General features: G+C 71.3%; 95 protein-coding genes, 1 tRNA gene and 1 pseudogene (2 of these 97 cut by a window edge). 48 read left to right on the top strand and 49 right to left on the bottom strand.

Translation table 11 applies throughout. From position 1 onward, the window contains the following. Together OOZ19_RS17275 and OOZ19_RS17270 are read left to right on the top strand one after the other, a co-directional pair. On the top strand, window positions 1-2,001 hold the 3' portion of the coding sequence (locus OOZ19_RS17275) for a xanthine dehydrogenase family protein molybdopterin-binding subunit (RefSeq protein WP_266091145.1). The gene continues 108 nt to the left of window position 1, outside the view; the window shows 2,001 of its 2,109 coding nt (coding positions 109-2,109); the start codon falls outside the window, past its left edge; the stop codon is at window positions 1,999-2,001. Window positions 2,002-2,284: 283 nt separating this feature from the next. Continuing rightward, complete coding sequence (locus tag OOZ19_RS17270) at window positions 2,285-3,079, top strand: acetoin reductase (protein WP_266091144.1); 795 nt, start codon at window positions 2,285-2,287, stop codon at window positions 3,077-3,079. A 52-nt stretch (window positions 3,080-3,131) separates the two neighbouring features. Here the strand turns inward: OOZ19_RS17270 and OOZ19_RS17265 are convergent, their stop codons facing one another. Continuing rightward, complete coding sequence (locus OOZ19_RS17265; RefSeq protein WP_266091143.1) at window positions 3,132-4,037, bottom strand: CPBP family intramembrane glutamic endopeptidase; 906 nt, start codon at window positions 4,035-4,037, stop codon at window positions 3,132-3,134. A gap of 166 nt (window positions 4,038-4,203) precedes the next feature. On the opposite strand from OOZ19_RS17265, the gene OOZ19_RS17260 reads away from it, so the two are divergent. Both OOZ19_RS17260 and OOZ19_RS17255 read left to right on the top strand, forming a co-directional pair. Continuing rightward, on the top strand, window positions 4,204-5,595 hold the full coding sequence (locus OOZ19_RS17260) for a sensor histidine kinase (RefSeq protein ID WP_266091142.1): 1,392 nt from the start codon (window positions 4,204-4,206) through the stop codon (window positions 5,593-5,595). Beyond that, window positions 5,592-6,242 carry a response regulator gene (locus OOZ19_RS17255; RefSeq protein ID WP_266091141.1) on the top strand — a complete coding sequence of 217 codons (651 nt, stop codon included), beginning with the start codon at window positions 5,592-5,594 and terminating at the stop codon, window positions 6,240-6,242. Before OOZ19_RS17260 ends, OOZ19_RS17255 begins: the two co-directional genes overlap by 4 nt. 655 nt (window positions 6,243-6,897) lie before the next feature. On the opposite strand, the gene OOZ19_RS17250 is transcribed toward OOZ19_RS17255, so the two are convergent. From OOZ19_RS17250 to OOZ19_RS17235, 4 genes are all read right to left on the bottom strand, one after another. Continuing rightward, window positions 6,898-7,722: a carbohydrate ABC transporter permease gene (locus OOZ19_RS17250; protein ID WP_266091140.1), complete on the bottom strand. Its 825-nt coding sequence runs from the start codon at window positions 7,720-7,722 to the stop codon at window positions 6,898-6,900. Beyond that, the gene (locus tag OOZ19_RS17245) at window positions 7,719-8,630 is read right to left on the bottom strand and encodes a carbohydrate ABC transporter permease (RefSeq protein WP_266091139.1); all 912 of its coding nucleotides are present in this window, start codon (window positions 8,628-8,630) and stop codon (window positions 7,719-7,721) included. The genes OOZ19_RS17250 and OOZ19_RS17245 overlap by 4 nt, the downstream gene beginning before the upstream one ends. After that, the gene (locus tag OOZ19_RS17240; RefSeq protein ID WP_416309451.1) at window positions 8,627-9,829 is read right to left on the bottom strand and encodes an ABC transporter substrate-binding protein; all 1,203 of its coding nucleotides are present in this window, start codon (window positions 9,827-9,829) and stop codon (window positions 8,627-8,629) included. The genes OOZ19_RS17245 and OOZ19_RS17240 overlap by 4 nt, the downstream gene beginning before the upstream one ends. Before the next feature lie 527 nt (window positions 9,830-10,356). Further along, window positions 10,357-10,632, bottom strand: a complete 276-nt coding sequence (locus tag OOZ19_RS17235) for a hypothetical protein (protein WP_266091138.1) — start codon at window positions 10,630-10,632, stop codon at window positions 10,357-10,359. Window positions 10,633-10,760: 128 nt separating this feature from the next. Here OOZ19_RS17235 and OOZ19_RS17230 point away from each other — a divergent pair, with 128 nt between their 5' ends. Both OOZ19_RS17230 and OOZ19_RS17225 read left to right on the top strand, forming a co-directional pair. Beyond that, a complete protein-coding gene (locus OOZ19_RS17230; protein WP_266091137.1) occupies window positions 10,761-11,603 on the top strand; it encodes a helix-turn-helix domain-containing protein in 843 nt (280 codons plus the stop codon). Continuing rightward, complete coding sequence (locus OOZ19_RS17225) at window positions 11,600-11,794, top strand: DUF397 domain-containing protein (RefSeq protein WP_266091136.1); 195 nt, start codon at window positions 11,600-11,602, stop codon at window positions 11,792-11,794. The genes OOZ19_RS17230 and OOZ19_RS17225 overlap by 4 nt, the downstream gene beginning before the upstream one ends. A gap of 26 nt (window positions 11,795-11,820) precedes the next feature. On the opposite strand, the gene OOZ19_RS17220 is transcribed toward OOZ19_RS17225, so the two are convergent. Together OOZ19_RS17220 and OOZ19_RS17215 are read right to left on the bottom strand one after the other, a co-directional pair. Continuing rightward, window positions 11,821-13,041, bottom strand: a complete 1,221-nt coding sequence (locus OOZ19_RS17220) for an FAD-dependent monooxygenase (RefSeq protein WP_266091135.1) — start codon at window positions 13,039-13,041, stop codon at window positions 11,821-11,823. A gap of 57 nt (window positions 13,042-13,098) precedes the next feature. Further along, window positions 13,099-14,907, bottom strand: coding sequence for an ABC transporter ATP-binding protein (locus OOZ19_RS17215; protein WP_266091134.1), 1,809 nt, complete (start codon window positions 14,905-14,907; stop codon window positions 13,099-13,101). 641 nt (window positions 14,908-15,548) lie between these two features. Between OOZ19_RS17215 and OOZ19_RS17210 the strand changes: the two genes are divergently transcribed. Further along, window positions 15,549-16,928: a pyridoxal phosphate-dependent decarboxylase family protein gene (locus OOZ19_RS17210; protein ID WP_507028814.1), complete on the top strand. Its 1,380-nt coding sequence runs from the start codon at window positions 15,549-15,551 to the stop codon at window positions 16,926-16,928. Between the two features lie 479 nt (window positions 16,929-17,407). Here the strand turns inward: OOZ19_RS17210 and mftE are convergent, their stop codons facing one another. From mftE to mftA, 6 genes are read right to left on the bottom strand one after another with little or no spacing between them, the layout of a single operon-like run. After that, window positions 17,408-18,121 (bottom strand): mycofactocin biosynthesis peptidyl-dipeptidase MftE, encoded by a 714-nt coding sequence (gene mftE / locus OOZ19_RS17205; RefSeq protein WP_266091133.1) that lies wholly within the window; start codon window positions 18,119-18,121, stop codon window positions 17,408-17,410. After that, entirely contained in the window at window positions 18,118-19,473 is a 1,356-nt protein-coding gene (gene mftF, locus OOZ19_RS17200) for a mycofactocin biosynthesis glycosyltransferase MftF (protein ID WP_266091132.1), read from the bottom strand. Before mftF ends, mftE begins: the two co-directional genes overlap by 4 nt. After that, entirely contained in the window at window positions 19,470-20,258 is a 789-nt protein-coding gene (locus tag OOZ19_RS17195) for a mycofactocin-coupled SDR family oxidoreductase (protein ID WP_266091131.1), read from the bottom strand. The genes mftF and OOZ19_RS17195 overlap by 4 nt, the downstream gene beginning before the upstream one ends. Beyond that, window positions 20,259-21,455, bottom strand: a complete 1,197-nt coding sequence (gene mftC, locus OOZ19_RS17190; RefSeq protein WP_266091130.1) for a mycofactocin radical SAM maturase — start codon at window positions 21,453-21,455, stop codon at window positions 20,259-20,261. A gap of 29 nt (window positions 21,456-21,484) precedes the next feature. Beyond that, the gene (mftB, locus tag OOZ19_RS17185) at window positions 21,485-21,790 is read right to left on the bottom strand and encodes a mycofactocin biosynthesis chaperone MftB (protein ID WP_266091129.1); all 306 of its coding nucleotides are present in this window, start codon (window positions 21,788-21,790) and stop codon (window positions 21,485-21,487) included. Continuing rightward, window positions 21,768-21,878 carry a mycofactocin precursor MftA gene (gene mftA / locus OOZ19_RS17180; RefSeq protein WP_184478530.1) on the bottom strand — a complete coding sequence of 37 codons (111 nt, stop codon included), beginning with the start codon at window positions 21,876-21,878 and terminating at the stop codon, window positions 21,768-21,770. Before mftA ends, mftB begins: the two co-directional genes overlap by 23 nt. A gap of 82 nt (window positions 21,879-21,960) precedes the next feature. Between mftA and mftR the strand changes: the two genes are divergently transcribed. Then, on the top strand, window positions 21,961-22,587 hold the full coding sequence (mftR, locus tag OOZ19_RS17175) for a mycofactocin system transcriptional regulator MftR (RefSeq protein WP_266091128.1): 627 nt from the start codon (window positions 21,961-21,963) through the stop codon (window positions 22,585-22,587). Window positions 22,588-22,783: 196 nt separating this feature from the next. Here the strand turns inward: mftR and OOZ19_RS17170 are convergent, their stop codons facing one another. Together OOZ19_RS17170 and OOZ19_RS17165 are read right to left on the bottom strand one after the other, a co-directional pair. Further along, on the bottom strand, window positions 22,784-23,902 hold the full coding sequence (locus OOZ19_RS17170; protein WP_266091127.1) for an NDMA-dependent alcohol dehydrogenase: 1,119 nt from the start codon (window positions 23,900-23,902) through the stop codon (window positions 22,784-22,786). A 135-nt stretch (window positions 23,903-24,037) separates the two neighbouring features. After that, on the bottom strand, window positions 24,038-24,964 hold the full coding sequence (locus OOZ19_RS17165) for a pseudouridine synthase (RefSeq protein WP_266091126.1): 927 nt from the start codon (window positions 24,962-24,964) through the stop codon (window positions 24,038-24,040). A 325-nt stretch (window positions 24,965-25,289) separates the two neighbouring features. Here OOZ19_RS17165 and OOZ19_RS17160 point away from each other — a divergent pair. The 3 genes from OOZ19_RS17160 (at window position 25,290) to OOZ19_RS17150 (ending at window position 27,506) form a co-directional block, all read left to right on the top strand. Beyond that, window positions 25,290-25,360, top strand: a tRNA-Cys gene (locus tag OOZ19_RS17160). 125 nt (window positions 25,361-25,485) lie between these two features. Further along, window positions 25,486-26,643, top strand: a complete 1,158-nt coding sequence (locus tag OOZ19_RS17155; RefSeq protein WP_266091125.1) for an LLM class flavin-dependent oxidoreductase — start codon at window positions 25,486-25,488, stop codon at window positions 26,641-26,643. 140 nt (window positions 26,644-26,783) lie between these two features. Continuing rightward, window positions 26,784-27,506: a MerR family transcriptional regulator gene (locus OOZ19_RS17150; RefSeq protein ID WP_266091124.1), complete on the top strand. Its 723-nt coding sequence runs from the start codon at window positions 26,784-26,786 to the stop codon at window positions 27,504-27,506. Between the two features lie 47 nt (window positions 27,507-27,553). On the opposite strand, the gene OOZ19_RS17145 is transcribed toward OOZ19_RS17150, so the two are convergent. The 3 genes from OOZ19_RS17145 to OOZ19_RS17135 are packed head-to-tail and all read right to left on the bottom strand — an operon-like array spanning window position 27,554 to window position 32,039. Beyond that, window positions 27,554-28,570, bottom strand: coding sequence for an acyl-CoA dehydrogenase family protein (locus OOZ19_RS17145; protein ID WP_266091123.1), 1,017 nt, complete (start codon window positions 28,568-28,570; stop codon window positions 27,554-27,556). 41 nt (window positions 28,571-28,611) lie between these two features. Continuing rightward, complete coding sequence (locus tag OOZ19_RS17140) at window positions 28,612-30,087, bottom strand: type 1 periplasmic-binding domain-containing protein (RefSeq protein WP_266091122.1); 1,476 nt, start codon at window positions 30,085-30,087, stop codon at window positions 28,612-28,614. A gap of 20 nt (window positions 30,088-30,107) precedes the next feature. Next, complete coding sequence (locus tag OOZ19_RS17135) at window positions 30,108-32,039, bottom strand: hypothetical protein (protein ID WP_266091121.1); 1,932 nt, start codon at window positions 32,037-32,039, stop codon at window positions 30,108-30,110. Between the two features lie 496 nt (window positions 32,040-32,535). On the opposite strand from OOZ19_RS17135, the gene OOZ19_RS17130 reads away from it, so the two are divergent. Then, entirely contained in the window at window positions 32,536-33,405 is an 870-nt protein-coding gene (locus tag OOZ19_RS17130; protein ID WP_266091120.1) for an aldolase/citrate lyase family protein, read from the top strand. 321 nt (window positions 33,406-33,726) lie between these two features. On the opposite strand, the gene OOZ19_RS17125 is transcribed toward OOZ19_RS17130, so the two are convergent. From OOZ19_RS17125 to OOZ19_RS17100, 6 genes are read right to left on the bottom strand one after another with little or no spacing between them, the layout of a single operon-like run. Next, window positions 33,727-34,584 carry a phosphogluconate dehydrogenase C-terminal domain-containing protein gene (locus OOZ19_RS17125; RefSeq protein ID WP_266091119.1) on the bottom strand — a complete coding sequence of 286 codons (858 nt, stop codon included), beginning with the start codon at window positions 34,582-34,584 and terminating at the stop codon, window positions 33,727-33,729. Next, window positions 34,581-35,378 (bottom strand): sugar phosphate isomerase/epimerase family protein, encoded by a 798-nt coding sequence (locus tag OOZ19_RS17120; RefSeq protein WP_266091118.1) that lies wholly within the window; start codon window positions 35,376-35,378, stop codon window positions 34,581-34,583. The genes OOZ19_RS17125 and OOZ19_RS17120 overlap by 4 nt, the downstream gene beginning before the upstream one ends. Continuing rightward, window positions 35,375-36,151 (bottom strand): triose-phosphate isomerase family protein, encoded by a 777-nt coding sequence (locus OOZ19_RS17115; protein ID WP_266091117.1) that lies wholly within the window; start codon window positions 36,149-36,151, stop codon window positions 35,375-35,377. Before OOZ19_RS17115 ends, OOZ19_RS17120 begins: the two co-directional genes overlap by 4 nt. Further along, a complete protein-coding gene (locus OOZ19_RS17110) occupies window positions 36,148-36,618 on the bottom strand; it encodes a ribose-5-phosphate isomerase (protein ID WP_266091116.1) in 471 nt (156 codons plus the stop codon). Before OOZ19_RS17110 ends, OOZ19_RS17115 begins: the two co-directional genes overlap by 4 nt. A 34-nt stretch (window positions 36,619-36,652) precedes the next feature. Then, the gene (locus OOZ19_RS17105) at window positions 36,653-38,368 is read right to left on the bottom strand and encodes a dihydroxyacetone kinase family protein (protein WP_266091115.1); all 1,716 of its coding nucleotides are present in this window, start codon (window positions 38,366-38,368) and stop codon (window positions 36,653-36,655) included. Between the two features lie 31 nt (window positions 38,369-38,399). Continuing rightward, on the bottom strand, window positions 38,400-39,746 hold the full coding sequence (locus tag OOZ19_RS17100; RefSeq protein WP_266091114.1) for an MFS transporter: 1,347 nt from the start codon (window positions 39,744-39,746) through the stop codon (window positions 38,400-38,402). Window positions 39,747-39,953: 207 nt separating this feature from the next. On the opposite strand from OOZ19_RS17100, the gene OOZ19_RS17095 reads away from it, so the two are divergent. Further along, on the top strand, window positions 39,954-40,697 hold the full coding sequence (locus OOZ19_RS17095) for a FadR/GntR family transcriptional regulator (RefSeq protein WP_266091113.1): 744 nt from the start codon (window positions 39,954-39,956) through the stop codon (window positions 40,695-40,697). A 27-nt stretch (window positions 40,698-40,724) separates the two neighbouring features. Here OOZ19_RS17095 and OOZ19_RS17090 read toward each other — a convergent pair whose 3' ends face one another. The 4 genes from OOZ19_RS17090 to OOZ19_RS17075 all read right to left on the bottom strand — a co-directional run bounded on the left by OOZ19_RS17090 (window position 40,725) and on the right by OOZ19_RS17075 (window position 44,087). Beyond that, window positions 40,725-41,030: a Rid family hydrolase gene (locus OOZ19_RS17090; RefSeq protein WP_266091112.1), complete on the bottom strand. Its 306-nt coding sequence runs from the start codon at window positions 41,028-41,030 to the stop codon at window positions 40,725-40,727. A gap of 432 nt (window positions 41,031-41,462) precedes the next feature. Beyond that, entirely contained in the window at window positions 41,463-42,677 is a 1,215-nt protein-coding gene (locus OOZ19_RS17085; RefSeq protein ID WP_266091111.1) for a cytochrome P450, read from the bottom strand. Further along, a complete protein-coding gene (locus tag OOZ19_RS17080) occupies window positions 42,674-43,219 on the bottom strand; it encodes a PadR family transcriptional regulator (RefSeq protein WP_266091110.1) in 546 nt (181 codons plus the stop codon). The genes OOZ19_RS17085 and OOZ19_RS17080 overlap by 4 nt, the downstream gene beginning before the upstream one ends. Before the next feature lie 148 nt (window positions 43,220-43,367). Beyond that, complete coding sequence (locus OOZ19_RS17075; protein WP_266091109.1) at window positions 43,368-44,087, bottom strand: DNA alkylation repair protein; 720 nt, start codon at window positions 44,085-44,087, stop codon at window positions 43,368-43,370. Between the two features lie 488 nt (window positions 44,088-44,575). Here OOZ19_RS17075 and OOZ19_RS17070 point away from each other — a divergent pair, with 488 nt between their 5' ends. The 19 genes from OOZ19_RS17070 to OOZ19_RS16980 all read left to right on the top strand — a co-directional run bounded on the left by OOZ19_RS17070 (window position 44,576) and on the right by OOZ19_RS16980 (window position 72,320). After that, window positions 44,576-46,423 carry a phage tail sheath C-terminal domain-containing protein gene (locus OOZ19_RS17070; protein ID WP_266091108.1) on the top strand — a complete coding sequence of 616 codons (1,848 nt, stop codon included), beginning with the start codon at window positions 44,576-44,578 and terminating at the stop codon, window positions 46,421-46,423. 18 nt (window positions 46,424-46,441) lie between these two features. Next, window positions 46,442-46,966: a phage tail protein gene (locus OOZ19_RS17065; protein ID WP_224955584.1), complete on the top strand. Its 525-nt coding sequence runs from the start codon at window positions 46,442-46,444 to the stop codon at window positions 46,964-46,966. Window positions 46,967-47,061: 95 nt separating this feature from the next. Next, complete coding sequence (locus tag OOZ19_RS17060; RefSeq protein WP_266091107.1) at window positions 47,062-47,793, top strand: T4 family baseplate hub assembly chaperone; 732 nt, start codon at window positions 47,062-47,064, stop codon at window positions 47,791-47,793. After that, a complete protein-coding gene (locus OOZ19_RS17055) occupies window positions 47,786-48,454 on the top strand; it encodes a hypothetical protein (RefSeq protein WP_266091106.1) in 669 nt (222 codons plus the stop codon). Before OOZ19_RS17060 ends, OOZ19_RS17055 begins: the two co-directional genes overlap by 8 nt. Beyond that, window positions 48,451-49,440 (top strand): Pvc16 family protein, encoded by a 990-nt coding sequence (locus OOZ19_RS17050; RefSeq protein WP_266091105.1) that lies wholly within the window; start codon window positions 48,451-48,453, stop codon window positions 49,438-49,440. Before OOZ19_RS17055 ends, OOZ19_RS17050 begins: the two co-directional genes overlap by 4 nt. 33 nt (window positions 49,441-49,473) lie before the next feature. Continuing rightward, complete coding sequence (locus OOZ19_RS17045) at window positions 49,474-51,357, top strand: ATP-binding protein (protein ID WP_266091104.1); 1,884 nt, start codon at window positions 49,474-49,476, stop codon at window positions 51,355-51,357. Then, a complete protein-coding gene (locus OOZ19_RS17040) occupies window positions 51,348-51,611 on the top strand; it encodes a hypothetical protein (RefSeq protein ID WP_266091103.1) in 264 nt (87 codons plus the stop codon). Before OOZ19_RS17045 ends, OOZ19_RS17040 begins: the two co-directional genes overlap by 10 nt. Then, complete coding sequence (locus tag OOZ19_RS17035; RefSeq protein ID WP_266091102.1) at window positions 51,608-58,060, top strand: eCIS core domain-containing protein; 6,453 nt, start codon at window positions 51,608-51,610, stop codon at window positions 58,058-58,060. Before OOZ19_RS17040 ends, OOZ19_RS17035 begins: the two co-directional genes overlap by 4 nt. Window positions 58,061-58,158: 98 nt before the next feature. Further along, window positions 58,159-58,773, top strand: a complete 615-nt coding sequence (locus OOZ19_RS17030; protein WP_266091101.1) for a hypothetical protein — start codon at window positions 58,159-58,161, stop codon at window positions 58,771-58,773. A gap of 21 nt (window positions 58,774-58,794) precedes the next feature. Then, a complete protein-coding gene (locus OOZ19_RS17025; RefSeq protein WP_266091100.1) occupies window positions 58,795-59,472 on the top strand; it encodes a hypothetical protein in 678 nt (225 codons plus the stop codon). Between the two features lie 3 nt (window positions 59,473-59,475). Then, entirely contained in the window at window positions 59,476-59,817 is a 342-nt protein-coding gene (locus tag OOZ19_RS17020) for a LysM peptidoglycan-binding domain-containing protein (protein WP_266091099.1), read from the top strand. Next, window positions 59,810-60,949 carry a hypothetical protein gene (locus tag OOZ19_RS17015; protein ID WP_266091098.1) on the top strand — a complete coding sequence of 380 codons (1,140 nt, stop codon included), beginning with the start codon at window positions 59,810-59,812 and terminating at the stop codon, window positions 60,947-60,949. Before OOZ19_RS17020 ends, OOZ19_RS17015 begins: the two co-directional genes overlap by 8 nt. A 15-nt stretch (window positions 60,950-60,964) precedes the next feature. Beyond that, complete coding sequence (locus OOZ19_RS17010; protein WP_266091097.1) at window positions 60,965-61,483, top strand: phage baseplate assembly protein V; 519 nt, start codon at window positions 60,965-60,967, stop codon at window positions 61,481-61,483. A 9-nt stretch (window positions 61,484-61,492) separates the two neighbouring features. Beyond that, entirely contained in the window at window positions 61,493-61,816 is a 324-nt protein-coding gene (locus tag OOZ19_RS17005; protein WP_266091096.1) for a hypothetical protein, read from the top strand. Beyond that, window positions 61,813-62,178 carry a GPW/gp25 family protein gene (locus OOZ19_RS17000; RefSeq protein ID WP_266091095.1) on the top strand — a complete coding sequence of 122 codons (366 nt, stop codon included), beginning with the start codon at window positions 61,813-61,815 and terminating at the stop codon, window positions 62,176-62,178. Before OOZ19_RS17005 ends, OOZ19_RS17000 begins: the two co-directional genes overlap by 4 nt. Beyond that, on the top strand, window positions 62,175-65,258 hold the full coding sequence (locus OOZ19_RS16995; RefSeq protein WP_266091094.1) for a putative baseplate assembly protein: 3,084 nt from the start codon (window positions 62,175-62,177) through the stop codon (window positions 65,256-65,258). The genes OOZ19_RS17000 and OOZ19_RS16995 overlap by 4 nt, the downstream gene beginning before the upstream one ends. After that, a complete protein-coding gene (locus OOZ19_RS16990; protein WP_266091093.1) occupies window positions 65,255-68,758 on the top strand; it encodes a putative baseplate assembly protein in 3,504 nt (1,167 codons plus the stop codon). Before OOZ19_RS16995 ends, OOZ19_RS16990 begins: the two co-directional genes overlap by 4 nt. Further along, entirely contained in the window at window positions 68,755-70,890 is a 2,136-nt protein-coding gene (locus tag OOZ19_RS16985; RefSeq protein ID WP_266091092.1) for a hypothetical protein, read from the top strand. The genes OOZ19_RS16990 and OOZ19_RS16985 overlap by 4 nt, the downstream gene beginning before the upstream one ends. Window positions 70,891-70,916: 26 nt before the next feature. Continuing rightward, on the top strand, window positions 70,917-72,320 hold the full coding sequence (locus tag OOZ19_RS16980; RefSeq protein ID WP_266091091.1) for a DUF6519 domain-containing protein: 1,404 nt from the start codon (window positions 70,917-70,919) through the stop codon (window positions 72,318-72,320). Window positions 72,321-72,573: 253 nt separating this feature from the next. On the opposite strand, the gene OOZ19_RS16975 is transcribed toward OOZ19_RS16980, so the two are convergent. Next, complete coding sequence (locus OOZ19_RS16975; protein ID WP_266091090.1) at window positions 72,574-72,819, bottom strand: HC3 family zinc finger protein; 246 nt, start codon at window positions 72,817-72,819, stop codon at window positions 72,574-72,576. Between the two features lie 556 nt (window positions 72,820-73,375). On the opposite strand from OOZ19_RS16975, the gene OOZ19_RS16970 reads away from it, so the two are divergent. The 4 genes and pseudogenes from OOZ19_RS16970 to OOZ19_RS16950 all read left to right on the top strand — a co-directional run bounded on the left by OOZ19_RS16970 (window position 73,376) and on the right by OOZ19_RS16950 (window position 76,148). Then, a complete protein-coding gene (locus tag OOZ19_RS16970; RefSeq protein WP_266091089.1) occupies window positions 73,376-74,215 on the top strand; it encodes a helix-turn-helix domain-containing protein in 840 nt (279 codons plus the stop codon). Next, window positions 74,212-74,388, top strand: a complete 177-nt coding sequence (locus OOZ19_RS16965) for a DUF397 domain-containing protein (RefSeq protein WP_266091088.1) — start codon at window positions 74,212-74,214, stop codon at window positions 74,386-74,388. The genes OOZ19_RS16970 and OOZ19_RS16965 overlap by 4 nt, the downstream gene beginning before the upstream one ends. A 126-nt stretch (window positions 74,389-74,514) precedes the next feature. Continuing rightward, window positions 74,515-75,183, top strand: a complete 669-nt coding sequence (locus OOZ19_RS16960; protein WP_266091087.1) for a Type 1 glutamine amidotransferase-like domain-containing protein — start codon at window positions 74,515-74,517, stop codon at window positions 75,181-75,183. A gap of 60 nt (window positions 75,184-75,243) precedes the next feature. Next, a pseudogene (locus OOZ19_RS16950) lies at window positions 75,244-76,148 on the top strand (NADP-dependent oxidoreductase). Between the two features lie 79 nt (window positions 76,149-76,227). Here OOZ19_RS16950 and OOZ19_RS16945 read toward each other — a convergent pair. The 8 genes from OOZ19_RS16945 to OOZ19_RS16910 form a co-directional block, all read right to left on the bottom strand. Then, on the bottom strand, window positions 76,228-78,600 hold the full coding sequence (locus OOZ19_RS16945) for an ATP-binding protein (protein ID WP_266091084.1): 2,373 nt from the start codon (window positions 78,598-78,600) through the stop codon (window positions 76,228-76,230). A gap of 21 nt (window positions 78,601-78,621) precedes the next feature. Then, window positions 78,622-79,209: a DUF6879 family protein gene (locus tag OOZ19_RS16940; RefSeq protein ID WP_266091083.1), complete on the bottom strand. Its 588-nt coding sequence runs from the start codon at window positions 79,207-79,209 to the stop codon at window positions 78,622-78,624. Window positions 79,210-79,249: 40 nt separating this feature from the next. Continuing rightward, on the bottom strand, window positions 79,250-79,444 hold the full coding sequence (locus OOZ19_RS16935; RefSeq protein WP_266091081.1) for a hypothetical protein: 195 nt from the start codon (window positions 79,442-79,444) through the stop codon (window positions 79,250-79,252). Between the two features lie 581 nt (window positions 79,445-80,025). Further along, window positions 80,026-81,018, bottom strand: a complete 993-nt coding sequence (locus OOZ19_RS16930; protein WP_266091080.1) for a transketolase family protein — start codon at window positions 81,016-81,018, stop codon at window positions 80,026-80,028. Next, a complete protein-coding gene (locus OOZ19_RS16925) occupies window positions 81,015-81,902 on the bottom strand; it encodes a transketolase (protein ID WP_266091079.1) in 888 nt (295 codons plus the stop codon). Before OOZ19_RS16925 ends, OOZ19_RS16930 begins: the two co-directional genes overlap by 4 nt. A gap of 31 nt (window positions 81,903-81,933) precedes the next feature. Next, entirely contained in the window at window positions 81,934-83,235 is a 1,302-nt protein-coding gene (locus OOZ19_RS16920; protein ID WP_266091078.1) for an MFS transporter, read from the bottom strand. A 76-nt stretch (window positions 83,236-83,311) separates the two neighbouring features. Next, a complete protein-coding gene (locus OOZ19_RS16915; RefSeq protein ID WP_266091077.1) occupies window positions 83,312-84,178 on the bottom strand; it encodes an NAD(P)-dependent oxidoreductase in 867 nt (288 codons plus the stop codon). A 111-nt stretch (window positions 84,179-84,289) separates the two neighbouring features. Beyond that, a complete protein-coding gene (locus OOZ19_RS16910; protein ID WP_266091076.1) occupies window positions 84,290-84,988 on the bottom strand; it encodes a FadR/GntR family transcriptional regulator in 699 nt (232 codons plus the stop codon). A gap of 381 nt (window positions 84,989-85,369) precedes the next feature. Between OOZ19_RS16910 and OOZ19_RS16905 the strand changes: the two genes are divergently transcribed. Next, the gene (locus OOZ19_RS16905) at window positions 85,370-86,902 is read left to right on the top strand and encodes a GMC family oxidoreductase (protein WP_266091075.1); all 1,533 of its coding nucleotides are present in this window, start codon (window positions 85,370-85,372) and stop codon (window positions 86,900-86,902) included. Here the strand turns inward: OOZ19_RS16905 and OOZ19_RS16900 are convergent, their stop codons facing one another. Both OOZ19_RS16900 and OOZ19_RS16895 read right to left on the bottom strand, forming a co-directional pair. After that, a complete protein-coding gene (locus OOZ19_RS16900) occupies window positions 86,903-88,189 on the bottom strand; it encodes an alpha-hydroxy-acid oxidizing protein (protein WP_266091074.1) in 1,287 nt (428 codons plus the stop codon). It abuts the gene before it with no gap. An 83-nt stretch (window positions 88,190-88,272) separates the two neighbouring features. Continuing rightward, window positions 88,273-88,770 carry a MarR family winged helix-turn-helix transcriptional regulator gene (locus tag OOZ19_RS16895; RefSeq protein WP_266091073.1) on the bottom strand — a complete coding sequence of 166 codons (498 nt, stop codon included), beginning with the start codon at window positions 88,768-88,770 and terminating at the stop codon, window positions 88,273-88,275. A 48-nt stretch (window positions 88,771-88,818) separates the two neighbouring features. On the opposite strand from OOZ19_RS16895, the gene OOZ19_RS16890 reads away from it, so the two are divergent. Both OOZ19_RS16890 and OOZ19_RS16885 read left to right on the top strand, forming a co-directional pair. Then, the gene (locus OOZ19_RS16890) at window positions 88,819-89,748 is read left to right on the top strand and encodes an amidohydrolase family protein (protein ID WP_266091072.1); all 930 of its coding nucleotides are present in this window, start codon (window positions 88,819-88,821) and stop codon (window positions 89,746-89,748) included. Between the two features lie 145 nt (window positions 89,749-89,893). Next, window positions 89,894-90,664, top strand: coding sequence for an SDR family oxidoreductase (locus tag OOZ19_RS16885; protein WP_266091071.1), 771 nt, complete (start codon window positions 89,894-89,896; stop codon window positions 90,662-90,664). Between the two features lies 1 nt (window position 90,665). On the opposite strand, the gene OOZ19_RS16880 is transcribed toward OOZ19_RS16885, so the two are convergent. The 3 genes from OOZ19_RS16880 to OOZ19_RS16870 form a co-directional block, all read right to left on the bottom strand. Continuing rightward, the gene (locus OOZ19_RS16880) at window positions 90,666-91,904 is read right to left on the bottom strand and encodes an ROK family transcriptional regulator (RefSeq protein ID WP_266091070.1); all 1,239 of its coding nucleotides are present in this window, start codon (window positions 91,902-91,904) and stop codon (window positions 90,666-90,668) included. Window positions 91,905-92,210: 306 nt separating this feature from the next. Further along, window positions 92,211-93,434: an acyl-CoA dehydrogenase family protein gene (locus tag OOZ19_RS16875; protein WP_266091069.1), complete on the bottom strand. Its 1,224-nt coding sequence runs from the start codon at window positions 93,432-93,434 to the stop codon at window positions 92,211-92,213. 247 nt (window positions 93,435-93,681) lie between these two features. After that, window positions 93,682-95,037, bottom strand: coding sequence for an LLM class flavin-dependent oxidoreductase (locus OOZ19_RS16870; protein WP_266091068.1), 1,356 nt, complete (start codon window positions 95,035-95,037; stop codon window positions 93,682-93,684). 222 nt (window positions 95,038-95,259) lie between these two features. On the opposite strand from OOZ19_RS16870, the gene OOZ19_RS16865 reads away from it, so the two are divergent. From OOZ19_RS16865 to OOZ19_RS16850, 4 genes are read left to right on the top strand one after another with little or no spacing between them, the layout of a single operon-like run. Further along, window positions 95,260-96,888: an ABC transporter substrate-binding protein gene (locus OOZ19_RS16865; protein WP_266091067.1), complete on the top strand. Its 1,629-nt coding sequence runs from the start codon at window positions 95,260-95,262 to the stop codon at window positions 96,886-96,888. Next, window positions 96,885-97,868 carry an ABC transporter permease gene (locus OOZ19_RS16860; protein ID WP_266091066.1) on the top strand — a complete coding sequence of 328 codons (984 nt, stop codon included), beginning with the start codon at window positions 96,885-96,887 and terminating at the stop codon, window positions 97,866-97,868. Before OOZ19_RS16865 ends, OOZ19_RS16860 begins: the two co-directional genes overlap by 4 nt. Further along, window positions 97,865-98,713 (top strand): ABC transporter permease, encoded by an 849-nt coding sequence (locus OOZ19_RS16855; protein ID WP_266091065.1) that lies wholly within the window; start codon window positions 97,865-97,867, stop codon window positions 98,711-98,713. The genes OOZ19_RS16860 and OOZ19_RS16855 overlap by 4 nt, the downstream gene beginning before the upstream one ends. Further along, a complete protein-coding gene (locus OOZ19_RS16850) occupies window positions 98,703-100,358 on the top strand; it encodes a dipeptide ABC transporter ATP-binding protein (RefSeq protein WP_266091064.1) in 1,656 nt (551 codons plus the stop codon). The genes OOZ19_RS16855 and OOZ19_RS16850 overlap by 11 nt, the downstream gene beginning before the upstream one ends. 49 nt (window positions 100,359-100,407) lie before the next feature. Here OOZ19_RS16850 and OOZ19_RS16845 read toward each other — a convergent pair whose 3' ends face one another. Then, on the bottom strand, window positions 100,408-103,179 hold the full coding sequence (locus OOZ19_RS16845; RefSeq protein WP_266091063.1) for a sensor domain-containing protein: 2,772 nt from the start codon (window positions 103,177-103,179) through the stop codon (window positions 100,408-100,410). 550 nt (window positions 103,180-103,729) lie between these two features. Here OOZ19_RS16845 and OOZ19_RS16840 point away from each other — a divergent pair. Beyond that, a complete protein-coding gene (locus tag OOZ19_RS16840) occupies window positions 103,730-104,896 on the top strand; it encodes a beta-ketoacyl synthase N-terminal-like domain-containing protein (protein WP_266091062.1) in 1,167 nt (388 codons plus the stop codon). 286 nt (window positions 104,897-105,182) lie between these two features. On the opposite strand, the gene OOZ19_RS16835 is transcribed toward OOZ19_RS16840, so the two are convergent. Continuing rightward, window positions 105,183-106,157, bottom strand: a complete 975-nt coding sequence (locus tag OOZ19_RS16835; protein WP_266091061.1) for an adenosine deaminase — start codon at window positions 106,155-106,157, stop codon at window positions 105,183-105,185. A 62-nt stretch (window positions 106,158-106,219) separates the two neighbouring features. Then, on the bottom strand, window positions 106,220-106,720 hold the full coding sequence (locus OOZ19_RS16830; RefSeq protein WP_266091060.1) for a MarR family winged helix-turn-helix transcriptional regulator: 501 nt from the start codon (window positions 106,718-106,720) through the stop codon (window positions 106,220-106,222). Between the two features lie 125 nt (window positions 106,721-106,845). Here OOZ19_RS16830 and OOZ19_RS16825 point away from each other — a divergent pair, with 125 nt between their 5' ends. Both OOZ19_RS16825 and dapA read left to right on the top strand, forming a co-directional pair. Continuing rightward, entirely contained in the window at window positions 106,846-107,268 is a 423-nt protein-coding gene (locus OOZ19_RS16825) for a DUF5313 family protein (RefSeq protein WP_266091059.1), read from the top strand. A 335-nt stretch (window positions 107,269-107,603) separates the two neighbouring features. Further along, window positions 107,604-108,458, top strand: a complete 855-nt coding sequence (gene dapA, locus OOZ19_RS16820) for a 4-hydroxy-tetrahydrodipicolinate synthase (RefSeq protein ID WP_266091058.1) — start codon at window positions 107,604-107,606, stop codon at window positions 108,456-108,458. A gap of 66 nt (window positions 108,459-108,524) precedes the next feature. Here dapA and OOZ19_RS16815 read toward each other — a convergent pair whose 3' ends face one another. From OOZ19_RS16815 to OOZ19_RS16800, 4 genes are all read right to left on the bottom strand, one after another. Next, window positions 108,525-110,342 carry a choline/carnitine O-acyltransferase gene (locus OOZ19_RS16815; RefSeq protein WP_416309447.1) on the bottom strand — a complete coding sequence of 606 codons (1,818 nt, stop codon included), beginning with the start codon at window positions 110,340-110,342 and terminating at the stop codon, window positions 108,525-108,527. A gap of 50 nt (window positions 110,343-110,392) precedes the next feature. Beyond that, window positions 110,393-111,202 (bottom strand): class I SAM-dependent methyltransferase, encoded by an 810-nt coding sequence (locus OOZ19_RS16810; RefSeq protein ID WP_266091056.1) that lies wholly within the window; start codon window positions 111,200-111,202, stop codon window positions 110,393-110,395. A 32-nt stretch (window positions 111,203-111,234) separates the two neighbouring features. Continuing rightward, the gene (locus tag OOZ19_RS16805) at window positions 111,235-112,104 is read right to left on the bottom strand and encodes a HalD/BesD family halogenase (RefSeq protein WP_266091055.1); all 870 of its coding nucleotides are present in this window, start codon (window positions 112,102-112,104) and stop codon (window positions 111,235-111,237) included. A gap of 297 nt (window positions 112,105-112,401) precedes the next feature. Beyond that, window positions 112,402-113,724, bottom strand: a complete 1,323-nt coding sequence (locus OOZ19_RS16800; RefSeq protein ID WP_266091054.1) for a carboxypeptidase regulatory-like domain-containing protein — start codon at window positions 113,722-113,724, stop codon at window positions 112,402-112,404. Window positions 113,725-114,082: 358 nt separating this feature from the next. On the opposite strand from OOZ19_RS16800, the gene OOZ19_RS16795 reads away from it, so the two are divergent. Then, window positions 114,083-114,718 (top strand): TetR/AcrR family transcriptional regulator, encoded by a 636-nt coding sequence (locus OOZ19_RS16795; RefSeq protein ID WP_266091053.1) that lies wholly within the window; start codon window positions 114,083-114,085, stop codon window positions 114,716-114,718. Window positions 114,719-114,883: 165 nt separating this feature from the next. After that, window positions 114,884-115,343 carry the start of an arabinofuranosyltransferase gene (locus OOZ19_RS16790; RefSeq protein ID WP_266091052.1) on the top strand. 1,406 nt of this gene lie beyond the right edge of the window, so the window shows 460 of its 1,866 coding nt (coding positions 1-460); its start codon is at window positions 114,884-114,886; its stop codon lies off the right edge, out of view.

The following is a 115,343-nucleotide window of genomic DNA, read 5'->3' as shown; positions in this document are numbered from 1 at the left end:
GCCTACGCCTGGCCCGTCACCGCCACCATCGCGCGCGGGCGGATCGGCGCGATGGACCTGGACGCGGCGCTGGCCGTGCCCGAAGTGCTGGCGGCGATGGAGCCGGGAGCGTCGGGGCGCTTGGTGCGCGGGGCCAACCCGGAGACGTGGATCCTGCAGGACCACGAGGTGCGGTTCCGCGGCCAGATCATCGGCGCCGTCGTCGCCACCTCGCCGGAAGCGGCGCGGGAGGCGGCGTCGCTGGTGCGCGTCGACTACGAGCAGCACCCGCACCAGGTGCTGCTGGACCCGGACGCGGAGCTGGAGACGACGCCGACGGTGAACGCCGGATACCCCTCCGCCACCGATCGGGGCGACGTGGACGCGGCGTGGGACGCGGCGCCCGCGCGGATCGCCGCGACGTACTCGACGCCCGCCGAGCACACGAGCTCGCTGGAGCCCTACGCCACCATCGCGCGCTGGGACGGCGAGGAGCTCACGCTCTACAACTCCGATCAGGGTCCTGCCGTGTCGGCCCCGGAGTTCGCGGCCCTGTTCGGCCTGCCCGAGGGAGGGGTGCGGGTCATCGCCGAGCACATCGGCGGCGGCTTCGGCGCGAAGGCGTTCCCCCGCTCCATCCCGGTGCTGGCCGGGCTCGCCGCGAAACTGGTGCGGCGGCCGGTGAAAGTGGCCGCGACCCGCCGGCAGATGTTCAGCCTCGCCGGGCACCGCACGCCGACCGTGCAGCACGTGCGGCTCGCCGCCGACGCCGCGGGAGCGCTCACCGCGGTGGACCACGAGGCGATCATGCACACCTCGCGGTACGGGGAGTTCATCGAGCAGACCGCCACCGTCGGCCGGGTGATGTACCGGACGCCGAACCTGCGCACCGCGCACCGCGTGCAGCGGGTGGACCTGCCGACTCCCGGACCGATGCGGGCGCCGGGGGAGATGCCGGGCCTGTTCGCGCTCGAATCGGCGATGGACGAGCTGGCGCACGAACTGGACGTGGACCCGATCGAGCTGCGGGTGCGCAACGAACCGGAGGTGGAACCGGACTCGGGCCTGCCGTTCAGCAGCCGCAACCTGGTGAGCTGCCTGCGCGACGGCGCGCGGCGCTTCGGCTGGGACGGACGGGACCGGACACCCGGGGTGCGCCGGGAGGGGCGCTGGCTGCTCGGGACCGGAGCGGCGGCGTCCAGCTTCCCCGCGTTCGCGCGACCCTCGTCGGCGACGGCGCTGGCCGAGCCGGACGGCACGTTCACCGTCCGGATCGCCGCGGCGGACATCGGGACCGGCGCGCGCACCGCGCTGCTGCAACTGGCCGCGGACGAGCTCGGCGTGCCACCGGACCGCGTGGCGGTGCAGGTGGGGCGCAGCGCGTACGGGCCGGCGCCGTTCGCGGGCGGTTCGGCGGGCACCGCCTCCTGGAGCTGGGCGATGATCAAGGCGATCCGGTCGTTGCGCGCGGACGTCGACGAGCACGGCGGCGTCGTCCCCGACGGCGGGCTGACGGCCACCGCGGACACCACCGAGGACATCGCGGGCAGGGCTGAGCTGTCCCGGCACGCGTTCGGCGCCCAGTTCGCCGCGGTGCGCGTGGACGTCGACAGCGGCGAGGTGCGGGTGGACCGGCTGCTGGGGGTGTTCGCCGCCGGGCGCATCGTCAATCCCCGGACCGCGCGGTCGCAGCTGCTGGGCGGCATGGTGATGGGGCTGTCGATCGCGCTGCTCGAACAGGGCGAGATCGACCCGGTGCACGGTGATTTCGTCAACGACGACCTGGCGAGCTACCACGTCGCGGCGAACGCCGACGTCCGCGAGATCGAGGCGCACTGGATCGACGAGCACGACGACGACCTGAATCCGGCCGGGGTCAAGGGAATCGGCGAGATCGGCACCACCGGAACGGCCGCGGCCATCGCCAACGCCGTCCACCACGCCACCGGCACCCGGTACCGCCACCTCCCGCTCACGATCGACCGCATCCGCGCGGACGGTCTTCCAGGGCGGTCCGCCTAGGGGGGAACCGCGGCGGCTTCCTCGCTGCGGGATCGCTCTCTCAATGCTCGTCGTGCACGGCGTAATCGCCGCCCTCGGGAGGAAACCGCTGTGAACCTGCCGGTGGTCGTCTTGTCGAGCCGGTCGCGGCTCCGCCGCGGACGGGACGCGCAGCGCAGGCCGCTCTGCTCGCGCGGGCGTTGTCAGCATGTGACAACGCGGGTTGGTCGGGGAGGTCGGGCGCGGCAGCATTCGGGTTGTACGGCTCGGGTGGGCCGGGTCACAGCGAACGGGAGGGCACCTCATGGCCGCATCGGCACCGACGCCGCGGGTAGCGCTGGTCACCGGAGCAGGACAGGGCATCGGCCGGAGCATCGCGCTGCGGCTGGCCGCTGACGGATTGGACGTCGCGGTCAACGACATCCCGTCGAACGGGGAGGCGCTGCGGGCCGTCGCCGCCGAGATCGAGTCCGCCGGGCGCCGGACCACGGCGGTGCTCGCCGACGTGTCCGACCCGGTGGCCGTGGACGACATGGTCGAGCAGGTCGCGGCGGACCTCGGCAAGCTGGACGTGATGATCGCGAACGCCGGGATCGCGCACGTCAAACCGCTGCTGGAGGTCACTCCGGACGAGTTCGACCACCTGATGTCGATCAACCTGCGCGGCGTGCACCTGTGCTACACCGCCGCGGCCAAGCGGATGATCGCCCAAGGCGGCGGGGGCAAGATCATCGGTGCGTGTTCGATCGTCGGGTACCGGCCGTTCCCGCTGCTGGGGCCGTACTCGGCGTCGAAGTGGGCGGTGCGGGGGCTGACGCAGGCGGCGGCGATGGAGTGGGCGCAGCACGGCATCACCGTCAACGCCTACTGCCCGGGAATCGTGGGGACCGCGATGTGGGATCACATCGACGAGAAGCTCGCGGAGAACGAGGGCTTGCGCAAGGGCGCTGCGATCGACAAGTACTCCGAGCTGATCCACCTCGGCCGGGTGTCGGTCCCCGAGGACGTGGCGAAGTTCGTCTCCTACCTCGCCTCCCCGGACTCGGACTACATGACCGGGCAGTCGGTGATGATCGACGGCGGCATCCAGTTCTCCTGACGCAGCCGAGCGGCCCGTTCGACCGGCGACCGGTCGGACGGGCCGTGGGCGGTCAGCTCGTGGCGACGGCCGTGCGGGACAGGCCGGAGCGGCGGAAGAGGCGATCGATCCACCAGCTGTAGAGCACCGTCAGCAGCGTGATCGGCAGCACTTCCCACGCCGAGAAGTCGCCCGCCTGCTCCAGTCCCGGCACGCCCTGCATCGAGTCCAGCAGTGCGGCGCTGATGTTGTTCACCACGTGCAGCGCGATCGCGGCTTCCAGGCCGCCGGTGCGGATCGTCAGCCAGCTCATCGCCATCGCCGTCACGAACAGGTCGGCGACCACCAGCGGGTCGTCGTACTCGTGCAGGACCACGAACAGCAGCGCCGCGAGCACCGCGCCCGGCCACGGGGTGCGCAGCCAGGAGGCGAAGCCCTGCAGCAGGAATCCGCGGCACAGGTATTCCTCGGCGGCGGCCTGGAACGGCACCGCGACCAGCGTGATCAGCGCGATCAGCAGGTAGTGCGGCCAGCCGGGCCACCCGGACAGGTCCGGCGCTCCCCCTTGCGCCAGGCTCACCACGAGGACGACGGCGAAACCGAGCAGCGCCCATCCCGCGCACCGCCACATCCACCGCCACCGCAGCCGTCCGTCCACACTGGACAAAGTTCCGACCGGGCGGCGCTGCGTCCAGCGGACCACGAGCAGCACGACGGGCAGCAGCACCGCCACCGACAGCATCGCAGCCGCGTACTCCCAGGTCGGGTCCGTGAGCCCCTCCTCGTCCATCCCGACCCCGGCCAGCGCCCCCGATCCGATGAACACGCCGACCAGAACCAGCACCGCGACCCCGGCGAGCACGGGGAACAGCCCGAACCCGAGCAGGGTGCGCCACCAGCGGTGCCGGGAGGTGCGCTGCAACAGGTGGTACGGAACGCCTTCCACCGGAGTGGTCCGCGGCGGCTGTTCTTGAAGCATCTGAGTCCTCACGTCGAGCGGTCCTGATCGACGCTAGAGGTGCGCTCGCCCCCGGTCTTCCGCCGAGCGGCCACGGCCGGTGGTCGATCGGCCACGATCTCCGAGTCACCCGGCGCTACCGCCCGAGGGCGGGTGCGGTGAGAATGTCCTTGTGCCCTGGGAAAAATTGAAGCGCGTTCCGTCCGCTGTGGCCGCCGAGGCGGATCGGATCGCCGCCGCCGCGCGCGCCGCGCCCCGCCGGACGGTGGTGCTGGAGTCGCTGTGCTTCGTGCTGCTGCTGGCGGAGGGGCTGTTCACTCCGCTGTTCGTGCTGCTCGATCCGTGGTCGCTGCCGGTCGGCATCCCGTTCGCGGTGTTCGCCGCCGCGCTCGTGCCCGCGCGCAGGTGGTGGCCGGCCGGGGCGCTGCTGGCGACATCCGTGCTGGGCGCCGGTGGTTCGCTGGCCGCCCCGTTGATCGCGTCGGTCGTCGTCGCCTTCACGGCGGCTCGACGGGTGCGGTGGGACTGGCGGCTCTGGTCCGCGGTGCTGATCACGGCTGTCGTGAAGGCGGTGCTGATGGTGCTGGCCGGGGATCAGGTGCCGTTCGGTCAGCTGGTCGCGGTGCTGGCCGTCTCCCTCTCCGTCGAACTGTTCATCCCGATGATCGCGGGCGCACTGCTGGGCGCCCGCCAGCCGCTGGTGCGCCTGCTGCGGGAGCGCAACGACTACCTGGAACAGGCCCGTCACCTCACCGCCGAACAGGCCCGTTCGACGGAGCGGGCGAGCATTGCGGGCGAGATGCACGACATGCTCGGGCATCGGCTCTCGTTGCTGTCGCTGCACGCGGGCGCGCTGGAGCTGTCCGCCGCGAAGGAGACGCCGAAGCTCGGCGAACAGGCGACTTTCGTGCGCACCACCGCCGGTCAGGCGCTCACGGAACTCCGCGAGATCCTCGGGGTGCTGCGCTCCGGAACGGGTGAGCACGAAGCGCTCGACGAGCGCAGCGGCTGCCGTGCGGACATCGAACGTCTCGTCGCGGAGTCACGGGCCGTGGGCATGCCCGTCTCGCTGCACTGGCGAGGCATCGACCTCGACGGAGCGGATCCGCGCACCCGCCACGCCGTGCACCGCATCGTGCGGGAAGGGCTCACCAACGCCCACAAGCACGCGCCAGGAGCGTCGGTCGTCGTCGAGGTGACCGGGGCGGATCGGATCCTGGTCCGGGTCGGCAACGGTCCGGGGGAGGGGCCGAACCGGGCCGCGCCCGGTCTGCGCAGCGGCCTCGCCGGGCTGGAGGAACGCGCCAGGATGCTCGGCGGTGAGCTGGCGGGCGCGTCCGGATCGGACGGCGGCTTCTCGCTCACGGCGGAACTGCCCGCCCGTCCACCGATGTCCGCGCCGCGGCCGGAGATCGCCCCGGTGCAGGAGCCGCCGCCCGTGCTCGACGCCGATGTGCTGACGCTGCCGCGAGCTCTCGGTGCTGGATGCTTGATGCTGCTCCTGGGGTTGCTGCTGCTGGTGACGGTGGTGGTCCTGGTGGCCGCGGCTTTTGCGGGTGGCCTACGATTCGTCCCATGATCAGGGTGCTCATCGCGGACGACGAGGCTTTGATGCGCACCGGTATCCGGCTGATCCTGGACAACGCCGAGGACGTCGAGGTGGTCGCGGAGGCCGCCGACGGGCCCGCCGCGCTGCACGCCTGCCGGAACCAGGAGATCGACGTGGCCCTGCTGGACGTGCAGATGCCCGGCGGCGACGGCATCACCGCCGTGGCCGGGATCGCGCGGGAGGCGCCGCGCACCCGCAGCATCGTGCTCACCGCGTTCGGCGACGACCGCAACGTCGCGCGAGCGCTGCGGGCCGGAGCCGGTGGCTTCCTGCTCAAGGACACCGGTCCGGCCGAGCTGATCCGAGCGGTGCGCCAGGTGTCCGGCGGCGAGCCGATCCTCGCCCCGCAGATCACCCGGAGCCTCATCGAGCGCCACCTGCTCTCGCCGGACGCGGCCGAACCGGCGCGGCGCCGCCTCGCCGCGCTCACCGAGGCGGAGGTCGACGTGCTTCGGCAGGTCGGCGCCGGATCGTCGAACGCGGAGATCGCGCAACACCTGCACATGGCGGTGGGCACGGTGAAGGCCCACCTGAGCCGCATGCTCGCCAAGCTGGACTGCACCAATCGCGTCCAAGCAGCCATCCTCGCCCACGACGCAGGCCTGCTCGATTCCTGAACCACCCTTCGCGAGGGTGATCACCGCTCGGCTTTCAAGATCAACTAACTGGGTGCGTCAGCTCCAGCGCGCCCCGAGCTCGAAGCCGACCGCTCCCGATCTTCCGCCCCCGCGGCGGCAGGCGAAGTGATCCGAAGTGAACGGACCGTTCGTCCAACGGGTTCGGACGAACGGTCCGTTCGCTCAACGTGCCGCGTGTCCGACGGCGAACGTTGTTGATCTTGTGTGTGCCGAGGGGGTTCGGAGTGAGCGGACCGTTTGTCCAACGGGTTTGGACGAACGGTCCGTTCACTCGGCTCCGCCTGGGCGACGAGCGCTGTGGATCTTGCGGTCCTCTGCGGCAGGTGGAGGGGTTCGGAGTGAGCGGACCGTTCGTCCAACAGGATTGGACGAACGGTCCGCTCACTCCGAAGCCGTCGGCGGCGAGGTGCGGCGGGCGTCGAGGTGGTAGCCGGCGTAGAAACCGGCGATGGCTGCGGTGAGGACGGCGATGGTGCCCACGGCGTGCAGCATGGTCCGGGTCCTTCCCAGGGGCGGGCGATCGGCTCCGGGAGCGGGCCATCGGCTCGACCCGTCCGACCGGAGGCGCCCAGTCTCGGCCAGCCCCGTGTCGGCGCCGTGAAACCGCGGCAACAGGCCCGTTACCTGCGAAGAGTCACCCGTTGACGCCGGTCTCGGTCACGCCTCGCACGAGGTACCGCTGGAGTCCGACGAACAGCAGCACGATCGGCAGGATGGAGATCGCCGCCGCCGCGAACAGCAGGTTCAGCTGCGGGTTCTGCGCGGTGAGCAGCCCGGACAGCGCGACCTGCACCGTCCACGACGACGAGTCCTGGGCGATGACCAGCGGCCACAGGAACGAGTTCCAGCTCCCGATGAACGTGATCGCCGCGATGGCGGCCAGGAACCCGGTGGAGTTGGGCAGCACGATCCGCCGGAACACGCCCCAGCGGCCGAGCCCGTCGATGCGGCCCGCGTCTTCCAGTTCGCTGGGGAAGTCCAGGAAGAACTGCCGGAACAGCACCGTGTTCAGCGCGCTGAACAACCCAGGCACGACCAGGCCGCGCAGGTCGGAGAGCCAGCCGAGGCTGGAGACGAGCACGAAGCTCGGCACGAACGTCACCGAGGTCGGCACCAGCAGCGTCGCCACGACCACGCCGAGAACTTTGCCGGAGTGCCGGTGCGGGATCCGCGCCAGCCCGTACCCGGCGGCCGAGCACAGCAGCAGCTCACCCGCGGTTTGCAGCACGGCCACGATCGCCGAGTTGAGCAGGCTGCGGGCGAAGGGCACCTCGGTGTCCGCGAACAGCGCGGCCACGTTCTCCCAGTGCAGTTCGGCGGGCAGGAACGTCCACTGCGGTGAGGTGATCTCCTCGCGGGTGGCGAGCCCGTTGCGGATCAGCAGGTAGAACGGCAGCAGGAACAGCACCGCCGCGGACACCAGCGCGACCCAGCGCAGCGCGGATCCGGCGCGGCTCACCGGTCCCGCCCCTTGCCGAATCCGAGCACTTTGCCCTGCACCAGCGTCACCACCGCGATCAGCACCGACAGGATCACCGCCCCCGCGCTGCCGCGACCGAGGTCTTGGCCGCCGGAGCCGAGCGCCGTGTAGTACAGGTACACCAGCGGTGGCCGGCCGTAGGGCGGGTAGCCGCGCGCGTCGCCGAGGATGTTGTAGAACTCGTCGAACGCCTGGAACGCGTTGATCAGCAACAGCAGCAGCACGGCGACGCTCGTTCCGCGCAGCTGCGGCAGCGTGATGTACCGGAACACCTGCCAGCCCGGTTTCGCCCCGTCCAGCCACGCGGCCTCGTAGAGCCGGTCGGGGATGCGCTGCAGCGCGGCGATGAACAGCAGCATGTAGAAGCCCAGCTGCAGCCACAGCCGGGCCGTGATCAGCACGATCCAGTACAGCGGCGGGTCGGCGGTGCCCGTCCACGCCACCGGGTCGATCCCGAACGCGCCGAGCGCGCTGTTGACCAGCCCGTAGTTCACCCCGGAGAACAGCGACGTCTTCCAGATCAGCGCGGCCACCACGTAGGAGCACGCGAACGGCAGGAAGAACACCGACCGGAAGAAGGCCTTCGCGAACTTCACCCGGTCCACGGCGAGCGCCAGGGCGAGCGCGGCCACGTAGGTCAGCGGCACGATGCCGACGGCGAACGCGCTGAACGTGACGAGGCTGGACAGGAATGCGTCGTTGGTGAGTATCGCCGCGTAGTTCCCGACGCCGACGAACACGTCGGGGGTGACGGTGTTGCGGGCGTCGAAGAAGCTCAGGTACAGGCTCCAGCCGATCGGCACGTAGGAGAACACGATCAGCCCGAGCAGCAGCGGTCCGACGAACAGCCAGAAGTCGCGGGCGTCGCGACGGGAACGCGTGCTCACCCGTGCAGGCGCTTCAGCTCGACGTCCGAGGCGGCCACGACCTCGCGGGTCTGCGCCACCGGGTCGGCGCCTTGGCGGGCGATGCGGAACAGCGCGTCGGACAGCGCCGAATTCGCCGCCGAAGTCCACAGTGGACCACCGACGAGGTGGGCGTGCTCGCGGGTGAACCGCACGGCGTCGGCGGCGGGCCCCGATCGCAGGTTCGCGGCTCGGTCGGTGAGGCTGGTGCGAGCGGGGATGTGGAAGCCGAACCCGGTGGCGAACTCGGTCTGGTGGTCGGTGCGCTCGACCCACAGCCAGCGCAGGAAGTCCTTGGCGGCGGCCACGTTCGCGCTCTTCGCGTTCACCATCGCGCCGTACGCGCCGATCGGCACCGACGGGGCGCCGTGCGCGTCGAGGCGGGGGAACGGCAGCACGCCGAAGTCGTCGCCCAGCGCGGCGGCGACCTTCGGGATGTTCCACAGCCCGGTCCACTGCATCGCGACGAGCCCGTCGGCGAACGCGCTCGGGTCGGACCAGTCGGCGGGCGCCCCCAGCAGCAATCCGCCGCTGTCGTTGAGCTCGGCGAGCTTGCCGAAGGCGGTGGCGGCACGCGGATCGTCGAAGCCGGTGCGGCGCTGGTCGGCGCTGAGGTAGTCCAGCCCCGCCGACCACAGCAGCGGCCCGCCGAGCACGCCGACTCCGCCGTCGTTGCCGACGAAGAGCCCCTTGCCGGTGGGTGAGTTCAGCCGCTTCGCGGCGTCGATCAGCTCGTCGACCGTCTCGGGCGGTCGCACGCCCGCCGCCGCGAGCCTGCTCTTGCGGTAGAACAGCACCTGGGTGTCGACGGCCTGCGGGATCCCGTAGAGCCGTCCTTCGACGGTCGCCGTCTCCAGCACTTGAGCGGGGAAGTCGGCGCGCACGTCGGCGATCAGGTCGTCCAGCGGGACCACTTGGCCTTGGCGCACCCAGTCGACCTTGACCTGCGCCTCGAACACGTCGGGCACCGCGCTGTTCTGCAACGCCGTGACGATCTTCGAGTCGTAGTCGCCCGGGTTCCACTGCACCGACACCTCGCCGCGCGGGTACTCGGCGGCGTAGCGCAGCACGGCGTCGTGCACGCCGTCCTCGCCGTAGGCGTGGTACCACTGCTGCAACGAGCCCGGCGCGGAGCCGCCCCGTCCGGTGTTCGACCCGCACCCGGCGGCGCCGAGCCCCAGCGCTCCCGCGCCGAGAGCGGTCAGCAGGGTCCGCCGGGACAGGCCCGGCCCACCGGGAGCACCGGCACTGGAAGTCGATCTGCGCACGACGGCTGACGCTAGGACGCAAGATCGTGCAGGTCAACCACTCCCACACCGTGGTCGCCGCATCCTCCCTCCCCATCGAAGCAGGACACTCGGTCCGATGATCACCACCGCGTCGGGCGGCACCCGCTCGACGGTTCGCCCGATGGAGTGGGCTTCGAGCAGGCGCGCACCGGATTCGGTCGAGTGAACGGACCGTTCGACCAATCCGATTGGTCGAACGGTCCGTTCACTCGCCGATGCAGCGGGTCCGACCGGAGCTCGGGGGCAACGGCTCCGGCCGGACCGCCGGGAGGACGAGCGGTGCGGGACGGGGGAGGTTCCGCTCGTCCTCGACCTCACCCGTCCGGGCGCGCGCCGCGGGGAGGTGGCGGCGCGGCGCCCGGCGGGCATCGGCCCGCGATCTGCCGGGGTGAGATCAGCGGACCGAGTTCAGGGAGCGGTCACGCCGCTTCGATCACGCCGCCGACCATCCGGACGCCGCGCCGCCCGTGGGCGGGCGCGACTCCGAGCGACAAGAGCGCGGCGCACTTCATGCACGGCATGCCGTGCGGCTCGACCTCCACTTGGGACACCGGAAGCGGTTCGCCGCACCGCGCGAGGTAGATCGCGCCGTCCCACTCCAGCACGGCAGGGTGCACCACCCGGCGTGATTCCCCGACGACCCCGGCCCGGTATCGCACCGGGACGGGCGTCGTCGGGGGTTCCGAACATTTCACCTGTTTGCCTCCGCTCCTAGGAAGTGGTGCCAATTGGCCCCGACAAATATTCATGGTGGGTCCAGAATGCACAATTACCCTATCGGAGGAATATCAACTTCCCTGTGGTCAGCATTATTATGTGGCACATGGTTGGCACCACTCCGAAAACCCAGGCCATCGGCGTCGCATTGCGTCGAGCACGCGAGGACGCAGGGCTGAGCGCCCGTCAGCTCGCGACGAAACTCGCGAAGTCGCACACCACTATCGGCAGGTGGGAGTCAGGCGAGCGCGCCCCGCGACCGGTGGACGTCGCGACCGTCCTGTCCGCCCTCGGCGCGGACAACTCGCTGCGCGAGGAATTGGTGGAGCTGGCCAGGAACGCCGATGGTCGGCAGTGGTCGTCCTCGGGGCTGCCGGAGCAGCAGCGCCAGCTCACGACGCTGCTGGAGATCGAGCGAACTGCGCACCGGATCGTGAGCGTGTCTCCGCTGCTGGTGCCCGGATTGCTGCAAACCGCCGACTACGCCCGGGCGATGATGTTCACCGCAGGAATCCCGGCGAACGAAGTGGAACTGCGCGTGGCCGTGCGCATCGGTCGACGCGATGTGATCGCGAAGGAAAAGCCCGCGCACCTCGTGGCGATCACCTCCGAAAGCGCACTGCGGGCCCTCATCGGCGGGGAAGAGGTCATGTCGGCGCAGCTGCGTTCTCTCGTTTCGCACGCGACGTGGTCGAATGTCGATCTCCGGGTGGTGCCGACCGGCACCGGTTGGCATCCAGGGCTCGAAGGCCCGTTCTCGGTCTTCGAGTACGCGGGGAAGAGCGTTGTCCACGTTGAGAACAGGGTGAGCGGACAGTTCTTTCACGAACTTGCCGATGTGACGGCATATGCCGACGCGATCGCTACGATCACGGACGTGGCGTTGAGCCAGGAAGAATCAGCCCGGCTCATCGCCGAAATCCTCGACGAGCAGGAGGAAACGTCATGAGCGAGCAGGTGCGGGGATGGCACAAGTCCAGTCGCAGCGTCAACACCGACAACTGCGTCGAGATCGGTCGGCTCGGAGCCGGTGCGGCCGTCCGGGACACGAAGGATCGCGGGGCTGGGTACATCACCTCCAGCGCTGCGAGGTGGGACGACTTCTTAGCCGCCGTCAAGGCGGGCCGCTTCAACGGCTGACGGTGCCGGAGCCGTTCACTCGAAGCTCAGCGGGTCGTGGCCTTGTCCGATCTGGTTCCGAGGGCTTCGCCGCGGCGGCAGGCGAGGTACCAGCGCTGGGAGTTGTCGTACCAGCGCATGCCCTTGCGCACCGCGGCGATCTGGCTCGCCTGGTGCACGCGGTACTGCCACGGCGGTTGGTAGCCGTGCCGGGCCGCCATCGCGTAGGCCACGTCGGTGGCGTTGCGGTCCAGGTAGCGGTCGGCCCGCTCGAACCACGACATGCTGGTGCGCCCGGCCGCTTGCAGCGGGCGCAGCGCGGCCCTGCCCTGCTGGTCGAAGTCGCGCAGCGCGGTGTCCAGGTGCTCGTGGTCGTGCAGCTTCTGCGCCAGGATCACCGCGTCCATGATCGCCAGCCGGGTGCCGGAGCCGATGGTGAAGTGAGTGGTGTGCGCGGCGTCGCCGAGCAGCATCACGTTGTCGTGCGTCCAGGTCCGGTTGAGCACCTGGGTGAACCGCTGCCACCGCGCGGGTTGCCCGCGCGACTGGCTGATCAGCGAGTGCCCGTCCAGCGGCGCGGCGAAGATCTTCTCCAGCAGCCGCACCGTGTCCTCGTCGTCGCGGGAGTCGAAGCCCAGCGCCTTCCAGGTCTGCTCGGTGCACTCCACGATGCAGGTGCTGATGCCGGCGCTGGACGGGTAGGCGTGGAACCAGATCCAGCCCGCTGAGGTCTGCTCGAAGGCGAACGTGAACCGGTCGAACACCATGTCCGTGCCGAGCCAGATGTACGGGTTGTTCCCGGTCTCCACGCGAGTCCCGAACTCCTCCTCGTGCAGCGAGCGCACCTTGCTGTTCGCCCCGTCCGAGCCGATGATCAGGTCGCTGTCGGCGAACTCGGAGAGGTCGTCCGCACCGTGCTCGTAGCGGATGTTCACGCCGAGGTCGGTGGCGCGCTCGGCCAGCACGTCCAGCAGCGTGGACCGGTTCACGCTGAAGCCGTAGCCGCCGAGGAAGCCGAAGTCCTTGCCGCCCAGCACGATCTGCTGCTCCTGCCACAGCGTGGAGGCCGACCGGATCTGCTGCGCGCTCTCGGCGTCGTTGGCGTAGAGGGGGTCCAGCAGGTTGTCCCAGTAGACGACGCCCCACCCGTAGGTGGCTCCAGGCGGGTCACGTTCGATGATGGTGATGTCGTGCCCGGCGTCGCGCAGCTTCGCGGAGATCGCGAAGTACAGCCCGGCCGGTCCTGCGCCGACACACGTGATCTTCATGGGCACCTCCTGGACGGGGACGGCGCTGGCCGCCCGGTTGTTGTTCGACGACGGTGATCACGTGCGCTCCCGCGCCTCACCGTTGTGCTGCGCCGGGGCGCCGTCGACGAGCTCCGTCGACGGGTGGTGCAGGTGGTACAGGTGCGCGTAGCCGTTGTTGCCCTCCAGCAGCTCCGAGTGCGTGCCGAGGCCCGTCACCCGGCCGTGGTCCAGGTAGAGGATCTTGTCGGCGTCGGTCACCGTCAGCAGGTTGTGCGAGATGATGATCGTGGTGCGCCCCGCCATCAACCGGTTGAGCGGGCCGAGGATCCGCTGTCCCGCCTCGGCGTCGAGGCTCGCGGTCGGCTCGTCGAGCAGCAGGATCGGCGCGTCCCGGATCATCGCGCGGGCGATGGCGATGCGCTGGCGCTGCCCGCCGGAGAGCAACCGGCCGCGTTGCCCGACGCGGGTCGCGTAGCCCTCGGGCAGCGCGTCGATGAAGTCGTGGGCCTCGGCGGCGCGGGCGGCGTCGACGAGTTCGGCGGGGTCCGCGTCGGGTTTGCCCGCGAGGATGTTCTCCTCGATGGTGCCGTCGAGCAGCAGCGTCTCCTGGAGCACGATGGCGATCTTGGAGCGGAGCTCCTTCGGATCGAGCTCGCGCAGGTCCGCGCCGTCGAGCGTGATGCTGCCCCGGTCCGGGTCGTAGAACCGCAGCAGCAGCTTCGTCAGCGTCGACTTCCCCGCGCCGCTGGCGCCGACGATGGCGACGCGTTCCCCGGGAGCGGCGGTCAGGTTCACGTCGGTGAGGACCTCGTCGACGGTGTCGGGGTAGTGGAACCCGACCTGCTCCAGCCGCAGCGAGCCGTCCACCCGGTCGAGCGGCTTCGGGTCGCGAGGTGTCGGCACGTGCGGGCGCTGGTTGAACAGCTCCAGGATGCGCTCCGCGCTGGCCGCCGCCCCGAAGATCACGTTGGACAGCTGCCCGAGGTTGCTCACCGGCTGGTAGAGCTGCGACAGGTACACGAGGAACGCGAGCAGCCCACCCAGGGTGATGCGTCCCGCCGACAGCTCGTAGATGCCGACGCCGACGATGGCCATGATGGCCATGACCTCCAGCAGGTCCACCAGCGGCTCGAACAGGCCGCCGATGCGGGCCGCGGACAGCTCCGCCGACAGGCTCGACCGGCTCTGCCGGGAGAACCGCCGCACTTCCGCGGATTCCCGGCCGTAGGACTGGATCAGCGGTGCGTTGCCGAGGCTCTCCTCCGCCACCGTGCTGATCGAGCCGGTGCGCCCGGCGACCTCGCGGGACGCGGACTTGATGCGCTGCGCGAAGAACCGCGCGATGAACAGGAACAGCGGCACCACCAGCAGCGCCACGACCGCCAGCCGCCAGTCGAGGTAGAACAGCACGCCGGCGAACAGCACGATCTTGATCAGCGAGGCCGCGGTCTGCGTGATGCCGGAGAGCACCAGGCTCTCGATGGCGGCCACGTCGGTGGTGAGCCTGCTCAGCGTGTCGCCGAGCCTGCGCCGGTCGAAGAAGTCCACCGACAACGTGTGCAGGTGGGTGAACACCCGGATCCGCAATCGGTTCAGGAAGTGCTCACCGATCCACACCGTCACGTAGCTCTCGCCGAACCCGACGACCCCGTTGACGATCGTGATGACGGCGTAGGCGAGGGCCACCCACGGGAACATCGAGAAGTCCCGCGGCGTGAGGACTTCGTCGATGAGGACCTTGAACATCCAGATCGCCGCTGCGTCCAGCAGCGGCGACACCAGCACCAGCCCGAGGCTCAGCACCATGTACCAGCGGAACGGCCGCGCATCGGGCCAGAACCGCCGGAATATCTCCCGGACCCCGATCGATGGCGCGGTCTCCACCAACCCCGCCTCCTCGGCGGCCGGTGGATCGAACAACCACCGTATCGGTCCCCGCACGTCGTACCCCCTGTTGCCGACGGGAGTGACGCCCGCACCAGGGAAGGTGCGGGCGTCACCCGGACATGAGCCGTGTCGCTACTTGCGGCCCCAGCGGTGGTGGCCCCAGCCCCAGCCGTGCCTACGACGGCGGTTGTTCACGTACACGAACACGCTCTTGATGCTGCTCATCGCCATGCACCTTTCCGCATTGCCGATTTCCCCCAGAGAAGAACGTCTTCTACGACATTCCCCCGGTCGGTGCCGAGGAAACTCGATACCGGGTTCGCGACCCGGACCACCACGTTCGCCGAACGCACCTACGGTCAGCACTCGTGCAGATCGTTTGACATCGGCGAGACCGGCACGTTCCGCGCCGGTCGCGTTGTCGCCCGGTGTCCTTTCCGGACCTCCGCGCGCTTCTCCAGTGGCTCTTCCAGAAGGTAGGTGCCCCCCATACGGCGAACGACCTGACCTGCCTTTGAGTAGACCTCACTCGGAGGGTGCTGCCCAGAGGACTATCGGCCCTGATTTCCCGCTGATCTCCCGAATTCGTCGTCGGCGCCGACTGGACACGCGTGGTCGCCCGAGGAACATGGGCGGGGATGACAGCACAGATGAACCTGCGAGCGTGGGTGGACCGCGCGGTCGACGAGATCTCGTGGTGGCAGCGGGGTTTCGGGGAGGTTCCGCCGCATCCGGACGCGGTGGTCACCGACGCCGATTTCGCGGTGGCCTTCGGGGAACTGCTCGACCGGCTGCGCGACACCTACCCGTTCCACCACCCCCGGTACATGGGGCAGCTGATCAAGCCGCCGCACCCCGCGGCGGTGGCGGGCTACCTGGCGGCGATGCTGCTGAACCCGAACAACCACGCGCTCGACGGCGGGCCGTCCACGACCGCGCTGGAGCGGGAGGCGGTGGCGCGGCTGGCGGCGATGCTGGGGATGCCGGACGCGCTCGGCCACCTCACCACCAGCGGCACCATCGCGAACCTCGAATGTCTTTTCGTGGCACGGGAAACGCGCCCCGGTGCGGCGATCGCGCACAGCGCGCAAGCGCACTACTCGCACGCCCGCAACTGCCACCTGCTCGGCGTGCGGTCGGTGCCGGTCCCGGTGGACCGGGTGGGGCGGATGGATCTGGAGGAGCTGGAGGCGCTGCTGGGGCGGGAGGACATCGGCACGGTCGTGCTCACAGCAGGCACGACCTCGCTGGGCGCCGTGGACCAGATTCACGAAGTGCTGGAGCTGCGGCGGCGCCACGGGTTCCGGATCCACGTCGACGCGGCCTGCGGCGGGTTCTTCGCCCTGATCGCCGACGACGCGCCGGACGGGGTCGCCTCCGCGCCGTTCCAGGCCATCGCCGAGTGCGACTCGGTGGTCGTCGACCCGCACAAGCACGGCCTGCAGCCCTACGGGTGCGGTGCCGTGCTGTTCGCGGACCGGTCGGTGGCGCGGTTCTACCGGCACGACTCTCCGGCCACGTACTACACGTCGGCGGAACCGCACCTGGGGGAGATTTCGCTGGAGTGCTCCCGTTCCGGAGCCCCGGCGGCGGCGCTGTGGCTGACGCTGCGGCTGCTGCCGCCGACCCCGGACGGGCTCGGGCGCGTGCTGCGGGCAGGTCGGCGGGCGGCCCTGCGCTGGTCCGAACTGCTGTCCGAGTCTCCGGTGCTGTCGGTCTACCAGCGCCCGGAGCTGGACATCGTCGCGGTCGTGCCCAACGCCCCCGACATGTCCACTGTGGATCAGCGCACGATGCGGATGCTGCATGAGGGGATGCGGTCCGCTCCGGAGCGCGGTGCGTACCTGGCCGCGCTCGACGTGGCGGCAGCGGAGCTGCGGGCGCGCGGGCACCCGGTCCGGGAGGACGCGCCGCGCGCCCGGATCTTGCGCAGCGTGCTGTTGAAACCGGAGCACGAGCACTGGATCGAACGGTGCCACGGCGAGATCGAGGAGCTGGCTCGGCGAGCCGCCGGATGACCTGCGCAGCGCCGGTTTGCGCCCGGCAGCGGTGGGGCACCCGGGTGGTGCGCTCGCCTGGGGACCGGACGGGCGCGGGGTCGTGCCAATCCGAAATCCTTGGGGGTCACCGAATGTCAGCTCGCGCGTCCGTCCGTGCCCGGAAAGTCCGGCCGGCGTTCCTGCACACCATGTGGGCCGAGTCCCGCACCATCGCCGACGCCCGCCACCGCTTCGTCCGGGGCGGGCCTCCGGGCGCTTCCGGCGGACAGGCGGTCCCGACCCAGCGGTGATCCGGCGACGGCGTCTCGCCGGCAGGCTCTTCAGTCCGCGCGGCGGGGCGCTCAGCGGAACCTCGGCGGCTTCCTCGCCGCAGGATCGATTTCTCGTTGCTACGCAATGGAATGGCCGTCCTCGCGAGGAAGTCGCCGAGAACGCGCTGGGTGCGCGAGCTTCGGCCCCGCCGCCGGCGGGACGACGAGCCCGGTCACGTGCGGAATTCACCCGGCGATGTCCGGGCCTGGCGGTGAGCTCTCGCGGCGCCATCGCGCCACCGCACGGGCCAGCGAACCGGTCCAGCGGTGCAGGATCGCGTCGCCGTCCGTCGCGTCGGCCGTCGTCGGGTCGCCCAGGACGCCGTTGGGGCTGACCGGGCGCACGCCGCCGGCGCGGAGGCGGTCCATCAGCTTGGGCAGGGGAGCGGTGTTCCCGGCCGCGGCGGCGTCCGCGGCGACCTCGTCCGGATGCAGGTGCAGCATCGCGGAGGTCTCGGTGCCCCCGGCGTGGCTGTCGTCGGCGGGGGCGTCCGGTGACCACACGAGCACTCGCCTGCCCTCGGAGCGCAGCAGCGCGGCGGCCCGGTGCGCGGTGGGCAGGTTGCCGCCGTGGCCGTTGACCAGGACGACGCCCGCGAAGTGGTCGGCGGAACGCACCAGCTCCACCAGCAGCAGCCGCAGCGCCTCGTGGCCGATCGAGAGGGTGCCCGGGAACTCGGCGTGCTCACCGCTGGCGCCGTAGGGCACGGCGGGCGCCACGACGACCTCCGGCACCCGGCGGGCGAGCCGGATGCACAGCTCCTCGGCGATGGCGGTGTCGGTGCGCAGCGGCAGGTGCGGGCCGTGCTGCTCGGTGGCGCCCAGCGGGATCGCCAGCGTCGGGGCGCGGGCGGCGAGCTCCGGCCAGCGCATCGCCCCCAGGTTCCGGTGCTCGCTCATCGCGCCGATCCTCCGGTGATCTGCGGCAGCAGGGCCGCCGACGTGCGGTGCCGTGCGCAGCCCCTCCAGACTCCGGCCGCGTAGGCGAGGTCGTCGAGCACCCGCAGCGCGAGCCAGGACGGCGTCGGGCGCGGAGCCCGCAGCGCGTCCAGCAGGCAGGGCAGCAGCGCGGCGAGCAGCACGAGCCGGGCCCGCCTGCTCACCAGCGCGGGCGGGACCAGCAGCGGCCACCAGGCGCGGCGCACCGCCTCGGCCAGCAACCGGCCCGCGCCGAGGTGTGCGAACGCGGCCAGCCGCCACGACTCCCCGTCCGGAACCCCGTGCGCCCGCAGCTTGCGGGGCAGCGCACCCGCCCCGACCGCCGCCAGTGCGGCGGCGAGCACCGGCCGCCCGGCCGCCAGCGCCGTCCACGACGCGGCGCTCCACGCCGAGAGCCGGGCGCAGCTGAGCAATCCGGGATGGCGGTGCGACAGCGGTGCGGCGGAGCCGCCGTAGTCGAAGCGCTGGCGCAGCCACGTCCGCAACCGGGGGCGCGGCCGGTGCCGCACCACCGACTCCGGCACGTACCGCACGGTCGCGCCGTCCGCGATCAGGCGCCACACCAGGTCGACGTCCTCGCCGAACCGCAGCGCCCCGTCGAACCCGCCCACGTCGTCGAGGGAGTCGCGGCGCACCACGAGCGCGGCGCTGGGCACGTAGCTCACCCGGCTCATCGGCCGCACGGCCGCCGCTTCGGCACCCAGGTCGAGGCCGGAGCGGTCCGCTTCGTAGGCGGCGATCTGGCCGCCGGTCGCGGCGCCGCGGATGCGGGGCGCGACCGCTCGCACTGCGGGGTCGGCGAAGTGGCGCAGCAGCGGGTCGAGCCAGCCGGGTTCCGGCAGCGCGTCGGCGTCGAGGAACGCGACGAGCTCCGTGGTGGCCCGCCGCCACCCCGCGTTGCGCGCGGCGGCGGGGCCGTGCGGGGTCGGGTGACGCACGGTGGCCTCGGCGACGGGGGATGACGAACCGTCGTCCACGACGATGCGGTTCGGCAGCTCCTCGGTAGCGGCCAGCAGCGCGGCGAGCCCGGCCGGGTCGTCCTTCACCGGGACCACCGCGGTCACGTCGGCCGGCCCGAGCGCACCGGGCGGCGGCTCCGGATGCGCGAGCCCGGCGTCGAGGAGCCGCCGCGCCAGGGCGCCACCGGAACGCACGGGTTCCCCGGCGAGCCACCGGTCGATCAGCCGGGCCGCGGTCTCCCCGACGCGCAGCAGCCGCACGGGAGACCCGCCCAGCAGCACCCGGCCGCCGCAGGCCCGCCGCAGCGAGGAGTCCGGCACCAGCCGGGTTCCCGCGGGCACCGGGGCGGTCACGCGGTGAAGCCGCCGTCGGCGTGCACCACGGTTCCGGTGATCGCCGAGGAATCGGGTGAGCACAGGAACGCCACCACGGCCGCGACCTCGTCCGGCTCCAGCAGGCGTTCGGTGAGCTGGTGCGGCGCGAATTCGTCCACATCGGACAGGTCGTAGAGCGCGGCGCTGGCGTCGAGCATGTCGGTGCGCGTCGAGCCCGGCGACACGGCGGTGGCGCAGACCCCGGTGCCGCGCAGATCGGTCGCCAGACCGCGGACCAGCCCGACCACGGCGTGCTTCGCGGCGTTGTAGGAGGTCAGGCGCCACAGCCCGGTGTGCGCGGCGGCGGAGGCCAACGCCACGAACCGGCCGGACCGCGGTTCGGGCCGCCGCAGCAACGCGGGCACGGCGGCCTTGGCGAGGTGGGCCACACCGTCCACGCCGACGGAGAACAGCGCGTCCCACTCGCCGCCGTCGGCTTCCCAGAACGGTTTTCCGCCCGCCATCAACGCCGCCGCGCCGACCGCCGCGTCCAGCCCGCCGAACCGCTCCTCGGCCAGCGCGACGACACCTCGCAGCGCATCGAGGTCCTGCACATCGGCGACGACGTCGACGACGGAACCGGGAAATTCCGCGGCGAGCGCGGAAAGCTGCTCGACCGTCCCCAGCGGGTAGCCGACGCGGGGATCGTCGGCGCACCGATCGACGGCCACCACCCGCCAGCCACCCCCGGCGAGCCGCCGCACCACGGCGGCCCCGATGCCGCGAGCGGCCCCGGTGACGACGGCGACCCTCGGCTCGGCCATCTACGGGCGGAACCCGGCGAGCGGACTGGTGTCGCACGCTCGATCCGGGATCGCTTCGGGCTCCGGCGGACCCCAGCCGATGCCGACCGCCACCGGCTGCTCCTTCCGCCGACCGCGGTGCGAATGGTCCTTGTCCGGTTTGGGGACGCCCGCCCCGACCCCGGCGAGCGCGCGTTCCCCGTTGCCGAGCACGCATTCCGGGTCCGGCCCGTCCAGCGGCAGCCCGGTGAAGAACTTCGCCGCCATGCATCCGCCCTGGCAGGCGTCGTAGGCCGAGCACGAGGTGCACGCGCCGCCGGTCTGCGGCTCCCGCAGCCGCGCGAACAACTCCGATTCCCGCCACACGGCAGCGAATCCGCCGTCGTCGCGCACGTTGCCCGCGAGGAACTCGGAGTGGATCGCGAACGGGCACGCGTACACGTCGCCGACCGGGTCGATGAGGCACACGACGCGGCCCGCCCCGCACAGGTTCAACCCCGGCAGCGGGGTGGAACCGAGCGCGTTGAGGTGGAAGAACGAATCGCCGGTGAGCACTCCTTCGCCGTGCGCGACGAGCCAGTCGTAGATCTCCCGCTGCTGCTCGGCGGTCGGGTGCAGCTCGTCCCACACGTCCGCGCCGCGACCGGAGGGGCGCAGGCGGGTGATGCGCAGCTGCGCACCGTACTCGTCGGCGATCTCCTTGAACCGGTCAAGCTGGCCGACGTTCTCCCTGGTCAGCACGACGCTGATCTTGAAGTCGCGAAACCCGGCGTCGCGCAGGTTCGCCATCGCGGTCAACGCCGTGTCGTACGAGCCCGCGCCGCGCACCCGGTCGTTGACCTCGGCGGTCGCCCCGTCCAGGGAGAGCTGCACGTCGACGTAGTCGGTGCCCGCGAGCCAGCGCGCCCGCTCCGGGGTGAGCCGGACGCCGTTGGTGGAGAACTTGACGCCCACCTGGTGGTCGACGGCGTACTCCACGAGCTCCCAGAAGTCGGAGCGCACGGTCGGCTCGCCGCCGCCGATGTTCACGTAGAACACCTGCATGCGCTGGAACTCGTCGATGACCGCCTTGCACTCGGCGGTGGACAGCTCGTGCGGATCGCGGCGTCCCGAGGCGGACAAGCAGTGCACGCAGGACAGGTTGCAGGCGTAGGTCAGTTCCCAGGTGAGGCAGATCGGGGAGTCCAGTCCGTGCTGGAAGTGCTCGACGAGCCGCATGGGCGTCTCCTTGCGTGGCGGTCGGCCGTTCAGCCGCGGGGCCGGATGGTGCCCGCGTCGCACAGCCCGGCGAGGGCTTGGAGGTAGCGCGGGTGCTGCTCGGCGGGCACGCCGGTCTCGGCGAGCGCGGCGTGCACGTCCGGCTGGTGCTCCAGTTCGCGGACCAGGGCGACGAGTTCCGGCGTCTTGAGGAACGACAGCCGGCGGGTGGTGAAGTCGTAGACGAGCGCGCCGAACCGCTCCGGGCGCAGCGAGACGGTGGGGCTCAGGCGGTGCGGGCGGCCGGGGTCGAAGCCGGCCGCCGCGCCGGGCTCAGTAGACGCCGCACATGCCATCGATCGACACTTCCTCGACGAGCAGGTCGTCTTCGACGCCGTCCACGGGTGCGGTGTCGGCGGGTGCGCCGTGCTGGGAATCGCTCATGGGATGCTTCCTCCCGATCACCTGCTGAGTTGTGATGGCGGGCACACAATAACGACACCGAGTGTCACAATGGAAGGGATCAATGGCCGGGCCAGCATCCGTTCACCCGTCCGGCGCAGGAACGGGACCTGGGCGGCGGCGCACCACCAGCCCCGTCGAGCTGGAGCGCGTCGCGTTCGCCCTGTTCGACTCCGACGGCTTCGAGCAGACGACCGTCGAGCGCATCGCCCGCGCCGCCGGGATCGGGCGGCGCACCTTCTTCCGCTACTTCGAGTCGAAGAACGACGTCGTGTGGGGCGCGTTCACCGAGCAGCTCGACGGGATGCGGGAGCGGTTCCGCGCGCGGCCCGCCGACGAGCCGCTGATGGAGTCGATCCGCGCGGTCGTCGTCGAGTTCAACTGCGTCGAGCCCGCCGAGACCGACCGGCACCGCCGCCGCCTCGAACTGATCCTCCGCGTTCCGGCGCTGCAGGCGCATTCCACGCTGCGCTACGGCGAATGGCGGGCGGTGGTCGCCGACTTCGCCGCCGACCGTCTGGGCGAGCCCGTCACCGCGCTGCTGCCACAGACCATCGCCCACACCACCCTCGGCGCGGCCCTGGCCGCCTACGAGCACTGGCTCGCGCACCCCGGGACGGACCTGTGCACGGCCCTCGACGACTCCTTGCGCCACCTGTCCCGAGGACTCTCCGGCCAGGCCCCGCGGTGAGCGGCTCCGCGACGCGACGTCCGGCGGGGTGGCACTCCGCGCTCGTCCCCTGATTCGGAACCGCACCCGCCCCTCCACGAGTTCGCGGGAGATCCGCGCCCGCCGGGGAAAGCGGGATCACGATCGTGGAGGTGCTGCAGCCGGTGCTCACCGGGTGAGCGTCCCCGCGGTCGGGACATCGCACCGAAGCCGTCCGTCAGTCGAAGGTGATCACGCCGCGGATCGTGTTGCCCTCCTCCATGTCGCGGTACCCCCGGTTGATGTCCTCCAGGCGGTAGGTGCGGGTGATCAGCTCGTCGAGCTTCAGGCGGCTCGCGCGGTAGAGGTCGAGCAGCTTCGGCACGTCGTTGCGGGGCTTGCAGCCGCCGTAGACGCCACCGCGCAGCTGCTTCTCGAACATGACGAACGGGAACAGGCTCAGCGACACCTGCTTCGTGCTCATCGCGCCGACGCCGCCGAGCGCGAGCACGCCGCCCTTGCTGATCAGACCGAGCGCCGGTTCGATCATGTCACCGGGGATCACGCCGACGGTGATGATCGCGCGGTCGGCCATCACGCCGGCGGTGAGGTCGGCGACCAGGGCGTGGGCTTCGGCCAGGTCGGCGGCGGTGTGGGTGGCGCCGAACTCGCGGGCCTTCTCCCGCTTCCACCGCACCGGGTCCACGGCGACGATCACGGCGGCCCCGGCGAGGCGAGCGCCCTGCACGGCGTTCATCCCGACACCGCCGGTGCCGATCACCACGGCCACGTCGCCTTGCCGCACCTGCGCGATGTTCACCGCGGTCCCCCAGCCGGTGGGCACCGCGCACCCGGCGATGGCGGCGACGGTCATCGGGATGTCGTCGCCGAACTTCACCAGCGAGTCGGCGGGGCAGACGGTGTAGGGCGCGAAGGTGCCGAGGAACGTCATCGGCGTCACGGGTTCGCCGTGCGAGTGAACCCGCCGGGACCCGTCCATCGCTCGCCCGGTGAGCAGGTCCGCACCCCGGTCGCACAGGTTGCCGCGGCCATCCCGGCACCACCGGCAGTGCCCGCAGGACGGGATGAACGTGGTGATCACCCGGTCTCCGACGGCCAGGTCCGTCACGCCGGGCCCGACCTCCTCGACGATGCCCGCGCCCTCGTGCCCGCCGAGCATCGGCAGCGCGTCGACGAACCCGTCCCCGGCGTCGTAGTGGAAGTCGGAATGGCACAGCCCGGCCGCGGCGAGCTTGACCCGGACCTCCCCGGAGCGCGGTTCGCCGATCTCGATGTCGTCGATGGTGTACCCGGCGCGTCGTCCTTGTTCTCGCAGCAGGGCGCCTCTGGTCTTCATGGGCCTGGTCCTCCCGGCGCTGGATCGGCCCTTCGGCCGCCGATCGTTCGGGCCGGGACGCTAGCCGACCGGGTGCCACCGGCGGCCGTTGTTGATCAACTTGGCTGCAAATTCGCCCCGATCGGCGCACATGCGCTACCGCGGTGGCCGTGCGTCACCGGGCCAGGCGAGTGCGCGGCGGCTCTCGAAGTGCCGCGCGACACCGGTGATCGGATCGGTGAAGCGGAGGATTTTCGCCAGCAGCCGCAACGGATCCGCGAAGTCGTCCGGCGCGCGATCCCGCACCGCCGGGTAGAGGTCGTCGCCGACGATCGGCGCGCCCAGCGAGGCCAGGTGCACGCGGAGCTGATGGGTCCGCCCCGTCGCGGGCAGCAGCCGGTAGCGGGCGGCGGCGCCGCGGTGCTCGACGAGTTCTACGCGGGTCTCCGCGTTCACCGGCCCCGGCACCTCCCGGGCTTGGAGCACGCCGCGTTCCTTGACGATCCTGCTGCGCACGACCGCCGGCACGGCCCGCCCCGGATCGTGGTGGGCGATGGCCTCGTACTCCTTGTGCACCAAGCGGTTCTGGAACAGCAGCTGGTACTCCCGGCGGGCCGCTTCGTGCACCGTGAACAGCACGAGACCCGCCGTCATGCGGTCCAGCCGGTGCGCGGGGCTGAGCTCCGGCAGGTCCAGCGCGCGGCGCAACCGGACCAGCGCCGTCTCGGCGACGTGCCCGCCGCGCGGGGTGGTGGCCAGGAAGTGCGGCTTGTCCACGGCCAGCAGGTGCTCGTCGCGGTGCAGGACGTCGAGTTCGAACGGCACCGGCGTCTCCACCGGCAGTTCGCGCTGGATCCACAGGAACGCGCCCGGAGCGAAAGGCGTGCCGGCGTCGACGAAGCTGCCGTCGGCCGCCGCGACGCGTCGTTCCCGCAGCATCCGGTCGACCTCCTCGGGAACCACCGGCAACCGGTCGACGAGGTGGTCCCGCATCGTCCGCCACGCCCCGGTGTCCGGCAGGCGCATCCGCGCGGCGTCGAGGCCGTCGCGTTGCGGCAGGGGGGAGCGCAGCTTGCGTCGCATCACCGGCCAGCGTAGGCCGCCGCGGAGGGACGTCGTGCTCCGCCGGTGCGAACCCGGTCCCGAGGAAGATCGTCCAGTCCGTGGGACGGCCGCTCGCGGTGTTGACCACGGCTGGGGGCGGGGCAAGAATCGTGGTGTGGATGTCGCGGCGCGGTTCTTCTTCGCTCGCCTGCACGTCGATCTCCGGCGGCACGCGAGCGCGATCTGTGCCCCCGCGCTGCCCTGAGCAGCGCCCTGGTGATCGGCCGGTACCTGTCCCGGCCGTTGTCAGTCCTGTGTGGACTTGTTCTCCGATCGTCCGGCGCGGTGGCCGGGATCGGATCGTGGCGGAGTGACCGAGCGGCTAGGTAAGGGCCTGCAAAGCCCTGCACACGGGTTCGAATCCCGTCTCCGCCTCCCTTTCCCCTCCGGCGAGCTCGTGCGTCCCCGCGGCGCCTCGTCGCGTTCTCGGCGCGGCCGTTCCGGGCGAAGTCCCCCAGCGGCCTGTTCCACCCGCGCGCAGCGGGTACACGGAGGCAGTGATGACATCCGTTCCGCTCTCGGTCCTCGACCTCGCACCGGTGCCCTCCGGCGGCACCGCCGCGGGCGCTCTGCGGGACACCGTCGACCTCGCCCAGCACGTGGAGCGGTACGGCTACCAGCGGTTCTGGCTGGCCGAACACCACTTGGTGCCGGGGGTCGCGTCCTCCTCCCCGGCGGTGCTGATCGCGTCCGTGGCCGCCGCGACCCGGCGCATCCGCGTCGGTTCCGGAGCGGTGCTGCTCGGCCAGCACACCCCGCTGCAGGTCGCGGAGGACTTCGGCACCATCGCCCAGCTACACCCGGACCGGATCGACCTCGGGCTCGGGCGCTCCGGCCTGGCGAAGTTCGTCGAGCTCGCCGAAGCCGCGCTCGAACGGGAACCGGACGACGTTCCCGAGACCCCGCCGGAACCGGTGCTCGTCGACGGGCTGCCCGTGCCGCGCACCGCCCGCGGCGGGTCCCTGTCGCGGGCCCGCGCGCAGCGGCTCGAAGCGCACGCCCGGCTGCTCGGCGGCACCGGACGACAGGAGTACGACGAGCAGGTGCGCGACGTGCTCGCCTTCCTCGACGGCACCTTCCGCGACGTCGACGGGCAGGAAGCGCGTGCGGTCACCGCGGAACGGGCGCTGCTGCAGGTGTGGGTGCTCGGCGCCAGCGCCGGGCCCAGCTCCCGCGCGGCCGGGCGGCTGGGACTGCCGTTCGTGTCGAACTACCACGTCACGCCGAGCACCGTGCTCGAATCCGCCGCGTCGTACCGCGACTCCTTCGAGCCCTCCGCGCGGCTGGACCGGCCGTACCTCGTGGTGTCGGCGGACGTACTGGTCGCCGACGACGACGCCACCGCGCGGGAACTGGCGAAACCGTTCGCCGGGTGGGTGCACGACATCCGCTACGGCGACGGCGCCCAGCCCTACCCGACCCCGGCGGAGGCGGACCGGCGCACCTGGACCGATCCCGAGCGCGCCGTCGTCGCCGATCGCGTGCAGACCCGCATCGTCGGCTCCCCGGACACCGTGGTGGAACGCTTGGAGGTGCTCCGCCGGGTCACCGGCGCCGACGAGCTGCTGATCACCACCATCACGCACGACCACCAGGACCGGCTCCGCTCGTTCGAGCTGCTGGCGGAGGCGTGGGCCGGTGCGACGGCCGGGCGCTGAGGACACGTCGGAGCACGGCCGCCCCCGGGGCACGCTCACCCGCGCGAGTTCCTGCTTGACTGTGACCTGAGGGCACGGTTTTCCATTGCCGGAGGAACCCGACGGCTCGATCCCGAGCCCGAAGCAGGAGGGGGCATCCGGTGGGATGGAGCACGCGCCAGGTGGCGGAGCTCGCCGGCACGACGCTGAAGACGGTCCGGCACTACCACAAGATCGGGCTGCTGGACGAGCCGGAACGCTCGACGAACGGGTACAAGCAGTACGGGGTCACGCACCTCATCCGGCTGCTGCGGATCCGCCGTCTCGTCGATCTCGGCGTGCCGCTGTCCGACATCTCGGCGGTGGAGGAGGCGGGGGAGAACGCGGAGCAGGCGCTGCGCGCCCTCGACGCGGAGCTCGCGGCCAGCATCAACCGCCAGCAGCGGATGCGGCAAGAGCTCGCCGTGCTCCTCGAACACCGGACTTCGGGTGACGTGCCGGCGGGTTTCGACGCGTTCGCCCGCGAGATGACCGCCGCCGACCGCTCCTTCCTGATGATCTGCGCCCAGATCCTCGGGCCGACGGAGATGGCGGCGTTGCGGCAGTTGCACGCGGCTCCCCGCAGCGCGGTCGACGAGGAGTTCGACAACCTGCCCGCGGACGCGAGCGAACAGGCGCGGCAGCAGGTGGCCGAACGCTTAGCGCCGGAGGTCATCCGGCAGTTCACCGACCACCCGTCGCTGAAGAACCCGGTCACGACGGGGCAAGGGGGCGAGGCGCTGGCGATATCGGCAGTGGGCCGAGGACTGGTCGAGCTCTACAACCCCGCCCAGGTCGACGTCCTCATCCGTCTGCACAAGCTCATCGAGAGCCACCGCGGCTGACCCGCGCCGGCTTCGGTGCCGTCAGCGGACGAGCGAGGCGACCCGCTTCACCGCGCACCACCGGACAGCAGGTCGAGGGTGCCGTCCTTGATCGTCGGCCGGGAGGCGGCGACCAGGGTGAACGTCGCCTCGCGCACCAGCCGCTGCCCGTGGGCGCCCGCGAGCAGCGCAGAACTCCCGGCCGCCGTCACGAGCGCCCCGGCCGCGCGCAGCGCGAGATCGGCCGCGGCGGCGCGGGCCGGGGCGATGTCCGCGCCCGCCGCGAACGCCGCGTTGAGCTCCTCGCGCGCACCGTCCCGTTGCGCCTCCAGCCGCTCGGCGACGTGTGGCCGTCCGGCGTCGGCGATGAGTCGCGCGCAGCGCCCGGCCAACCCGAGCGGGAGCGCGCCGTTGAGCCAGGAACCGCGGGCCTGCGCGGTCAGCACCTCGGCGTGCGGGAGCACACCGAGCACCCGCTCGGCGGGCAGGAAGAAGTCCTCGAACCACAGCCGCACCGTCGAAGTCGCCTGCGCCGCGACGAGTGCGAGCGGTTCGACGCGGATCCCGGTGCCGGGCCGCGCTTCGACGAGCCCGTTGACGACGAGGTCGTCCTGGCGCGCCGACAGCTGCAGCACGTCCACCAGCCCCCAGCCGCTGACGAACGGTGCCTCGCCGTCGAGCCGGTAGCCGCCGTCGACGGGCACCGCGTGCAGCCGAGGTGGCTGCGGGACCGCGCCCGCGAACGACACGCCACCGCGCACCGCGCCGCGCACCAGGTCCGCGAAGTAGCGTTCCCGCAGTTCGGCGCGGTCGGCGGTGGCGACCCCGTGCACCACCCCGTGGTGCTGGGCCCAGACGAACGCGGTCGTCAGGCAGCCCCCGGCCAGCGCCTCGAAGACCCGCGCGGAGTCGACGAGGCTCAGGCCGGGACCACCGCGCTCCGGCGGTGCCGTGAGGCCGTAGAAGCCCTCCGCGGCCAGCAGGTCGAAGTGGCTGCGCGGCCCCTCGCCTCCGGCGTCGACCGCGGATGCGGCGGGGAACAGCACTTCGTCGGCCAGGACCTGCGCACGCTCAACGGTGACCACGTCGCGAGGCTACCCAGCGGCCGGTGGCGACGGGGGTCGTCTCAGCCATCGAGCCCGCCGAGGTCCAGCACCTCCACGTGCCCCGTCTTGTCGCGCCGCAACACCGGAATCGTGCCGCTGACCCGATCACCGGAGTCGTTGAGGTGGAACCGCCCGCTGGCCCCGGTCACGTCGTTGCGGGGGTAGTTGAGCCCCATCAGGCTGTCCCGGACGTCGGTCGCGCTCGGAACGAAGTCGTCCTGCTCGACGGAGAGCTTGGCGGCGGTGATCGAGGTCAGCGTCACGTCGTGTCCCATCACGGTCCAATTGGACTCGTCGACCCCGTCGCCGAACCGTTGCCGCAGCGCATCCGTGAAATCCAGGTACTGCGACTGGAAGCGGTTGTCCGGGTGCCCCAGCGCGGCTGGATCCGACACCGACGCGTACAGCACCGACACCGCGGTAGGGGCGTTCGGCGGGGGCTTGGGCAGATCGGTCGACTCGGACCCGGTCAGGACGGTGATCTCCTTGTCCTTGGGGCAGGTGCGCTTGCTGATCTGCTCGACGAAGTCGGGGAGCAGGTTGCTGCGACCCGCGTACAGCACGGTGTTCAATTCGTCGTCCTCGCACAGCCGGCCCGCGATGCGGTCGAATTTGGTGTTGAGGTTGTACGGGTCCTGCCCACCGGTGTACGGGCTGACGGCCAGCTCGTCGGCACTCCCCGCCTGGAACTGCTCCTCGAAGTTCGTGCGCAGGTCCCCGGTGTAGTAGTCGTTGTCGTTGTCGTCGCGGACGAGCAGTGCCCTGGACGGTCGCGTCCCGGTCTTGTCGAGGTAGGCGGTGAGGGTGGCCACCTCGTTCGCCAGGCTCGGTGATACGCGGGTCAAGTTGCGGAGGGGATCGCCGAAAGCCTCGGAGGTGTTGTTGAACCCGTCCGCGCTGAGGTAGCCGACCATCGGCACGCCCGCGTCGCCCAACTTGCGCACGCCCTTCACCGTTTCAGTGGTGCTGACCCCGAGCCCGGTCACGGCGACCAGGTTCGCCTGCGCATCGACTTCTCCCGGCACGTCGACCATGTCGAGCAGCTGATCGGTCACCTGGTCCCAAGCGTGTTCGCCGCGCCCCTCGTTCGCCAGCGCCAGCTGGATCTTCAGGCCGTGCGCGTCGCGGTTCGCCACTTGTTGCGCGATGTAGGCGCCTTGGAGGTATTCGCGGATCTGCGACGTGGAAAGGCTGTCGTCGGGTTCGGCCGTCATCGGCATCAGCACTGCCACGGTCACGTACTGGGGAGCGTCCGCGGCCTTCCTGTTCTCGGCCAGGATCTTGCCCTCGACGTCGGCCAGTTCGGGGGAGAACGGGAACGAACCGTCGGTCACCCCGACGCATTCGCGGTCGTCGCCCGCGTGCCACACGTCGGTGCCGCACCGCTGCACGAACCCGACGACCGCGACGACGCCGAGCACGAGGACGAGCACGGTTCCCAGCGCCAGCGAGACCCGTAGGAGCCATCGAGGGCGTGGTGGCGTTTCGAAGCTCACGCTGTTCCTTTCGTCCGGCGTCAATCCGTCAGTTCGGACCACCTGCGGTACTTCTCGGATTCGGCGCGCAACGTCGCCAGACCGCTGCCGGAGAACGGCGCGATCTCGTCGTAGCAGGCGGCGATCTCCAGGTAGAGCGAGTGGCGCCTGCCGTCGCCCAGCGGGTCCGCGTCGATCCACAGCGCCGCCACCAGCCGGGCGACCGGTGCCAGCGGGACGCTGCCCGGATGCGTCCAGTCCGTCAGCGACCGCACCAGGTCCAACTGGGCGTCGTCGTGATCCAGGCGGTTCGGCGCCGCGGTGCTCCCGGCCAGCATGTCCAGCCAGATCGTCAAGTCGCTGTAGGGGAGCAGCGCCGCGAGCCGGCGTGCCACGAACTCGACCTCGCCGGCGGCGAGCGCGTGGTAGAGCTCGCCGACTTCGTCGCCGTTCTCGGCATGATCCTGGCTGAGCCAGGTGTGCACCTTGGTCCAGTCCGCGGCGTCCTCCGGTGCGCGAGCGGCGAGCTCGCGCAGCAGCAACCTGCGCAGCACCGGCGGCAGCACGTTGTCCACGCCGTCGTCGGGAACCCACAGTTCCGGAGCGAACACCGATCGCCCGCCCCGCGCGGCGACGAGCTCGCTTCGCGCCACGAGCCGCTCCGCCTCGTCCTGGGTCCGCGCGGCCGAGCAGGTGATGAGGTCGTTGACGGCCTCACCGGGAGTGCCGGCGAGGAACCGCGCGACGGGCCCGTGCACGGCGATGGCCGGATCTTGTTGCGCGGCGCCGAGTTCCGCCGGAGGGAGCAGGTCGCGCAGGTCGATCGGGTCAGCGGCGTGCGCTTGGATCGCGTCCAGCACGTGACGGGTGGAACCCGGATGTCCGCGCGTGAAGCGGAAAACGGTGTCGCTGACGCGCCGCTTCTGGTTGCCCGCGTAGCGGCCGAGCTCGTCGACCATGTTGGCGATCTCGTCGAGCGCGAGATCGCGCAGCCGGACCGGGTACCACGGTTTCTGGCCCTGCTCGGCATAATCCGAGTAGTACGGCTCGTCGCGGGTCAGGTCGAACTCGTCGAGCTCGCGCATGGGCGCGGATTCGCCGGACGCGATCACCGCCCCGGAGCGCTTTCCGCGGCTGGTGGCCACCAAGGTCAGCGGGTCGGAGCCGTCCGGGACGTGTGCGGCGTACTGCCTGCGCGCCTGGACCAGGCCGTCGAGCAGCATCTTGGCGGCGGGCGAGTCCACGTTGTCCAGCAGCACCACGCAGTTCAGCGGGCGGCGGGCACCGCGGTTGCCGCGGTCGAAGTTCTCGCGCAGGTCGGCGAGGAACGCCGCCCACAGCAGTTCGCCCGCCTCGCTCGCGCCGTCGGAGTCCTCCGGTTCGCGCGCCCGCCGGTTCAGGTCGGTCAGCACGTCGAGCGGGTCGCGGGTCAGGCCGCGGTCCTGGTGTCCGAACCAGTCCTGGCCCTCGCCGAGCAGCACCCGGCGTCCGCGGCGCCAGGACACGAGCCCCCGCAGCAGCAGGTCGGGAACGTGGTGCCCGGCAGCGGTCCGGTGCTCGCCCGACGCGTCCGGCGCCAGCTGGGCCAGGAAGTTCCGCAACCGATCGCCGCCGCGGTGTTCGGCGAGCGCCTGCTCGGCCTGCGCCCGCGCGAGGGCGGGATCGGTGCCGTCGAGGTCCTGCTCGGCGACGATCTGCCCCGTGATGAAGCGGGGGAACGCGATCCGGTCGTGCCCGGCATCGGTGCGGTTGAGCTCGTAGGCGATCGACGAGAGCGTGTCCCGGATCGAGCCGAGCCCGTCGCAGTCGAGGTGCGCATGCGGCACGTGCCGTTCGAGGCGGTGCGCGAGGGCGGCGAGGAAAGCGGTCTTTCCGCTGCCGCGCGGCCCGGTGAACAGCAGCACCGGCAGCGGTCTGCTGCGAGCCCGTCCTCCGTGGCGGGGGCGGTCGGCGAACTCCCGCACCAGGAGCATCGCAGGTTCCCGGCCGAAGAGGTGCCCCCCTACACCCGGTCTGTCCCCGGTTGCGCGCAGTGCCACGTAAGTCCCCCGACTCATTCAGTTGAACTGCATTCCCCCGCCAGTAGGCCACCGAGCGTAGCCACGGGTGATCGACGCGTCAACGAAAGCACTCCGCCGGGAGGCGTCCGCGGACCGCGTTGCGGGTGAACGGGAGATCGTTCCGATCACTGTCCACTGTGTCCTGAGTGGGGAGTGGTGAACGTTGGAGAACAACGAAAACGCGTGATCAACCGACGCGATGGAGCCGGTTCGACTCGGGTTCGGGACACGTCACGTCCTCGTTCGCCACCACCTGAACGAGGGAAGTGCCTGGCACACCGGGGGATTTCCCGGAACCACCACGAGGGTGGGGTGCATCCCCGGAGCGGATGAATCGAACCGGTCGCCGAATGGCAGTCGATCCGATCGGCTCGTACCGTCGGATTCGGCCGATCTGGGGGGAGCGGACATGATCGAAGGCGATGTGGAAACCGCCGTGCGCGCCGCGCGCAGCTGGATGTACACACCCGGCACGAAACCGGAACTCTTCGACTCGGCCGCGAGCAACGGGGCCGACGCGGTGATCCTCGACCTCGAAGAGTCGGTGCTGCCCGAGGACGAGGCGATCGCCCGCGGCATGGTCATCGACCACGTGACCACCGCGCGGCGCGAGGACCTGGTGACCGCGGTGCGGATCAACTCGGCGTCGACGGCCGCCGGACTGGCCGACCTCACCGCGCTGATCTCCGCGAGCGTCGCGCCGGACGTGCTGGTGCTGCCGAAGATGGAGTCGGCGGGCGCGCTCGGCGTCATCGAGAACCTGCTGTTCGAGGCGAGCAGCAGGACGATGCTGGTGCCGCTCATCGAAACGGCGCGCGGCGTCCGGGACCTGCCGCGCATCCTCGCTTCGCAGCACCGGGTGGTGGCCGTGCTGGTCGGTGCCGCGGGCCTGGTCACGAGCCTCGGCGCGGCCGGGGACTGGGAGTCGCTGCGGTCCGTGCGCGGCTCCATCGTGCTCGCTGCCGACGCCGTGGACGTCGTCGCCATCGACGCCCCGTTCTTCGACTCCGGCGACCAGATCGGTCTGGCGGAGGAGACGCGCAGCGCCGCGAAGCTGGGATTCTCGGCGAAAGCCGCGATCCACCCCAAGCAGGTCCGCGCGATCAACACCGCCTTCGCCCCGACGGAGGACCAGCTGACCTGGGCGCACCAGGTCATGTCGCTCTACGCCTCCGGCGGCGGGGAGCTGGCGGGCGAGGCGGTCGACGACGCCCTCGCCCACCGAGCCCGCCGCTACCTCCGCCGGAACCAATCCGTCGACACCCTCAGCCCTGCGTAGGAACCTCAGATCCTGTCTGCGAACCGGGTCTGCGCAGGTGTCCGGGTGGCGGAACCTCTGCGGCGTCCTCGCTGCGGGGTCGATTTCTGGATTTCTGATGTAGGCCCCTACACCACGAAATCGCTGTCCCCGCGAGCTGAGAACCCGCCCGTGCTCACCTTGCTCAAGCCGGTCACTGCTCAGCGGCTCCGCCGCTGGCGCGGGGGAAGGATCGCTGAACGCACGAACGCACCGCCCTCCCTTCGAGGCGGTGCGTTCGGCTGCCCTGCGGTGACCGCCAGGTGGCGCCCGCGCGGTCGTGCAGGGTGGTTTCGGCGGGGATCAGCGCTGGATGCCGTCCAGCTTGAGCATGCGAGTGATCACGGCGTCCAGCTGCTCGTCGTTGAAGATCTTCTTCCAGTCGTCCTTGATGATCGACTCGCGGCCGTAGTCCATCGCGATCAGGCAGGCGTCGGAGAACGGGTTGTCGCCCTTGAGGGTGTTCGCCAGCGCGACCTGGGTGTGCCCGAGCAGCATCGCGCGCGCCGCGGGCTCCGGGACGCCGACGGTGTGCACCGTCTCGTGCAGCGCCTCCTTGAGCAGGTCGCCGACCATGCAGGCCACCGTCTCCACCAGCGTCGGCTCCAGGTAGGCGAGCTGCTTGACCGTCACCCAGTGCACGTCCACGACCGGCGCGTACATCGCGCGGATCACCGTCTCCGCGACCGCGCGGCGCTGCTCGTCGCCGGACTCGATCGCGGCGACGACCTCCTGCGGCGCGGCGATGCCGCCGAAGGTGTCCGCGAGCTCCTCCGGCGTGCGGCGCTGCAGGAACACCGACGGGTGGCAGGGGTGCGCGACGACGTACTCCAGGTCTTCGCGCTGCGCCAGCAGGTTCGCGTACGCGGCGGCCGGGTCGAGGGTGACCACGATGGAACCGGCGCGCAGCTGCGGCACGACCTCCTCGGAGACCTTGCCCAGCACGATGTCCGGCACCGCCAGGATCACCACGTCGGCGTCCGCGATGGCCGCCGAGGTCTCGGTGACCTCGCGCCCGGCCTCGGTGACGCGTTCCCGACCGGTGGGGGAGTTCTCGCTGTAGCGCACGGTGTGCTCGGTGCGCTGCAGGTTGTTCGACACCCGCATGCCCATCTTGCCGCCGGCGCCGATGACCGCGATCGTCAGCTTCGAGTCCGTCATGTCCGCTCACTCCTCAAGTGGTCCAGGTTGTGCGCGGTCCACTCCCGTTCGACCGCGCAGGTCGTCTCCGCGTCGCCCTGCCAGGGCAGCCAGTGCTCGACGACCTCGTTGACGCCGCGTTCGGCGGCGCGCACCGCGCGCACCTCGTGCGCCCGGTCCAGCTGCCCGGTGCCCAGGGGCGCTCCCGTGAGCTGGAACCCGACCCAGCCGGGGGAGCGGGTGAACGCGAAGTCCTTCACGTGCACGTTCACCACGTGCGGGGCGGTCAGGTCGATCACCGCGCCGGGCAGTTCCAGCGCCGCCACCACGTTCGCCGGGTCCAGGCAGATGCCCAGGTGCGGATCGGCGACGCGCTCCACCAGCTCGACGAGCGTGGTGGTGGGGACCTGCTCGTAGGTCTCCAGCGCGATCGTCACCCCCGCCGCCGCGTACTCCGGCACGACCTCGCGCAGGTACGCCTCGGCCTCGTCGAGCGTCGGCTTGCTCTCGGCGGAGTGCATCATCGAGCGCACCAGCGCCGCGTCCAGCCGCCCGGCGAGCTCCAGGTAGCGGCGCAGGTGCGCGGGCCGCAGGCCGCGGGTGCCGAGTTCCAGTCGCACGCCGAGCCGCCGCGCCTGCTCGCGGACCTCGTCGAGTTCCGCGTCGCTCATCGACTCCAGCGGTGGGTAGTCGCAGATCTGGAACAGCTGCACGCCGTGCCGCGCGGTGTCGGCCAGCATGTCGGCCAGCGACAGCGGTTCCGGGACCTGATCCGACCACTGCCAGAAGTACGCGTAGGTGCTCAGGCCGATCACGGCAGCGCTCCGTCCAGTGCGACGACCTCGTCCAAGATCTCCTCCAGCGCGGCGGGGTCGTGCGCGAACCGGCCGAGGAACAGTCCGTCGGCGGAGTCGCCGAGCGCGCTGAGCAGTCCGGGTTTCGCGCTGCCGCCATAGATGACGCGGCTGCCCGCCAGCAGCGGCTCGGCGTCCAGCGCGGTGCGCAGCTCGCCGCACACCGCACCGATGAACTCCGGGTCGGCGGGTTCGGCGGCGCCGATCGCCCACTGCGGTTCGTAGGCCACCGCCACCGCGCCGAGGCAGTGCGCCTCGCGCGCCGCGGCCAGCGCCGCGTCCAGCTGCTCCCGGCAGGTGCGCGCCGCGTCGGTGACGCCGCCCGCCTGCTCCTCGCCGAGGCACAGCACCGGCACCAGCCCGTTGCGCAGCGCCGCCGCCGTCTTCGCCGCCACCGTCGAGTCGTCCTCGCCGAACAGCCTGCGCCGCTCGGCGTGACCGACCTCGACGTGGCCGCACCCCATCTCGCGCAGCACCGAGCCGCTGACCTCGCCGGTGAACGCGCCCTCGTCCTCCCAGAACAGGTCCTGGGCGCCGACCTCGACCGGGGTGTCCCGGAAGCGGTCGAGCGCGGGAGCCAGCGCCGGGAACGACGGCAGCACGAACAGCTGCGCGGCGCCGTCGCGCACGGCCGGATGGCGGCGGGCGATCTCGGCGACGTCCGCGCACCAGTTCAGCGTGCGCTCGTGCCCGAAGTACATCTTCAGGCTGATGCCGATGGTCCGGGTGCTCACCGTCCGGACCCGTTCTCGTAGTCGGTGATCAGGCAGACCTTCTCCGCCGAGGCGGATGCCGGGTCGAAGCGGTGGGTGAGCCATTCGGCGGCGAGCTTGCGCGCCAGTTCGATGCCCACGACGCGCTGGCCGAAGGTGAGCACCTGCGCGTCGTTGCTCTTGATCGCCCGTTCCACGGAGAACCCGTCGTGCGCGGTGACGGCGCGGATGCCCTCGACCTTGTTCGCCGCGATCGCCACGCCCAGCCCGGTGCCGCACACCAGCAGCGCCCGGTCCGCCTCGCCGGCCGCGATGAGCTCCGCGGCGGCGATGGCGACGGTCGGGTACGGGGTGTGCCCGGTCGCGTCCACGCCGACGTCGCGCACGGACTCGACCAGCGCGCTGCCGTCCAGGTCCTGCTTGAGGATCTCCTTGTAGTCGAACCCGGCGTCGTCCGAGCCGACCACGATGCGCAGCTTGTCGCTCACGTCAATTCTCCTTCCACACAACGGGGTTCGGGTGTCACCTGGCGAGCACGGCGTGCACGGAACGGGTGATCAGCGACAGCGAGACGGCGCCCGCGTCGGGGGTGCCGAGGCTCTTCTCCGCCAGCGGGCGGGCACGGCCGCGCAGCGGGCGCAGCGAGGCGGTGGCCTCGGCCGCCTTCGCGGCGGCGGTGGCGGCGGTGTCCCAGGCGGTGGTCAGGTCCGCCCCGGTGCCGAGCGCGGCTTCCAGCTCGTCGGCGAAGGGCACCAGCGCGTCGACCATGGTCTTGTCGCCGAGTTCGGCCTTGCCGAGCCGCACCACCGCGTCGGAGGCGGCGCGCACGGCGGCGCCGATGGTGCGCGGGCCGGGCGCGGTCTCGTCGCCGAGCTCGGCGCCGATCGCGCGCAGCGCCACGCCCCACAGCGCGCCGGAGGTGCCGCCCGCCCGATCGGCCCAGGCGTCGGCGGCCCGGTTGAGCGTGCTGCCCGCGCCCGCGCCGCGCTCGACGGCATCGCGGGCGGCGGCCACCGCCGCGTCCGCGCCGCGCTGCATGCCGATGCCGTGGTCGCCGTCGCCCGCGACCGCGTCGATCCGTCCCAGCTCCGCCACGTTGTCGTCCACAGTGGACTTGAGGGCGTCGAGCGCGGCCAGCGCGCACCGCGCGGACTCCCGCGATTCGTCGGTGGCGGGCGGGATCACGTCGAGCGCCACGCAGTCCTCGGCCGCCTCGGCGTCGTCCGCGGCGACCGACGGGGTCTTGCGGTAGGCGGCGGAATCGGCGGGAGCGCGCCAGAAGCGTTCCAGCTCCTCGTCCAGCCAGCACAGGGTCAGCGAGGCGCCCGCCATGTCGAAGCTGGTCACCAGCTCGCCGACCTCGGGTTCGACGACCGCGACCCCGGCCTCTGCCAGCAACCCCGCGACCCGCCGGTACACCACGAACAGCTCTTCGTACTTCACCGAGCCGAGCCCGTTGAGCACCACCGCGACCCGGGATCCGGCGATCTCGACGCCGTCGGGCACCTCGGCGAGCAGGGTGCGCACGAACAGCTCGGCGAGCTCGTCGGCGGTAGGCACGTCCTGCTCGTCGATGCCCGGTTCGCCGTGGATTCCCAAGCCCACGGCCATCTTCCCCTCCGGCACGGTGAACAGCGGCTCCGCCGAACCCGGCAGCGTGCAGCCGCCGAAGGCGACCCCGAACGACCGGGTCCGCTCGTTGGCGCGCGCGGCGACCCGCGCGACCTCGTCGAGGTCGTAGCCCTCTTCGGCGGCGGCCGAGGCGGCCTTGAACACCACCAGGTCGCCCGCGACGCCGCGCCGCTTGTCCCGCTCTTCCGGCGGGGCGCTGGAGACGTCGTCGGTGACCACGACGGTGCGGCAATCGATGCCGTCGCCGCGCAGCCGCTGCTCGGCCAGGCCGAAGTGCAGCACGTCCCCGGCGTAGTTGCCGTAGCACAGCAGCACTCCGCCGCCGTGGTGCGCGGACGTCGCCACCGAGCGGACCTGCTGCGCGGACGGCGAGGCGAACAGGTTGCCCATCGCCGCGCCGTGCGCGAGCCCGTCGCCGACGAGCCCGCTGAACGCGGGGTAGTGCCCCGAGCCGCCGCCGATGACGACGGCGACCTCCCCGGAGCGGCTCCGGTTGCGGCGGACCACGCCGCCCGGCACCCGGCGCACCCGGTGGGCCTGCGCGGCGGCGAAACCTTCCAGCATCTCCTCGGCGAACGAACCGGGATCGTTGAACAGGCGGGCCATGAGCTCTCCTACGGGACGGGATGTGCGGCGGTCACTGGGCGGTGGCCGTGGGGCTGCCCGCCCGGTCGGCGCGGCTGAGCAGCACCATCAGCACGGCCGAGAGCAGCAGGAACGCGCCGACGACGAACATCGGCACCACGTAGGAACCGGTCCAGTCGAACAGCGCGCCGGTGATGTACGGCGCGAGGAAACCGGCCAGGTTGCCCAAGGTGTTGATCAATGCGATGCCCGCGGCGGCGGCCACGCCGCTGAGGAACTTCGTCGGCAGCGTCCAGAAGTTGGGCAGCGCGGCGAAGATCGCGCAGGCGGTGATCGTGATGACCGCGATGGTCAGCTCGGGCGAGCCCGCGAACAGCGCCAGCGGCACGCTGACCGCGCCCACCACCGCCGGGATCGTGATGTGCCAGGACCGCAGCCCGCGCTTGGTGGCGTCCCGCGACCACAGGTACAGCACCACCGCGGCGGGCAGGTACGGCACTGCCGTGATCAGGCCCTTCTCGAACACGCCGAACGTGGTGCCGAACCGCTGCTCGAAGTCGCCGATGATCGCGGGCAGGAAGAACGCCAGCGTGTAGAGGCCGTAGATGAAGCCGAAGTAGAGCACCGACAGCGTCCACACCCGCCCGTTGCGGAACACGGCGCGCAGGCCGTGGTGCCCGGACTTCTCCGCCTTCTGCTCCCGCTCGGCGGCGAGCTCGCCGGTCAGCCAGTCCTTCTCGGCGTCGGTGAGCCACTTCGCGTCGCGCGGATCGTCGGCCAGGTAGAACCACGCCACCACGCCGAGCACGATCGCGGGCAGGGCGACGCCGAAGAACATGAACCGCCAGCCCTCCAGCCCGAACACGCCGTGCTGCTGGATGAGCCACCCGGCCAGCGGTGCGCCGATGACGGTGGTCAGCGGCTGCGCGAGGTAGAACAGCGCGAGGATCTTGCCGCGGTGCCGGGCAGGCACCCACAGGCTCAGGAACAGCACCGCGCCGGGGAAGAACCCGGCTTCGGCGACGCCGAGCAGGAAGCGCAGCACCGCGAGCTGGGTGAAGTCCTGGACCCAGGTGAACAGCAGCGCGACGATGCCCCAGGTCACCATGATCCGCGCGAGCCAGCGGCGGGCACCGAACTTCTGCAGCGCGATGTTGCTCGGCACCTCCAGCAGCAGGTAGCCGACGAAGAACACGCCGGAGGCGAACCCGAACTGGGCCGCCGAGAGCGCCAGGTCGTCGCGCATCCCGTTCGGCGCCGCGAAGCTGATCGCGGTCCGGTCCAGGTAGTTGACGAAGAACATCAAGGCCACGAACGGCACGAGGCGGACTGCGACCTTGCGAATGGCCGACTTCTCCACCCCCGGACCGCGCTGGGGCGCGGTGGTCGAGGTGTCCACATTGACTCCTTTGAAGCGGGTGCGGGCGAGGGTCCGCATCGGCTCGTGCGGGGGAGCCGGGAGCGTCCCGGCGATCTCCGGCCGGGTGCGTGCCCGAGCGGAGCGGAGCCGAGCGGTGTCGCCGTCCGGGCCAGTATTCGAAAATCCGCGCAACCTGTCAACCGGTTGACCAATTTTCGGTCGTGGATCTTGCTAGGATGCGTGGCCATGCCCCCGTACCCGGAAAATCCCGACGCCGCGTTCGGAGCCGCACTCGGCACCGTGCCCGCAGGTACGGCGGTGTCCGCGGTCGCCAAGCGCCTGCTCGACCTGTTCACCACCGGCGACCTCGAACCCGGAACCCGGCTGCCCCCGGAGCGCAGCCTCGCCGCGTCGCTCGGCGTGGGGCGATCCGCGATCCGCGAGGCGCTGGCCGCGCTGGAGATCCTCGGCATCGTCGACGTGCGCCCCGGCTCCGGCACCTACCTGCGCGGCAGCGCCTCCGAACTGCTGCCGCAAACGCTCAGCTGGGGCTTGATGCTGGGGGAGCCGCGCACCCGCGAACTCGTCGAGGTGCGCAACGGGCTGGAGGTGCTCGCGGTGCGCAGCGCCGCCGTGCGCCGCACCGACGATGACCTGGCCGACCTCGCCGCGCAGCTCGACGGGATGCGCGAGAACCGCACCGAACTGGACAAGTTCGTCGAAGCCGACCGGCTGTTCCACCTGCGGATCGCGGTGGCCTCCGGCAACGTCGTGCTCCAGCAGCTGCTGCAGAACGTGCGCTCGCTGCTGCGGTTGTGGGTGGAACGGGCGCTGGCCGACCAGGGCCACGCCGATCTGGCGCTCGCCGAGCACGAGCAGGTCTACGCGGCCCTGCGGGAGGGCGATCCGGACGCGGCGGCGCAGGCGATGAGCGCCCACATGCAGACCGCGGCGGGCCGGCTCACGGAATTCCTCGACCAGGACCAGTGATCCGGCCGCGACCGGCCCGGAAGCCGGTCACCGCACGGCGACACCCTCGACCTCCACGAGCATCGCGGGATCGGACAGGGCCGCGACCTGCACGAGCACGCTGGCCGGGCGGCAGCTCGCCTCGGGGAGGATCATCGTGATCACGTCGTAGTTCGCCGTCACCGCCTCGATGTCGACGGCGTGGATCCGCAGTTGCACCACGTCGGCGAGCGCGAACCCGGCTCCGTCGAGCGTCTCCCGGATCCGCTGGAACGTGAGGCGCAGCTGAGCCCGCACGTCCCCGGCGTGCGCGATCGTGCCGTCGTCCGCCCGCGCCTCGTGCCCAGCGATCATGAGCCAACCGCTGCGGGTGCTCCACCAGGACGGCGTGCTCGTATCCGAGCTGGTCGCCGAAGTACCGCGGGCCGATCTCCCCGCGCTCCACCGCTCGCTCCCCTCCGCTCGACCCGGCGCGCCCGCCGACGCCGGACGGGACCGGGTGAACGGCCCGTTCGTCCAACGGGATTGGGCGAACGGTCCGTTCACCCGGGGAGCTCTGGGGGTGAGCGCCAGCCGACTCGTCCGGCCGGTGGCTGGTTCGGGTGGGGTGAACGGCCCGTTCGTCCAATGGGATGGGACGAACGGTCCGTTCACCCCGGGGATGCTTCGAGCGAGGGCGACGTGCTCGGCCACCGGCGCTTCGCGCGTTCGGATCGGGTGAACGGCCCGTTCGTCCCACGGGATCGGGCGAACGGTCCGTTCACCCGATCCCGCTGGGGCGGGTGGTCACCAGGTGACGGGGAGGGACTTCACGCCGCCGGTGACGCGGTCCGAGCGGACGTCGAGGTCGTCGATGTCGACGGCCAGGCGCAGCTTCGGGTACCGCTCGAACAGTTCGGTGAACACGACGCGGAGTTCGGTGCGGGCGAGGCTCGCGCCGATGCAGAAGTGCGCGCCGTGCCCGAAGGACAGGTGCACGTTCGGCTTGCGCTCGGGGTCGAACTCGGTCGGGTCGGTGAACGCGCCGGTGTCCCGGTTCGCCGCGCCCGTCGGGATGATCACCGCGTCTCCGGACGGGATGGTCTGCTCGCCGAACGTGACGTCCTCGTGCGCGTAGCGCAGCAGTCCGAGCCCGCCGGGGTCGGCCAGCCGCAGGATCTCCTCGACCGTCTGCTGCGCTAGCCCTTCGGGGTCCGCGACGAAGGCGTCGCGCCGGTCCTGCTCGGTCAGCAGCATCAGGACGCCGAGGTCGATGCGGGTCACGGTCGTCTCGTGCCCGGCGAACAGCAGCCCGGAAGCGAGCCTGGTCATCTCGTCGTCGTCGAAGTCGGGGTCGTCGCGCTGCGCCTCGACGAGGTCGGTGACGACGTCCTCGCCGGGGGAGCGGCGCTTCACCTCGGCGAGCCGGCCCATGTACTCGGCGAACTCGGCGCGCGCGGCGAGCGCGTCCCCACCGGTGCCCATCCGGCTGATCCGGTCGGAGAGCTGGTGGAAGTACCCGCGGTCCTCGAACGGCACGCCGAGCAGTTCGCAGATCACCAGCACCGGCAGCGGGAACGACAGGTGCTCGTGCAGGTCGACGATCCCGTTCGGGTCGGCGTCGTGCGCGGCCTCCATCGAGGCGAGGCAGCTCCCGACGAGTTCGCGGACGTGCTCGGTGAGCAGCCGCATCCGCTTCGCGGAGAAAGCCGGGGTGAGCAGCTTGCGCAGCCGGGCGTGCGCGGCCTTCTCGGTGTCGTAGCTGCCGGACGGCCCGTCGAGGACGCCCGCGTCCGAGACCCGGGCGGCCTGCTCGGGAGCCGGGTGCGAGCGGCCGAAGCGCGGGTCGCCGAACACCGTGCGCGCCACCTCGAAGGAGGTGATCAGCCAGGCCGGGTCACCGGCGGGCGTGCGCACCCGCGCGATCGGCGCCTGCTTGCGCAGCACGTCGTAGAGCGGAGCGGTCTCCAGCACGTTGGGCCGGTCGAACGGCAGTTGCGGCAGCTGTTCGGCGGTGGTCATCGGCGCTCCTTCTCCTGTGGTGGTGCGGAAAACGATGGTGCGCCGGTGGCGCGGGCGTGGATGCCGGCGAGCCAGTCGAGCTCGGCGTGGACCCGGCGGGCGGCCTCGCGCAGCGCCTCCTGCCCCCAGCCCTCGGAGCTGCCGCGTTCGAGCGCGATGAGGCGGTCGCGGCGTTGTTCGAGGGCGTGGCGGCGGGCGTCGAGCACGACCGCGCGCTCTTCGACGGTCAGCCAGTCGAAGTGGGCCAGTCGCGCCAGGAACTCCGGTTCGTCGCCCGCGAGTTCGGCGGGCAGGTCGGCGAGCATGTCGTGCAGCAGTTCCCGGCCGACCTCGGTGATCGTGTAGACGTTCCGCGGCGGCCTGCCCTCCTGCGGTTCCGGGTTGCGCAGCACCGCCCCGGCCTCGGAGAACCGCCGCAGCGCCGGGTAGAGGGAGTTGTTCGACAGCGCGTAGCCGGTTCCTTCCTCCACGCGCTTGCGCAACTCGTAGCCGTGCGAGGGCCGCTTCGCGAGGTCCGCCAGCAACAGCACATCGATCCACACCTATGTCACGATAACCTAGGTCAGCGTGACCGTCGATGACGCGGTTCGACGACGGGACGCGCCGGTTCAGGTGGTGGTGCGATTGCGGCTGTCGCGACTGGTGCGATGTCGAGGGGTGGTCGGCGGAGCGGCGTGAGCCGTTCAGCGCTCACGGCGATGCGGGTCCCGACCTCCCGCGCCCGTCACCCCTCGGCCGGCGCCGGACGATCTCGTTGATCCAGATCGGCGCGTACGGAGAGGTGCAGTTCGGCGGGGTGGGGTAGTCCTTGAGCACTTCGAGCCGTTCGCCGATGCCGATCGCGCGGGCGCGGTGCTCGGGGTGGTGGATGCCGATGGCGGCGAGGCACTCGTTCATGGCCCACTGCAGGCGTTCCGGCGCGTCCTTCATCCCCGCCTCGATGAGGTCGAGGAGCTCGGCCAGGTCGAGCCCGGCCGGAGCCTTCGCCACGCGGTCGCCGGTCAGCGCCCACCCGGCGCCGGCGACGACCGGATCGGGGTCGGCGAACCAGGCGGCGCGGAGTTCGTCGGCGTGCGGACTCTTCTTGACGACGTTGCTCAACAACCAGCCGTGCACCTTGGGCACGCGGGCGTCGCGGAGCATCGCGTCGAGCTCGGCCGCGCTGTAGGTCTTGGGGCGGCTGATCAGGATCGCGACGAGCCGGGCGGCGGTGTCGCCGGTCTTCCAGAGCTCGCCCGCGAGGTCGTGCTGGATCTTGAGGCGCTTGGCCACCGCACGCAGCTCGGTGAGGTTGACGCCGTGGTCGTCCCCGCGGCGTTCGTTCACCGCGCGGATCTTCGGGTCTTCCAAGGCCGCGAGTTCCGCCAAGACGTCGTCGACGCTCCCCGGAGGTGCGGAACCGGTCGCCACGATGTCCTCCCCTGTGTTCCCGTCCGTGCTCGTCCTAGCGTACGTGCGGTTCGCGGGCGCCCGGCCGCCGTGACGGGGGATCGGCGCGAGCGCGGCTTGAACCGGTGGTGCGGAATTCGGCGGCGCCGAACTGCGCGGTCAGCAGAATTCGCGCCATTCGACTGCGCCGTTCGGTGTAGCTGTGATCGTTTTTCAAATCGGTTGATCTTCGAGTCATTAGGCCATTGGTGAAAACCGCTTGACCTTCTGCCGCGATCTCAAGAAACTGATCCTCGCGCAGCGGTTTAAGCAGGTGAGCCGCCGGGCGGGGGTCCCTTCCCCGCTCGACGCGCGAAAAGTCGGAGCCCTTCGGTTCCGATCAGCCATTGGGGGAATGGTTTCATCTCACGGCCCGGCGCTCGCCGGGTGGAGCGCTTTTCCGCGTCCGCATCCTGCCGCCTTTCCCCCTGCGCCGCACGCTTTCCGGCGTCCGGAGGAATGGGAGGGGCATGCCGACGAACACGTCCTATCCAGGTGTCCATGTCGAGGAGATCCCCAGCAGCGCGCGCACCATCTCCACCGTCACCACGTCGGTGACCGCGTTCGTCGGGCACACCAGGCGCGGGCCGCTCAACGAGCCCGTGCGCGTGACGAGCTTCGCCGAGTTCGAGCGCCGCTTCGGCGGGCTGACCTCGCGCGGCGCGCTCGGCTACGCGGTGCACCAGTTCTTCGCCAACGGCGGGACGATCGCGCTGATCGTGCGGGTCGCCGCCCGAGGAACGGGCAAGGCCGCCACGGTCGTGCTGCACGCGGGCGACCGGCGCAAGGACTGTCCGGTGCTCGCCGTGCACGCGAAGGAACCCGGTGTGTGGGGCAACGGCCTGCACGTCACCGTCGACCACGACACCTCCTGCCCGGAGGAGACGTTCAACCTGCAGGTGTCCGACGCGAGGGTCGGTGCGCGCGAGGCGTTCGGCGGCCTGTCGCTGGATCCCGGGCACGGCCGCTACGCGGAGACCGCGGTGAACGCCGCCTCGGCGCTGATCCGCGTCGAGGTGCTGGACTCGGGGCTGCCCGCGGCGAGCGGCACGGTGTCGCGGCCGTTCGACGGCGAGCTGCCCGATCTGGCCGTCGAGCTCACCGCGAAGATCGGCGACGTGGAGCGGGACTTCGCGCTCTACGAACCGGACATCGATGGCGCGGCTCCGTGCAGCGTCGCCGAGCTGGCGCTGTTGCTGGAGCGCAAGCTGCGATCGCTGCCGGACGCGCCGGGCAAGCGCGCGTTCGCGGGGGCGACCGTCACCGCGTTCGGCGACCGGGTGCAGACCGTCGCGGGCTCCACCGATCCCGCCGACGAGGTCCGGTTCCGCGGCGAGTGCGCCGGGGACCTCGGACTCGACGAGGTGGTGCGCCCGCCGGTGTTCCCGCTGGAGTGCGGCGAGGACGGCGATCCGCCCGGCCCGCGCGATCTCATCGGCAGCGAGGCCCGCAAGACCGGACTGCAGGCGTTGCGCGACGTCGACGACGTGAACCTGCTGGCATTGCCCGAACTCGCCGGGTACGAGTCCACTGAGGACGTTCTCGCGGTGCTCACGGCGGCGGACCGGATCTGCCGGGAGCAGCGGATCTTCCTGCTCGTCGACGCGCCCTCGGCCTGGGCCGGGGTGGACGCGGCGCGGGCCGGGATCGCCGCGTTCGACCCGGTGCGCAGCGACCACGCGGGGCTGTTCTTCCCGCACCTGCAGCTGATCGACCCGCTGACCGGGCGGCTGCGGTCCTTCCCGCCGTGCGGGGCGGTGGCGGGCGTCATCGCGCGCACCGACGCCGAACGCGGCGTGTGGAAGGCCCCGGCCGGTACCGAGGCGAAGCTGCTCGGCGTGCGGTCACCGTCGGTGCTGCTCACCGACCGGGAGAGCGGCCTGCTCAACCCGCTCGGGGTGAACTGCCTGCGCAGCTTCCCCGTGGTGGGTTCGGTGGTGTGGGGCGCGCGGACGCTCGCGGGCACGGACGCCGCGGACTCCGAGTGGAAGTACCTGCCGGTGCGGCGGTTGGCGCTGCACGTGGAGGAGAGCCTCCGGCGAGGCCTGCAGTGGGCGGTGTTCGAGCCGAACACCGAGCAGCTGTGGCAGCAGATCCGGCTCAACGCCTCCTCCTACCTGCACACCCTGTTCCGGCAGGGCGCGTTCCAGGGCGGCACGCCGCGCGAGGCGTACTTCGTCAAGTGCGACGCCGACACCACCACCCAAGAGGACGTCGACCGCGGCATCGTCAACGTCGTCGTCGGCATCGCTGCGACGAAACCCGCCGAGTTCGTGATCGTGACGATCCAGCAGTTCGCCGGCCTCCCGCAGGCATAGCGAACCGGAGGAGTGAGCATGGCCGAGTTCCAGATCAACGCCCACCGCTTCGACCCGTACAAGAACTTCAAGTTCCTGGTGCTGTGGGACGGCCGGACGGTGGCGGGCGTCAGCAAGATCAGCCCGTTGAAGCGCACCACCGAGGTGGTCAAGCACCGCCACGGCGGCGACCCGAGCTCGCCGCGCAAGGCGCCGGGCCGGTCCGAGTTCGAAGGCATCACGCTGGAGCGCGGGGTGACCCACGACCCCGAGTTCGACCGCTGGGCCAACAAGGTGTGGCAGGTCGGCGCCGGGCTCGGCTCGGAGGTGTCGCTGGCGGACTTCCGCAAGGACATCGTCATCCAACTGCTCAACGAGGCCGGGCAGGTCGCCGTCTCGCACAAGCTCTACCGCACCTGGCCGAGCGAGTACCAGGTGCTGGGCGAGCTCGACGCGAACGCCAACGCGGTCGCCATCCAGAGCCTGAAGCTGGAATGCGAGGGCTGGGAACGAGATTACGAGGTTCCCGAACCCACCGAACCGGCGTTCACGAACCCTGCGTGAGCCGTTCTCCGAGGGGATGAACGCCTCGCCGGGCCGGACGGAGTCGAGGTCAGCGTCCGGGCGAGGAGCCGGGTTCGACGGGGAAGGGGCTTCGGATGGTGGTGACGGGGCCGGCGGAGCTGCTGGCGACCTGGGAGACGGGTCTGGAGCGGCGCGCTGCGGGCCGGGCGCTGCTGCTGCACCGGGCGGCCCGGCCGGAGGCGACCGCCGAGCAGCTCGACGCGGAGCCGCTCGGGGCGAGGGTGGCGGACCTGCTGGTGCTGCGCCGGGCGTTGTTCGGCGAGCGGATGCAGGTGCTGCTGGAGTGCGCGGCGTGCGGCGAGGTCGTCGAGTTCGACCTCGACGCCCGCGGCCTGGGCGAGCACCCGCGTCCGACGGGCGAGGTGCTGCGGGTGGCGGAGGGCGGTGTCGCGGTCGAGTTCCGGCTGCCGACCGCCGCCGACCTCGACGCGGTGGCCGCCGCGCCGGTCGAGCAGCGCGGGTGGCGGCTGCTGGAGCACTGCACGCTCGCCGCCGAACGCGACGGCGAACCCGTCGAGCCCGCGCGGATTCCGGAGCAGGCGCGGCGGCAGATGGCGGAACTCGCCGAGCAGGCCGACCCGGCGGCGGACCTGGCGGTGACCGTGCACTGCCCGCACTGCGGCGGCAGCACGCCGACGGTGCTCGACATCGCCGACTTCCTGTGGGCCGAACTGGACTCGTGGTCGCGGGACGTGCTGCTGGACGTGCACCTGCTCGCCTCCGCCTACGGCTGGAGCGAGCCCTGGATCTTGGCGCTCAGCCCGCTTCGGCGGCGTTACTACCTGGAGTTGTGCGCTGATGGCTGATTTCTTCGACCGGCTGGCGGCCCGGCACGATCCGGTGGACGGGCCGGTGCGGCTGCGACCTCGGTTGCCGGGGCCGTTCGAGCGGGTGGACTCGCTGCCCGCGGCCTCCTCGGATTCGGAGGCGCCCGCGGCGCGGACTCCTTCGCCGTCACCGGTGCGGGAGCGCGAAGTGCGGCGGTTGGAGCGGGAGGTGCGCACCACCGACCGGATCACCTTGGTGCGCACCGAAGCGTCGCCGGTGGAGCGACCGCGTCCGGCGGAAACCCCGGTGCGGCAGGAGGAACCGGAATCGGGCCCCCGACCGGTGGTCCCGGCTCGCGCCACGCAGCCGGAGCAGCCGCGTGGCGTCCAGGCCGCGTCCGGCGAACCGGAACCCGCTGCGCCGGTGCCGGAACGCGGCGGCGCGCTGCGGGCGGCCGTCCTCCCACCGGCACCGGCTGAGTCGCCGCGCACCAGGATCACGGCCGCGGCGTCCGCGCCGCGGACCGCTCCCGCACGCAGCCGGGCGTCGGAACCGGCGGACCCCGCCGTGCGGGTGGAGATCGGCCGCCTCCAGGTCAGCGCCGCGCCACCGCAGCGGCCACCACACCGCCCGCGACCGGCCCGCCGCGAACCCGCCGTGAACCTGGACGACTACCTCGACGGGCGGGCGATCTCATGAGCAACGGGCTGGCCCTCGCCACGGTCACGCAGGCCCTCGCGCTGCTGATCGAGAGCAACCTGCGTCCGGAGATCGACTTCGCGGTCTCGGTGGAGACCCGCAAACCTCCGGCGGAGCCGCCGACCGACCCGACGATCACGGTGTTCCTGTACCAGGTGGCGCCGAATCCGTCGATGCGCAACACCGACCTGCCCAGCCGCGGCTCGAGCGGTGCGCTGCTGGCGCGGCCGACGGCGGCGCTGGACCTGCACTACCTGATCAGCGCCTACGGCGAGGAGACCGAGCTGGTGGGGCAGCGGCTGATCGGCTGCGTCGTGCGCACCCTGCAGGAGATCCCGGTGCTGTCGCGAGATCTGCTGCTGGAGGCGGCCTCTCGGCCGCACTTGGCGGGCAGCGACTTGGCGGACTCGCCGCAGCGGGTGCGGTTCTCGCCGATCCAGATGGACACCGACGAGACCTCGAAGTTGTGGGGGATGCTGCACCAGACCCCGTACGCGCTGTCGGCGACCTACCAGGGCTCGATGGTGCTCATCGAGGGCCGTGAGCAGCCGGTGCCGCCGAAGCCGGTGGAACGCGTGGTGCCGTCGGTGCGCCCGTTCGAGGCGCCGGGCGCCCCAGCGACGCGCCCGCCGGAGCCACCGGGCTCCGGGGGTTCGGCCGAGCCGCCGGAGACGGCCGCGTCGGCTTCGAAACCCGCCGATTCCCAAGCTGGGCGACCGGTTTCGGAGTCGCCGCAGCCGAAGCGGCCACGAGCCACCCGCACTTCCCGCAACGGCGGTACTTCCTCGGTGAAGCGCTCGGGCACGGCGAAGAGTGCGGCCGGCGCGGCCTCGGCGAAGCGCTCCGAGGGATCGACCAAGCGCAGCGGATCGGCGAGAACCACCCGAGCCGCGAATCCCACGACCAGGAAATCCCCGCCCGCCGAAGGAAAAATCGCCGAACCATCCACATCGGACGAACGGTCGGGGCAGGACGGGAAGGGCTGAGCCAGTGCGCAGCGAGCGGGGAGGAGGAACGCGGTGACCGAGGAACCCGGCGGAGCGGGCTCGGCGCTGGGCGCCGCGGTGCGCGCGGTGCTGGCCAAGCTCGACGCGCACGCACGCGGTGAACCAGCGGAAATCGACGTCCCGCCGGTGCCCGCACTGGACGCGCTGACCGACTGCTTCGGCTTGAGCCCGTTCGAGCGCGAGGCGCTGCTGCTGTGCGCGGCGATGGAACTCGACGCGGGCACCGCCGCCCGGTGCGCGGCGGCGAGCGGTTCGGCGCGCGCTCACCCCACGTTCTCGTTGGCGTTGGCGGCAATGTCCGAGCCGCACTGGAGCGCCCTCACCCCGGTGTCCCCGCTGCGCCGGTGGCGGCTGGTGGAGCTCGACGATGCGGCCGGGTTGACGACGGGCAGGTTGCGCATCGACGAGCGGGTGCTGCACTTCCTGCTCGGTTCGCCGTACCTGGACGCCCGCCTGCACGGCCTGCTGCGCCGCATCCCGGAGCCGGGGTCGCTGCCCGGTTCGTACCGGAGCGCGGCGGAGCGGATCGCGTCGAGCTGGGCCGACGGCGACGCTCCGCTCAGGGTGGAGCTCGTCGGCGGCGATCCGCGCACCCGCGCGGACATCGCGTCGGCCGCCGCGGACGCCTGCGGCCTGGGCCTCCACGCCCTGTCGGCGGAGGACCTGCCCGACGATCCGGCCGAACGGGACCTGCTGGCCCGGTTGTGGCAGCGGGAGGCGGTGCTGCTGCCCGCCGTGCTGCTGCTGGAAGTCGACGAACCGAACCGCGAGCAGCTCGCCGCGGCGGAGGCATTCGTGGAGTCGGCGGCGGTGCCGCTGGTGATCGGCAGCGACGAGCCGCGCCCGAGCTCGCGCGCTCGCGGTGAGCGGATCTCGGTGCCCGCGCTAGACGACGCCGAACAGTTCGAGCTGTGGCGCGACGCGTTCGGCGAGCTCTCCGACGGCGACGTCGGCAATCTCGTCGCCCAGTTCTCGCTGCCCCCGCACGTGGTCGCCTCCGCCGCCGCGTCCACCCGCCGCTCCCAGGACGGGCAGGACTTGGCTGAGGTGGCGTGGCGGGCCGGACTGGAGCAGGCCCGGATGGGGCTCGACGAGCTGGGCAGGCGCATCGAACCGGACGCGGGCTGGGGTGATCTGGTGCTGCCGGACCGGCAGCTGCGGGTGCTGCGCGAGGTCGTCGCGCACGTGCGGCAGCGCGCCACCGTGCATCACGACTGGGGCTTCTCCGCGACGCTGCGCCGCGGGTTGGGCGTGACGGCGCTGTTCGCGGGCGGTTCCGGCACCGGCAAGACCCTCACGGCCGAGGTGATGGCCCGCGAACTGGGGCTGGACCTGTTCGTCATCGACCTGTCGCAGGTGGTCAGCAAGTACATCGGCGAGACGGAGAAGAACCTGCGCAAGGTGTTCGACGCGGCCGAGCGCGGCGGCGCGCTGCTGCTGTTCGACGAGGCCGACGCGCTGTTCGGCAAGCGCAGCGAGGTCAAGGACAGCCACGACCGCTACGCGAACCTCGAGGTCAGCTACCTGCTGATGCGGATGGAGGCCTACCGGGGCCTGGCGATCCTCACGACGAACATGAAGAAGGCGCTGGATTCGGCATTCCTGCGCCGCATCCGGTTCGTGGTGGACTTCCCGTTCCCCGGTGAGGCCGAGCGCGCCGAGATCTGGCGGCGCGTGGTGCCGGAGCGGGCGCCCGTGAAGGACCTCGACCCCGAGCTGCTGGCGCAGCTGACGGTGGCGGGCGGCTCGATCCGCAACATCGCGCTGTCCGGCGCGTTCCTCGCCGCCGAGGACGGCGAACCGGTGCAGATGCGGCACATGCTGGCCGCCGCGCACACCGAGTACCGCAAGCTGGAGCGTTCCCTGACGCCTTCGGAGGTGCGGGGATGGGTGTGAACGTGCACATCGGCGAGCTGGTGCTGGACGGTTTCGACGGCGTGGACCCGGAGCGGGTCGCGGTCGCGTTCCAGGCGGAGCTGACCCGGCTGGTGGAGCAGCGCGGCGTGCCGCTGGCCGCGTGGGGGCCGCGCCAGGTGGACGGCATCGCCGACCTGCCCCCGTTGCCCGCGACGACGTCCCCGGCCCGGTTGGGCGAGGCGCTTGCGCGTTCGGTGCACGCGGGCCTCAGCGGGAGGGGGCGGTCCGGATGAGCGCACCCATCCCGGCTAGGCAGTCCCGCTCGACGCAGGATTCGCGGCGCCGCAAGCGGAAGAACAACACCGCGAACCGCGCTCCGGAGCCGAAGGAGATCGTCAGCGGCGCCGGTCAACCCCTCGACCAGAGCACCCGACGCGAACTGGAGGAAGCGCTCGGCCACGACTTCAGCCGCGTCCGCCTGCACACCGATCGCGACTCCGGCGAGCTCGTGCGGGACTTGGGCGCGGACGCGGTGGCGGTGGGCCAGGACGTGCTGTTCGCGCCGGGCGAGTTCCGGCCCGGCACGGCCGAGGGAACCCGGCTGCTCGCGCACGAACTCCTGCACACCGTGCAGAACCCGCACGGCCTCGGCGCGCTGCGGGCGGGCCGCGACCTGGGGGCGGTGAGCCTGCCGCAGCAGGCCATCGAGCGCGAAGCGGAGTTCACTTCGGACTCTGCTGCGGTCCGCAGCGGCCAGGCCACGCCCGGCTGGCTGCGCTACGCCACCGTCGACGCCGACCGCCGCCGCGCGGAGGAACTGGACCCGGCGACGATGGTCGACCGGCTCGCCAACGGCATCCAGCGTTCGCTGCGCGGCGACCCGGAGGACCGCTCGAAGCGCACCCGCACACGGCTGGCGCGGCTCCCGGAGGACGTGCTGGACGTCGTGCTCGATCGGCTGGAGTCGAGGTTGCTCAGCTCCGAGCACGAACGCGTCCTCGACCTGCTCGACGAGGTGGAGGCCGACGACCACCTCGAACCCGGAGCCATGGCCACTCCGGCCGTGGAACCGGACGCGGGTGCCGACCTGCTCGCCGAACGCGAGAAGCAGCAGCGGGAGTCCGACCAGCAGCGGGAATCAGAGGAGGCGCCGCCGGAGGCGTCCGGGCCGGACAAGGAGCAGGAGGTTCCCGGCGGTGCGGGAGGCGGCACGCCGGAGAACTCCGCGCCGGAGCAGGAAGAACCGGCACCGGGGGAACAGGCCGCCGGTGAGCACCAGCCCGCTGAGCAAGAAGCGGGCGGGGATCAGCAGGACCCGGAGCAACAGCCTGCCTACGCGGAGAAGGCGGGCGAGGAGAAGACCGAGGACGGGCAGGACGACGCGAAGACCGCGGGAGACGAGAAGTCCGGGGAGAAGCCCGAAAGCGAGGAAGGAGGCGCCGAGAAGGACGCCGCCGCCGAGCAGGACTCGGAGGCGAAGAACCGCCCTGGCGCCGTCGATCCGCTGGTGGCGGGTGAGAAGCCGAAGGACCCGCACCAGGACGTCGAGGGCTCGGCGACCACGGCGGGCAAGGACACCCAGCTCGCCGGAGCGGTCGATTCCCTGGACGGCGCCCGCAACCAGGACGTGCTCGGACCGGAGGAGGAACCCGAGTCCGAACCGCACGGCGGAGACTCGGAAGTCGAGGTCGGCGGGGAGGAGAAGAGCGCCTGGGACGTGAAGCTGGCCCCGGAGGACTTCCTGCCCGAGCAGGACTTGGACGTCTCCGGCGTGCCCACGGCGGACGAGCTCGAACCGGGCGCGGCCCCGCCATCGATGCCGTCCTTCCCCGCGCCGCCGCCCACGAAGGCCGAGGAGGTGCAGGCGGAGCGCGAGGCGGAGGACGCCGAGGACGCCGCCGCCGAAGCCGAACCGGAGGAGGCGGAACCGGAGGCGCAGGCCGAACCGGAGCCGTCGATCACCACCGAAGGCACCCCCGGAGCGGCCGGTCTCGCGACTCTGGCTGCGGAGAAGGCTGCGGAGAAGCAGACCGGAGCGGGTGAGAAGCCGAAGGACCCGAAAGCGGGAGCGGCCCCCGGAGCGGGACCCGCCGACGCGCAACGCCTCGCCCAGGAAGCTCCCGGCAAGACGGAGGGCGCCAAGGACGAACCCGGCGGCGCGGTCAAGGAATCCGCGGCCAAGGAGGAGAAGGAAAGCGCGGGCGGGGACGAGGGCTCCGCGGAGAAGAAGGGCGCGGGCGAGGACAAGGGCTCCGCGGAGAAGACCGCGAAGTCGGGTGAGGCCGAGAAGTCCGAGAAGCCGGACAGCACCGAGGACGGCGGCAAGGCAACCGGCGACGGTGGCCGAGCAGCGGACGGCGCTGCAGCCGAGAAGGCCACCGACGACGCGAAATCTCCCTCAGCGGCGAGGGATTCGCACGTCACCGGCGGCTCCGAGCAGACCAACGGGACCAGCACCTCCACCGACCCCGAGCAGGAGCAGCCCGCGCCGGCGAAGCAGAGCTCCGCCCCGGCGCCGAAGACGGACGCCCCGAAGCCGACTTCCGAGCCGAGGCCGATGTCCGGGGCGAAGCCCGCCACGCCGACGGCGGCTCCCGCCGCGAAGCCCGAGAAGGCCGCGCCCGCCAAGTCCGCCGCGCCGAAGGCGGAACCCGCTCCGGCCGCCCCGCGCTCCGGCGGCGGCAAGGGCGCGGGCAAATCCGGCAAGGGCGCGAAGGCCAAGAAGGCGCAGGCGGCCCCGAACCTCTCCCAAGTCTCCCCGGAGGCGGGCCTGCGCACGGCCTCGGGCCTGAAACCGCACGTGGCGTTGCAGGCGATGGGCGGCGTGGACGGCGCGGTGGACCGCACCGTCGGCGACGAGCACCAGCAGCTCGCCTCCGATCCGCCGTCGATGCAGCGCCCCTCGGGCGCTCCGCAGACGTTGCAGGGCGCCCCGAACAGCGACGCCCCCGCCGAGTACTCGGAGGACGAGGCCGCGAAGTCCGACGCTCCGGAGAGCAAGGAAGCCGAAGTCAAGGGCGAGAAGAAGCCGGAGGGCGCGATCCCCGCCGAACAGGTGGAGGAACCGGACGGCTGGGACACGTTCCTGATGGGCGCGGGCTACGTGATCGGCAAGGCTGCGGAGTTCCTCGGCGCCGACGTCGACCCCGAGGAACTGGCCGCCAAGTTCGCCGACATGCCCACCGAGGACGAGGCGATGGAGGAGGCGAAGGCCGGAACCGCCCCCGGCGTGGCGATGCAGGGCGACGCCGACGCCAAGTCCGGCGAGCAGGACGAGGCGGTGAACACCAAGGGCGAGCAGACCGCCGACACCGCCCGCGACGACGCGAGCCGTGGAATGGGTGAGGACCAGGTCTACCCCGACGCCGACAAGGAGCAGTTGCGCGGCAAGGTTCCCGGCCGCGAAGGCGGTAAGCCCGGCGGGAAGGTCGACGCCGGAACCGGTGCGGTGCCGCCGGAAGCGGCCTCGGAGGTCGCCGAGCACGAACGCGGCAAGGAGTTCAAGTCCGCGTTCGGCAAGGGCGAGCAGGGCTTGGCCGAAGGCAAGAAGCAGAAGGACCGCGACACCCGCACCTCCAAGCAGAAGCACGATTGCGAGGTCGATGCCGAGGTCAAGCGCAACACCGAGCAGCAGACCGGGAAGCGGGAGTCGACGGTCGGCGACGTCGGCGGCGAGCGGGAGAAGTGGCGCGCGGAACAGGACGCGGAACTCGACAAGCTCGGCACGGGCAAGACGGAGAAGCGCGAGCAGGCCCGCAAGGACGTCGAGGCCCAGGAGAAGGACACCGACAAGAAGGTCGAGGACCGCAAGAAGACCGACGACGAGGGCATCAAGGCCAAGCGCGAGACCGCGAAGTCGGACGCGAAGACCAAGCGCAACGACACTTCGCGGGAGTCGAAGAACTGGGTCGAGAAGGCCTTCGACGAGATCAAGAAGTTCTTCATCGAGCTCCGCGACAAGATCGTGGAGATCCTGCGGGCCGCGCGCAACGCGATCACCGAGTTCATCGTGAACTTCAAGCGCGACATGGAAAACCTCATCAAGAACATCCGCGACAAGATCGTGGGGCTGATCGAGGACCTGATCGACGCCTTGATCGAACTGGCCGTGGCGCTGGTGAAGGCGGTCATCGAGCTGGCCCGGCGCATCCGGCAGTTCATCGAAGACCTGATCGCCGCCGCCATCGCCTTCGTGACGGAGCTCGCCGCGAAGCTCAAGCAACTCATCACCGACCTGCTCGAAGCGATCTCGAAGCTGCTCAGCGACATCCTCAACCTGCTGAAGAAGGCGCTGGCCGACGTCCTCAAGGCGGTCAAGGACGCCATCAAGTCGGTCCTGGACTTCGCCTCGAAGCTGCTGTCCGGTTTCGGCGAGTTCCTGATGGTCGCCGTCGACTTCCTCGCCGACCCCGGCGGCTGGCTCTCCGGCGCGAAGAGCTCCGCGGAGGACGGCGCGAAGAGCCACTTCTTCCGCGAGGTCAAGAGCGCCGTCAAGGACTGGTTCAACCAGAAGATCGAAGAGATCATCGGCCTGCCGAAGGCCATCATGGACCGGCTCATCAAGGGCGGCATCACCCTCCAGGAGATCGTCAAGGAGACCTGGGACGCCGTCGTCCCCCAACTGCCGTTCATCATCGGCGAGATCGTCATCACGAAGGTGATCGCGAAGCTCATCCCCGGCGCGGGCTGGGTCGCCGCCGTCATCGACGCCCTCCAGACCGCGATCGGCGCCCTCGGCGAGATCCTCCGCGCGTTCGGCGCCGTCCTCGACTGGCTCAAGTCCGTCGGCAAGGGCGGCAACGGCGTCCTGTTCGCCAAGGCCGTCGCGGCGGGCGTGGTGGCGCTCCTGGAGCTGGCCTACCAGTTCCTCCTCGACGGAATCGGCAAGTACGTCAGCAAAGTCGGCGACCGCTTCAAGACCGTCGCGAAGAACCTCGGCAAGAACAAGGACAAGACCAAGGACGACGGTGCGGAACCACCCCCGGACCGGCGCCCCGGCGAGACCGGCGGCCACAACCGCGCGACCGACCGGCCCGGCAAACTGACCGCAATCCCGCATCGCCCCGGCTCCGATCGCGGCGACGAGCCCGGTGGCCGCGGCGACAAACCCGGCGAGCATCCGAAGCGAGACCCCGAAACCCCGAAGAAACCCGCCGACAAGCCGAAGAGCGACAAGCCCAAGGACGACGAACCGCAGAAGGACCGGCCCGCGGACGACAAGCCCAAGGGCGACAAGCAGAACCCGGACCGCGATCACTGGAAGGACAAGTACGGCCAGAAGCGCCGCGACCCCGACAATAGCGACGGCAAACGCCGCGACCGCGCCGACGACCACGACACCCCGGCGAAGAAGAAGCAGAAGGACGACGAGCAGGACCGCAAGCGGGACAACGACGAGCAAGACCGCAAGCGCAAGGACGACGACGCGCAACGCAAGAAGATAGACGAGGCGGACCCGGACCGGAAGAAGCACGACGAGGCCTCGGAGCGCCCGAAGAAGGACGACGACGTACCCGGTCGCCGAGACGATCGGCGCAGCCAGGAGCGTGACCGGAAGAAGGACCGCGACGAAAAGCGGGACCGGGACGGTAAGAAGAGCCGGGACAAAGCCGACAGTCGCTCGAGTAGGCGAAACCGCAAGCGAAAGGACGACCGTGACGGCCCGAACAACCGGCGATGGTCGAAGAACCAGAACCGTGAAACCTTCAATGATCGGAAGCGCAAGCGCGACAAGGATCGAAACGATCACAAACAGAACCAAAAAGATGATCGCAAGAAGGATGAGGAATCCAAGAAGTCCAAAGATGATCAATTAGATAAGATTGTGGCACGCATACGGCCCAAGCTGTATTCGAAGATGAAGAGCGGGATTCAGCGTCCGCGGTTCTTCGACCTGCTTGCTGCATTGAAGGCGCACTATCGACTGGCCAGTCTAGAGCCGGCCGGTGGCGATCCCTTCGTTGTGGTGGCCACTTTGAATCCGTCGCGGCCAGTCTTGAATGGGGAGTACACCGATCCTCATTCTGAGCCTGACGTGTACAGCATTCCTCCTGGCGAGCCGAAAGAGGAGGATGTGGTTCAGGATGGTTGGACCGGTCGTGCGAAGAAGGGGCAGTGGTACACCGGAAAGATCATGCGGGTTAGACGTAAGGATGGACGGCAGGTCCAGTTCGACTTTTACGGCCACGGTCCTGCGGGGAAGAGTGAGTTCCGGGTCCCGGTGCGGGAGGCTGAGGGGCGTTGGGAGCGAGTCGACTTCGACAAGAGGTGGTACAAGCTCGGTCCAGACTTTGAAGCCATAAGGAATAAGGATCTGTGGAGTGAGTACAACGAGGCTCGGCAGGTTCTGAACTATCGGATGACTGCAAGGTTTACTAACCCGGATACGCCCACTAGTACCTCTAAATCGGGAAACTCGATAAAACCACAATGGCATCATATTGTCGAGCGTCGACAAAATGGTCCCAATCATGCGAGAAACTTGGTGCTCACTGCGGCGACCGCCAATCAGGACTTCAATACTTGGATGGATCGCGATCAGCCTGCGGGCAACCCGTCGAAGACGTCGAAGCACACCCTTCCTTCGACAAATGGGAAACCGGTGTACCAGTACCTTCAAGGTGCTGGATTTTCGGAGAAGATGGAGTGGGGGGTGCGTTGCATGGAGGAGGTGCTTGGAAAGAACCCACTTGGGATGCAAAGCGTTAGTAGGGGGCGTGGAGGCTTCCTGAAGCTTCCATAGCGACGATCACGGGTGGAGGATTCAATTGGGGATTGTCATGCTGTTCGATGGCGCAGACCGCGATACGTGGTCGGAGTTGTCCACTCGGGGGGGGTGTCGTGGTTGCTTCCGATCCCGAGGAATGGCGAATTCCGGATGAGGTGTTCGACGAGATGGTCGACACCTTGGTTGGCAGAGGATATCAATTGCGGGTGACGTCGCCTTCGTTGGGAAAAGAAGTTCCCAGGGTTGAGCAAGCTGCTTACCTGTGCCTCGTGCCCGAATGGCAGGTGGACGACCTTCCCCCTGGGCCGAAGCTGACTTATGCCGAGGACGGTAAAATCATAGGGAATCAAGACTTGGTGGCTGCAGTCGCCCCGTTGGCGCCTGATGTTCAATGGTCGCCGAGTGATCGCGAGGAGTTCTGGGAGCTTTCATATGCGCCCGATCTTCCTGATCCAATCGAAATAAGGTCACTTTTCAAGAAATGGCGACGAAGTGGCGGGAAATGGGTTGTTTCGCACGATGGCCGCGAGTATTTCACCAATGCGAACGCTCATGCGATCGCTGTGAATGGAATGGCGTGGATGACCGGATATCGGCATGGGGGGAAAATTCTGCTCAGTCCTCCGACTTTGATCTGGGGTGGTGCGGTAATTGATGCCCTAGTTTCTCGGGGGATTCAGTTCTCTGGTAGCCCCGTTTATTATCTTTGTGAATCTTGTGACCGGTAAGCGCGAGTTGATTGGACTGGTATGACCAGATACGCCGACATACCCAAGCCGATCCGGTCCGGGATCGTGCTGGTTGATCCTGAGCGCGGTACCCCGCAGCGGGTGATCGTGTTGCAGTTCAACCCCGACACGCTCGAACGGTCGGTGGCGCCGCAGTCTGCTGGTGGGGAAGGGGATTCCGGTGGTGGGGGTAGCGGGTCGGGGGACAAGAACGAGGCGCTGCGGCTCAAAGGGCCGGCGGAGGAGTCGTGGAAGTTCACGGCTGAGATCGATGCGACGGATCAGCTGGAGATCTCCGCCCCCGAAGGCATCCACCCGCAGCTCGCCGCGCTGGAGATGCTGGTGCAGCCGACGACGGCTCAGCTGCGGGAAGCGACCAGGCTCGCGAAGAACGGGACGATCGAGATCAGCCCCACCGAGATGCCGCTGACCCTCTTCACCTGGGGCGGCAAGCGGGTCATCCCGGTCCGCCTCACGGAGATGTCCATCAACGAGTCCGCGTTCGACGTGAACTTGAACCCGATCCGGGCGAGCTTGAGCCTCGGCCTGAAGCTCCTCACGGTCAGCGACCTCCCGCCGGGCCACCGGGGCGCGGAGCTGTACCTCGCGCACTTGGCGCAGAAGGAGCGCCTCGCGGGCATCGGGACGCTGGGTTCGCTGGGTTCCCTGGGCCTCAACGGCGTAGGGGCGGGGAGGTAAGCCGTGATCGAACCGTACGAGGCCGCGCTCGACGACATCCCCGGCGCGCACCCATACCCGCGCACGAGCCGGTACCACGACGTGGAGATCGGCGTGCACCGCCAGGCCGACGGCACGGAGGTCCGCTACGCGAAGCGGCGCCTGCTGCCGAAGCTCCCGGAGCACGCCGACGAGCACGTGGTGAACGCGGGCCAACGACCGGACCACTTGGGCCAGCGGTTCTTCGGCGACCCCGGCCAGTGGTGGCGGATCGCCGACGCGAACCCGGTGCTGGATCCGGCGGAGCTCACCGCCGAACCTGGCCGCACGGTCGACGTCCCGAGTCCGGGGAGCTTCGATGTCTGAGGTCCCGATCGGTTCCGGGCCGGTGCACCTGAGCCTGCACATGGGGCCGAAGCTCACCAAACCCGTGCCGGGCGAGGTGGCACAGGCCCTGCTGTCCGCGCAGATCACCAGCACCGCGGGGGAGCGCAGCGGGTTTCAGCTGGCCTTCGACCTCACGAAGAAGGGCCGGATCGTCGATCGGCTCTTGCCGGAGGGATTCTTCGACCCGAAGACGCGCGTGATCCTGGAGCTCACCATCAAGGGCACGCCGAGCGTCATCCTCGACGGGCTGATCGTGCGCAACGAGGTCGGCGCCAGCAACCAGCCGGGCCAGTCCACGCTCACCGTCACCGGCGAAGACCTCACCTTGCTGCTGGACCTCGAAGAGCGCACCGATCGGTATCCGAACCTGGCGCCGTCGCAGCGGGTCGAGCGGATCCTCGGCAAGTACGCCGACTACGGCATCGACAGCCGCATCATCCGCGAACAGGTGCACCAGCCGCCGCGGGAGGAACTGCGCGTCGACTACCAGTCGAGCACCGACCTCCAGTACGTCAACGACTTGGCCCGCGCCAACGGGTACACCTTCTACCTCGACCCCGGCCCGCGCCCTGGTCGCTCCACCGCCTACTGGGGGCCGGAGCAGCGGTTGGGGCAACGGCAGCACGCGCTTACCGTCAACAGCGATGCGCACTCCACAGTGGACCAGCTCACCTTCGCCTACGACGGCACGGCCCGCGAACAACCAGAGGCGCGCGTGCAGGACCCGGCGACGCGCCAGGTCACGCTGCTGCCGGATCCGGACATCGGGCCGTTGCGCCCGCCGCTGGCGCTGCGCGAATCCCCGGCGTTGAAGCGGAAACCCCTGTCCGGCACGGCGAAGATGGATCCGGAACGCGCCCGCGCGCAAGCGCTCGCGCGGGCGGCGACCTCCGCCGACGCGATCTCCGGTTCCGGGTCCCTCGACGTCAACAGGCACGGGTACGTGCTGCGGCCTCGCGAGCTCGTCGGGGTGCGGGGCGCGGGCGTCACCTACGACGGCGACTACTACGTGAAATCCGTGACCCACGACCTGCGGGTCGGTTCGTACCAGCAGAACTTCACGCTCTCCCGCGAAGGGCTCGTCGCCCGCAGCGGCACCGTTCGCCCCTAGCCGAGGAAGGACCGCATGGCCGACGCATCGAACAACCGCTTCCTCGGCAAGTTCCGCGGCCGGGTCGTGGACAACGCCGACCCGTTGCAGATCGGACGGATCACCGCGCAGGTCCCCGACGTGCTCGGCGACGTGGCGTCCACCTGGGCGTTGCCGTGCCTGCCGTTCACCGGGCGCGGAGCCGGGCAGTACGTGGTGCCGCAGGTCGGCGCGGGCGTGTGGGTGGAGTTCGAGCAGGGCGATCCGAGCTTCCCGATCTGGACGGGCTGCTGGTACGGGGACCGCTCCGAGCTGCCGCCGGACGCGCTCGGGGAACGCCAGCCCGTGGTGATCCGGACTCCGGGTGATCACAAGCTGCTCATGTCCGACGTGCCCGGCGGTGAGGGGATCCTGCTGCGCGCACCGGGTGGCGCGTACGTGCAGATCGACGAGAAGGGCGTGACCGTCGGCAACGGCCAGGGCGCGTCCGTGGAGCTCGTCGGCAACGAAGTGAACATCAACCAGGGCCGGTTGATCGTGCCCAAGAGGCAGTAGGGGGAAGTCGTGACCGGAGGGAACCTCGTCACCGCGGCGACATCGGTGCACTGCCCGCACGGCGGTCGCATCGTCGCCGCCGCCGGGAGCGCGGCGGTCCGCGCCGACGGGCAGGCCGTGCGGACCACGGGTGCGGCGTACGCCGTGCTCGGCTGCCCGAACCTCAGCGGGCCGTGCCGCACGGTGCGCTTCACACCGCGGCGAGGTGCGCTGCTCATCGACGGTGTTCCGGCGCTGCTCGACGACACCGACGGGCAGTGCTTCAGCGCCGACCTGCGCCCGCAGGGGCCGCCCGTGTTCCGCGGCGACTCGCGGGGGGTGCGGTGCCGGTGAGGACTCACATCGCGTTCCCGTTCCGCGTCGACGGGCGCGGTCGCACCGCGCGCGCCGGGCATCAGGAGCACGTCCGCGACCTCGTCGAACAGGTGCTGTTCACGAGCCCCGGTGAGCGGGTGATGCGGCCCGACTTCGGCTGCGGGCTGCTCGACCTGGTCTTCGCGCCGAACAGCCCGGAGCTCGCGGCGACCGTCGAGCTGTCCGTGCACGCCGCGTTGCAGCGCTGGCTCGGCGACCTCGTCGAAGTCGAAGCGCTGGACGTCGCCGCCGAGGACGAGGTGGTGCGCGTCCGGCTGCGCTACCTGGTGCGGGCCACCGGCGACCACCGCGACGAGATCTTCGAGGGGAGGCGGGCATGAGCGAACCGGACTGCCGCACCGGCGGCAGGCGAGCGCGGGTCCGCGAGGCGCGGCTCGGCGGGGTGGACGCGGTGGAGGCCGCCGACGACGGGCGCAGCCTCATCGTCACGTTCATCGGCAAAGCCCCGCACGGGGTGCGGCCGGAGAACGTGCGCATCGACGGTGGCCGACGCATCACCGGCATCACCGCGGTCGACGTCGCCGTGGAGCGGGAGAAGGACCCGGAGCTCGACGACCGCATGTTCGTCACCGTCGACCGGCCCGGCGACACCACCCGCTACCGGCTGTCCTTGGTGGACACGGACCCGTACGGGCGTCCCGGCGCGGAGCCGTTCTCCGGGTTCGACCAGCGGTACTTCAGCGCCGAGTTCACCTTCCACCCCGGCCGTCCCACGTCGTTCGACCACGCCGCACCACCGCCGTGCGAACCGGAACCCGGCCCGGCACCGCTGATCGACTACACCGCCCGCGACTTCGACACGCTCAAGCGCGTGCTGCTCGACCGGCTCGCGCTGACCACACCCGGCTGGACCGACCGGCTCGCCCCGGATCTCGGCGTCACCCTCGTCGAGCTGTTCGCGCACACCGCCGACCAGCTGAGCTACCAGCAGGACGCGGTCGCCACCGAGGCGTACCTGGAGACCGCGCGGCGGCGCGTGTCGGTGCGCAGGCACGTGCGGCTCATCGACTACCCGATGCACGACGGGTGCGCCGCCCGCGCCTTCGTCGTCGCCGAGACGGCCACCGAACTCGACCTGGCACCGGGAGAATTCCGGTTCGCCGCCGTGGATCTGCGCCCGCGCGGGCCGCACGACCCGCCCGCGCCGGGACCCGTCCTCGACGAGGACGACCTGGCGGAGCTCGACGAGCAGGACGCGGTGGAGATCTTCGAACCCGTCGCGGACGGGCCGTTGCGGTTGCGGCCCGCGCACAACCGCATCCGGTTCTGGACCTGGGGCGACGAGGACTGCACGCTGCCCACCGGGGCGACGAGCGCGACCTTGCGCGACGACGACCGGGCTGTAGAGCTTCGCCCTGGGGATCTGGTGGTGCTGGAGGAGGTTCGCGGCCCGAACACCGGCACCCCTGGAGACGCCGACCCGGCGCACCGGCAGGCGGTGCGGCTCACCTCGGTCACGCCCGGCGTGGACGCGCTGCTGGAACAGCCGGTGCTGGAGGTGACGTGGGCGCGGGCCGACGCGCTGCGCTTCCCGCTGTGCCTGAGCTCCACCGGCGGCTACGACTGCGCGCCGATCCCGGACGTGAGCGTGGCGCACGGCAACGCCGCGCTCGTCGACCACGGGCGCACGCGCGACACTCCGGACCAGGTCACCGTGCCGCCGGAGCCCGCGGTGCTCGGCGCCTGCGACGCCTCCGGCTGCCGGGACCGCACCCACGGCAACGAGCCCGCCGAGCTGCTCGGTTCGCTCATCGACCGCACCCGTGGCGGGCGGCTGCTCACCGCCGACGACGTGCACGGCCTGCACGCCGTGCTCGGCGAACCCGCCACCACCCGCGCGGGCATCGGGGTGGAGAACGCGGGGCGGCGGCAGGAGGAAGTCGTGCCCGCCACCGCGCGCGAGCAGGCCGAGGCGCTGCGACGAATGCTCGCGCAGTCCGCGTACCCCGGTATCCGGCCCCGGTTTCGGCCGGTGCTGCACCGCTCTCCGGTGGTGCAGGCGGTGCCGTACCCGCAGGCCGAGCACATCGCGGCGGGGCAGGCGGAACGGCTCGCCGCGATCCCCGGCCACGTGCGGGAACGCCTCGTGGAGCTGTGGCGCAGTGCCCGCGACGAGGACGGGCTCGGCGCGGCGGAGATCGAAGAACTGGCCGTGCTGTTCGACCGGGACCTGCTGGAACGCCTCGAACTGCGCCGCCACCCGGTGCGCGCGCTGCGCGACCTGCTGCACCGCAGCGATCACCTGCTCGCCACCAAGCGCCGCAGGCTCGAAGTGCTCACCGCCCGCGCCCACGCCGGTACCGTGCTCGGGCCCGACATCGCCTGGGAGATCGCGCAGAGCTGGGGCGAGCGGCACGCCGCCGGCCTCCACCCGGGCGACCCGGTGCTGCACGGACCGGCCGCGCAAGCGCAAGATCCGCGCGTCGCGCTGCCCGCCGTGCACGTCACCGACGGCACCGACCGCTGGGAACCGCGCCGCGACCTGCTCGGCAGCGGGCCGCGCGACCGGCACTTCGTCGGCGAGCTCGGCGACGACGGGCGGCTCGCGCTGCGCTTCGGCGACGGGCGCTGCGGCGCGCGGCCGGAACCCGGCGCTCGGCTGGAGATCCGCTACCGGCTCGGCGGTGGACCTGAGGGCAACGTCGGCGCCGAAGCCATCGACCGGCTGGTGCTGCGGCGCGAACCCGGCGCGGAACCGCTGCCGGGCGTGGTGGTGCGCAACCCGCTGCCCGCCGTTGGTGGCACCGAACCGGAGCCGGTCGAGCAGGTCCGCCAGCTCGCGCCGCTCGACCTGCGGCGCACCCGGCCGCGCGCCGTGACCGCCGCCGACTACGCGGAGTTGGCGGGCGGGCTGCCCGGCGTGCAGCGCGCGGCTGCCGAGATCCGCTGGAGCGGCAGCTCCCGCGAAGTGCACGTCGCCGTCGACGCCGACCGCACCGGAACACCCGGACCGGAACTGATCGCGGAGGTCACCGACTTCCTCGAACGGCACCGCCGCATCGGCCACCACCTGGTGGTGCGCCCGGCGCGGCAGGTGCCGCTGGAGGTCGCGCTGCGGATCTGCGCCGCACCCGGCCACCAGCGCGGGCCGATCGTCGCCGACCTGCTGCGCGCCTTCGGCAGGCGGCGGCTGCGCGGCGGGGCGCTCGGCTTCTTCCACTCGGACGCGCTGAGCTTCGGCGAACCGGTGCGGCTGAGCAGGCTCGTCGCCGCCGCCACCGCCGTGCCCGGTGTGCGCAGCGCCCGGGTCACCCGGCTGCGGCGGGCCTTCCACGACGACGACGGCGAACTCGACGCGGGCCTGCTGAGGGTGGCCCCGCTGGAGATCGCCTGCTGCGACAACGACCCGGAGCGCCCCGAGAACGGCGTGCTCCAGCTGGACTTCGGGGGTGCGCGGTGAGCGGATGCGGATGCGGTTGCGACCGCCACGACGAACGGCGCGCCCCGGACCGGCCGCACAACCCGCCGGGCCGGGAGGCGCTGGACCTGCGCGCGGGCGAGCACGGCACGTTCCTCGCCGCCATGCTCGACCGGCTCGCCTCGCCCGCCTACCCGGCGTTGCGCGGACTGACCGTGCGCACCACCGACGATCCGGCGATCGGCCTGCTCGACGCGTGGGCGGTGGCAGGTGACCTGCTGACGTTCCACTCGGAGCGGATCGCCGACGAGGGCTACCTCGGTACGGCCGACGACCACCGGTCGCTGGCGATGCTGGGCAGGCTCGTCGGGCACCGGCCGCGGCCGGGCGTCGCTGCGAGCACCTACCTCGCCTACGCGCTGGACCGGGATCCGCGGGACGAGAGCGCGACGGTGCTCATCCCGCGCGGAGCCCGCAGCAACAGCGTGCCCGGAGCCGCCGAGACCGAGTCCGTCGTGTTCGAGACCAGCGAGGACCTCACCGCGCGCTGGACGTGGAACCGGCTCGCGGTGCGGCGTCGCCGCCCGGCGCTGCTGACCGCGCAGGACTTGGGGCAGCGGTCGGAGCTGTTCGTCGCCGGGACCGCGATCTCCTTGCGCACGGGGGAGAAGCTGCTGTTCGACTTCGGGGAGCAGCGCCTGCTGCTGCCCGTCGGGCAGGTGCGGGTGGACCGGGACGAGGACGTCACGGCGATCTCGCTGCCGGGCTCCCCGCCACCGACCTTGGCCGAGCTGCGCGCCGAACTCGCGCAGTGGATCACGCCCGGCGCCGGCGAACCGTCCCCGCAGCTGCCGAACCCGCGACCCGCGAGCAGCGTCATCGAGGAGTTCGACGCGCAGGTCCTCGCGCCGCTCTACGCCGAGCTGCCCACGATCGGCTCGCCCGCGCAGTTCGCGTTGCGGCTGGGCGAACCCCTCGCTCGGCTCGCGGAGGCCGAAGTGCTCGCCGAGTCGCGGGAACCGGTCGCCGACTGGTTCGGGCGATTGCGGGCCGTCGTCGCGGAACTGCACGATCGGGCGCGGGAACTGGCGCCCGCCGGGCCGGAACCGACCAGGCCCCGGTCTCCCCGCACCACGGCTCGCCGCTCGTCACGTTCCGCTGCGGTGGGCGGATCCCCGCAAGCCGCTGCGGTACCGGGCCTGCTCGGGGAGCTGCTGGCGATGCGGGTGACCGCCGCGCCGTTCGGCGCGACGGCCCCGCTGCAACCGGTGCAGGACGACGCGGGCCGGGTGGCGCGCCAATCGGACTGGCCGCTGCCCGGCGGCACCCGCACCAGCGTGCGCATCGCGTTCGACGCGGCGGGCGCGAAACCGGTGCGCGCCGAGTTCCAGCGCACCGAACCGGGCGGCGGGTGGCAGCGGGTCGAGGCGCTGCCCGTCGAGACGTCCTTCGAGTTCGGCGGCGGACGCGTCGAGCTGTCCGCACCGGACACCGCCCGGCCCAGCCCCGGCCCGCGCCCCGAGAACGCGCTCGCCGCCGGGGTCACCGTCCGCCTGCTGCCGGAGCTCCCGGCCTGCACGCTCACCGTCTCCCGCCCGGACGAGCAGGGACGCGTGCACGTCGGCGTGCACAACGGTTCTCGCGAGGACTGGGACTTGGCGCCGCAGGACGAGCAGACCGCGTTCGTCGGCCCCTACCGGCTCACCGCGCGCTACGGGGCCGGGAGCGAACCGGCGAACGTCGAGATCACCTTCACCACCGCGCCGTATCCGGGAAGCGAGCGGCTGCTGGTGCTCGACGGCGTGCACGAGGAGATCACCACCGGAAGCCGCGTCGTAGTGGATCGCCCCCGCAAGGGCGCACCGGGCGGGGTTCCCGGTGATCCGGCGCTGGCGTTCGTCGTCACCCGCGTCGTCGCGGTCCGCACCACGGCGGCCACCCGGTTCGGCATCACGGGCCGCGCCACCGAGCTGACGCTCGCCGATCCGTGGCTGGACGACCAGGACCGGAACCTGTCCGACATCCGCGACGCCACCGCGTACGCGGGAGGTGAGCCGCTGCGGCCCGCGGACGAACCGCTCGACGAGGAGGTGCGCGGCAACACCCTCGAACTCGCCGACCTGCACGAGGGGCTGCGCCCCGGCAGATACCTGGTGGTCTCCGGGGAACTCGCCGATCCGCCCGGCGCGCCCGGCACGGAGGTCGCCGTCATCGCCGCCGCGGAGCAGGTGGTCGACCCGGAACTGCCCGGCGACCACCCGCACACGGTGCTCACCCTGACCGCCGACCTGGCGCACCGCTACCGGCGGGACACCCTGGTGGTGCACGGCAACGTCGTGCCCGCCACACACGGCGAGAGCCGGGACGAGCCGATCGGCAGCGGCGACGCGAGCAAGGTGCACCAGACCTTCGCGCTGTGGCAGTCGCCGCTGACGTGGCTGCCCGCCGACACCCCGCTCGGCGCCACTCCGGCGCTGGAGATCCGGGTCGACGGTCTGCGCTGGCACTCGGTGGACAGCCTCGCCGGGCGCGGCCCGACCGAACGGGTCTACGTCGTCGGCGGCGACGCGTCCGGCCGCACCACGGTCACCTTCGGCGACGGGGTGCACGGGGCGCGGCTGCCCACCGGGCAGGAGAACGTGCGGGCCCGCTACCGCTTCGGCACCGGCCGCGCGGCGAACGTCGGAGCCGACCGCATCACCCAGCCCGTCACCCGGCCGCTGGGCGTCACCGGGGTCACCAACCCGCTGCCCGCCACCGGCGGGACGGACGCGGACGGGCCCGCGCTGACCCGCCGCACGGTGCCGCTGGCGGTCTCGGCGCTGGACCGGTTGGTGTCGGTGCGGGACTACGAGGACTTCGCCCGTTCCCGCGCCGGGATCGGCCGGGCGTCGGCGCGGCGCGTGTTCGACGGCAGGCGCGAAGTGCTGCACCTGACCGTGGCCGGGGTGGACGACATCCCGATCGCGCCCGACGGCGAGCTGCTGCGCGCGTTGCGGGCGTCCCTCGACGAGTACGGCGATCCGAGGTTGCCGGTGCGGGTAGAACCGCGCGAGGAGGTGGCGTTGCGGGTGTCGGCGGAGGTGAAGCTGGAACGCGACCACGCGTGGGACGTGGTGGAGCCCCGCGTCCGGCGGGCGCTGCTGGCCGAACTCGGCTTCGCCGGACGGGAATTGGGGCGGCCCGCGCTGCTGTCCGAAGCGCTGGCGACCGCGCAGTCCGTCCCCGGTGTGTCCTACGTGGACGTCGACGTGTTCGCCGGAGCACCGGAGGACGGCGCGGACCTCGCCGACGTGGTGCCCGCGCGCCTGGCCGAGCACGTCGAGCAGCGCCACCGCGTCGCCGACGGCGGCGAGTCGCTCACCGAGGTGGCCGCCCGCAACGGGATCGCGCTGCGCGACCTGCTGCGCCGCAACCCCGACATCACCGACACCCGCAGGCTCGAACCGGGCCGCCGGGTGTTCGTCCACCGCGGTGTCCGCCCCGCCCAGCTGGTGTTGCTGTCGCCGGACTCGCTGATCCTCACGGAGGTCCACCGATGAGCAGGCAACCGGACGCGCTCGCCGACCTGCTGCCCGCCTGGCACCGGTTGCGCGACGCCGAGCGGGGCGAGCCGCTGCGTGCGCTGCTCGCCGTCGTCGGCGAACAGCTCGACCTGGTGCGCGACGCCGTGGAGCAGCAGTACGACGACTGGTTCGTGGAGACCGCCGCCGAATGGGTGCTGCCGTACCTGGGCGAGCTCGTCGGCTACCACCGGCTGCCCGGCTACGAACGGGTCGGCACCGCCGGGCTCCGCGACGGCGGCGATCCGGCCGAGGCGCGGCGACGGCTCGCCGAAGCGCTCGCCCCGCGCCGGGACGTGGCCGCCACGGTCGCGCACCGGCGGCGCAAGGGAACGTTGCCGCTGCTGGAAGAACTCGCCGCCGGAGCCGCCGGGTGGCCCGCCCGTGCCGTGGAGCTGTCCCGCCTCGTCGCCCACCACCAGCCGGTGCGGTTGCACGGCACCGGGGACGTGGCGCGGTTGCGGCGGGGGAGGTTCGTGGACGTGCGGGAGTCGGCGGCGCTCGACCTCGCGGGCGGCCCGTTCGGCGCGGTCGCGCACTCCGCCGACGTGCGCCGCGCGGGTTCCCGGCATCGCCGAGGCGGCTTCACCCCGGCCGGGGTGGGGTTGTTCGCGTGGCGGCTGCGCCCGCACTCGGTGACCGGAGCACCCGCGTACTGCATCGACCGCACCCGCAGCCTCTACACGTTCTCCATCCTGGGCAACGACGTGCCGCTGGTGACGAAGCCGGTGCCGGAACCGGCGGCGACGCACATCGCGACCTTGGACAACGTGCCCGCGCGGCTGCGCCGCAGGCAGGTCGCGGACCGGCTCGCGGACTACTACGGGCCGGGCAAGAGCTTCGTGATCCGCCGGGACGGCCACGACGAGCCGGTGCCGCTGTCGGCGATCACGGTGGCGGACCTGTCCGGCTGGCGCTACCGGCCCCGCTACGGGCAGGTGGCGGTGGATCCGGCGTTGGGCCGGATCGCGTTCGGCTCCCGCTCGGCGCCGCGCGACGGGGTGTCGGTGGACTACCACCACGCGTTCTCCGCCGACCTCGGCGGCGGCGAGTACCCGCGCAACCCGGAGACGCCGCCGCACGCGCGGGTCCGCCGAGTCGGGCCCGGCCAGGAGCACGCGCTGATCCTCGACGCCTACGAATCCTGGCGCGAGGAACGGGATTCCGGCGGCGCGGCGGACTGCGTCATCGAGATCGCGCACAATGGCGCCCACCAGGAGGAGTTGGACTTCGACCTGGGGCCGGGCGACCGGTTGCAGCTGCGCGCCGCCGACGGAATCCGCCCGGTGGTCCGGCTGCTCGACACCTACAGCAACCGTCCGGACGCCCTCAACATCCGGGTGCCGGAGGACGTGCCGGTGGGCGAGCGCCCGCGCGTGGTGCTGGACGGACTGCTGATCACGGGGCGCGGTATCAACGTCACCGGCCCGCTGGCGGCGCTGGAGCTGCGGCACTGCACCTTGGTTCCCGGCTGGTCGCTGGAACCGGAGTGCGCACCGCACGCCCCCGCCGAGTCGAGCCTGCTGCTGGATCGCACTTCGGCGTGCGTGGAGATCGACCGCTGCGTCCTCGGCACCATCACGGTCATCGGCGACGAGGTGAGCACCGATCCGCTGCAGATCCACCTGCGCGACAGCGTCCTCGACGCGACCGCGCACGACCGGGAGGCGTTGTCCGCGCCGGATTGCCGCCACGCGCACGCGGAGCTGCACGCGCACCGCAGCACCGTGTTCGGCGAGGTGCACGCGCACGCGGTGCGGCTGGCGGAGAACAGCGTGTTCACCGGCCGGATGCACGTGGCGCGGCGCGGCATCGGCGATCTGCGCTACAGCTACGTGCCGCCGGGTTCCCGCACGCCGAGGCGGCACCGCTGCCCGGCGGACGTGGCCGAGGGCGTGCGGCCGGTGTTCGATTCGGTCCGCTACGGCACGCCGCACTACGCGCGCCTGGCGGCGAACTGCCCGCCGCCGATCCGCCGCGGCGCTGAGGACGGTTCCGAGCTCGGCGCGTTCCACGACCTGTACGAGCCGCAGCGGGAGGACAACCTGCGCGCCAGGTTGGCCGAGCACGTCCCGGCGGGGGCCGACGCGGGCCTGATCTTCGTCTCCTGATCTTCAGCACGAGAGGACGCTCCGACATGCACGCAGACCTGTCCCGCATCACCTTCCGACCGGAGCGCGGGTATTCCGCGGTGGTCGCCCAGCAGGGCCGCGTCCAGCTGGATTCGGACGCGAACGAGCAAGCGCTGATCCAGCTGCACGAGCAGCGGGTGCTGCTCACCGACCTGATCGGCCCGCACGGCGGCCCGGTCGACGCCACGGGTTTCGGAATCCAGCGGGTCGCGGGGCCGCACGGGCTGGACGACTTGGCGATCGGCAGTGGCCGCTACTACGTGGGCGGCATCCGCTGCGACGCGTACCGGCCCGCGCCGGGGCAGGCGGTGCCGGACGAGGACGAGCCGGTGCCGCCCGTCGAACAGCCGTCGAGCTGGACCTACTGGGACCAGCCGGACGGCTTCCGCGACCCGGAGCTGCCGGGCGACCGCTTGCCGGAGGAGCCGTACCTGATCTACCTGAAGGTGTGGGAGCGGATCGTCACCGCCGCCGAGGACCCGCAGCTGCGGGAGGTGGCGCTCGGCGCGGCGGCCCCCGACACGTCGGCGCGCGTCAAGGTGGTCTGGCAGGTCTTGGCGCTGCCCGCCGCCGAACTCGGCGTGACGAACGCGGACGCGCCCGCGGAGGCGGTGCGGGAGGCGTTCGACGGGTGGACGCGGGAGCAGCGGGCCCAGCCGCCGCTGCTGGCCGCCCGGAGCAGGCGACCGGCCGATGCCGACACCGATCCGTGCCTGGTAAGCCCGGAGGCCCGCTACCGGGGCCCGGAGAACCAGCTGTACCGCGTGGAGATCCACGAGGGCGGCGCGGAATCAGGAGCCACGTTCAAGTGGTCCCGGGAGAACGGCTCGGTCACGTTCCCGGCCGACGAGGTCGACGGGACGTGGGTGGCGTTGGCGTCGCTCGGCGGGGACGAGAAGCTGGACCTGGACGTCGGCGACTTCGTGGAGGTCGTGGACACCGCCTACACGAGCCGCCTGGAACCGAAACCGCTGCTGCGAGTGGAGGAACTGGACTTGCCGGAGCGCCGAGTCCGGTTGTCGGAAGAACCCGGGGTGGGCCGCAATCCGGAGCTGCACCCGTTCCTGCGCCGCTGGGACCAGCGGGAGGGCAGCAAGCAGCCCGGTGCCCCGACGAGGCCGATGCGCGGCGGCGCGATCCCGGTGGAGGAGGGTCGGTGGCTGCGCCTGGAGGACGGCGTGGAGGTCTGCTTCAAGAGCACCGACCCGAACCGCCCCGCCTACCGCACCGGCGACCACTGGCTGATCCCCGCCCGCACGGCGACCGGGGATGTGGAGTGGCCGACCGACCCGGCGAGCCGCCCGCTGCTGCGCGAACCCACCGGCATCCTCGTGCAGCACGCCCCGCTGGCGTGGGTGGCGGGGGAGCAGCAGATCGTCGACCTGCGTCTGACGTTCGGGCTCACGTGACCCGCGAGGACGTGGGAGCCCGGCCGGGGGTGTCGGGGAGAGCCCGGCCGGGCTCCGCAACGCGGCCGGGCGAGCGGGGAGGTGCCGCGCCCGGCCTGGCCCCGCCACCGGCGGGGTCCCGGCCCGCGCCTGGTCGGGGGTTCAGGGCGACGGGCCGAGTTCTGCGAGCCGACGCGCGGAGAAGTCGCGCGTGCTCGGGGAAGTTCGTTGTTGCTGCGGGAAAGTCTTGTGCGCTAGCCGAGAACTTGTGATCTCAGCGGGATTCCGGTGTCTCGGTGTTCCTAGCGGCGTGCAGCGCGGCGTTGCACGAGTCGCAGGACGGCGCCCGCACCCACTCCTCCTCGGAGACGTCCCCGGCCAGCGAAACCTCCACCCCGCACACGGAAGTGGCATCAGAGCGCCCGTTCCACCGCATACCGCGGAAAGCGTGCCGCACCCCGTCACCCGCCGGGCGCCAGAAGTGCCGCCCGCTCACGCCGCCCACCGGAAGTTCCGGCACGACAACCTCTCCTGCGGCCGAGCGCAGACCGTGCCGAGGAGGGAAGCACACCCGCCGCACACCTCTCGATCCCCCTCACCGTCCGGAAAACCCGCGCGCCGCGGGTGGACCGGGCCGTAGACGTAAGTCCCGCACAACGCGGCCAACGCCCCGCCTCCGGCCCGCCCCACCGCGTGCCAGCGCGTGTCCACCGGCCCGCGCGACGCCGCCCACACCGAGACCGTCGCCGTGATGCCGGGATCTTCTCGAAAGCGACGGTTTCCGAAGTGGAGCTCTCTCATCGTGATTTCACCGCCGTACCGGGAATTTCCGGTTGTGGCGTTCTGGGTGTTCATCGGATTGCTCCTTCGGATTCTCGTTCCGGCACTCGGTTTCCGGGGCTGTCGGGGTGGGCTGGCATCATGCTCGGAGAGGCGGTCAGCGCGTTGCTGATGTTCGAAAACGATGCACCGGCAGGGGATTCGCCGACAACGGCGTGCTTTTAACCGCATCGGGTGATCAGGTAGGTGCACTCGCGGCCATCCCGATGGCGCGGGTATGACAACACGGAGCGCGGATGGCGAGAACTCCGAAGAATCATGCCTTGGGCAAGGCGTTGCGGCAGGCGCGGGAAGAACACGGGTTGACGTTGCGCGCGTTCGCCAAGCGGCTGGAACGAGATCCGGGAGTCCTCTCGCGATGGGAGACAGGTGATCGCACGCCTCGCCCGGAGCAGGTGGCCCAAGCGCTGACCTCGCTCGGGATCAACGGCGAGCGGTACGAGGAGGTGGTGGCGCTCGCGCACGGCGCCGACGACCCGAACTGGGTCGCGACGACGCTTCCCGCGCAACGGCAGCAACTGGAAGCGCTGATCGATTTGGAGCGGCGCGCGACGAAGATCGTCGAAGTATCACCGCTGATGATTCCAGGACTGCTGCAAACGAGTGACTACATCGGTGCGGTCATGAGAGGAGGAGGCGTACCTGAATCCGAGCTCGCCGGAAGGACTTCCCGCCGGATCAGTCGCAGGGAGTCGGTGATCGGGCAGCAGCCAGCGGAGCTCGCCGCGTTCATCGGCGAGGCCGCTTTGCACCAGGTGATCGGTGATCGGTCCGTCATGCGTGCGCAGCTGCGTTTCCTGGATCAGGTCGCGGCTAAGCCGAACATCGAGCTTCGCATCGTTCCGCTCGCGAGCGGCTGGCATCCAGGGCTGGAAGGTCCTTTCCTGCTCATCCGAACCGAGCTGGACGAGGTCGTCCAATTGGAGAATCGCAAGTCCGGACTCTTCCTGCACGAGCAGGCGGATGTGAAGATCTACCGAGAAGCCGTCGGCATGGTCGAGAGCGTGTCGAAGAACGCGTTGGAGTCTCGATCCATCATCGCGGACCTCGCCAGGAGGATGGAGGAGCGCCGATGAGCGCGGAACGTACCTGGATCAAGTCAAGCCGCAGTCAGAACACCTCGACGTGCGTCGAGGTGACGACGACGCTCGACGAGATCCGGGACTCGAAGGACCCGAACGGCCCCACCCTCAAGACCGCCGTCGCATCCTTGGTGCGGGCGATCAAGGCTGGACGCTTCGGGAGCTAGTGGCTCTGGTCCGAGTTTGCGGGGGAGGTGCTGATGAGGTTGGTGCTGAGCTCGTGGTTCCTGCCTCCGGGTATCCGCCCGGCAGCGCTTCCCCACACCTCCCGCACCGCTAGAGCAGGCATCGTCTTGAACGCGCTCGATGCGTCCGGAGCCGCGCGCTCCCGCGTGCACGACCGCGAACGGCGCACCCTCGAGGGGTTCGGGTACTCGTGCGAAGAGCTCGACCTCCGCGACCACTTCGCCGAGCGCGAGGAACTGCCTCAGCGCTTGGCCGGACTCGACCTGGTCTGGGTCGTGGGAGGCAACGCGTTCGTCCTGGCCCGCGCCATGACCCGGGCGAGATTCCGCGACGCCCTCGCCGCGCAGTTCCCCCGGCGCGAGTTCACCTACGGCGGTTGCTCGGCGGGCGCCTGCGTCGCCGGACCGGACCTCCGAGGAACCGACCTCATCGACGACCCGGCGGTCCTGCCCGACGGGTACTCGCCGACCGCCGCACCCGAGTGCCTCGGCCTAGTGCCCTACCGGATCGTCCCGCACTGGCGTTCCGGCCAGCCCGAATCGGGTAGCGCGAACAACGCCGCCGCTCACCTGACCGAGCACGGATTGGCGCACCGATGCCTTCGAGACGGGGAGGCGGTGAACGCCCACGACATCACCGGTCCGGCCGTCCGGCCGACGCCTCGGCTCCCGGATCCTGGTGAGATCTCCAGGCGAGCGCCGAACCGCTGGTCAACGCGTCCCGCTGGTTCCCGGCGTACGGTGATCTCGGGCGGCGCGGGGGAGCGCCGTGGCTGATCTCGGATGGAGAGCGGCGCGCGCCGGTGGTCACCGGCGGCATCGGAGAGGCGAGGCATCATGCGTGCGGTCAGGTACCACGAGTACGGCGGCGTGGAGAACTTGGTGGTCGAGCAGGTGCCCGACCCGCACCCGGGAGCCGGTGAGATCCGCATCCGCGTCGCGGCGGCCGGCGTCAACCCGGTCGATTGGAAGGTGCGTTCGGGCGCGGTCCGCGACTTCCTCCCCCTGGAGCTGCCCGCGATCCCGGGGCGCGACGCCGCCGGGTGGTCGACGAGATCGGCACCGGCGTCTCGGGGGTGAACGCGGGTGACCGAGTGTTCGGGCTCGGTGGTGTCACCGGTGCGACGGCGGAGCTGGCGGTGCTGTCCGCTTGGGCCGCAGCTCCCGGCACGTGGGACGACGCGCAGGCCGCGGGCGCGGGCCTGGCCTCGGTCACCGCGATCTGCGGGCTGGTCCCGCTCGGCCCGCTCGACGGGCGAACGCTCCTGGTGGAAGGCGGGGCAGGTGGAGTGGGCAGTGCAGCAGTGGAGATCGCGATCGCCCGAGGCGCCACCGTGATCGCCACGGGAAGCGAGCGCAACCACGCCTACCTCGCCTCGCTCGGCGCCGTGCCCACGACCTACGGTCCCGGCCTTGCCGAGCGCGTCGGCGCCCTCGCTCCCGGCGGTGTCGACGTCGCGCTGGACACCGCGGCCTCAGGTTCGCTCGCCGACCTCGTCGCGATCGTGGGCGACGCCGCACGCGTCGCGACCGTCGCCGACCAGGCCGGGGCGGAGCGCCTGGGCGTGCACCAGGCCAACGCGGAGAACAACTCCGCGTACCTGGCCGAGGCGGCGGAGCTGGGCGCGGAAGGTCGCTACACGCCCCGGATCGAACGGAGCTTCCCCCTGGAGGAGATCGCCGACGCCCACTCGTACGTCGAGCGCGGGCACACCCGGGGGAAGGTCACGATCTCGTTGTGAGCGGTCGGAACTGCGCCGCCTGAAGCACGGGGAGCCGTTGCCGTGGCGCGGTTCTCGCCGTGTCGCCCGCGACGATCCACTACGCGCCGCCCGCCGGATGGCGGAGGCGGGCTCGGGTTCGTTCGGCGGCGGGGTCGGCGAACTCGGCGAGCAGGTCCGCCGCGTCGCGCCGGGACCGGTCGGCTTCGGCGGTGGCTCCGGTGCGGTCGAGCGCGGTGGTGAGGTGGGCCAGCGCGAAGGCCAGCTGCCACCGGTCGTCGAGCTCGCGGAACGAAGTCGCCGCCAAGCGGTGGAATCCGGCGGCTTCGTCGGCCCGGTCCAATTCCAGGTACACCGCTCCGGTGGCGTCGATCGCCTCGGCTTCCCTGGCGCGGTCGGCCAACCTGCGTTGCATGGAAGCCGCGCGCTGGAAGGAGATCAGCGCTTCGGACGGCCGTCCGAGGTCGACCTGCACCCGTCCGAGTTCGAGCGACCAGTACGCCTCCCACGCGCGGTTCTCGTGCGCGTGGGCGATCGCCAGCGCCTCCTCGACGTAGCGGTGCGCGGCCTCCGGGCGCCCGAGCCCCCGGTGGGCGTGGCTGAGGCCGCGCAGCGCGTCGCCCCTGCCGCCGGGAGCGCCGAGCCGGGCGTAGCGCTCCACCGCGTCCCGCAGCAGCACGGCGGCCTCCTCGAAGCGCTCCAGTCCCAAGTGGACGTTGGCGGTGTTGTTCGACGACACCGCGATCCAGTACTCGTCACCGACGTCGACCGCGAGCCGGTGGGTCTGCTCGAACATGAGCAGCGCCCGGTGCAGCTCGTGGCCGCGCAGGTGCGCCATGCCCACGGCGTTGGTGGAGGCGAGCTCGCCCCGCCGGTCGCCGAGCTCGCGGCGGATGTCGAGAGCCGCGCTCTGGAACCGAATCCCCTCAACGCGCCGCGAGGACTGCGTGTGCGCCTTTCCCAAGCTCTCCAACATGTCGGCTTCGGCGTGCCTGTCGCCGGAGGCGCGCGCGGCCCCCAACCCGATGGTGCTGGTCGCGAACCAGTCGTCGAACTGGTTCCGGCCCGCGTAGATGCCGCGCAGCAGTGCGGGAAGCAGCCACGCGAGCTCGTGCAGGTCCGCTTCCTCGGCGGCCCGCGTCGCGGCGAGGAGGTTCATCCGCTCGCGCTCGTACCACTGCGCGGCCTCCTCCGGCGTGGCGAAGTCCGGGGCGCCGGAACCGTCGATCGGCGGGCGACGGTGCGCCGGGGCGAGCACCCGCACGGCCCGGTCGGCGCAACCCGCGTACCAGCGCACCGAACGGTCGAGCGCCGCGCGGGTGGTCTCAGCGGATTCCTCGGTGCGAGCCTGGTCAGTGGCGTAGGCCCGCAGCAGGTCGTGGAACTCGTAGCGGTCCGGCCGCCGCTGCTCCAGCAGGTGCGCGCCGACCAGGTCGTCGAGCAGCCGGCGCACGCGGACAACCGGCAGGTCCGCCAGCGCGGCGGCTGCGGCCGAACCGAAATCGCGACCGGGATGCAGCCCGAGCAGCCGGAACAAGCGGCTCGCGTCCTTCGACAACGCGCGGTAGGACCAGGCGAACACGGAGCGGACCGCGTCCGCATCGTCGTCGTCGCCCGCGGTGAGGGCGTCCCACAGCGCGGATTCGTCCCGCAGCTCCTCGACGAGGTCGCCCAACGGCACGCTCGGCCTGCTGATCGCGCGTTCCGCCGCGATGCGCAGCGCCAGCGGGAGACGAGCGCACAGCCGGGCCAGCTCGTCGAGCTCCGAACCGTCGTCGGCGCCGCGGTGGCCTTCGGCGAGGCTCCGCAGCAACCGGACGGCCTCCTGCTCGGGCAGGACGCCGAGCGTCACCCGCCGCGCGCCGTCGCGCGCGACCAGCCCGGACAGCCTGCTGCGGCTGGTGACCAAGGTGAGGCAACCGCCGATGCCCGGCAGCAGCGGCCGGACCTGCCCGACGGTGGCCGCGTTGTCGAGCACGATCAGCATGCGGCGCCCGGCCAGCTGCGAGCGGAACAGGGCCGCGCGGGGTTCGAGGTCGACCGGGATCTGGTCGCCGGGGACGTTCATCGCCCGCAGGAAGCGATCGAGCGCCTGATCCGGTGTGACGAGCGGCCCCGGGTCGTAGCCGTGCAGGTTGACGTACAGCTGCCCGTCCGGGAAGCGCGGCGCCATGCGGTGCGCCCAGTGCACGGCCAGCGACGTCTTGCCCACTCCCGCCGTGCCGACCACGACGCACGGCGCCGCCGCGCGTCCCTCGCCGTCCTCGGCGGGCAGCAGCAGGTCGAGCTGGTCGAGCTCGCCGTGCCGGTTGACGAAACCCGGTACGTCGGCCGGGAGTTGCCGGGGAACGCCGTCGTCGGCGCGACCCGTCCCGTGGAAGTGGATGCCGCCGCTGACGCGACCGGCCTGGATCACTTCCTTCGCGCTGCCGGAGAGCTCGTTCCTGGCTTCGTCGCCGTCCCGCGTCGGCATGTCACCCATCTCGGTTCGCCGTCAAGCGGACGGAGCTTCGCACTGCGCGGGCCGCAATCCCGCCACTGCTCGGTCGAAGTAGGCGTCGAGCTTTTCCCCGTTCTGGTGCTGGGCGTCGATGAACTCCGCCCAACGCCGCGCGGTCGACCGCTCGACGCACCGGATCGCGCCTTCGGCGACGCCGTCGGCGTCGTAGAGGACCTGGTACACGGTGTCCGGTCCGATCACGAAGATCTCTGGCAGCGCGCCTTCGCGCTCCAGTGGTTCCAGCGAGCCCGCGTCGACGACGCTGATCGACGCGCCGGACTGGTGGCGGATGAGCAGCGAGTTCAGCTCCCAGACGAGGTAGGAGCTGAGCGGTTCCTCCACCACCCGGACGCGGCGCACGAAGAATCCGTGCGCGGAGATGCGGTCGAAGTAGTCCTCGAGCTTCGCCCGCCGCTCTTCGAGCAGCCGCAGCGACAGTTCCCAGTTCCCGCCGTGGAACGCATTCCAGCTCGCGCTTTCCGGCTGCCGGAAGGTCTGCGCGCGTTCGAATTTCCATGCGCCGGTGTTCCGGGGTCTCCAGAAGCGCTCGTTGAAGTCATCGGCGTATTCGTCGAGCGTCAACCTGTCCCCGGATACCATTCGGCCGGGAGTGCCGGTCGCCTCACCCATGGGGCATGTCCCCCTTCGCGGACTGGAGCATGGATCCGGGAATCACGACGAGTCGTTCGTCGGAGCCCACGTTCACTCCGTCGGGCAGCGTGTTCGTGTAGCTGGCAGTGAGGTCGCGGCCGATCACGGCGATGTCGCCGTTGTCGAGTTCCCAGATGTCCGGGCAGGTCAGTTCGTTCGCTGGCACCGAGTTCGAGCGCTGACTTGCTCGTCTCCGGAAGGTCGCTGCCGGGTCCGCTTCCCAAGGTCGTGGCATGGTCCCTCCGCTCATCAGCGCGCCCACGGGAAAAGTCACGAAACTTCAAGCTCCCGCGTTAAATTCTCCGCGAGGAATCGTGCTGTTGGAAGATGCCCGTTGTTCGCATTGGCGCTTGCCTCGTGGCAGGTCAGTGTAAGTGCATTCGTGATCGACGTGGTCTCACTGCTCGATCGTGCCACTCGAATGAGCGTCAGCAATCGCCTGATCGATGGCTTGAATCCGCGCGAATGCGGGTTTTGATCCGGCATTTGTGGAAATGGAAACCGCTTCGGAATAGTGCGGCAAAACCGGCTATTCGTGGATAAGTCACCCGGAATACTCATAGCGCGAGCGAGGATAGCGTCTCGTGCACTGTCATTCGCCCGGAGAAGCAAGATCGTTACCGTGCTCCCGCGGCAGCCGCCGTTCGGTGCAATCGGCGGTGCGTGAAAGGAGCTTGCGGAGTGCGCCGGAACGCGGAAGCGCCCCGGAACCGGTGGTTCCGGGGCGCTCTCGTGGCGGGGTGCGGGTCAGGCGAGTTCGGCGAGGACCTTGGAGACGATGGTTCCGCGGGCCAAGCCGTAGCGCTCGTGCAGCGTCGGCAGGGCGCCGGCGTCGAGGAATTCGTCAGGCAGGGCGATCGGCACGACGCGCTTCTGCTCGCCCACCTTGGCCATCTCGGCCGCGAGGGTCTCGAAGAGGCCGCCGACGACGGTGTGGTTCTCCAGCGTCACCACCAGCCGGTCGCCGTCGGTCTCCCGCAGCACGGTCTCCGCGTCGAACGGCTTGATCGTGGGACTGTGCACCACGGCCACGTCCACGCCGTGCTCGGCGAGGTCCTGCGCGGCCTGCAGCGCGCGCATCGTCATCAGGCCGCTGGAGACGAACACGACGTCGTTCCCGCCGCGCAGCACCGAAGCCTCGCCCAGCCGGAACTCGTAGTCGTACTCGTCGAGCACGGTCGGCACCTTGCCGCGCAGCAGCCGCAGGTACGTCGGGCCGTCCGAGGCCGCCAGCTGCGGCACGGCCTGCTCGATGTCCACCGAGTCGCACGGGTCCACGATCGTCAGGTTCGGCATTCCCCGGAAGATCGCGATGTCCTCCGTCGCCTGGTGGCTCGGGCCGTAACCCGTGGTGAGCCCGGGAAGTCCGCCGATGATGTTGACGTTGAGGTTCGGTTCGGCGATGTCCAGGCACAGGAAGTCGTAGGCCCGCCGCGCGGCGAACACGCTGTAGGTGGAGGCGAACGGCACCAGGCCGACCTCGGCCATGCCCGCCGCCGCGCCGAACAGCAGCTGCTCGGCCATGCCCATCTGGAAGAACCGGCCGGGGTGCGCCTCGGCGAACACGTGCATGTCGGTGTACTTGCCCAGATCGGCCGTGAGCCCGACGATCCGCTGGTCCTGCTCGGCCAGCGCGGCCAGCGCGTGCCCGAACGGCGCGGGGCTGGTCGGCTGACCCGGATCGGCGAACGAGGCGATCATCGCCGAGGTGGTGAGTCGCTTCTTGGTGGGGGTGCTCATGCGCTCGCTCCTTCGAAACCGGCGGTGAGCTGGTCGCGGCACTGCTGCCACTCGTGCTCGTCGATCCGCATGAAGTGGGCCTTCTCGCGGGCCTCCAGCAGCGGAACACCGCGCCCGATCACCGTGTCGCAGAGGATGACCGACGGCGTGCCGTGCGGCTCGGCCTGCTCGGCGGCGGCGTCGAAAGCGGCCAGCAGCGCCTCGACGTCGTTGCCGTCGACGCGCTGGGTGAACCAGCCGCACGCGGCCCACTTCTCCTCGGCCGGCTCGATGCTGAGCACCGACTCCGTCTTGCCGTCGGCCTGCAGCGCGTTCATGTCGACCATCGCGGTCAGGCCGCCGAGCCCGTGGTGCTTCGCGCCCATCGCGGCCTCCCAGGTGGAGCCCTCGTCGAGTTCGCCGTCGGAGAGGAAGTTGAAGACCTGCGAGGACGACGACCGCAGCCGCAGCCCCAGCGCCATGCCGACCGCGACGGTGAGCCCGTGGCCGAGCGAACCGCCGGAGATCTCCATGCCGGGCGTGTAGGAGGCCATGCCGGACATCGGCAGCCGCGAGCCGTCCGAACCGTAGGTGTCGAGCTCGTCGGCCGGCACGATCCCGGCCTCCGCCAGCGCCGCGTACAGCGCGATCGCGTAGTGGCCGGTGGACAGCAGGAACCGGTCCCGCTGCTCCCAGTGCGGGTCCTCGGGCTTCAGGCGCAGCTGGTCCACGTAGGTCACCGCGAGCATGTCGGCGACGCCGAGCGCCTGGCCGACGTACCCCTGGCCCTGCACCTCGCCCATGTCCAGCATGTGGTGGCGCATCCGGTGCGCGGCTTCGCGCACCCGATCCGCCCGCGCGGCGAGGTCGAGCCCTTTCGTGCGTGACGCGCTCACTGCGGTCATGTTCACTCCTCTCCGAACTGCGGGTCGATGGTCAGGCCGGAACGCGGTCCGGCTCGGCGAGCTTCGCGGGGGCGGTCTCCGGGGTGAACGCGGCGGCGGCGGTGGAGATCACGCCCAGCAGCACGAACAGCAGCGCGGGGCCGATCCAGCCCAAACCGCCGTAGAGCGCGGTCGCCAGGAACGGCAGCAGCCCGGCCACCATCGACGCGCCGTTGTAGCCCAGCGAGATCCCGGACGAGCGCACGTCGCGGGGGAACTGCTCGGAGAACCACGACGACTCCACCGCGAAGATCGGGTCGTGGCTCAGCAGCAGCCCCAGCGACACCGCGACCACCACGGCGATGCCCGCGCCGGTGTTGACCAGCAGGAACATCGGGATGCCGAAGGCGATGGTGAACACGGCACCCAGCAGGAACACCGGCTTGCGGCCGATCCGGTCCGACAGCGCGCCGAACAGCAGGTGGCTCAGCAGGCCCAGCGCGGAGCCGACGATGGTGCCGATCAGCACGTTCTGCTTGTCGGTCAACCCGGCGAGCACCACGTAGGAGAGCATGAAGCTGGTGGTGATGTAGTAGCCGCCGGTCTCCGCCAGCCGCAGCGCCACGATCTTGAGGATGGCCCGCCAGTCGCGGCGCAGCACCTCCAGCGCCGGAGCCTTGTGGATCTCGCCGCGGTCCTTCATCGCGGTGAAGTCCGGCGACTCGGAGATCTTCATCCGGATGAACATGCCCGCGCCGACCATCACGATCGACAGCAGGAACGGGACCCGCCACACCCAGTCGCCTTCGAACACGGCCTCCGAAGCCAGGAACGCGCCGTTGGCCAGCAGCAGACCGGCGGGAATGCCGATCTGCGGCACCGCGCCGAAGAAGCCGCGCCTGCGCTCGGGGGCGTGCTCCACCGACATGAGCACCGCGCCGCCCCATTCGGCGCCGAACCCGATGCCCTGCACGATGCGCAGCAGGATCAGCAGCACCGGAGCCAGCAATCCGGCCTGCGCGTAGGTGGGCAGCACGCCGATCAGCACCGTGCCCAGGCCCATGATCGCCAGCGACCACATCAGCACCGTCTTGCGGCCCAGCCGATCGCCGTAGTGCCCGGCGAGGTACCCGCCCAGCGGGCGGAAGAAGAACCCCACGGCGAGCGTGGCGAACGAGGCCAGCACGCCCAGGAGTTCGTTGCCGGTGTGGAAGAACACCGATCCGAAGTACGCCGCCGAAGCGGTGCCGTAGATGAAGAAGTCGTAGCTCTCGACCGCGGTGCCGATCATCGAGGCGACCGACACCTTCGTCGGGTCGTCGCGCGGTGGGCCGGTCGTGGGGGCGGCGGACATGATCTGCTCCTTTGCAGGAACCGCCGGGGTTGGATGCCCAGGCGGCCGGTTTCCCGCGATGTGCGGGGAGATTCGGTCAGGCGGAGGTGTAGGTCTCGATCACTCGGGAGTCGTCGCGGGTGCCCAATCCGGCGTCGGCGGCGCGTTCGTAGCGCTCCCGGGCGAGATCCAGCAGCGGGGTGTCGGCGTCGGCCTGGCGGGCGGCGTCGGCGACGAGGTTGCTGTCCTTGACGAAGATGCCGATGGTGCTGGTGACCTCGACATCGGTGCCCTGCACCATGCGCGGCCCCCGGTCGGAGAGCATCCACGACCCGGCGGCACCGCCCTCGACCAGCGACAGCACCTGCTCGCGGTCCAGCCCGAGCTCACCGGCCAGCGAGAGCGCTTCGGCGGCGGCGACGATGTGCACCGAGCACAGGTGCTGGTTCACGACCTTGATCGCCTGGCCGTCGCCGACCCGCTCACCGACTTCGCGCACCGCGCCGAAGCAGTCCAGCACCGGGCGCGCGAATTCCACGGTGGACCGGTTCCCAGCGGCGAACAGGGTGAGCTCGCCGGTGCGGGCCCGCGCGACACCGCCGGTGACCGGCACGTCCAGCACCAGCGCTCCGGCCTCGGTGAGGCGAGCGCCCTGCTCGCGGACCGCGTCGGGGCCGACGGTGCTCATCACGATCCAGCGCTGCCCGTCGAGGTCGGCGCGGGTGAGGGCCTCGTCGACCAGCGCGGCGAGCTGGTCCGGGGTGGCGACCATGACCACGACGAACTCCGCGCGGGGAGCCTCGGTCAGCGACGGAACCGCCGGGATCCCTCGCGCCGCGGCCCATTCCCGCGCGCTCGGCGTCGGATCCACCGCCGTGGTCGTGCGGCCCGCGGCGACCAGCCGGTCCGCCATGTGCCGTCCGATGGCGCCGATCCCCACGAACACCACATCGGGTTCGCCCATGAGTCAACCTCCTGCTCCGGCCCGTTTCGGGCAGCACGCGTCGGCGCCCGGTCGCGCGGGCGCGAATTCCTGGAGTTGTTCCGGTCCCGGCGGTCTGCCGGGAGGGTGCGGTCAGGCCTCGCCGGTCAGCGCGGACCACACCTCGAAGTGGCGGCGCATCGCCGACCGCGCACCCTCGCCGTCGCGGGCTTCGACGGCGTCGACGATTCCGTAGTGGACGGTGTCGATGACGCGGTTCTCGCCCGCCTGCAGCGGTTCCCGCTCCACGGCGACCCGGCGGCGGTCCACGACTTCGTCGCGCAGCACGTGGCTCAGCCCGTCGTGCAGCAAGGTGAAGATCGGGTTGTTCACCACGGTGAACAGGTGGCGGTGGAAGTCGAGGTCCGCTTCCAGCGCGCGTTCGTCCTCACCGGCCGCGCTGGCGCGCACCATCTCGTCCACCAGCCCGCGCAGCACGTCCACGTCGTCGGCCGTCGCCAGGCGGGCGGCGGCCTCCGTCATGGAGATCTCCAGCATCTCGCGCGCCGAGCGGAACTGGCCGCCGCCGAGCTGCCCGAGCTCGCTGGAGAGGTCGAAGTAGAGCTGGATGAAGCTCGCGTCCGGCACGCCCAGGTAGGAACCCCGGCCCTGGGTGCGGGTCAGGAAGCCGAGCATCTCCAGCATCGACAGCTGCTCGCGCAACGTGCCGCGGCTGATGTCGAGGGAGGAGACCAGTTCCCGTTCCGTGGGCAGGCGCAGCAGGTCGGTGCCCGGCTCCGGCGTCGCCTGCTCGGCCAGGCTGCGCACCAGGAACGACAGATCCACACCCACGAAATCCTCCTTTGGTAAAACCAATGTGGCGTACGTTAAGCGTCGGCTACCGAGGTGTCAACGCTTTGGTTAGACCTTTGCGCGGGAGTTGGGAGTTTCGCGACGGACGGCCGATGCCTGGCGTGCGGGGGTTCGAGATCGGCTGTTGTGATGTGCGGCACAACTGTGTTGAGCATGCCCCAGCGGCACGGCTTCTCCTGTTCCCGCGCCCGCCGGGTGGTCGACTCGCGGTGATGCCCGCGAAGCGGGGACGAGTCGAACGCTCGGAGGCTCCGCGGCAAGGGGCGGGCCAGCCCGCTCGTCAGAGGAGCGCACGAGCTCCGCGTGCACCACCAGCCCGCTCAGCGACGCTCGCCTCCGCGAGTGCGACAAGGAGAATCGATGTACGACACGATCATCGTCGGCGCCGGATCGGCGGGGGCCGCGCTCGCGGCCCGGCTGACCGAGGACGATCAGCGGCGGGTGCTGGTGCTCGAAGCGGGCCCGGACTACCGCTCGGCCGAGACACCGGAAGCGATCCGGGGCGTCGAACCGGGCAAGAACCGCCTCGTGGAACAGCTGGCGCAGTCCCACACCTTCCCGCAGTTGCAGGCGTCGCGGTCCGCCGCACAGGAACCGGCGAGCTACCCGCGCGGTCGCGGGGTCGGCGGGAGCTCCGCGGTGAACGGGCTGTTCGCGATCCGGCCCACCGCGGAGGACCTCGACGGCTGGGCGGCGAACGGCTGCGCCGGGTGGAGCCATCGGGAAGTGCTGCCGCTGCTGCGGAAGCTGGAGAACGACCAGGACTTCGGCGCCGACGACCACCACGGCGCCGACGGCCCGATCCCCGTTCTCCGGCCGCGCCGCGAGGACTTCGCCACCGTCGAATCGGCCCTGGACCAGGTCACCGGACGCATGGGGCACCCGTGGGCGCCCGATCACAACGCGCCCGGCGCGACCGGGGTGTCGCCCTACGCCTACAACAGCCTCGGCGGGCGGCGGGTCTCCACCAACGACGCCTACCTGGAACCGGCCCGGGAACGTCCCGGCCTGCACGTCGTGGGCGGCGCGCTGGTCGACCGGATCCTGATCAGCGGCGGGCGCGCGACGGGGGTTCGGGCGCTCGTCGAGGGCGAGGTCACCGAGTTCCACGCCGCCGAGGTCGTGGTCTCGGCAGGCGCGGTGCACTCCCCGGCGATCCTGCAGCGCTCCGGGATCGGCCCCGCCGCGGAGCTGCGGAAGGTGGGCGTCGAGCCCGTCGTGGATCTGCCGGTGGGGCGCGGGTTGCAGGACCACGCGGCGATGATGCTGATCCTCGGCCTGCACGAGCCGCCGGACTACCGCGGCCTGCCTGAGCGCGGGCAGCTGTTCCTGCGCTTCACCACCGGAGTCGGGGAGGCCGTCAACGACGGCGTGATCGCCACCCCGGGCGCGCTGGGCGAAGGGCTCCCGGTCGCCGGGATCGTCGGCTGGAACAACCGGGCGAGCTCGACCGGCCGGGTGCGGCTCACCTCCACCGACCCGACGATCGACCCGGCGGTGGAGCTGAACCTGCTCGCCGACCCCGTGGACCTGCGCAGGTTCCGCGTCGTCGTCGACGAGCTGCGCGAGATCGCGGCCCAGCCGGAACTGCAGAAGATCTCCGCCGGGATGGGGCTCGGCACGGCGATGGTCCCGCCGGACGCGCCGATGTCCGACGCGGAGTTCGCGCAGTTCGCCCTGGCCAACGTCATCGACACCGCGCACGCCTCCGGCACCTGCCGGATGGGCGCGCCGGGAGCACCGGACGCCGTGGTGGACCCGGACGGCCGGGTGCAGGGCGTCGAGGGGCTGCGGGTGGCCGACGCGAGCGTGTTCCCGTGGGTGCCGCGGGCCAATCCGCACCTGACCGCGGTGCTCGTCGGGGAGAAGATCGCCGCCGCGATGCGGGAGTGATCAGGCCGGGCGGAGGGCGTCGCGGGTGAGCTCGGCGGGGGAGGCGTGGCCGGTGAGCCCGAGAGTGAGGTCGAGCTCGGCGAGCACGTTCGCCGCGACCGCGCGCACGCCTTCCGCCCCGGCCAGCGCCAGCCCGTAGAGGTACGGGCGGCCCAGGCAGACCGCGTCCGCACCCAGGGCCAGCGCCTTGACGACGTCCGCGCCGGACCGGATGCCGCTGTCGAACAGCACGGTGAGCTCGCCGTCGACCACCGGCGCGATCTCGGCCAGCGCGTCCAGCGCGGCGACGGAACCGTCGACCTGGCGACCGCCGTGGTTGGACACGACCACTCCGTCCACCCCGGCGTCGACCGCGCGGCGCGCGTCGTCGGGGTGCAGCACGCCCTTGAGCAGGATCGGCAGCGACGTGCGGTTCCGCAGCGTCGCCAGGTCCGACCAGTTCAGCGACGGCCGGGAGTAGGTGTCGAGGAAGGTCTGCACCGCCGCGCGCGGCTCCGGGGAGCGCAGGTTGCGCAGCAGCGGGCCGGGGAACCGGCGGCTCATCGACAGCAGCGCCCGGATCGCGGAGAACGTGACGCGGACGTCGGACTCCTCGCCCGCGCCGCCGGCGACCCGCTCGCGCACCATCTCCCGGAACCGGGGGTCCGAGGTGTACTGGGCGATGCCCTGGCCCCGCGCGAACGGCAGCGAACCGAGGTTGAGGTCCTGCGGGCGCCACCCCAGCAACGTCGTGTCCAGCGTGACCACGATCGCTTCGGCTCCGCAGCGCTGCGCGCGGGACAGCAGGCTGTCCACCAGGTCGTCGTCGGTACTCCAGTACAGCTGGAACCAGCGCGGGGATGCGCCCATCGCGGCGGCGCACTCCTCCATCGGGACGCAGGCCTGGTTGGAGAACACGTACGGCAGGCCGAGCTCCGCCGCCGCCTTCGCGACGGCCAGGTCCGCCTCGGGGTGGATCAGCTCGGCGGCGCCCACGGGTGCGAGCAGGACCGGCGCCGGGATGCGGCGGCCGAACAGCTCCACGCCCAGGTCCCGCCGGGACACGTCCCGCAGCATGCGCGGCACGATCGACCAGCGGTCGAACGCGGCCCGGTTCGCGCGCATCGTCGCGCCGTCACCCGCGCCACCGGCGACGTAGGCCCAACCCTCCGCGGAGGCCGTCCGCCGCGCTCGCCGCTCCAACGTGCGGAAATCGGTGGGGACCACGGGTTTCCGCCCGGACACCCCGGCCCGGTAGATCGAGGACTGGCGGTCGCGGCCGATACCGGCGGCGGGTTCGTCGGGCATGCGGGTTCCTGTTCGTGGTCGGCTCCGTCCGATCATCTCCGGCAGCGCACGCCGAGTCCATACCGGACGTCGGCTCCAGGTGTTCAGCCGCGGCGGTGGCGGTAGCCGGTGTTGATGACCTCGGTCAGGCGTCCGAGCTCGGCGGCCAGGTGCAGGCGTTCTTCCGGGGTGAACACCGCGTAGCCGCGGGCCTGCGCCTGGCGTTGCTGGGCGCGGAGTCGTTGCAGCGCTTGGATTCCCGCATCCGTGAGGGTGATCAGCACTCGGCGCTCGTCCTCGGGGCTGCGGCGGCGGGACACGAGCCCTTTGCCTTCGAGCTGCTGGAGCATCCGGGTCGCGGTCGGCAGCGTGACTCCGGCCGCGGCGGCCAGGTCGCCCACCGGCAGCTCCGCGCCGGTCGCCAGCGGCAGCACCATCGCGAGCTGGGCCAGCGAGAGCCCGCCCACCTCGGCGGCGTGCGCTGCGCGGGCGCGGCGCATGGCGAGGAACAGGGCGTCGGTCGCCTGCGCGAGCTCGTCGACGCCGGTGTCGTCGGCGGGCTCATCAGGTGCGGACTCGGGACGCTGGTGGCTACCGGTCATGGGTGCTACCTTACCGATTGATTAGCAAGCTAAGTAATAGGAGCGGTCATGGCCTCGGCTCGTCGCATCGATGTCCACCACCACGTGGTTCCGCCCGCGTACCGGGACCGGTTGCTGCGCGACGGCGCCGACGCCGGAGGCCGCGGCACACCGGACTGGAGCCCGCAGGCCTCGCTGGACCTGATGGGCCGCAACGACATCGAGACCGCGATCCTGTCCGTGACGACACCGGGAGTCGAACCGTGGCCGGGGCAGGACGGCCGTGCCATGGCGCGCACCGTCAACGAGCACTGCGCCGAGCTCGTCGCCGAGCACCCCGGCCGGTTCGGCTTCTGGGCGACGCTGACGCTGCCCGACGTGGACGGAGCGCTCGCCGAAGCCGCCTACGCGCTCGACGAACTGCACGCAGACGGCGTGGTGCTGCTGGCCAACAGCGGCGGCACCTACCTGGGCGACCCGGCCTTCGAACCGCTGATGGCCGAGCTGGGCAGGCGGGGTGCGGTGGTGTTCGTGCACCCCTCGGCGCTGCCCGCCGAACCGGTGCCCGGGATTCCGCCGTTCGCCGCGGACTTCCTGCTCGACACCGTCCGCGCCGCGACGAACCTGGTGGCGAGCGGCACCCTGCACCACCACCCCGATCTGAAGATCATCCTGTCGCACGCGGGTGGTTTCCTGCCGTACGCGGCGGAACGCATCGTCGCCTGCCTGGAGATGGCGGGCGGTGAGCGCGGCACGGCGGAACTCCTCGACGACCTGCGCCGGTTCTACTTCGACACCGCGCTGTCCGCCTCGCCCTACTCGCTGCCCGGCCTGACGGCGTTCGCCGACCCGGAACGCATCCTGTTCGGCAGCGATTTCCCGTACGCGCCCGCGGAGATCGCCACCACCATGACGGAACGCCTGGACGCGGCACCGGAGATCGACCACGCCGCGATCGACCGGATCAACGCCACCCGCCTCCTTCCTCGATGGGGCTGAGCGCCCGAGCCGGGCGGAAGAGGGGTCCGCAGTGGAGTGCTCCTTGCCGGTGTCGCGGCTGGTCCGGGGGAGCGGTGATCACTATCGTTGCTCGGCGATGCCGCAGGTGGTGCGGTGACGGCGTGCGGAAGCAGGTGAGGGTTCAGTGGATCTCGGGCTGACCGGTCGGGTCGCGGTCGTTCCCGGTGCGACCTCCGGGTTGGGCGCGGCGGTCGTGCGCGGGCTGGCGGCCGAAGGCGCGCACGTCGCGTTCGGCGGACGCCGCGCGGAACTCGCGCAGCGGCAAGCCGCTGAGCTGCCGTCGGCCGTGGGCATCGGAGTGGACATCACCGAACCGGACGGGCCGCGCTCGCTGGTCGACGCCGCCGCCGGTTTCGGGCCGGTGGACGTGCTGGTGCTCAACGGAGGCGGTCCCGCCCCGGGCACCGCGGCCGAGATGAGCGCCGAGGCCGCGCAGGACGCGGTGCGGTTGCTGCTGTCCGCGCACATCCGCCTGGTCGAGGCGGTGCTGCCGGGCATGCGGGAACGCGGCTGGGGCCGGATCATCGCCATCGGGTCCAGCGGCGTCCAGCAGCCGATCAACGGGCTCGCCGCGTCCAACGTGGGCCGCGGCGCGCTCGCCGGGTACTTGAAGACCCTCGCCGGTGAGGTCGCCGCCGACGGGGTCACCGTGAACATGGTGCTGCCCGGCCGGATCGAGACGGAGCGCCTTAATTCGCTCAACGCCGCCATGGCCGAGCGGCGCGGCGTCGCCGAGGACGAGGTGCGCGACGCGTCCCGCGCGGACATCCCGGCGGGCCGGTTCGGCACCCCCGAGGAGTACGCGGCGGCGGTGGTGTTCCTGGCCGGCGCCCAAGCCTCCTACATCACCGGCGAACAGCTCCGCTGCGACGGCGGACTGATCCGCGCGCACTAGCTCACCGGCGCCGGTCCCGGGCGGAGTGCGCGCGGTTCGCGTGGCGCAAGGCGGCGAGCGGATCGGCGTAGAGGAAGTCCAGTGACACGGCCGCCGCCGCTTGCTGCTGGATCCCGTTCCCGGCGGCGGTCACCCGGAATTCCCGGTGCGGTACCGCGGAGTTCTCCGCCGCGGACCGCGCCACTTCGCGCGGAGTCCCGGAGAACTCGGTGAACGCCTGGCCGCCTAGGATGATCCGATCCGGGTTGATCACATCGGCGATGTGGCCGAGGGAACGCCCCAGCACGCGGGCCCGCTCGCGCAGCAGCGCCAGCGCCGATCCGTCGCCCGCCTCGCCCCGCGCGGCCAGCTCCGCGGTGGAGCCGACGGGCAGACCGGCGGTTCGGGCGGCTTCGACGACCGCGGTGTCGCTCACGGCGTCGCCGAGCCTGCCGGTGCGGCGCGGATCGAGCAGTTCCGTCGGCCCGGCGGGCAGGTGCCCGATGCCGCCCGGCCCGGTGCTGGGGTTGTGCACGGCGCCGTCGATGGTCAGCGCGACGCCGATCGTTTCGCGGGCGTAGCAGTACAGCGTGCTGCCGTGCGGCTCGTGGGCCGGTCCGAACGACAGCTCCGCGGCGGCCATCGATTCCACGTGCGGCGCCACGGAGATCGGCAGCCCGAGCCGCGAGCCGATCAGCTCGCCGACCGGGGCGTCGTGCCAGCCGAGCCGCGAGTGCTCCACCTGGCCGCGCTCGTCCACGCGCCCGCCGAGCGCGACCCCTGCCCACAGCGGGCGCCTGCCCGGCCAGCGCGCCAGGAAGCGCCGCGCGCGGGCGCCGACGGAGGTGAGCACCTCCGGCGCGTCGTCGCCGGACGTGCTGGTCCGGATGCCGCCGAGCACCCGTCCGTGCAGGTCGTGGGTGGTGATGGTGGTGGTGCGGTAGCCGATGTGGACCCCGACGGTCAGGTACGGCTCCCGGCGCAGCTCGAACGGCAACCGCGGGCGGCCGACCGCGCCGGACGGAGCGAGGTCGGCCCGTTCGCGCAGCAGCCCTGCTTCGACGAGGGCCACCACGTGCCGGTTGACGGTGGGCAGGCTCAACCCCGTTCGGGCCGCCGCGGCGTCGCGGAAGATCGGCCCTTCGCGGCGGGCGACCCGCAGCACCGCGGCGGCGGGCGTGTCCGCGATGCGCAGACCTGGTGCTACGACGGGGAAATCAGCGGTGCGGACAGGTGCGACGGCGTGCAGGGCTGCGGTCATGGGTCCTCGCAACGTGCGGGACGGCACCACGAGCGCGGGCGGATGTGGGCGCACCGGGCCGGGGTGCCGTGCGGTCGGCGGAGTTCGTCAGGAGAGCGGCGACGAACCGCGACAGAGGACCCGGACCAGCGGCAGGCGGCAACCGAGCGCGACGGTCACGTAGGTGACGATCGGCGGGGCGGTCGGATCGCTGGGCACGATCGAAAACTACCGCGCCAGAACAGGTTTTGACGACCCGTGTGATGCACCTCGCCGACCCCGCGCGCCCGGCGGCAGCGGTGTCCCGGAATGTGGGAGGGCGACCGCTCAGAAGTAGCCGTTGACCGGCAGCGGGGTCGAGTTGATGAACACGTCGCCGACCGCGGCGGCCTTGTACGACGTCGGGTTGTGCAGGGTGAGGGTGCGGATGTTGCGCCAGTGCCGGTCCAGGTTCCGGGATCGGGAGGCCGCCGACGCCCCGCCCACCTCGAACACGGCGTTCGCCGCGCGCAGCCCGACCTCGTCCACGTGCACCTTCACCTTCGAGGCCGCCAGCGATGCCGCGGTGAACAGCGCCGGATCGGGTTCTCCCAGCCGTTCGGAGCGGTAGGCGGCGTCGATCTCGTCGGCGGCGGCGAGCACCGCGGCCTCGGCGACGTAGGCGGCACTGGTGATGCGCCCGACCTCGGCGTGCAGGATCGGGTCGTCGGCCGGTGAGGCGGTCGGGGCGTGCTGGAACGAGCGGGTGCGGCCCCGGACCAGCCGGGCGGCGTCGTCGGCCGCGTTGCGCAGGATGCCGGTGATGATCGCCTGGAGGTAGAGCTGGAGCAGCGCGACATCGCTCGCGCCGCGCGGGGAGCCGTCGTTCACGCGCACGTCGAGCACTTCGTGCTCCTCGACGACGACGTCCTCGAAGGTGGTGGTGCCGGTTCCGGTCCGGGTCTGCCCGATGCCGTCCCAGTCGTCGACCACGGTCACGCCCGCGCGGTCGATCGGCACCAGGACCGCCGCGACCGTGTTCTGGTCGAGCTGCGCGGACACCCCGATCCAATCGGCGAACAGGGTGCCGGTGCTGTAGAACTTCTCGCCGTTGAGCCGGAAACCGTCGCCGGTGCGGGTGAGCCCGGTCGCGAACGAGAACGATCCGGCGGCCTGCTCGCCGCGTTCGCTGCTGGCGTTGCCGAACAGCTTGCCCGCGCGGATCTCCTCGACCCAGCGCTGCCGCTGCGGACCGGGCGGCAGCGCCCGCAGGATCTCGTTGACCTGCCAGAAGTGCGCGCGCAGGACGTGCGCGACGTTCGGGTCCGCCGCGGCGAGGTCGATCACCAGCGACAGCAGGGCGCGCACGGAGACGCCGGGCCCGCCGTCGGCGACGGGCAGGGTGATAGCGCCGAGGCGGGCTCGCCGGATCCAGTCGATCTGCTCGTGCGCGTTGAGGTCGTGCGCCGCGCGGTGCTCGGCTCCGGCGGCGATCTCCGCTACCAGCGCGGAGACCTCCGGTGATCCGGGCAGCACCGGGTCGACGTGCGCGGGCGGGGTCTCGATGTTCACTGCTGCTCCTCGGAAGTCCTGCTCGGAATGATCTGCGTCGTGGTCGGGCGAGGTGACCGTTGATGTGCTGCACCCCGCTTCCGCGCCGTGCGCGTCTCCGCGACCGTGATCACGCTTTCCCCGGGTTCCTCGCGGGATCGCAGAGGAGGGTGAAGTTCTGAAGCACGGTGCGAGCGCGGAACGTGAGGGACCCGGGCCGGTGGCGGGGGTTCCGCACCCGCCCGTCGTGCAGGTCACGGCCGGTGGGTCAGGAGAACGCGCCGCGGTAGGCGGCTGCGGGGTGGTGGTCGTCGAGGTGGTCGGCGCCGGTGAGCTTGTGGCGGGTCGTGCCGGGGCGGTATTCCCGTTGCGCCAGGCCGCGTTCCTGCAGCACCGGCGTCACGTGCTCGATGAATTCCGAGTAGCTGCAAGGAATCGTGTAGTTCGTGACGTTGATGCCGTCCACCCCTGCGTCGCGCCATTCGGCGAGCCGATCGGCGATCTGCTCCGGGGTGCCCACCACGCGGCCGTTGCGGGTCCGCAGCCGCGCGAGGTCCCGCACCGTGGGCTCCCGGTCCGGGACCGCCTCCCGCAGCCACAGCAGGTGGCTGCGCGACCCCTCCGATTCGATGTCGCCGATCGGGGTGTCCAGGTCGTAGTGCCCGAGGTCGACACCGATGCCGCCCGCCGCGTGCGCGATGATCGCGTCGTCGTCGATGTACTCGTCCACCTCGTCGGCGCGGCGCCGAGCCTCAGCCTCGGTGCTGCCGATGACGAACGACAAGCCCTGGAAGAAGTTCAGGTCGCCCGCCTTGCGCCCGGCCTCCACGACCAGGCGGCGGGTGTCGTCGATCAGCGCCTTCGCGTCTTTCGGGCTGGGCGACTGGATGAACTGGGCCTCCGCGTTGCGGGCCGCGAACCGGCGCCCGGTGGGGGAGGACCCGGCCTGGAACAGCAGCGGGGTGCGCTGCGGTGACGGCGCGACCAGGTGCGGGCCTTCCACGCGGTAGCGGCGGCCCTCGTGGTGGATCTTGTGGATCTTGCTGAAGTCGCCGTGCACGCCGCGCTCCTTGTCCTGCAGCAGCGCGCCGTCGTCCCAGGACCCTTCCCAGAGCTTGTAGACGACGTCGACGTACTCGTCGGCCCACGCGTAGCGATCCTCGTGCGGGGTGATGTCGTCGTAGCCGAAGTTGCGCCACGCGTTCGGCGACAGGCTCGTGACGATGTTCCAGGCGATCCGGCCGCGCGAGGCGTGGTCCAGCGTGGAGATCTTGCGCGCGAAGTTGAACGGGTGCTCCTGCAGCACCGAACTGGTGATCGCGATGCCCAGCTCCGAGGTGGCGTGCGCGATGGCCGAGGCCAGCACCGACGGATCGTTGCTGGGGATCTGCAACCCGGATTCGACGAACTTCTCCCACGACGAGCGGTGATCGGCGTAGAGCCCCACGACGTCGGCGAAGAAGATGAAGTCGAACTTGCCCCGCTCCAGTTCGCGCGCCAGCGACACCCAGTGCTCCAGCGAGTTGAACTCGGTCTGCCGCGCCTCCGGCAGCCGCCAGGCCCCATGGGTGATGTGCGAGGTCGTGTTCATGACGAACGCGGAGAACTGCAGTGGGCGTGGCATCGGATTCCCTCCCGGGCGTCGGGTTCCTCCCGCATCGCGCGGGCCGGCTCTCGGCTGTCCGGCTCCCGCCGACGCTAGGGCTCGCGCGCCGCCCGGCCGAGGGTTGGCATCTCCCTGATCGCAACCCTTGGCGCCCCCACCGGCGCTCCTTAGCTTTCGGAGCACACCCGCGTCCGGCGGGTGGTGCCGGTGCGGTGGCACCGGCCGCGGAGGAGGAGGTACATGGGGTTCACGTCGTTGCCCGGCCGCGCCGCCCGGTGCGCCGCCGCGCTCGTGGTGGTGGCGCTGGCCGCGAGCTGCTCGGCCGCCGACGGCGCGGCACCGGACGACGGCGGGGTCGTCGAGTACGCCCACGAGCAGGAACCGCCCTGCGTGCACGGCGGCTGGGTGCAGAACGCATACCTGGCGCGGCAGTACCTGGACAACCTGGTGTCGCTGGACTCCGGCGGCGAGGTGGTGCCGTGGCTGGCGCAGCGCTGGGAGATCTCGCCGGACCAGCGGACCTACACCTTCCACCTCAAGCCGGGCGTGCGCTTCACCGACGGAACGCCGCTGGACGCGGCGGCGGTGCGGGCGAACTTCGAGCACTACCTCGACCCGGAGACGCAGAACAGCACCGTGTTCGCCTACATCGGCGAGTACTACGAGCGGGGCGAGGCCGTCGATCCGCTCACCTTCCGGATGCACCTGACCAAGCCCTACGCGCCGCTGCTGACGGTGCTGACCCAGGGCTACTTCGGCGTCCAATCGCCCACCGCGCTCGCCCGCGGCACCCGGGCGAACTGCGAGCAGCCGGTCGGCAGCGGCCCGTTCCGCATCGAGAGCTGGGAGCGCAACCAGCGGATCACCTTCGTGCGCAACGAGAACTACACTTCCGCGCCGGCCAACGCCAAGCACCAGGGACCGGCGTACGCGCGCAAGCTGGAGTGGAAGTTCCTCAAGGACCCCACGTCGCGCTACGGCTCGATCAGCAGCGGCGAGTCCGACGTGATCTACGACGTGCCCGCCATCGACTGGGCCGAGGCCCGCGAGCGGTTCGAGGTGCAGCAGTACATCACCCCGGGGAGGCCCGTGGCGCTGAACATCAACGCCTCCCGCGCCCCGTTCGACGACGTGCGGGTGCGCCGGGCGTTCGCGCACTCCGCCGACTGGGAGTCCGCCGTGCGCGCCTCCTTCTTCGACGTGGTGCCGTACAACGGCAACGGCGCGCTCAGCAGGAGCACTCCGCTGCACGACCCCGAATTCGCCGACGCGCACCGCCACGACCCGGCCAAGGCGAACGGGCTGCTCGACGAAGCGGGCTGGACCGAGCGCAACGCCGCCGGCTACCGGGTGAAGGACGGCGTGGAGCTGAAGCCGGTGATCGTCTACCCGGCGGGCGCGGTGATCGGGCCGGAAGGCGTGGCGCTGCTGCAGAACGTCCAGCAGATGGCGAAGGAAACCGGGTTCCACGTCGAGCTGCTGCCCGCGACGCAGAGCGAGTACTTCGGCGGCAAGTACTCCTCCCCGGACAGCTACAACGCCATCACCGGCTATTGGACGAGCCCCACGCCCGGCCTGCTCTACATCAACTGGCGGCGCAGGCTGCCGGAGCGGCCGAACCCGCAGAACAACACCTTCTACGACAACCCGGAGCTGGAGCGCGTCATCTCGCGCGCCAACTCCACCCTCGACCCGGCCGAGCAGCGGACGCTGTACTCCGAAGCGCAGCGGATCATCTCCGACGACGCGGTCGCGATCGGCCTCTACACCCAGACCACCTCGCTGGCCGTGCGGCCGGGCCTGCGCGACGTGTGGATCGAGAAGTCCCAGGGGGAGCCGGTGTTCCACGACGCGAGGTTCGTCCGATGACCGCGGCGGAACTCCCCGAACCGGGCGCGGGATCCGGGCGTCGCGTGGCGCGCTGGATCGCCTCCCGCGCGGTGGGCGCGCTGATCGTGCTGTGGGCGGCGGCCTCGGGCACCTTCCTGATCCAGGCGTTGATGCCGGGGGACCGGGCGACGCTGCTGCTCAACCAGTCCAGCGGGGAGAACCGCGAACGCACCCCGGAGGAGCTCGCGCCGGTCAACGCGCAGCACGGCTTCGACGATCCGCTTCCGGTGCAGTACTGGAACTACTTTGCCGGGCTGCTGCGCGGTGACCTCGGCACCTCCTACCAGCTGCACCGCCCGGTGCTCGGGCTGATCCTCGAGCAGATCACCCCGACGCTGGTGCTGGCCTGCACGGCGCTCGTGCTGGCGTGGGCGTTCGCGGTGGTCGTCACGGTGCTCACCGCCGGGCGCGGGAGGTGGATCGCGGCGATCGGATCCGGGCTGGAGACGGTGGCCGCCGCGCTGCCGCACTACTGGCTGGCCGCGATCCTGCTCGTGGTGTTCGCCATCGAGTTCCAGCTGTTCCCCGTCGAAGGGCAGGGCGGCGCGCTGGGGCTGGTGCTGCCCGCGCTGACCTTGGCGCTGCCGCTGTCCGGGTTCCTCGGGCAGGTCACCCGCGACGAGTTCACCGCCGTGCTGGACCGCCCGTTCGTGCTCTCCGCCCGCGCCCGCGGCATGAGCGACCTGCGGGTGCGGGTGCGCCACGTGCTGCGGCACTCGCTGCTGCCCGCGGTGTCGCTGTCCGGCTGGGCGATCGGTGCGCTGTTCTCCGGCGCGGTGATCGCCGAGACGGTGTTCGTGCGCCCCGGCATCGGGCAGGTGCTGGTGCAGGCCGCGAACAGCCGGGACATCCCGCTGGTCGGCGGCATCGTGCTGTTCGTCGCCGTGGTGTACGTGCTGGCGAACCTGATCGTCGATGCGCTGCACGCGCTCATCGACCCGACGTTGGGCGACTCATGACCGCACTCGCTCCCGCACCCTCCCGGCCGGTCGTGCGGCTGCGCCCCGGCCTGCTGCTCGCCGCCGTCGCCGTGGCGTTCTTCGCCACCGCGGCGCTCTGGCCCGCGCTGGTGACCGCTCGCGACCCGCTCGCGATCGACCTCACCCGCGTTCTGGAGCCGCCGTCGTGGCGGCACCCGCTGGGCACCGACCCCTCCGGGCGCGACCTGTACGCGCGGATCGTGCACGGCGCGCGGGATTCGCTGCTGATCGGGGTGGGCGCGACCGCGCTGGGCATGTCGGCGGCGGTGGTGCTGGGCGTGCTCTCCGGGCTGTCCGGGCGCATCCTCGACGGGGCGATCAACCGGTTCATCGAGGTGCTGTTCGCGTTCCCCGTGCTGCTGCTGGCGCTGCTGTTCGTAGCGGTGTTCGGTCCGGGGCCGGTGACGCTCGTCGTCGCGGTCAGTGTCGGCACCGCGCCCGGCTACGCGCGGATGATCCGCGGCCAGGTGCTCGCCGCGCGCGGCTCCGGCTACGTGGAGGCCGCGACCGCGTTCGGGCACTCCTACCCGCGCGTCGTCGCCCGGCACGTCTTCCCGAACGCGATGCGCCCGCTGGCGGTGGCCACGACGCTCGGCGTCGGCCAGTCGATCGTGTGGGCCTCGGGGCTGGCGTTCCTCGGGCTGGGCGCGGCGCCGCCGTCCTCGGAGTGGGGTGCGCTGCTGGACGCCGGCCGCGCCTACATGACGCACGCGTGGTGGCTGGAGGTGTTCCCCGGCGTGGCCGTGGTCGGGCTGGCGTTGTCGGTGACCGCGCTGGGCCGGGCCCTGCAGCGGCGACTGGAAGGAACGCACCATGACGGGTGAACCGCTGTTGCGGGTCGAGGACCTGCGGATCGGCTTCGGCGCGCGCGAGGTCGTGCACGGGGCGTCGTTCGAGCTGCACGCCGGTCGGTGCCTGGCCATCGTCGGTGAATCGGGTTCCGGCAAGAGCGTCACCGCGCGCACCCTCGTCGGGCTCACCGGCGCCGGTTCGCGGGTGTCGGCGCGACGCCTCGACTTCAACGGCACCGACCTGCGCGGGCTCGGCGACCGGCAGTGGCGGCGGATCCGGGGGCGCGACATCGGGTTCGTGCTCCAGGACGCGCTGGTCTCGCTGGACCGGCTGCGCCCGGTCGGCCGCGAAGTCGACGAAGCTCTGTCGCTGCACGGCCGGGGAAACCGCGCACAGCGCGCCGAGCGGGTGCACGAGCTGCTGGAACAGGTGGGCGTGCCGGAACCGCGGGTGCGTGCTCGCCAGCTGCCGCACGAGCTCTCCGGCGGGCTGCGGCAGCGGGTGCTCATCGCGCAGGCCATCGCGCTGGACCCGGGGCTGCTCATCGCCGACGAACCGACCACCGCGCTCGACGCGACCGTGCAGGTCCGCATCCTCGACCTGCTCGCGGAACGCAAGCGCGCGGGGCAGAGCCTCATCCTCGTGAGCCACGACCTCGCCGTGGTGTCCCGGCTGGCCGACGAGGTCGCCGTGATCCGGCAGGGCGAGATCGTCGAACGAGGTCCGGTCGGCGACGTGCTGGGCGCACCCCGCCACGAGTACACCCGGGCGCTGCTGGACGCCGTGCCCTCGAACCACCCGAAGGGCACCTTGCTGTCACCGCACCCCGACCGGCCCGCCGGAACGGTGCTGCCGGACCGCGGCACCGCCCGGACGCACACCCCGGTGCTGCGCGCCTCCGGTCTGGTCAAGCGCTTCCGCGGCCCCGACCGACGCGTGCGCACCGCCGTCGACGACGTGTCCTTCGAGCTGCGAGCAGGCGAAACCCTCGGCGTGGTGGGGGAATCCGGCTCCGGCAAGACCACCACCGCCCGGATGGCGCTGGCGCTGGAGGCACCGGACGACGGCACCGTCGATCTCCTCGACGGCCCGTGGACGACGCTGAGCCCGCGGCGGCGCAGGCCGCTGCGCAAGCGGATCACCGTGATCTACCAGGACCCGCTGAGCTCCTTCGACCCGCGGTGGAGCGTGGAGCACGTCCTGCGCGACAGCCTCGATCCGGCGGAGTTCACCACCGCGCGTGCCCGAGCGCTGCGGGTCGGCGAACTGCTGGAGCAGGTCGGGCTCGGCGACGAGCACCGGCGGCGCCGGCCGCTGCACCTGTCCGGCGGGCAGCGCCAGCGCGTCGCCATCGCCCGCGCGCTCGCGCCCCGGCCGTCGGTGATCGTGTGTGACGAACCGGTGTCCGCGCTCGACGTGTCGATCCAGGCCCAAGTGCTCGACCTGCTCACCACCTTGCAGGCCGAACTGTGCGTGGCGTACCTGTTCATCTCGCACGACCTCGGCGTGGTGCACCACATGAGCGATCACGTGCTGGTGATGAAGGACGGCCGCGTCGTCGAGCAAGGCCCGCAGGAGGAGGTCTTCACCGCACCCCGAGCCCCCTACACCCGCAGCCTCCTCAACGCGCTGCCCGCACTCCCACCGCGACGCGAACCGGCGGCGGCGCCGTCCTGAGTCCTCCCGCGCGACGCGCGGCTCCGTCCACGACCGGCGTCCGTCGCGCTCAGCGCGAGGAAATGCTGCGGAGGCCTGCGAAATCGGCCAGCGGGGCGGGTTTGCCGAACAGGAAGCCCTGGCCCAGGTCGCAGCCGATCCGCTGGAGGATCTCCAGCTGCTCGGCGGTCTCCACGCCCTCGCCGACGACGGTGAGGCCGACGGCGTGCGCCATGGCCACGATGCTCGTCACGATGGCCTGCGCGTCCTCCGACTCGCCCAGGTCGGACACGAACGAGCGGTCGATCTTGAGGGTGTCCAGCGGCAGCCGCCGCAACTGGGCCAGCGAGGAGTAGCCGGTGCCGAAGTCGTCGATGGCCAGGAACGCGCCGAGCTTGCGCAGGTTGCGCAACGCCCGCACCGCCGAGGTCGCGTCCTGCATCAGCGCGTTCTCGGTGACCTCCAAGCACAGCGCCTCCGGCGGCATCCCGGCGTCGTCGAGCGCGTTGCGCACGATGTCGTGCAGCCGCGGATCGCCCAGCTGCCGCGGTGAGAGGTTCGCGTTGATCTGCAGCGCGGCGCCGCGCTCCCGGCGCAGTTCGGCGAACTCCCTGGTGACCGTGCGCAGCATGAACTCGCCGATCTCGTTGATGAGGTCGCTCTCCTCGGCCAGCGGGATGAACTCGGCGGGGGAGATCGAGCCGTGCTCGGGGTGCGACCAGCGCAGCAGCCCCTCCGCGCCGATCACCTGCTCGGACTTGAGGTCCACCACCGGCTGGTAGGCGACCCACAGCTGCTGCTGCGACACGGCGTGGCGCAGGTCCTGCTCCAGCTGCATGTGCCGCTGCACCCGCTCGCGGAGTTCCACGTCGAAGAACGTGTAGCGCCCGCGCCCCTGCGCTTTCGCCCGGTACATCGCCACGTCGGCGTCGCGCAGCAGGTCTTGGGCGGAGCGGGTGTCGCCGGGCCGGGAGACGACGATGCCGATGCTGGCGTCCACGTGCAGCCGGATGCCCTCCACGTGCGTCGGTTCGGTGAGGGTGCGCAGCAGCTGGTCGGCGCGGACGCTCAGCTCCTCCTGGTCGAAGGGGTTCTGGGTGGCGATCACGAACTCGTCGCCGCCGAGCCTGCCCACGAACTCGCGGTCGTCGGTGGCGCGCACCAGCCGCTGCCCGATGTTGCGCAGCACCTCGTCGCCGACGCCGTGGCCGAGCGAATCGTTGACGATCTTGAAGTTGTCCAGGTCCACGAACAGCACCGTCAGCGCCTGCGCGCGGTGCGGGGAGTTCACCGCCGCGTCCAGGTGCCGCAGGACCAGCGTCCGGTTCGCGAGCCCGGTCAGCGGGTCGTGGGTGGCCTCGTGCTCCAGCCGTTCGCGAGCGGCCCGGCTCTCGGTGATGTCGCTGAACGACACCAGCACCCGGTACGGCGGCCGGTCGTCCGGGTTCAGCGCCCGCGCCGTCACCGCCAGCCACACGCTCTGCCCGTCACCGCGCTGCACGCGCAGCACTCGCGAGTTCACCGGCCGCCCGGTGCGCAGCGTGGTCGCGGACGGACGGGTCTGCTCGGTGACGCGGTCGCCGTTCTCGTCGAACATCGGCCACGCGTCGGCGTTCACCCCGACGATCTCGGTGGGCTGGGCGCCTAGGATGCGCTGGGCCGCCGGGTTCGCCGATTCCACGATCGCCGTCGGGTCGATCACCAGCACGCCCTCGTCGAGCGCGTCGATGACGGTGGCGAAGGTGCGCTCGGCGTGGCGGCGGGCGGTCTCGTCGGCGCACACCAGCACGTAGCCACCGTCCATCTCCGCGGCCGAGACCCGCACGACCAGCGCGCTGCCGTCGCCGCGGCGGTGCAGCGATTCGCTGACCCCGCCGGTGGCCAGCAGCTCCGCCGGACGCAGCGCGGCGCCGACGAGTTCCTCCACCGGTTTGCCCAGCGCGTGCTTCGCGGAGATCCCGTAGACCGCTTCGGCCGCCGGGTTCCAGCTGGTGACCACCGCGTCGTGGTCGATCGCGATGATGGCGTTGCTGACGTGCTGCACCAGCGCGGCCTGGTAGCGCAGGCTCGCCTCGGCGGCCTTCTTGTCGGTGATGTCGCGCAGGATCACCTGCAGCGCGGGACGGCCCTCCCAGGTGGTCAGCACCGAGACGACCTCGACGGGAGCCGTGGTGCCGTCGAACCGGTTGAGGTCGGCCTCGGCGGGTTTCGTCCGCGAGCCGGGACGGGTCAGCGACCGGAGCCGTTCGTGCATCTTCGGCACCGAGCGGGTCTCCACGAAGTCGGTGATGGGGCGGCCGAGCACGCGTTCGGCGCTGTCGACGCCGAGGATGCTCAGGGTCGCGGAGTTGGCGTAGCGGACCAGGCCGTCCTGGTGCACGCAGATCGCGTCCGGGCTGAGCTCGACCAGCAGCCGGTACCGGTCGGCGAGGTCGGTGAGCGTCTGGCGGTCCTGGTGCACGCGGGTGACGTCGGCGGCCACGCCGATCAGGTGGTCACCGGCTTCGGGGTCGCGGAACCGGCGCGCGTGGAAGTGGATGAACCGGGGCTCGCCCTCGTCGCCGTCGCCGAGCGGCTGCTCCAGATCGAGGTCGTGCCATGCGGCGGAGGTGCGCGCCGAGACCGCCATCGGCGCGATGAGATCGAACAGCCGGTCGCGCAGCGCTTCGTCGCTCACGCCGGCGACGCCGAGCAGCGCGTCCATGCCCCGGGTCCAGGTGATGGTGTCGTCCTTGAGGGACAACGACCAGCGGACCGCGCCGTTGGCGGTCAGTGCGAGGTCCAGGAACTCGCGGTCCAGTTCGGGCCCTATCGAGTGCTCGGCCACTGGGTCAACTTCCATCGAACATCCACGGGACAGATCTTGTGCACGCCATCCGCATTAACGAACCACCACCGTTCACGGCCTTGGCGTTCCGGCGCCGAGTCCTGAAGCGTCCCTTCCTCGCGGTCGGACGGATCGGCATCCGAACGCTCGTAGTTTCCCATGCGTGCTGCTCACGAACCGTCCTGAGTGGCCGGGCGGCCGGGGAGCCCGGCTGATCATAAGCCCGCGCCGCCGCGGCGGCGAACACGGGATGTGATGTCGCGGGATGTCTTCGTAGTGATCTCTTGGACCATTCGCGTGGTAAATCGAGGTCCAAAGCACTATTGGTATCCATTTATCGCCTTCTCGCTTCACTCTAAAGAGGATTTCGTTGTCTCAGTTCACAGGAATGAGTGACTGCGCGTAGTTCGATCTCGATGTTGGCGGCCCGTCTCTCCGGTGGTACCGGCGGAAATTCCGCCCGGCTCTCTCGCGAGTGATTTCCGGCGCCGCCGAACGCGAATCGCGGCGAACTGATGCGGCGGCGCGAAATCGATCGATCGCAAAAGCGAGAAAGGGATGAGCGATGATCTCCCAGCACTCTGAAATCGAAATCGGCGGCATCGGTGCCGTGACCGGCTACGGCTGGGGACGCGAGGCCCTGTGGGAGGGGCTGGCGGCCTCCGAACTCGCCGCCACGCTCGTCGACGGGCACGGGCCCGATCAGGACCGGCCCGCCTGGGTGGCGCGGGTGCCCGAGGGCGGCGACCCGGCCGACGGGCCGAGCCGCTTCGCCAGGTCGATGCGCGCCGCGGCCCGCGAAGCGATCACCGACGCCGAGGACCGGGGGTGGACGCCGGGCCGGCGCGTGGGGCTGCTGCACGCGGTCGTGCTCGGTGAAGTCGACCTGTGGCGGGAGTTCTACCAGGCCCGCGAAGGCCGGGTGACGATCCGCGAGTACCTGGCCCTGATGCCGTCCACGCCCATGTCGACGTTCATGAAGGAGTTCGGCTTCCACGGACCCGCCATGAACGTCTCCGCGATGTGCGCCTCCGGCAACGCCGGGCTGCTCACCGCGAAGGCCTGGCTGGACGCGGGAATCGTCGACGACGTGGTGTTCGTGGCCACCGACCTGTCGGCGAGCCCGGAGAACCTGCTGCACTTCGAGCGCCTCGGCGTCACGATCACCGACACCGAGCCGCTGGACGCGTGCCGCCCGTTCCAGGAGGGCAGTCGCGGCTTCATCATGGGCGAGGCCTCCGTCGGCATGGTGCTCTCGCGCGGCTTGAGCACCCCGTACGCGCAGGTGCTCGGCGGGGCGATGTCGCACGACGCCCACCACGTCACCTCGATCGAACCGAGCCTGACCGAGGTGACCGGCTGCGTCGCCGACGCCCTGGCCAACTCCGGGGTGAAGGGCGGCGACATCCGCTACCTCAACGCGCACGGGCCGGGCACCGCGCAGTGCGACCGCGCCGAGGCGCGGTTCTGCGAGGACCTGCTGGCGGCGGAAACCGAGATCTACTCGGTGAAGCCGCTGGTCGGCCACTGCCAGGGCGCCGCGTCGGCGGTCGAGGTCGCCGTCGCCGCGCTCGGCTACCGGCACGGGCTCATCCCGGCCCCGCCGCGGCGGGCGCCGGGCAACCCGAGGCTGCTGGACGGGCCCACTCCGCTGACCGGAGGGCTCACCTTGAAGTCCTCCATCGGCATGGGCGGGCACAACTCGGCGGTCGTGCTGGCGCCGCCGCAGTGAGCCACCCGGCTCCACCGTGAACAGCGGTGCCCGGAACTCCACCGGAGTTCCGGGCACCGTCACCGCCCGAGCCGACGTCGGGCCCGTCGGGTCCGTGCCTTGCCAGCGGCGAAGCCGCTGAGCAGCGATCACCGAAGCAGGGCGACCACCGGCGGGTTCTCAGCGGCTTCCTCGCGTGGACGGCATTTTTCCTCGTGGCGGAGCCACTGGGAAAGATGATCCCGCGCGGCGAAGCCGCTGAGGTTCCGCTACCTGCCCCCTGCGCGAGCCGCCACCACGACCAACATCAAGGAGTCCAGGCTTCGACCTCGGCGAGGAACGCGGCTTTGCGGTCCTCGTCGAGGAAGGAGGCGTGGAAGGAGTTCGCCGCCAGCGTCCGGAGCTGCTCGGGGCTCAACCCCAGCTCGCGGCGCACCGCGTCGAAGTTCTCGTCGGCGTAGCCGCCGAAGTAGGCCGGGTCGTCGGAGTTCACCGTCACCAGCAGCCCGTGCTCCAGCAGTTGCGGCAAGGTGTGGCGCCCCAGCTCCGGGAACGCTCCCAGTCGCACGTTCGACAGCGGGCACACCGTCAGCGGGACCTGTTCCCGCCGCAGCCGCTCGACCAGCTCGGGGTCCTCCAGCGCGCGGATCCCGTGGTCGACGCGCTGCACCCCGAGCAGGTCCAGCGCCTCCCGCACGTACTCCGGCGGTCCTTCTTCGCCCGCGTGCGCGACCGCGCGCAGCCCGAGCTCGTGGGCGCGCTGGAACACCTCGGTGAACTTCGACGGCGGATGCCCCACCTCGGCGGAGTCCAGCCCGACGCCGACGATCCGGTCCAGGAACGGCTCGGCGAGGCGCAGCGCCTCGGCGGCGGACTCGGCGGACTCGTCGCGCAGGAAGCACAGGATGAGCGAGGCAGACACCTCGCTGTCGTCGAGCGCCGCGCAGAGCCCGCCGATCACGGTCTCCATGGCGACACCGCGCTTGAGGTGCGCCTGCGGGTCGAAGAAGATCTCCGCGTGCCGCACGCCCTGCGCGGCGCAGCGGTCCAGGTAGGCGGCTGCCAGGTCGCGGAAGTCCGCGGCGGTGCGCAGCACTGCCATGTTCGCGTAGTAGATGTCCAGGAACGACTGCAGGTCGGCGAACCGGTACTTCGCCCGCAGGTCGGCGACCGACTCGTGCGGCAGCGCGATGTCGTTGCGCTGCGCCAGCGCGAAGACCATCTCGGGTTCGAGGGTGCCTTCGATGTGCACGTGCAGTTCGGCCTTGGGCGGAGTGTTCATCCCGCGAGACTAGCGAGGCGATCGCGCGGGATCGCGGGTCCGGCGGCCGGGGGAGACGGCGCTCACCGTCCGGCGGGCGCGGCCTTCGCCCGCTGGGCGGCGGCCATGACCTCGCGCAGCGCGGTGTTCAACGACTCCAGCTCGCCGATCGGCATCCCGAGGCGTTCGACGATCTGCTGCGGGATCTTCTCCGCCTCGGCGCGCAGCGCGCGGCCCGCGGGGGTGAGTCCCGCGGTCACCAGCCGTTCGTCGCCCGCGCTGCGGCTGCGGGTGAGGTAGCCGACCGATTCGAGCCGCTTGAGCAGGGGTGACAGCGTCGCCGGTTCCGCCTGCACGGTGTGGCTGAGGTCCTTGACCGAGCGCGGATCCGACTCCCACAGCGCCAGCATCACCAGGTATTGCGGATGGGTCAGGTTCAGCGGTTCCAGCAGCGGCCGGTACAGCGCGATCACGCCTCGGGAGGCGACCGACAGCGCGAAGCAGACCTGCCGGTCCAGCGCCAGCGGGTCCTCGCCGAGGTCGACCCGGTCCGCGGACTGATCCACTGGTTCGACGGGGTTCATCACGTTCCTCTCGACAGGCCTGGAACGCACGTTAACATATCGTGTGCATGTGATTAGTGCGTTAAACATTCGCGCGTGACACCGTCCGGTTGAGCGCGGGACGGCAGGTGGAAGGGCGGTGTGCGGTGGCCGACGCGAAGCGGGTGCGGCCCGACCCGGTGCGCTGGATCTGGTACTCCTTCGGCGGCAAGCTGCCGTCGCGCTACGACGAGTGGGTGCTGCACGACGTCACCGCGCGCACCTGGCAGCTGCGCCACGGCGTGCGCAGCCTCGTGCAGATCTCGCCGGGGCTGCTGTTCCTGCTGGTCCCCGGCCCGATGTGGATCAAGGCGATGGCGATCCTCGGCGGCGCGATCCTGGCGGTCTGGTACGGGATGGCCTACGCCGAGTTCACCTGCGAGCACCGCGCCTTCAAGCAGGGCTATCCGCTCGGCATCGCGCGGCAGCGCCGCAAGGAGGCCTCGGAGCAGATGAGCGCGGACCAGCAGGCCCGCTACGCGGCGCTCTACCGGTCGGAACCGGAGCGCCCCGAGAGCGACGCCGGCTGACCGGATCATCCGGTTCCGCGTCCGGTGCCGGATTCCGCGTCCGGCTCGCGGACCCGGCCGCGGTGAGCGGGAAGCCGTTGTGCCGCAACGGGATCCGCTCCCGTCGGGCACCCTCGTCGCACCCGCCGCCGCGGATGATTCATGCTGGTGACACCCGTCCACACAGCGAAGTGCCCGGAACGCGGCACCCTGGGACGGTGGTCGATACCGATGCGCCGGAACCGGCACGCGTCCCGCGGAGCTCCGCGAGCGGCGGCCGGGTGGTTCCGGCGGCCCGGACCTCTCCGGAGCCGGGAATCGGCCGAACGGCACAGACATTGAAGGAAGGCAGCGCCATGACGACGACACTCGGAACCCTGCTCACCGCGATCGTCACCCCGTTCGACGACGAGCTGAAAGTCGATGAGGACGCCTTCGTCGCGCTGCTGCACCACGTCATCGACAGCGGTTCCGACGGCATCGTCGTGTGCGGCACCACCGGTGAGGCGGCGACGCTCACCAACGAGGAGCACCTGCGGCTCGTCGAGATCGCCTGCGCGGAGCGGCCCGAAGGGGTCACGATCCTCGGCTCCACCGGATCCAACGACACCGCCCAGGCGTGCGCGATGACCGAGCGGGTCACCGAGCTCGGGGTGGACGGCGTGCTGTCGGTGACGCCGTACTACAACCGGCCGAACCGGCGCGGCCTGGTGCGGCACTACGCCGAGATCGCCCACGCCACCGACAAGCCGATCGTGCTCTACAACATCCCGGCCCGGACCGCGACGGACATGCCCAACGACCTGCTCGCCGAGCTCGCGCAGATCGAGCGGGTGGACTACGTCAAGCAGGCCAACGACGACAACCTGGCCCTGGTGGACGGGCTCGGCGTGTACGCGGGCAACAACGAGACGTTCGCGCGCACCCTGGACATGGGCGGCGCGGGCGGCATCGTCGTGGCCAGCCACATCGCGGGCCCGCAGATGCGGCGGATGATCGACGAGCCGGAGCGCCGCGCGGAGATCGACGCCTCGCTCAAGGACCTGTACTCGGCGCTGTCGGTGACGACGAACCCGATCCCGGTGAAGGCCGCGCTGAACCTGCTCGGCCACCCCGTCGGCGGCCCGCGGCTGCCCCTGGCCGAGGCCGACGAGGCCGAGACCGAGGTGGTCCGCGCAGCCCTCGTCGCCGGCGGCTTCCTGGCAGCCTGAGGTCCTCGCGAATCGAGCCCCGGACGACCACGTCGTCCGGGGCTCGACCTGTTCCGAGCGTGCCGCTCAGCCCGCGGACTTCTCCGTGATCAGCAGGTCCTCCAACTCGCGCATGGCGGTGCGGAGGTTGTCGGCGAACGCGTACATGCCGCCCGAGACCGCCAGCGGCGTGCTCAGGTAGAGGTGCAGCCGGTCGGGCAGCAGCACGTAGGCCACGCCGATGCACTTCCCGCTCGTGGAGCCGAAGCCGAAGTACTGGATGTTCGTCGACGGCGCCGAGCTGGTGCTCAGGTAGTCGTCGCGCATGATGTTCCAGCCCGGCGTGTCGTAGAGCGCCAGCGGTTCGGTCGCGCCCAGCTCGGTGCCCCGGCGGCGCTGGACGAGCTGCAGCTCCCACAGGTGCTGCTCCGGTGCGTCCCCTGCCTGGCACTGCTTGGCCCGCGCCACGTGCTTGTCGGCGGCGGCCCGGAACGCCGCGGTGCGCTTCGCCGCGTCCGCCGCGGGATCGTCCATCGTGGTCACGAACTCGACGATCTCGGGAGTCACCACCCGCATCGCCTCGGTGCGGCCGTGCCGCCACTGCCGGGTCGCGATCGACTCGTAGGTGGCGCCGATGCCCTTGGTGCGCTTGTGGGCGAGCTGGTACGCCATCTGCACGAACGCGTCAGGGGACATGCCCAGCCGCTTCGCCCGGTCCGAGCCGAAGTCCTCGAACGCCAGGATCTTGTTGGAGGTCTCGGCGGCGAAGGTGGCGAACGCGCCCGCCGCGCCGCGCACCTCGGCCCGCAGCGCGTCGTCGAGGGTGAACTCGACGCCCGCGACCTCCGGGGTGCCCTGCGAGCGCGCCCCGGAGTTCGCGGCGTGCTGCTCGGGCGTGGAGTTAAGCAGGGCGTCGACGAACGTCAGGATCGTGGTGCCGTCCAGGCCGCAGTGCTCCACGTTGATGCCGGCCCGGCCGTCCTCGAAGACGATGAGCGACACGGCCTTGTCGAACCAGCGGTTGCCGCTGTCGCCGTGCAGCAGCTGGTCGCATGCCTCCTGGGTGTCGGTGGGCGCGAAGTCCTCCAGGCACACGCAGAACAACGCCGACTCCACGGTGTCGAGCTCCTCGGCGTTGCCGAGGTCGAGCAGCCGCTGACGCGTCCGCGCCCAGTCCGCGCGGGCCTTCGTGGTGAGGTTCCCGACGGCGTCGTCGACGGTGGCGCGCGAGGAACCGGCCTTGCGGACCTCTTCCAGCCCGGCTGCCAGGTCCGCGAGGTCGTGCGGCGTGCCGTCGGGGGCGATCACGTCGAGGCGGAACAGGTTGCCGCGGAAGAACACCACGATGTGCCGGGCGGGCGACGGACCGGGGTGGTCGGCGGAGTACGGGGTCCGCACGGTGTCCTGCTGCTCACCGGGAATCCTGGTGGTGGAGAACAGGAACTTGTTCTGCTCCATCGAGGACGCCTGGCCGCGCTGGACCAGCGGCGGCAGCGCCTCCTCGTCGAGGGCCTGCTTGTAGGCCACCGCGCCGGCGATGAGCCCCGCGGCGCGATCGATCTGCCCGAGCTCGGAGTCCTGGAACAGGAAGAAGAAGTTCGCGTTCAGCGCGATCCGGTCCCGCCTGCCGAGGTAGCGCGACGGCCAGAACTCGTCGAGCCAGCTGTGCACGCCCTCGCTCGCGTCGAAGCGCTCCAGGTCGGCGTGCAGCGCGCGGGCCGGGCTCTCGGGGCGCAGGTACTCGGCGACGGCCTGCTCGGTGCGGGCGAGCTCGTCGGCGGTCAGCAGCGGCGCGCACCATTCGAGGAAGCGCGCGCAACTGTTCTCCAGCGTGGGCACCGGCACGCGCGGCAGCCGGTCCTCGTTTCCGAAGGTTCGGGTGGACCATTGCTGTGTGTCGTTCACGGTCATCCTCGCGAAATGGGGGGTCGGGTATTCGGCGGTGCTTCGCGGTGTCATTCGGGTGGTCGGGACAGGAACAGTTCCGCGTAGAGCCAGCCCTCGCTTTCCAAGCCGTCCGGGGAAACTCCGGCGCCGGCCAGCGTGTCCAGCATCAGGGCCCGTTCTTGCGGCGAGGCGAACCGGCGCTGTTCGAAAGCGCCGTCGACGTGCACGGTTTCGTAGCCTAGCTCCGCGAGGCTCGCGGCCACTTCGGTGAACGGGAACATGCGCAGCACGAAATGCGCCATCCACGGCTTGCGCGGTCCCGCGGCGTCGGCGATGCGGCGGACCGTGCGCTCCCCGACGTAGCCGAGGCAACCGGTGGACACGACCACGTCGGCGGTGGCGAGCCGCCGCCGCTGCTGCTCGTCCGGTTCCCGCGCCTCCAGGTCGGCGTGCACGACGTCGTCGAGGAACCCGGCGTCGAGGGCGTAGTCCAGGGCGGGCCGCGAGGTGTCGAGGCCGATGAACCGCGCGTCGCGCCCGCCGCCGCGCGCCCGCAGCCAGTCCCGGTCGCGGGCCAGCATCTCCTCGTGCCCCAGCGAATCGGCGGCCGGGTCGGTGTAGTGCGCGTAGAGCTCGTCCAGCGCCGCGTCGCACTTCAGCAGCGCGGCGTTGATGCCGTAGGAACTGCCGATGTCGACGACCGTCGGTACCGCCACCTGGCGTGCCTGCCGGTACTCGTCGAGGAATTTGCCGAAGTACGGTTTCGCCAGTTGCGGAATCCGGTAGTCCAGGGTCCGCAAGGTGCGGAAGTAGTCCCGCGGATCGGGACGGGTGTAGATGTGGTCCAGCGTGACTTTTCCGGTGGAATCGAACTGCACGGGCCGGTGCTCCTCTGCGAGGGGGGACGTGGTCAGTCGAGCAGCGCGTCGCCGCGCACGGCGTTGCCCTCGGCCGCTACGTGCTCGGGCAGGACCCGGCCGAAGATCTGCTTGGTGCGCGAGACGCTGCCGATGACTCCGGGCCGCTCGCTGTAGGCGAAGATCGCCGAGTAGCGCGCCGTCGACCCGCCGACCTCGGTGACCCGGTGCAGCGAGTAGCGCCCCTTGAACAGCTGCAGGTCGCCGGGCCGCAAGGTCAGCCGCCGGACGAGGTGCTCGCCGTCGCCGTCGAGCACGGCCCGCACGTCGTCGAAGTTCTCCTCGTCGCCGGAGCGGATGTCCTGGCAGTACTCGAATCCGCCGCCGGACTCCGGTTCCTGGGTCAGCATGCTGACCGCGAACTCGTTGGTGTCGAAGTGCCACGGGTGCGCCATGCCGGGATTGACGACGTTGAGCGTGAGCCCGGCCAGCGGGTCGGCGAGCGGGTGGATCCGCGGCAGCTGCACGCAGTCGGCGAGGAACCGCTGGAACAGCGGGTTCGCGTAGAGCCGGTGGATGATGGCCTCGGCGGGGATCTGGTCGCGCGCCACGAACGCGTTGCCGCGCTCCAGGGTCTTGCGGCCGGGGTGCTCCGGAGGCAGCTCGATGCTGGTGTCGATGTTGTAGGCGTTGACGACCTCGACGTCGTAGTGCGCTTCCGGCGCGATCTCCGCGCATTCCCGCCGCAGTTCCTCCTGCAGCGCGGGACGGATGAAGTCGGGCAGCACGCTGCAGCCGTGCTCGGCCAGGTCGTGGCGAGCACGGGCGACCACCTCGGTCCAGCCGGGACCGTCCGGTTCCGCGAGGGGGTAGCGGGTCGTGTCGACCACTCGCTCGACCAGTGGGGACTCGGATGCGCTCATGTGGTCCTCTCCGCACGTCGAGTTCACCGACCCGAGCGAAGCGGGCCCGGTGCACGCGATCCGCGCCGCTGCGGTGTACTCCGGATCCAACGAATCTGGCATGGCGCGGTTACTGGCGGGTGCCCGCCGCGTCGGGGAATCCGGGCGGTTTTTCTCGCGAAGATCAAATTAGCGGATTTGCTGGGAGCGCAGCAGGTTCGCGAACGCGGATCGTGTGATCGGGATCGCTTTGTGCCTCCGGTGCCGCGACGTGTAAAGGGGCGTGACCGGATCGGCCGCGCCCCTCGGGAGATCGCCTCAGCGCCCTGCGGGCTCGGAGATCGGCACGAGCACGAAGTCGTGACCGCTGCGCCCGTTCGGCACCGAGACCCGGCTGGCCGCGGGTGCCGCTCCGCGCGCGGCGGCGACGACGGTGACGAACCGGTCCGGCAGGTCGTGCACCTCGTAGCAGCCGTCGGCGTCGGCGTCGACCCGCGCGAGCTGGTTGCCCGCCGAGTCCGTCACGGTCACCACGGCGCCCGCCGCGGGCACGTCGCCCCGCAGCCGGACGCTGCCCGCCAGCGTCCGGTGGTGCGCGGGCTGCGGGGGCTCGAAGAGCGGGTCGACCACGGTTGCGCTGTCGTCCTCGTGCTCGTAGGAACCGGCTTCGGCCACGGCCTCCGGGTCCCGGTCCTGCTTGCGCTTCGCGTACCACTGGGTCGCGGCGGTGAGCGCCACCCCGGCCACGCACCAGGCCACGAGCCCGACGATCCCCGGCCACGATCCGGCGCCGTCGAAGTAGAGGATGCCGCGGATCGAGTCGGCCGCCTCGCCCAGCGGCAGCAGCAGGTGGAAGAACTGGAAGAACGGGTGCACCAGCTCCTTCGGGATCGCCCCGCCGCTGGAGGGCATGCTCAGCAGCACGAACAGCGTCATGGCGACACCGGGGATGAACTGCTTCACCAGCGGCACCAGGCCGAACGTCGTCCAGCCGACGGCCTGGGTGAGCAGGAACCCGAGCAGCACCACCACCGGGTGCGCGGGGATCACGTCGAGGAGGCGGCCCGCCGCGTAGCAGACGATCGAGGCGAACGCTCCGACGCCGACCAGCGACAGCAGCTTCTGGCGGGTGGTGAGTTCGGCGCGCAGCAGCACCATGACCGTGACGTACGGCGGGATGTTCATCGCCAGCAGCAGGTAGAACAGCCCGGTGCCCAGCACGTCGCCCGGGGCGGTGGGGGCGAGGTCGACGGTGGTCAGCGCATGCCCGCCCGCGGCGGCGACGGGCGTGAACATCTGCTGCAGGAACTGCACCAGGGCGGCGCCGTTGGCCTTGGCGTAGAACAGTTCGCCCGAGGCCGGGTCGTAGGCGGCGACGGCCTCCCGGTCGGTGATCGCCGCGCGAGCCGCCGCGGCGTCGGGGACGGCGGCCACGTCGACTCCGCCGGGCAGTGCCGCGGCGAACTTCGCGTCGAGCTGCTGGGCGACCTGCTCGCCGACGGCCACCACCGGCAAGTGGTGCGGCGACGGCGCGTGGAACGGCAGCAGGTAGCACAGCACGAAGCCGAGGATGAAGAAGATCGGGAACCACAGCGACGATGCCAGGGTGCGGACCAGCGATGTCGGCTGCTGCTCGGGCACGACTTGCTCCTTGTCTCGGTGGCGGCGTGAGCGGGTGAGCTCGTGCCGGGCTGCGGATCGAGTGCGGCGAACCGCCGTCCGGGCGCCCCGTGACAGGTCGGCTGCGCGGAGTCGAGTGCGGGGCGATGTCGGCGATGCGGGACTCCGGGCGCGGCGACGATGCCTGCTGCCCCGGCGACCCGGGCTCCGAAACGGTATCAGTACCTGCATTCGATGCAAGAATGCACGTACTGCAACTTTTTCCCGGTGTCGTGCTTTGTCCGGTTGGGGCGGAGTCGGAGTGCCGGGGGTGCCGCGCACTACGATGGACGGCCCGACGTGCATCCGGCCGCGACGGATCCGTGAACGGGAGCCCAGGATGTCCAGAACCACGATGCCCCGAGCGTCCGGCGACCTCCCGCCGCGCGAGCAGGAGGGCCTGCGCGAGCGCAAGAAGCGCGCCACCAGGCGGGCGCTGCAGCAGGCCGCGGTCCGGTTGTTCCGGGATCACGGCCCGGTGTCGGTCACCGTGGAGGACATCTGCGCCGCGGCGGACGTGTCGGCGCGCACCTTCTTCAACTACTTCGCCTCGAAGGAAGAGGTGCTGGTCCCCTGGGATCCGCAGACCGTCGGGAGCACCGCGCGGCGCATCGTCGACCGCCCGGCCGCGGAATCGTTGCTGAGCGTCGTGCACCAGGTGCTCGGGGAGGCGATCGACACCGCGATGGCCGCGCCCACCTGGCGCGATCAGGCCTTGGTCCTGCGCGATCACCCCGACCTGGTGAGCCGGGTGGCGCTGGCCTCGTGGGACTTGGAGCAGGCGCTGGCCGAAGGGCTGGCTCGCCGCACCGGGAGCGAGCAGGAGGATCCGTACGTGCGGCAGCTGGCGGCGACGGCGGTGACGACGCTGCGGGTGGCGATCCAGTGCTGGCACCGGGCCGACCCGGATTCCGCTCTGCACGATCACCTCGACTCGGCGTTCGCCCGGTTGGCCCAGGGGCTCCGCCCGGACTGAGCACCGCGGCGCGACGGCGGTGCGATCCGTTCGGATCAGCGGTCGTTGGTCTTGTCGTCGGCTCCTCCTTTTCACTCTTGCGAGTGAGTCTTAGATACGTATAGTCACCTGATCATGGGCTCGGCCGCAGGTGGCGCAGGCGATGCGCAGGGATGCTCGCTCCGGATGTCGCCGCGGCGGCTGGCAGGCGAACTCTCGGTAGTCGTGCTGGTGGCCGTCGTCGTGAGCCTCGCGGTGCAGTTCCCCATCGCCCGGCTCGGGCTCAGCGAGCCCACCGAGCTCCCCGCGCTCGCCGCCACCGCCTGCGCCGCGCTGCTGCTGGCGCTGCTGCTCGGCGGCGCCCGCTGGGCGGACCGGATTCCCGCGGCACTGCGGCTGCCCGCGGTGTGGGTGGCGCTGCCCGCGCTGGCGACCACCGTGCTGGCGTGGCCGCTGGAGCCGACGCGGCTGTACTACGGCGGCGTCTCCGTCGACCAGATGTTCCGGATGCAGTACCTGACGCGGTTCGCCGACTCGCCCGCGCTCGCCGACATGAACTACCCGGGCCTGGCGCCGTACTACCCGGCGGGCTGGTTCTGGCTCGGGGGCCGCTTCGCCGAGCTGACCGGGATGCCGGCGTGGGCCG

This window comes from Saccharopolyspora sp. NFXS83, from assembly GCF_026241095.1.
In the GTDB taxonomy this organism is placed as follows: Bacteria; Actinomycetota; Actinomycetes; order Mycobacteriales; family Pseudonocardiaceae; genus Saccharopolyspora_C.
This window is presented reverse-complemented; position numbering and strand designations above follow the sequence as displayed.

Bases quoted from the DNA above. Each gene is read 5' to 3' on its own strand.
- OOZ19_RS17225 (WP_266091136.1), top strand. From the start codon at position 11,600: ATGAGCGAGCAGGTGCGGGGATGGCACAAGTCCAGTCGCAGCGTCAAC.
- OOZ19_RS16850 (WP_266091064.1), top strand. From the start codon at position 98,703: ATGACGGGTGAACCGCTGTTGCGGGTCGAGGACCTGCGGATCGGCTTC.
- OOZ19_RS16805 (WP_266091055.1), bottom strand. From the start codon at position 112,104: ATGAGCGCATCCGAGTCCCCACTGGTCGAGCGAGTGGTCGACACGACC.
- OOZ19_RS17055 (WP_266091106.1), top strand. From the start codon at position 47,786: ATGGCTGATTTCTTCGACCGGCTGGCGGCCCGGCACGATCCGGTGGAC.
- OOZ19_RS16945 (WP_266091084.1), bottom strand. From the start codon at position 78,600: ATGCCGACGCGGGACGGCGACGAAGCCAGGAACGAGCTCTCCGGCAGC.
- mftR (WP_266091128.1), top strand. From the start codon at position 21,961: ATGGCCGGGCCAGCATCCGTTCACCCGTCCGGCGCAGGAACGGGACCT.
- OOZ19_RS17265 (WP_266091143.1), bottom strand. From the start codon at position 4,037: ATGCTTCAAGAACAGCCGCCGCGGACCACTCCGGTGGAAGGCGTTCCG.
- OOZ19_RS16985 (WP_266091092.1), top strand. From the start codon at position 68,755: ATGAGCAGGCAACCGGACGCGCTCGCCGACCTGCTGCCCGCCTGGCAC.
- OOZ19_RS17125 (WP_266091119.1), bottom strand. From the start codon at position 34,584: ATGACGGACTCGAAGCTGACGATCGCGGTCATCGGCGCCGGCGGCAAG.
- OOZ19_RS16980 (WP_266091091.1), top strand. From the start codon at position 70,917: ATGCACGCAGACCTGTCCCGCATCACCTTCCGACCGGAGCGCGGGTAT.
- OOZ19_RS16795 (WP_266091053.1), top strand. From the start codon at position 114,083: ATGTCCAGAACCACGATGCCCCGAGCGTCCGGCGACCTCCCGCCGCGC.
- mftC (WP_266091130.1), bottom strand. From the start codon at position 21,455: ATGCGGCTCGTCGAGCACTTCCAGCACGGACTGGACTCCCCGATCTGC.
- OOZ19_RS17065 (WP_224955584.1), top strand. From the start codon at position 46,442: ATGGCCGAGTTCCAGATCAACGCCCACCGCTTCGACCCGTACAAGAAC.
- OOZ19_RS17135 (WP_266091121.1), bottom strand. From the start codon at position 32,039: ATGCTCCTGGTGCGGGAGTTCGCCGACCGCCCCCGCCACGGAGGACGG.
- OOZ19_RS17230 (WP_266091137.1), top strand. From the start codon at position 10,761: ATGGTTGGCACCACTCCGAAAACCCAGGCCATCGGCGTCGCATTGCGT.
- OOZ19_RS16895 (WP_266091073.1), bottom strand. From the start codon at position 88,770: ATGACCGGTAGCCACCAGCGTCCCGAGTCCGCACCTGATGAGCCCGCC.
- OOZ19_RS16865 (WP_266091067.1), top strand. From the start codon at position 95,260: ATGGGGTTCACGTCGTTGCCCGGCCGCGCCGCCCGGTGCGCCGCCGCG.
- OOZ19_RS17015 (WP_266091098.1), top strand. From the start codon at position 59,810: ATGTCTGAGGTCCCGATCGGTTCCGGGCCGGTGCACCTGAGCCTGCAC.
- OOZ19_RS16840 (WP_266091062.1), top strand. From the start codon at position 103,730: ATGATCTCCCAGCACTCTGAAATCGAAATCGGCGGCATCGGTGCCGTG.
- OOZ19_RS17220 (WP_266091135.1), bottom strand. From the start codon at position 13,041: ATGAAGATCACGTGTGTCGGCGCAGGACCGGCCGGGCTGTACTTCGCG.
- OOZ19_RS17040 (WP_266091103.1), top strand. From the start codon at position 51,348: ATGGGTGTGAACGTGCACATCGGCGAGCTGGTGCTGGACGGTTTCGAC.
- OOZ19_RS17195 (WP_266091131.1), bottom strand. From the start codon at position 20,258: ATGGCCGAGCCGAGGGTCGCCGTCGTCACCGGGGCCGCTCGCGGCATC.
- OOZ19_RS17025 (WP_266091100.1), top strand. From the start codon at position 58,795: ATGACCAGATACGCCGACATACCCAAGCCGATCCGGTCCGGGATCGTG.
- OOZ19_RS17255 (WP_266091141.1), top strand. From the start codon at position 5,592: ATGATCAGGGTGCTCATCGCGGACGACGAGGCTTTGATGCGCACCGGT.
- OOZ19_RS16835 (WP_266091061.1), bottom strand. From the start codon at position 106,157: ATGAACACTCCGCCCAAGGCCGAACTGCACGTGCACATCGAAGGCACC.
- OOZ19_RS16890 (WP_266091072.1), top strand. From the start codon at position 88,819: ATGGCCTCGGCTCGTCGCATCGATGTCCACCACCACGTGGTTCCGCCC.
- OOZ19_RS17270 (WP_266091144.1), top strand. From the start codon at position 2,285: ATGGCCGCATCGGCACCGACGCCGCGGGTAGCGCTGGTCACCGGAGCA.
- OOZ19_RS17155 (WP_266091125.1), top strand. From the start codon at position 25,486: ATGACATCCGTTCCGCTCTCGGTCCTCGACCTCGCACCGGTGCCCTCC.
- OOZ19_RS16925 (WP_266091079.1), bottom strand. From the start codon at position 81,902: ATGACCGCAGTGAGCGCGTCACGCACGAAAGGGCTCGACCTCGCCGCG.
- OOZ19_RS16920 (WP_266091078.1), bottom strand. From the start codon at position 83,235: ATGTCCGCCGCCCCCACGACCGGCCCACCGCGCGACGACCCGACGAAG.
- OOZ19_RS17105 (WP_266091115.1), bottom strand. From the start codon at position 38,368: ATGGCCCGCCTGTTCAACGATCCCGGTTCGTTCGCCGAGGAGATGCTG.
- mftA (WP_184478530.1), bottom strand. From the start codon at position 21,878: ATGAGCGATTCCCAGCACGGCGCACCCGCCGACACCGCACCCGTGGAC.
- mftB (WP_266091129.1), bottom strand. From the start codon at position 21,790: ATGGCATGTGCGGCGTCTACTGAGCCCGGCGCGGCGGCCGGCTTCGAC.
- OOZ19_RS17050 (WP_266091105.1), top strand. From the start codon at position 48,451: ATGAGCAACGGGCTGGCCCTCGCCACGGTCACGCAGGCCCTCGCGCTG.
- OOZ19_RS16900 (WP_266091074.1), bottom strand. From the start codon at position 88,189: ATGCCCGACGAACCCGCCGCCGGTATCGGCCGCGACCGCCAGTCCTCG.
- OOZ19_RS16965 (WP_266091088.1), top strand. From the start codon at position 74,212: ATGAGCGCGGAACGTACCTGGATCAAGTCAAGCCGCAGTCAGAACACC.
- OOZ19_RS16845 (WP_266091063.1), bottom strand. From the start codon at position 103,179: ATGGAAGTTGACCCAGTGGCCGAGCACTCGATAGGGCCCGAACTGGAC.
- OOZ19_RS16930 (WP_266091080.1), bottom strand. From the start codon at position 81,018: ATGAGCACCCCCACCAAGAAGCGACTCACCACCTCGGCGATGATCGCC.
- OOZ19_RS17060 (WP_266091107.1), top strand. From the start codon at position 47,062: ATGGTGGTGACGGGGCCGGCGGAGCTGCTGGCGACCTGGGAGACGGGT.
- OOZ19_RS17210 (WP_507028814.1), top strand. From the start codon at position 15,549: ATGACAGCACAGATGAACCTGCGAGCGTGGGTGGACCGCGCGGTCGAC.
- OOZ19_RS17130 (WP_266091120.1), top strand. From the start codon at position 32,536: ATGATCGAAGGCGATGTGGAAACCGCCGTGCGCGCCGCGCGCAGCTGG.
- OOZ19_RS16855 (WP_266091065.1), top strand. From the start codon at position 97,865: ATGACCGCACTCGCTCCCGCACCCTCCCGGCCGGTCGTGCGGCTGCGC.
- OOZ19_RS16860 (WP_266091066.1), top strand. From the start codon at position 96,885: ATGACCGCGGCGGAACTCCCCGAACCGGGCGCGGGATCCGGGCGTCGC.
- mftE (WP_266091133.1), bottom strand. From the start codon at position 18,121: ATGAGCGAGCACCGGAACCTGGGGGCGATGCGCTGGCCGGAGCTCGCC.
- OOZ19_RS17165 (WP_266091126.1), bottom strand. From the start codon at position 24,964: ATGCGACGCAAGCTGCGCTCCCCCCTGCCGCAACGCGACGGCCTCGAC.
- OOZ19_RS16915 (WP_266091077.1), bottom strand. From the start codon at position 84,178: ATGGGCGAACCCGATGTGGTGTTCGTGGGGATCGGCGCCATCGGACGG.
- OOZ19_RS17085 (WP_266091111.1), bottom strand. From the start codon at position 42,677: ATGACCACCGCCGAACAGCTGCCGCAACTGCCGTTCGACCGGCCCAAC.
- OOZ19_RS17035 (WP_266091102.1), top strand. From the start codon at position 51,608: ATGAGCGCACCCATCCCGGCTAGGCAGTCCCGCTCGACGCAGGATTCG.
- OOZ19_RS17070 (WP_266091108.1), top strand. From the start codon at position 44,576: ATGCCGACGAACACGTCCTATCCAGGTGTCCATGTCGAGGAGATCCCC.
- OOZ19_RS16880 (WP_266091070.1), bottom strand. From the start codon at position 91,904: ATGACCGCAGCCCTGCACGCCGTCGCACCTGTCCGCACCGCTGATTTC.
- OOZ19_RS17090 (WP_266091112.1), bottom strand. From the start codon at position 41,030: ATGATCGCTGGGCACGAGGCGCGGGCGGACGACGGCACGATCGCGCAC.
- OOZ19_RS17170 (WP_266091127.1), bottom strand. From the start codon at position 23,902: ATGAAGACCAGAGGCGCCCTGCTGCGAGAACAAGGACGACGCGCCGGG.
- OOZ19_RS17095 (WP_266091113.1), top strand. From the start codon at position 39,954: ATGCCCCCGTACCCGGAAAATCCCGACGCCGCGTTCGGAGCCGCACTC.
- OOZ19_RS16970 (WP_266091089.1), top strand. From the start codon at position 73,376: ATGGCGAGAACTCCGAAGAATCATGCCTTGGGCAAGGCGTTGCGGCAG.
- OOZ19_RS16905 (WP_266091075.1), top strand. From the start codon at position 85,370: ATGTACGACACGATCATCGTCGGCGCCGGATCGGCGGGGGCCGCGCTC.
- dapA (WP_266091058.1), top strand. From the start codon at position 107,604: ATGACGACGACACTCGGAACCCTGCTCACCGCGATCGTCACCCCGTTC.
- OOZ19_RS16830 (WP_266091060.1), bottom strand. From the start codon at position 106,720: ATGAACCCCGTCGAACCAGTGGATCAGTCCGCGGACCGGGTCGACCTC.
- OOZ19_RS17010 (WP_266091097.1), top strand. From the start codon at position 60,965: ATGGCCGACGCATCGAACAACCGCTTCCTCGGCAAGTTCCGCGGCCGG.
- OOZ19_RS16995 (WP_266091094.1), top strand. From the start codon at position 62,175: ATGAGCGAACCGGACTGCCGCACCGGCGGCAGGCGAGCGCGGGTCCGC.
- OOZ19_RS16870 (WP_266091068.1), bottom strand. From the start codon at position 95,037: ATGCCACGCCCACTGCAGTTCTCCGCGTTCGTCATGAACACGACCTCG.